Genomic DNA, 115,343 nt, shown 5'->3' on the forward strand with positions numbered 1-115,343 from the left:
CGCATACGATTTCAACGTAAAGTCGACCGGCCAAAACTGGACGAAGCCGGCCGTCACGGCCGAGCTCGAGCTGAACGACACGGCCAGCACGTGCACGAGCGGCATGATGCATACGATGGACAGGACGATCAGGAACGCGTGGTTGCACACTTGGAACAGCGTCCTGCCGACGGAAGCTTTCTGGATCATGCGCGTTCACTCCCCGTAGTAGTTCGGCCGGTTTCTAAAAAATCCGGTAGCCCGCGAACCGGTAGGCGAGCCCGTATGAAAGCGAGACGAAGACGAACGAGACGAGCGACTTGAACAGCCCGACCGCCGTCGCCACGCTGTATTGGGCGTCCACCACCCCCAGTCGATAGACGAACGTGTCGAGGATGTCTCCGCTCTCGTACACTTGCGGACTGTACAGCGTGAACACTTGCTCGAAGCCGGCGTTCAATATTTGCCCCATGCTCAGCGTGCTCATGAGAACGATGATCGGCAGCATCGACGGCAGCGTCACGTGAATCGTCTGCTTCCATCGTCCGGCACCGTCGATGAGCGCCGCCTCGTACAGCATCGGATTGATTCCGGCCAGCGCGGCCAAATAGACGATCGTGCCGAAGCCGAATTCCTTCCACTCGTTCGAGACGACCAGCGTGAACGGGAACCAATCGTTGTCGCCGAGGAAGAAGATCGGCTTGACGCCCAGTCCTTGCAATAGCTGACCCACGATCCCCGTGGAAGGGGACAGCATATCGATCAGGATGCCGCCGAGAATGATCCACGACAAGAAATGAGGCAAGTAGATCAGCGTCTGGATGCCCCGCTTCAGCAGGCCGGCCCGCACCTCGTTCAGCAGCAAGGCGACCGCGATCGGAACGACAAGGCCGGCGACGATTTTCATGAAGGCGATGTACACCGTATTGAGCAGCGCCTGGAGCGTGTCGGGCAGCAGGATCAAATACCGGAAGTTGTCGAAGCCGACCCACTCGGAACGGAAAAAGCCTTTGGCCGGAATAAAATGCTGAAACGCCATGACGTTGCCGAGCATCGGCACATAGTGGAACAGGAACAGCAGCACCACCGCCGGCAGCAGCATCGCGTGCAGCGGAAGCTCCCGCTTCCAGTTGGAACGCATCGTCCCCGCCCCTTTCGTCTTAGGATGCGGGAAGGGAGAAGGGCTCCGCCCCGCTTCCTCCCCGTACGGCAACCGTTACTTGCGCGCCGCGAACGCCTCGTTGATTTCTTTCGTAATGTCGTCGCCGCCGAGTTTTTTCCAATCGCTTACGAATTTGTCGAAATCGTCGACCGGCGCGCCGAGAATAATCTTCGTAATCATCTCGTCGCTCATCTTGTCGAGCGTGCTCTTCTTCTGCACCATCGTCGGCGTCGGCGCCAAATACATTTCGTCCTTCATCACCTGGTTGTTGTTCTTGTACTTGTTGATGATCGTATAGGAGCCGTTCTCGCCGAACACCATGTCTGTTCCCCAGCTTTTCGAATCGCCTCCCTTGTATTTCAAAATCGTCTCGTACGTCCCCTTCTCCTCCGAGTTCAGCTTGGAAGCATCCTTCGTCTTGAGCGCTTCCATCACCTTGAGATGCTGGGTCAAGTTTTTGTTGGCCGCGAACAGCGTGACGGGCGGGTATTTGTGGAAGGCGAACGTCGTCCCTTCTTCGTTGGAAAATTGCGGATCGGCTTTCGCTCCCCACATTTTCTCCACGAACAGGTTCAATATCTTGATCACGGCTTCGGGATGCTTGGCGTTTTTGTTGATGCCCGTAAAGGAGGCGTTGGCGCCGGGCGCGCTGTTCTGGACGAACACCGGCTTCGCGTCGGCGGAAAAGACCGGAAACGCTTTCCACTCGGCGTTCGGATCGTTGTTCTTGTTCGCCTGCAGCGTCGTGAGCGGCGCCCAGTTCGGCCCGAAGAACAGACCGTTTTTGCCGGAGGCGACCGTCTCCTCCACCTTCTTCGTATCCTTCACGCCGAACTCCTGGTCCATCGCCCCCGCCTTGTACAGCTTCTGCAGCTCGGCGAGCGCCGCCTTCATCTCCGGCTGGATGCCGCCGAAGACGAGCTTGCCGGAGCCGTCCTTGATCCAAATGTTCGGATACGCGTGATAGGCGTTGAAGAAGCCCATCAGCCGGGGATAGCCGGTCCACAGCTCCTTGGAGGCGAGCAGGCCGACCGTATCCTTCTTGCCGTTGCCGTCCGGGTCTTGGTTCGTGAAGGCGTCCGCGATCCGGAGGACGTCTTCCATGCTGCCCGGCTCCGACAGGCCGACTTTTTTCAGCCAATCCGTGCGGATGTACAAAATCGGCGAGCTGTCGAGAAGCGAGCTCATCGTCGGGATGCCCATCAGCTTGCCTTTGACCGTGGCCGTCTCCAGGGCGAGACCGCCGTCCGACTTCAAATATTCCTTGAGCAGCGGGGAGCCGTACTGCTCGACCAGCTTCGTGATGTCCATCAGTTCGCCGTTGTCGACCAGCTGGACGAATTGGGTCGGCGAGAGCGACATGAAATCGGGCAAGTCCCCCGACGCGATCGCCACGTTCATTTTTTGGTCGTACTGCGCGCCGTTGACCGTCCACTCGTTCTTCACCTTGATGCCGAGCTCCGCTTCGATCGTGCGGGTCCAGATGTTGTTGTCGAGCGTTTCCCCGCTGCGGAACTTCAGATTCGGGTCCAATGCACGCACGGTCGATATGTCGATCGGCGGGTCGTACTTGCCGAGCGGGTCGGTATTGACCGGCGCCGCCGGGGACGGCTGTCCGGTGCCCGCCGCGTCGTCCGCTTCTTTGCCGCCGCATGCCGCGGTCAGCGCCATCGCCGCCGCCAGCATGCCGGTTAACGCTTTCCTTCGGACGGTTCTCCTCATCGTGGGTGACCTCCCTTTTTTTCAAATACGGTAACTGACTTATCTCCTATTATAAGGAGGGCCCGGATTCGAACCTATATGAATATCTTTACTTACCCGTTACGCCTTTTACGAGTTCGGAGCTTGCGGGAAAGGGCGATCGTAACGGCAAAAAGCCGACATCCGAAAATCGGATATCGGCCTGAACCGACGAGAATGTCGGCCAAATTATCAGGGTGCGGAAAGCTTGGAACAAGAAGATCGAATGCGCCCCGACTCCGTCAATACGGCTACGCGTCAGCACCCCGCATCCAGCCGCGCTCGCGCAGCTGAGCGACGGATTCACGGACGCACCGTTCGCCGTCTTCGCCGAAATATTCGAACGAGACGAACCCGTCGTAGCCTTTGGCGATCAGCGCCTCGCACAGCGACACGTTGTCGACGTCGCCCGTCAATACGGGGGTCGGCTTGCGCGTTTCCGGAGCGTCCGGCTTCCAGTCGTAATTTTTCATATGAACGTGAACGGTATCGGCGTAAAACGCCTCGAACGCCTCCAGCTGGTCCGCCCGCTCCAAGTACAGGTTGAACCCGTCGAACAGGATGCGCAGCCGCGGATGATCCGCCTCCCGCATCATGCGGCGGATCGGCTCGACGCCGTCGGCGAACGTGTTGTTGTGAAGCTCCAGCCCGAGGTCGACGCCGTACCGGTCTGCGATGTCGAGTGCTTGGCGAAGCGCCTCGAGCGCGCTCGCCCACAGCTCCTCCGCAGCGTCCCGCGACGGCACGTGGCCGACGAAGATGCGGACGAGCGGGCTGTCGAACAGCGCCGCATAGCGGGCCGCCTTCTCCACCGCCGCCAAGCTTTCCGCCCGTTCCTCATCGCTTTTGGTGAAATGCGTGTACGGGCTGATCGCCGGCACCCGCCAGCCGGCTTCGCGGATCCGCTCCGCCAAGCTTTCCGCCGACCCATGCCGTTCCGCGTATTCGTCGATATGACCGGTCCACAGCTCGACGCCGTCGAGCCCGAGCCCGCGTACGCGCTCCAGCACGTATTCGACCGGCTTGTCGCGGTTGCCCGTCGAGCAAAGACTCCATTTCATCGGACGGCCTCCCCCGCGACGTTCTGCTCCGTCCCCGTCTCGTGCGATCGGTACATCGCCTCGACGACCGCCACTACGCTGCGCGAGTAGTCCATCGAGGAGCTCGGCTCGACGCCTTCCTCGATATACCGCACCAAGTCGCGGAACTGCAGGACGAACGGCAGCTCCTCCTGCTCCACCGGAATTTCGACGTAGGCGCCGCCCTCGCTCGCCCACAGTCCTTGGCCGGTCATCAGCTTCACCATGCCGCCGGTGAAAACAAGCTCCGTCTCGTTGCGCGATACGCCTCCCGGGTAGCCGGATTGCGAAATCGTCGCCGGCACGCCGTTCGCAAGGCGAAGCCAGGCGAGACCGCTTCCCTCGATGTCGCCCTTCGCGCCGTAATGGCTGACGGCCGCCTTCACCTGCTCGACGCGGCTTCCGGTCAGCCACTGGAGCTTGTCGACCGAATGCGAGCCCAAGTTCATGAAAATGCCGCCGCCCGCCTTCGCTTTCTCGAAAAACCAGCCCGGCCGCGTATCCGCGTAATAATTCACGTGCCTCACGTCGTTGATCATGACAAGCTTGCCGTACCGGCCCTCCTCGACGATCCGTTTGGCGGCGCGGTTATGCGCGATGTAATGCTGCGTATGCCCGACCATCAGCCGCACGCCGGCGCGGCGCACCGCCGCGATGATAGCGTCGCATTCCCGGGCGTCGAGCGCCATCGGCTTCTCCAGCAGCAGATGGCAGCCCGCCTCCGCCGCATGGATCGACGCTTCCTTGTGCAGGAAGTGCGGCAGCGTGACGACCGCGATATCCGGCTTCTCCCGCTCGATCATATCCCGGTAGTCCGTATAAGCGGCGATGCCGAACCGCCCGGCTACGCTTTCGGCGCGCTCCTTCGAAATATCCGCGACCGCGACCGCGTCCAGCTCTTCCATCCGTCGAAGCGCTTCCAAATGCGAAACCGCGATCCCTCCGCCGCCGACCAATGCCACCTTGTATCCCATACGCCCCACGCTCCCCGATCTCTGGATTGCCCCCGGCCGCGCCGAGGGACCGAACGAACATCCCGACTTTCATTGTATAGGAACGGCTTCGGATGCAGCAATAACGCGGAGGGTCTTTAACTCGTCCAAAATGGCGCGGGGTCGCCGCATTACGCGGAAACCCCTTCGCTCCGTACCGCCGGAAACCGGATCGTAAACGTCGCCCCGCGGTCCGGCTCGCTCTCGACGCCGATCGTGCCGCCGTGCAGCTCGACCAGCTCTTTGACGATGGCGAGGCCGAGTCCGGTCCCTTTTTGATTTTTCGCCCGTCCCCGGTCCGCCTTGAAAAACCGGTCCCAGATAAACTCCCGGTCCGCGGGGGCGATGCCGATCCCGGTATCGGCCACGACGAAGACGACGAAGGCGCCTTCCCGCCGGGCGCCGATCCGCACGCTTCCGCGCTCGGTAAACTTGATCGCGTTGCCGACGACGTTGCTTATGATCTGCTCCAGCCGATCGTAGTCCGCGTGAATCGGAGGAAGTCCGTCCGGGCAGTCGACGTGCAGCTCCAGCCGCTTGGACGACGCGATCGTCCCGAACTTGAGCTCGACGCTTTGCAAAAACGAACGAACGTCCACCGGGTGCGGCGCAAGCCGGATTTCGCCGTTTTTCAGCTTGTCGAGCATCGTAATGTCGTCGAGCAGCCGGTTCATGTGCAGCGTCTCCTGCATCATGATGTCGTAATAAGGCTGGCGCCGCTCCTCGTCGATCAAGCCGTCCTGCAGCGCTTCCAAAAAGCCCTGCATCGCGGTCAGCGGCGTCCGCAGCTCGTGCGACACGTTGGCCAAAAAATCGGTGCGGATTTGCTCCGCCTTGCTCCGCTCCCGCTCCGTCTGCTCGAGCTTGCCGGCCATCGAGTTGATCGTCTGCGCCAAATCGCCGATTTCGTCCGTCGAATCGATCTCGATCCGCTTCGCGTAGTTGCCCATGCCGATTTCGGAGGCGGCGCGGTCGATCGCCTGCAGCGGCCGGGATATCGACCACGACAAGTAAGATACCATCGCCGTAGTGAGCAGGACGCCGATGAGCGTTCCCCAAAGAATCGTCTCGCGTATTTGACTGACCGTCTCCTGAATGCCGTTGACCGGCGAATGCAGCACGATTCCCCCGTAGATCCGGTCGTCCTTGCCCCACGGAACGGCGACCGACAGCATCGGCTGCGACAGCCCCTCGACGGCCAGCTCGCTGACCGCGGACTCGCCTGCGGCGACCTTTCTCGCGATGGATACGGCGACCGACTTGCCGATGAACACTTCGTCCTTCGTCGACGTGGCGATAATGCTGCCGTTGCGGTCGAAAATCCAAATTCGCGCGTCGAACGTCTGGTCGAAAAAAAGCAGCAGCGATTCCATCGACGCATCGGCCGCGTTCCCGTCCTGAATCGCCAGGTTCACTTTTTTCGCCTTGCGCAGCAGCTCGTTCTGGGTGCTGTCGTAGATGTAGCCTTTGGCCAGAAACGAAATGACGATGCCGACGACCCCGAGTCCGAGCAGCACCGTCAACAAATAACCGAACAGGAGACGGCGGAAAATGCTCCTGTTAATCGCCCGAAGCAGCATCGTCCGTCACCGCCTCGAATTTGTAGCCGACGCCCCACACGGTATGAATATACGCGTCCTTCATGGGCGACAGCTTCTCCCGCAGCTTCTTGATATGCACGTCGACCGTACGGATATCGCCGTAGAAATCGTACCCCCATACCTGCTCGAGCAGCTGCTCCCGGGAAAATACCGTCCCCGGCGACTTGGCGAGATGCGCGAGCAGATCGAACTCCTTCGGGCGCAGAACGCACTTCTCGCCGCCCGCGAACACTTCCCGCCGGTCCGGCCGGATCGTCAGCTCCCCGTACTCGAGCGCCGTCCGGCTCTCCTCCTCCGCCGCGGGTCTGCGCTGCATCCGGCGGAAAATCGCCTTGATCCGGGACATGAGCTCCCGCGGACTGAACGGCTTCGTCACGTAGTCGTCGGCTCCCAGCTCGAGTCCGAGCACGCGGTCGAACTCCTCGTCCTTGGCGGTGAGCATAATGATCGGGATATCCCGTTTCTTCAATATCTCGCGGCAGGCGGCGAACCCGTCCATAACCGGCATCATCACGTCGAGGATGACGATATCCGGCGCTTCCCGCTCCACGAGCTCCACGGCTTCCGCCCCGTCCCGCGCTTCCAGCAAATCGTATTGGTGGCTATGGAAAAAAAGGCGCAAAATTTCCCTTACGTTAGGGTCATCGTCGGCTACGAGCACTTTCAAACGGTTCATCGCTTAAGATCACCTCCCTCCCATTGTATTAAAAAACGGGAGGAAATATAAGTTTGATAGAATAGACAGGTTCAACCAGCCGCCGCCATCCGCCAAAAAATGGCATACCGGACCGTGCCGTCCAAACAAAAAAGACGCCGATCGACGTCTTTTCGAGGAAAGGGCTGCTGCCTTTTGGAGCGGCAGCTTCACGCCCGCATGGTCAGAAACAAAAAGCGGCCTTCATCGCTAAAGGCTAGCGAATCCGACCGCTTTCTCATCCGTTGAATGGCGGAGAACCGTTACTTCGCCGTCGTACCGGCGCTTCCCGCCGAACCGCCGGAGGAAGAATCGGTTTTGCCCGTCGAATCCGGCGCCTGCTTGCCCGCCCCTGCCGATCCGGACGTCGGGTTGCCGCCGGAAGAGCCGGAGGAAGTTCCCGTCGTGCCGGAAGTCGATCCGGAAGCCGGGCTTTTCGAATCCGAGCCCGAAGAACCGGACGAGCCGCTTCCGGCGGAGCCCGTCGACGAGCCGGAGGAACCGGTCGACCCTTTGGTGTCGGCGGAGCCGCTCGAGCCGCTCGAGCCCGTCGAGCCGGACGTTCCGGATTTCGAAGAATCCGTCGAACCTCCCGTCGAGCTGCCGCCCGGGCTGCCGGACGCCGGAGAATCGACCTTGGTGCCGCCCGTATCGCTTTTCATCGCCGGATCGGTTCCCCCGGAACATCCCGTCAGCATCGCCGCGCCGAATACCCCGACCAATAAAGCCATGGACCACTTTTTCCTCATCGAACATTCTCCTCCTTGGCGCTTTGCCGCAAGGCAAAGCTCGTTTTCGAAAGCGTGCGCTTCCGGAAATGATGGACCGCCGGACGCCGGTTGCGTCCGACACGTCTCAGTATACCGGGGAGAAATGAACAAACGATGATCGTTCCGATGACCAATTATGATCGAATTGTTAAAAAAGGATGAACGTCCGGCACCGCGTCAACGGTCCGGCACGGAGCGACCCTGCTCCAGGTCGCATTGCTCGAGCGGGACGATCTTCGTCCGCTTCGCCCACTTGTAGCCGAGCCACAGCGCCACGAACAGCGGCAGCCCGATATACGAGACGAGAAGGCCCTCCCAGTCGACCGCCCCGGCCGTAAACGCCGATACGTTCTGCCCGAGAATGACGATCGAGCAGAGCGCGAACGCGAACAGCGGGCCGAACGGAAACCATCTCGCCTTGTACGGCAGCTCGTCGAGCGATTTGCCCTGCGCCTTGAACGCCCGGCGGAACCGGTAATGGCTGATCGCGATGCCGAGCCAAATGAGGAAGCCGGACAAGCCGGAGGCGTTCAGCAGCCACGTAAACACCGCTCCCTCCCCGTACCGCGACGCGAGAAACGCGAAGCAGCCGACGACGGTCGTCGCGAGCAGGGCGAGGAGCGGCACGCCGCGCTTGTCCAGCCGCGCGAGCGGCTTCGGCGCGTAGCCTTCGTTCGCGAGCCCCCAGAGCATCCGGGTCGCCGCGTACATGGACGAGTTGCCGGCCGACAAAATCGACGACAGGATGACCGCGTTCATGATCGAAGCGGACAGCGCCAAACCGGCCTTGTCGAATACGATCGTGAACGGGCTCGACGCGACGTCGGTCAAATCCCCGCCTCCGCCGAGCGCCGGGTCGTCATACGGCAGCAGAAGGCCGATGACGCCGATCGCCAGCACGTAGAACAGCAGGATGCGCCAGAACACTTGGCGGATCGCCTTCGGCACCGTACGCCGCGGATCGTCCGTCTCGCCGGCCGCCACGCCGACCAGCTCCGAGCCGAGAAACGAGAAGCCCGCCACCATCATCGCCCCGAATACGGCGAGCCAGCCTCCGTGGAAGGGCGCATCCCCATGCGTGAAATGGGAGAAGCCGACCGGCTCCCCGCCCATAATGCCGACGATCATGAGCAGACCGACGACGATGAAGATAATGATCGTCGCCACCTTGATCATCGAGAACCAATACTCCGTCTCCCCGTAGCCTTTGACCGACAAGGCGTTCAAGAGAAACAGCAGCGCGAGGAACAGCCCGCTCCACAGCCAGGACGGGCTGTCGGGCAGCCAGTAGCCGACCGCCACCGCTCCCGCCGATATTTCCACCGCGATCGTAATCGCCCAGCTGTACCAATAGTTCCAGCCGAACGCGAAGCCGAGCGCCGGGTCCACGAACCGGGCCGCGTATGTGCTGAACGAGCCGGATACCGGCATGTACGTCGCCATTTCCCCCAGGCTCGTCATGAGAAAATAAACCATCGCGCCGATCACCGCATACGCGGCCAGCGCTCCGCCGGGTCCCGCGTCGCGGATAATCGATCCGCTTGCGAGGAACACCCCGGTGCCGATCGCGCCGCCGAGCGAAATCATCGTCAGATGGCGCGCTTTCAGTTTGCGTCGCAGCGATTCGCCGCTTGTCGTCGTTGTTCGTTTCACGTAGCTTCCGCACCTTTTCCCGAAAATGGCTATATGACCGCTATCCTATTTAACATCGGCCGCCGTCATTTTTCATCAAGAAAATGATGGAAACGCCCGGCGGCGCACGAAAAAACCTCCTCCCGGAATTGTTTCACTCCGGAAAGAGGTTCATTCTCGGCTTTCGCGCCGATTTCGACCGATTTACAGCGCCCGGACGAGCAGCCGGGTAAAATCGTCGTCGCGGTACAGCACGCTCAAGCCGTCCACCCGAACGGAACGGTCGCCGTCGCAATATTTGAAGTCGGCGATATCCGTGCTCATGTAGCGGACGAGCATCTCGTACGGTCCCGGGATGACGTGCGGCTTGCACCGCTTCCGTCCCGCGACCGCCTCCTTGACGGCTTCGCGGATTTCCGCGCGAACTTGCTGCGGCGCTTTCATGAGCGCGGCATGGCGGGCGACCGCATATTTCGTCGCGTAGACGGAGACGCCCTCGAGCTCGGCTTCCGCTTCGCGGCACGTGGCGTCGTCGCCGGTGACGAGAAGGACCGGCACGCCCCGCGCGCCGAACAGATGGCCGTCGAGCGCGATTTCGCCGACGGGCTTGCCGTTCAGCTCGACATGCTGATAAGAGGCCGAGGAGAACGTATGGTCGCGGACCGCCCGCTTCGCTCCGGCCATGCCGTGATAGCCGATCAGCATGGCGCCGTCGAACGATTCGTCGAGCCCCGGGAACCGCTCCGCGAGCGGCGAAGCTCCCATGCAATACAGCGCGCCCGGATGCAGCAGCTCCGGCACGAAGTTGTACCCGGTCGCGTGAGCGTCCTTGACGATAATTTCGGTCGCGCCCGCCTCCAGCAGCCCTTCGACGATGGCGTTCACTTCGTGCGTCAGCAGATGGCGGCCTTCCTGATAAAAATAGTCCCCGCGCTTCAATTGCTCCGGAAGGGCGATCCCCGCGATGCCCTCCATATCGACGCTGACATAAATTTTCATCCCGCTTCTCCTCCTCCAAATGCGAGCCGGCCCGGCTTATCCGGCCGTATGCTCGACGATACATTGCAGGAATTCTTGGCCGTACTTGCGGTACTTGTGCTCCCCGACGCCTTTGACCGACAGCATCTCGTCCTCGGACTGCGGCAGCATGACGCACAGCTCCCGCAGCGTCGAGTCGTGAAAGATCGTGTACGGCGGCACCCGGTCCCGCTCGGCGAACGACTTGCGAAGCTGGCGCAGCTTCTCGAACAGCGACTCGTCTCCGGCGTCCGTCGTGGAGGCGGCCGCCCGCTTCACCGGCGTCACCCGCTGGAACACTTGCGCCTTCCCTTCGAGCACCGTTTTCGCTTCGGCCGTCAGCGTCAGCACCGGATATTGGCTGTCCGTCAGCTTCATGTACCCGTCGGCCACGAGCACGTTGATCAGGTTGACGATGTCCTTCTCCTTGCGCGAGCTCATCGCCCCGTACGTCGGCAGCCGGTCGAAGCCGAACTGCCTCACCTTCGCATCGTTCGCCCCGCGCAGCACCTTCGCCGTGAGCGTAATGCCGAACCGCTGCTTCATGCGGGCGACGCACGAAAAGATTTTTTGCGCGTCGAGCGTCACGTCCGCCACCTCGCGGTCGTCCGTGCAGCTGCTGCACCTGCCGCACGCCTGCCCTTCCGGGTCTCCGAAGTAACGGACGATGTACTTCTGCAAGCATTCCGTCGTATGGCTGTACTCGACCATGCCGTGCAGGTTCCCGTACTCGATCGTCTTCCGTTCCTCGTCGCTCTCGCCCTGCTCGATCAAAAACTTTTGCGTCATGACGTCCTGCGGCGCGTACAGCAGGATGCATTCCCCGGGCTGCCCGTCGCGGCCGGCGCGGCCGGCTTCCTGATAGTACGATTCGACATTTTTGGGAATATTATAGTGAATGACGTAACGGACGTTGGACTTGTCGATTCCCATGCCGAACGCGTTCGTGGCGACCATCACCTTCAGCTCGTCGTACAGGAACAGCTCCTGGCTGCGCGCCCGCTCCTCGTCGCTCAAGCCCGCATGGTAACGTCCGGCGCGGATGCCCAGCTTGACCAAGTAGCTGCAGCACTCCTCCACCTCCCGGCGGGTGGACGCATAGACGATGCCGGAATCGCCGGCGCGATTGCGGACGTACTCGGCCAAGTAAGCCTTTTTGTCGACGCCCTTCAAGACGAAGAAGCTCAGGTTGTCCCGCGCATACCCGGTCGTCACCCGGACCGGATCGTTCATGCGCAAATGGCGGACGATGTCCTCCTTGACTTTGTCGGTCGCGGTTGCGGTGAACGCCGCTACGACCGGCCGCGGGCGAATGACGTCGAGCAGCCGGCTGATCGACATGTAGCTCGGGCGGAAGTCGTGCCCCCATTGCGAGACGCAGTGCGCCTCGTCGACGGCGACGAACGGGATGTGCAGCTCGCCGAGCAGCCGGACGAACCGATCCGATTCGAGCCGCTCGGGCGCGACGTAGACGAGCTTGTACCGGCCCGCCGCGATGTCGCGAAACCGCGCGTTCACCTCCTGCGCCGACAGCGTGCTGTTGATGAACGTCGTCGGGATGCCCGCCTGGTTGAGCGTGTCAACCTGGTCCTTCATGAGCGAGATGAGCGGCGACACGACGAGTGTAACGCCGTCCATCGCGGCGGCCGGAACCTGGTAGCAGATCGACTTGCCCGCGCCGGTCGGCATGACGCCGAGCGCGTCGCGGCCGGCCATAATGCCCGCGATCAGCTCCTCCTGCCCTTTTTTGAACGTATCGTAGCCGAAGTGCGTTTTAAGTATCGATTTCGCCTGCGCTTGCGCCTGCACTTCATGTCCCCCGCTTTCCTCGCGATTGTTCCGACTTCCACTATACCACATCCGAGTCCCTTTTTTGGCATAAAAAGTGAAGCTTCGAATCGACCTTGACAGCCGCCGGACAAGTACGGTATAGTGAACGCGAATTCAAATATGCGCGTGAAAAACGTTTGCGACGGAAGCACCGGTTCGTAAAGGCTGACAGCCTTTAGGTCCGGTGCTTTTTTTGTCGTCCGCCGTTTTTGCGCGCGCCGAGGAGGGATTCGATTGGGGAAAGGACGAGTATGGGCGGCGGCAACCGCCGCGCTGCTGGCGATCGCGACGGCGTCTCCCGTCGCATCGGCCGCTTCGTACGAGCTGTCGGCCACGGCCAAAGCCGCGTTCGACAAAATGGCCGCGAATGCGGGCGGGACGCTGCAGCAGAAGCTGACCGCGCAGTACGGCGAGCTGCTCTCGCTGCAGAGGCAGGAACGAAGCCTGGAGGAAGCCGTCAAGACGCTGCAGAAGAGCAACGACGAGGCGCTGTCGGACGTTCGCGCGCGCATCAAGCAGATCGACGCGGCCAAGCTCGAGAAGCTGAAGCAGGAGGCGGATCGGACGAAGGAGCGGTACAAGCCGCTGCTGGAGCAGTACACCGCCTTGAACAAAAGGCTGGAGGCGGCCCGGGCGATGAAAAGCAAGGAGCTGAGCGCCTTGCTCCGGCTTCAGGCCGATGCGATGAAGCCGGCCGTCCAGCTCGCCAAGCTGGACATCCAGGCGAAGGACAACGCGCTGCAAACGGCGAAGCGGAGCGTGTCCGACAAGCAGAAAGCGATCCGGGGGACGCTTGCGGGCATCGAGCCGCTCGAAGCGAAAATCCGGGCCGAGCGGGACGCCGAGAGCGCGCAAAAGAAGCAGGCGGCCGCCGATTGGAAGTCGTTCCCGCCGCACGTCAAGCAGGCCGACGCCCGAGCGGCGGCGAATACGCTCGAAGCGCTCGTCGCCCGGTACCGCCAAATGGTCGACCGCAAGGAGGCGATCCGCGGCCTGGAAACGCAAATAAGCTCCGTCATCGCCAAGGCGAAGGAGCAAATTCCCGGCTAGCCGGAAGGGAGCGTCCGTCTCCCTTCCGGCTCCGCCGAATCGAGCTGTCGCTTAACCGACGATCTCCTTGATCTTCACGTCGTTCGTCTTGCTCAAGTCGAGAAATTCGCCGCCTAGCGAGACGAGCGGACTCGTCGGGTAGTTCGCGTTGATCAGGACGATTTGGCCCCGCCGGTCGTCGGTCAATACGATGTCGCTGCCGACTTGGGCGGCCATGAGACGATGAAGGAACGTCATGCCGACGGCGGAATCGAACCGGTTGCGGACGATGTCGCCGTGAAGCTCCTTGATGACCTGATAGAACGGCATCGCCGGTCTTTGGGGCCGGTCCGACGTCATCGCAAGGTAAACGTCCGCCAGCGCTACGATTTTGGCGAACGGGTGAATGTCCGGCCCTTTCAGCCGCGCCGGATAACCGCTTCCGTCCTCCCGCTCGTGATGCTGCAGCGCGACCAGCGCGACGCGCTCGTCCACGCCCGACTGCTTCAGCAGGTCGTACCCGATGACGGTATGCTGCTTCAGGATTTCGTATTCGTGCGGCTGCAGCTCCGTCGTCTTGTGGACGAGCGCGCTCGGCAGCTTCACGGAGCCGATGTCGCACAGGCTGGCGCCCATCGTCAGCCGGGCCGTCTCGTTCTCGTCCAGCCGCAGCCACCGGCCGAGCATCGAAGCGACGAAGGCGACGCCGATGCTGTGCTTGAACCGGAAATCGCCCTCCGCCTTCAGCTCGGCGAACAGCTTGTAGATGTTGCGCTTCTGCGTCGCTTCCCGTATGGCGGGCAGAACGCTCCGTTCGACCTCCTCGATCGGAATTTTGCCCGTATCGAGGACGAGCTTCTCGATTTCCCGCATTTTGGCGTCGGCCAGCTTGGCCAGCTCGCCGGCTTCCGGATGGGCCGAGGCGATCCGCGGAGGCGGGGCGGCCGGCTTGCCCGCCTCGACGGCGCGTCCTTCGGAAGGCCCGGACTCCGTTTCGGCCGCCTGCGTCCCGGCGGCGTCGGCGGTCCGTTCGTCAGGCGTCTCGGCCCCCGTCTCGTCCTCCTGCAGCCCGGCGGAGATGTCGGCAATGTCGATGCCGAAGTTTTCCAGCTTCTCGACGTGGCTTTCGGTCAAGATCGTATCCGCGGGCACGAGCACAACGCCTTTGTCGCTCACGATGCTGTCGAGCAGTTTTTTTCCGATCAAGTCTTCGTACCGTTCGTAGCGCATGCGGGAAATTCTCCTCCTGGTAACGTGTCGGGTCGATGAAATGAAAACGATTTCAATAAGCAAAAAGCCCCGGCTTCACAAGGAAGCCAGGACGATGTAACAACCGGTTGCGAATCTCCGCCTAAGCTTCGGCAGCTCAGCCACCATCGGTTTCGCGAACCTGCAGGTCTGCCGCTTTGCGACCTTATCTTTCGATAAGTGTGCCTTTTCCGCTTTCCACTATATTCCTACCCATCATATACGATCGTCCCGATAAAATCCACCCTAATTTTGGAGATTCCGGTCGAATTTTGTTCGGAACCGGGACTTCCGGTTTATGACCGGTCATGGTCGCGCGTCGGTAGCCGTCGCCGGAGGGTGCGCAAGCTTACGAAATCGCAAGCCGATCCGCAAGCGGGTCGTAAGCTTGCGCCGGTACAATCGGATCCGTACCCGCACATTGGAAAGGATGATCCCATCGCCATGAAACGAAGCACGTTCCCGATCCGCTGCAGGTGGCTGGTCATCGCCGCGGCCGCCCTGCTGGGCGCGGAAGCGGCCACGATTCGGATTTCGAACCGGGCGTATGCCGCCGCAGATCCGTACGCGGCCGTAACCGCACATCCGACAAGCCGGACGGTCGACTTGAAGCTGAACAGCCATCCCGCGCGCTTCGAGCGGCCCGCTATCGAAATCGACGGCGTCGTATTCGCTCCGTTTCGCGACCTGTTCGAGCTGTTCCAAGGAGCCGAAGTATCGTGGGACCCGGACAAGCAGGCGGCGTCCGTCCGCATCCCCGCCCTGCAGTCGGAAATCGTCGTCGCGATCGGCAGCCGGACGGCGAGGCTGAACGGCCGCGAGCTCGGGCTCGAAGCGGACGTCCGTCTGATCGAAGGCAAGACGATGATTCCGCTGCAGCGGCTTAGCGAAGCGATGGGGGCCCGTTTGGAACGGGATCCGACCGGGTCCGCCGTCCATTTGGTCCGCAAAGGGTTGGCCAATCTGTTGAAGACGGAAGCGAGAACGGGCCGTACCGGGGAATTCCCCTCACCGTCGTCGTGGCCTTCGGCGGCCGACTGGGATTTGCAGCGGAAAATCGACTGGGTGGACCGCTTTTTGGCGGACAACCGGTTCAACGGCTCGGTACTCGTCGCAAGTGGGGAAAAAGCGCTGTTGAACAAAGGGTACGGCTTGGCGGACGACGGAGCCCCGAACGGTCCGCAGACGAAATTCCGGCTGATGTCGGTTTCGAAATCGTTTACCGCGGCGGCGATTTTGAAGCTGGAGGAGCAGGGCCGATTGAGTCTGCAGGACCCGATCGGCGCATATGCGGAAGGATTGCCCTTCGGGGATCGGGTCACGCTCCATCATTTGCTCTCGCATACGTCGGGTCTCGCCCGGGAATACGACCGTTCCCCCGATTACACGCTCGAACGGCTCGTGGCCGATTTGAGGGACGACAGCTTGGCGTTCGAACCCGGAACCGGGTACCGGTACAGCAACGCCGGCTACGCCCTGCTTGCCTACGTCATCGAGCGGGTTTCGGGGGTCTCTTACGGCGACTTTTTGCGAACGAGCCTGTTCGAGCCGCTCGGCATGACCGGGTCGGGGCAGTATCTCGCGTCGAGTCCGCCGGAGCGAATGGCCAGGGGCTATTGGGACGACGGGGAGAAGCTGCGCCCGGACGCTCCGCATTTCTCGCTTCCGGGAGGAGGCGATCTGTATTCGACGACGGAGGATTTATGGAGGTGGGAGCGGGCATTGACGGCCGGGGAAGCGCTGAGTTCCGACTCCTACGCCAAAATGACGAAGCCGAATAGCAAGTCGTACGGCTACGGGCTCCATATCGGCCGAGACGGCTCGCTGTATCACGAAGGCTCCGGCTCCGGATTTTCCGCGTTTTATTACCGGCATCCCGAGCGGGACCGGACGATTGTACTGCTCAGCAACGTGTCGGATGTGAAGATCGACGATGTAGGCTTGTCGATCGCGAAGTGGCTGCCATAACGCGACAAGAAGGCGTTTCCGGCCCGGGCGAGGTTCCCGTGCGGGAAGCGCCTTCTGCCGTATGCGGCTCGCTCCCGGTCCCCCCGCATTCTTTTTTTCAAATTTCGCCGGAACGTGATTTTTGTCACAGGCAAGCGATAATCCGCGTGTTACAGTAAAGACGTGGAAAGGAAACTACAAGCGGGCAAGAGCAGGAAAGGAAGCGATGCAGGATGCGCTACGCGAGGCAGGCATCCGGACAAACCCGAAATCGTCCGGCGGTCGGGCAATCCCGAACGGAAACGTCGCGAGCCGAGGTCGATCTGTCCCTCGATTCAATGAAGCTGCTTTTTTTCAATCGCCTTTGTGAAATTATTCACTAGTAACGTTGAAGGAGTGGTTCTCATGTTGTTCAAACTTTGGAGAGAAAACAATGTCGCCGCGATCGCCCTGTTCTTCATCCGGCTCTACATCGGTTGGGAATGGATGCACCATGGTTGGGAAAAACTGACGGGCGGCTTCGACGCCGGCGGCTTCCTCAAAAACGCGATCGCGAAGCCGGTGCTCGACAAGGCGACGAATACGGCGGTGTATCCGACCTTCACCGCGTTCCTCGAACACTTCGCCCTGCCTAACGTGAAGCTGATTAACTTCCTCATCCCGCTCGGCGAGTTTCTGGTCGGTCTCGGCCTCATCCTCGGAGCGCTGACGACCGCAGCCGCGTTCTTCGGCCTGATGATGAACTTCATGTTCCTGTTCGCCGGCACCGTAAGCACGAACCCTTGGCTCGTCCTGATCGGACTGATCGTCCTGGTCGGCGGCGCCAACGCCGGCAAATACGGCGTCGACTACTACCTGCTGCCGCTGCTGCGCAAAACGGCACGCCGTTTCAACGGCAAAAATAAAAACAAGCCGGACGCCTACCACGGCAAGCATGCTCCGCTCAACGTCTAACCCGCCGGCGTACGCGCCGGACGACGAAACCTCCGCTCCCGTCAGGGCGGAGGTTTCGTCATGCATTCGCCGGAAACGGTGCGCCGGCCTTGCTTCTTCCGCCCGGCGCGTCTACACTGAAGGAAGGAAATAGCTGCCGGGAGGAATGAGGATGCGAACGGTCGAAACGGGAGCGAGTCCCGACGATGAATTATGGCGGCGAGACGTCTACTTACGCGGAATCGAGCGCCGGCTGGACAAGCTGCGGCTGCTCAGCCTGGACGTCTTCGATACGCTGCTGCTGCGGGCGTGCGCGAGTCCGGCGGACGTTTTCGAGCGGGCGGCCGCCCGGGCGGCGAAGCGCGGACTGTTCGCGCGGCCGACGACGCCGGGCGAATTTCGCGCGCTGCGGATCGAGGCGGAACGGCGAGCGCGGGACGACGACCGGTCGGGAGCGGCCGAGACGACGCTCGAGCGGATTTACGACAAGCTGCCGGCCGCTCTCGGCGACCGGCAGGCGCTGCTGACGCTGGAGCTCGAGGCGGAGCGGGAGCTTTGCTTCGTCAATCCGAACGTGGCGTCGCTCGTCCGGCATTGCCGCAGCCGGGGCGTCGCGGTCGCGCTCGTCAGCGACATGTACTTGTCGGCACGGCAAATCGTCTCGCTGCTGACGGCGAACGGATTCGATGCGGCGACGGTCGACGCCGCGCTCGTCTCGTCCGAGCGCGGCTGCGGCAAGCGGTCGGGGCGGCTGTTCGACGCGCTGCTGGAGTCGTTTCCGGACGTGCGCGCCGACGAAATCGTCCATATCGGCGACAACGAATCGGCGGACGTCGGAGGCGCGGCGAAGCGGGGCATCGCCGCCATTCCTTATGCGGCGGTACCGGAGACGATCGACAGCCCGTTTCATTGGGAACGCGTGCGCCACGGCGCCGTGCTGCCGGAGCTGATCGCGATCCGCAAGCTGGCGGCGGCGACGCTGCCGGACGGGAACGGCGGACAAGAAGGACAGCTGGGGACAAGAGCAGAGGTAAGCGACGCGGAGAACCGGAACGGAACCGTTGACCGACACAGTGACCGGAACGGTCCGGTCGACGGTGACGGGAACGGAGGCGGAAACGCGAACGGCGACCGGAACGGCGACGAGAATGGCGGCAAGAACGGAAACGGGAACGGTCCGGTAGACGGCGAAGCCCTCTCGTTCTTCCGCCGCTTTGGCGCCGGGATGCTCGGGCCGTTCGTGCAAGGCTTTTGCGATTGGGTGCTCGACGTGTGCGCCTCCGCCGGCCGCACGGAAATTCATCCGCTGATGCGGGAAGCGCATCTGCTCGCTCCGGCGCTCGAGCAGGCCGCCCGGATGCGCGGCTTGAACGTAGCCGTCAAACCGCTGTACGTGTCCCGGCAGGCGACGATGCTGGCGGCCATGGAACGGTTCGGGGAGCACGAACGGGACAAGGTGCTCGCACTCGGTCACATTACCGCGGGCGAGGTGCTGACGATGCTCGGCGTCGGTCCGAAGGAGATGCTATCGCTTCCGCCGGAGCTCGCCGGCCGGCTGAATGACGCCGTGGCGGACTGGGACGCGGAGGACGGCCGAAGCGGTTCGGCGGTCGGGGGCGCGAATCTGCTGGACGCGTTCAAATCGTTTCTGCTCCGGGAACCGGTCCGAGTGCGGGCGGAGCAAACGATCGCCGAGCAGCGCCGGCTGCTGCTCCGGCATATCCTGGAAACGTGCGAAGCGCCGGACAAGCTCGTCACGGTCGATCTCGGCTTCAACGGCACGATTCAAGCGGCCCTCGATGCAGCCTACGCGCTCGAAGGCGTTCCCGGGCAATCGATCCATCTGCTCGCCGCAGGAACGGAAGCCGCAGTCGAACGGCTGTTTCAAGGCACGGATATCCGGCGCTGGCTCGGAACGGGCGGTGAAGAGGGCGATTTGGCGAAACGGTTCGTCCGCAGCCCCGGCTTGATCGAGGAGCTGCTGATGGGCGAATTCGGCTCGACCGTGCGGTACGAGGCCGGACCGGACGGGCGGGTGTCTCCCGTCATGGCGGAGCTGTCGCTGCCGCCGGAGCAGTTCGCCTTCAAGCGGGCTTGCCGCGAAGGCGTGTTCGTCTTTCAGCGGGCGATGGCGCATTGGCGGACGAGGAAGCCCGCCCTCGCCTACGCCGCAGCCGGAGCGGGAGCGGCGGCATGGGCGAAGCCGATGCACCGCGTGCTCGACATGCCGACGCCCGAGGAAGCCCGCCGGCTGGGCGGCCTCGTCCATCAAGACAATTTCGGCGGCGTGCAGGTCGTCACGCTGGCCGACCCGCCCCTGATCCCTTGGCGGGAGAAAGGCGTCGACTATTTGATCGATTTGGGCAGCTTCGGGCCGAAGACGGCGAACTTGTTCTGGCCGCAAGGGATCGCGACGGCGAGCGAGCCGTACCGGCTGTACGAGTCGTTTTTGCGGCTCACGGATTCGTTCGGCAGCGCGGTGACCGCGTTCCGGACGATCGACCGGCTGAAGCGGGAGCCGTACGAACGCGCCTATTTGCTCGGCGAGGGCGGCGGGTTCGCGGACCGGCTCGCGGCCGAGGCGCTGCTGCACCGGGTCCGGCTGGATGCCCGCATCCGGATCGACCTTTCGCCAAACGCGAAAAAGCCGCCCGCGGAGCTTCAAGAGGCGGTTGCCTCCGACCGGGGCGGCCACGTCTACGTCATCGGGACGTTGACGGATATCGAGGAATATAAAACGTATTTAACGGAAGCGTACGCGCAGGCACGTCCCGGGCTCGCTCCGCGAATCGTCGAGCCGCTCGCTTAATCGCGGGCGGCTTTTTCGGCGTCCGCCGCATCCGCGGCGGCGCTCGCCGCGTACCGGGACCGGAACGGCTCGCCGTCCCACACGATCGTCGTTTCGGCCTTGCGGCCCCGGACGTCGGGCTCCTCGAGCAGCAGAAAAAAGTTTTTCGTCGGCAGCTCCCCAAGCCCGTGCTTTTCCGACAGCAGGTCCAAATACGGACGCATATCCTCCAGCTGTCCGGACAGGTTGGTTCCCCCCGATTGAGCGAAGGCGTACAGGACGCCCGCCGTCGGCACCCGGACGACGTCGAACCGCTCGGATACGCGCAGGAAAAAATCCCAGTCCCAATAATGATACACCCGCTCGTCGAACGCGCCGAGCGTATCGTGCACGCTTCTCCGGTACAGGCTGCCGGAAGGGACGAACGTCGAAAACCGGCGCATCGCCTCCAAGTCGTGCCGGTAAGCGAAGGGGAGCCGGCTCGCCGCCGTACGGGCGCCGTCCTTCCAGACGAATTCGACGATCTCGGCGTCGGAATACGCCAGATCGGCGCCGCTTCGCTCGAGCTCCGCGACCATCGTCTCCATGTGCGTCGGGACGAGCAGGTCGTCGTCGTCGCAAGGCATGACGTATTCGCCCTCCGCTTCGGCGAGCGCCCGGTTGCGGGCGGCGACGTGCTTTCCGTTGCGCTCCATGTCGACGACGCGGATGTCGAGCTCCGGGTACAGTCGGACGACCGGGTCGACCGACGCCCCGTTGTCGTTCACGATGACGATTTGCAGCCGCTTGTACGTTTGGCGGCTGAGCGACTCGAGCAGCTCGCCCAGCTCGGGCAATCGGTTATATGTAGGTGTCACGACGGTGACGAGAGGCGGCATGTTCATTCCCATCCTTTCCCGTTGCGAATGTTATCGAGGTTACTTGAGCACGATCGCCGTGCGGCTGAACCCTTCCTTCGTCTTGCGCACCTCCAGCACCGCCGGGAACGCGTCCTTCAGCTCCTGCACGTGGGAGATGACCCCGATCATCCGCCCCGCCTTCTGCAAATCGACGAGCGTCGCGATCGCCTTGGCGAGCGATTCCTCGTCGAGCGAGCCGAACCCTTCGTCGATGAACATCATCTCGATCGACACGCCGCCCTGGAACGATTGGATGACGTCGGTCATGCCCAGGGCAAGGCAGAGCGACGCATTGAACTTCTCGCCGCCGGACAGCGACTTGACGTCGCGGGTTTGCCCCGTATAGGCGTCGTACACGTCGAGACCGAGGCCGCTCTGCTTGCCCCGCGTCTCGAGCCGGTCGCTGCGCTGGAGCGTAAATTGGCCGTTGGACAGCCCGGAGAGGCGGACGTTGGCGGCGTGCAGGATGTGCTCCAAATATTCGATCAGGATGTAGCGCTCGAACGAAATTTTAAGCGGGTTGTCGCCCTTCAGCATCTGGTACAAATCGAGCACCTGCGCCAGCCGGTCTTCGAGCTCGCGTACCCGCTCCTGCGCCGTCCGGATCGCCGCCTGCAGCCGCGCGGCCTCCTGCCGGTACCGGTCGGCCGTCTGCAGGTCGGCCAGCGCCCGCTCGAGCTCGGCCTTGCGCTCGGCGATCGCCGCCGTCATCGCGTCCGCGTCGGCCGGCCGCTTGCCCTCGAGCTCGCGCGCCAGCTCCGCCGTCTGCCGCTCGAGGGCGGCGAACGCCTCGCGGAACGCGTCGATGCGCCCGCGCAGCTCGAGCCGCTCCGGCTCGGCCAGCCGCGCCGCCGCGTAGTCGGCCGGCGTCGCGAAGCCGCCCTGCGCCAGCTCCTGCGCGAGCCGTTCGCCGGCTTCGCGCAGGCTCGCCTCGGCCTCCGCGAGCTGCGCGGCCATCTGCGCCTCGCTCGCCCGCTCCTCCGCAAGCCGCGTCTGCGCTTGCTGCAGCCGGCGCTGCGCCTCCTTCCAGGCGGCGGCGAGCGCGTCGAGCGCGGCCGTCTGCGCCTGCAGCCGGCGCTCGAGCTGCTCCGGCGAGCGGAGCTCCTCCGGGATGCGCTCGAGCTCCTTGTCGAGCAGCGACCGCTTCGCGGCGCTTTCCACGGCGAGCTGCTGCTGGCGCGCGAGCAGCGCGTCCTTCGCCTGCGCGAGCGCCTCGAGCGTCCGGTCGAGCTTCGCGTCGTCCTCGCGCATCGGCTGCAGCGCCGCCGCCAGCTGCTTCAGCTTGTCCGTCTCCGCGCGGAGACGCTTCCCCTCCGCCTCGACGTCCGCGTACTGCTCCGCCAAGCCGGTCGGCGCGATGCTGTGCTCGGCCAGCTCGGAGGCGCCCGCCTCCCGGCTCGAGCGGGCGGCCGCCGCCTGCGCCCGGGCGGCGCTGAACTCCTGCTCGGCGTGCCGGAGCGCCTGCTTCGCCTGCGCGAGCGCCTCGCGCGACGGCACCTCCTCGCCGACGGCCGCCTTGCTCGGATGCGACTCGCTGCCGCACACCGGGCAAGGCTTGCCGTCGTGCAGATGCGCCGCCAGCAGGCCGGCCTGCCCTTCGATCCAGAGCGCCTCGAGCCGGTCGTGCTCGGCGCGGGCCCGCTCCAGCGCGCGCTGGCCGTCCGCTTCGGCGCGGCTCCAGTCGCCGAGCCGCTTCTCCAGCTCGAGCAGCTCCTTCAGCAGCCGCGCCTTGCCGCGCAGCCGGTCCAGCGCCTCGAGCTTCTCCGGCAGCGCCGCCGTCTCCGCCTCGGCCTCGCGCAGCCGCGCCGCGCCCGCCCGCTTCGCCTCGCGCGCCTCCGCGAGCTGCGCCTCGGCCGCCGCCAGCTTCTCGCGCCCGGCCTGCTCCTCGCGGAGCAGCCGCTCCGCCTCGAGCCGCCGCGCGGCCAGCTCGCGCACCGCCGGCGCCAAGTCGCCGAGCCGCTGCAGCTCGCGCTCGGCCGCCTTGCGCTCCGACTCGCGCGCCTCCTCGGCGCGGTGCGCGGCGTCCGCTTCGGCGAGCGCGCGCTCGGCTTCGGCGGCGTCGCGCCGCTTCGCGTCGAGCCGGGCGCGCTTCGCCGCGGCGTCCTGCGCCGCCCGGGCGGCTTGCTCCGCGTACGGCTCGATGCGCGCCGCCCGCTCGGCCAGCGCGAGCCGCCGCTCGAGCTCGGCGACGCCGGCGCGCTCGAGCTCGAGCTCCGCGAGCCGCACGCGCTGCCGCTCGAGGTCCGCGAAGCGGCCGTTCAAGAGCAGCGCGTCGCGCAGCTCGGCTTCGCGCCGGTCGAGGTCGGCCGCGAGCGCCGCCTTCCGCTCCTCGCCCGTCCGGGCGAGCTCGCCGTAATAGGCGATTTCCCGCTCCAGCCCGTCCGACACCTGCGCCGCACTGTAGACCGGCTGGGCGAACGTCGCGGCCAGCTCGCTTTCGTCGCGAAGCGGCAGCGTCTCCCTGACTTGAGCCAAGTACAGGTCGGCCCGGGCGGCCGCCTCCTTGTGGGCGTCCTTCAGCTCCCGGTGCTTCGACTGAAACCGCTCCTCCAGCTTCTCGTACAGCCCGGTCCGGAAAATGCGCCGGAGAATGTCCTCCTTGTTCTCCGTATCGGACGTCAGCAGCTTGCGGAATTCGCCCTGCGGCAGCATGACGATTTGGCTGAACTGCTCCTTCGTCAGCCCGATGATCGACTCCAGCTTCGCGTTGACGTCGGTGACGTGGAACCGGTCGACGCAGGGCGTCTCCTGTCCCGACGTCGTCTCGTACAGCTCCGCCTTGCCGCCGGTCTCGTTTTTGTTCGAGCCTTTCCGGTGGGGCATTTGCCGGAAGACGCGGTACGTCCGCCGGCCGACGGCGAAATGGAAGTCGACCGCCGTATGCGTCTCGTCCTCGGCGAAATGGCTGCGCAGCACGCGCGTCTCGGCGCGGTCCTCCCCGCTCGCCGAGCCGTACAGCGCAAAGCAGATCGCGTCGAAGATCGTCGTCTTCCCCGCTCCGGTATTGCCGGAGATGACGAACAGCCTCCGGTCCTCGAGCAGCCCGAAGTCGATCGTCTCCGAGTCGCGGTACGGGCCGAACGCGGTCATCGTCAGCTTGAGCGGCTTCATACGGCCCCTCCTTCCTCGCGCAGCAATTGTTCGTATGTATCGGCAAACAGCCGCCGCTTCGCTTCGTCCAGCGGCATGCCCTTCACTTCCTCGTAAAACGCCGCGAACAGCTCGACCGGATCGGCCTCCCGGCGCCCGCGGACCGCGTTCGCCCTGTCGGATGCGGCGGCCGTTTCGAGCGCCGAGGCTGGCCGGCGCTCGACATGGAGCGCGTTCGGGTAGACGGCGCGCACTTTTTCCATCGGGAACAGCACCGGATTGTCGTTCGTCAGCGTGACGAAGACGTAATCGTCGGACGGCGCGTGCTTCTCGATCTCTTCGATCGTGCCGCTGATCCGTCGCATGTCGCGCAGCGGCTTCAGCTCCCGGCGCTCGATCGTCGCCTGCCCCGACGCGTCCAGCTCCACGACGTAAAAGCATTTCCGGTGGGACTCCTCGGACGCGGAATATTTCAACGGCGAGCCGGCGTAGCGGATATGCTCGTGCTGCACGTAATGCGCCTGGTGCAGATGGCCGAGCGCCGTGTAGTGGAACGGGCGGAAATAGTCCGCGCGCACGTGCTCCGCCCCGCCGATCGACAGCGGGCGCTCGGAATCGCTCGTATTGTTCTTCGGCTCGCCGCCCGGCGTGACGAAGGCGTGGCCGACGAAGACGTGCCTCGCCTTCGGATCCATCGCGGCCTCGATGCGCGAGACAATCGCCCGCATCGCGTCGTCGTGGGTACGGATCGTCTCGTCCCCGAGTACCGCGCGCACCTGGGCGGGGTCGGCGTACGGCACGAGATGAACGTGCACGTCGCCGTGCGCGTCGCGCAGGACGACCGGGCGCGGGTCCGCCCGCAGCTGGCCGGCGAGGTGGAGCCCTCTTCCCTCCATAATGCGCGTGGCGAAGTCGAGCCGGTCCGGGCTGTCGTGATTGCCGGATATGGCCAGCACCGGCGTATTCAGATCGACGACGAGGCGCTCGAGCAGCTCGTCCAGCAGATCGACCGCCTCGGTCGGCGGCACGGCCCGATCGTACAAATCGCCGGCGATGAGCACCGCGTCGGGCCGCTCTCGTTCGACGGTCTCGACGAGCTCGTTCAAGACGTAGCGCTGGTCCTGCGTCATGTAGACGCCGTGCACGAGCTTGCCGAGGTGCCAGTCGGCGGTATGGATAAACTTCATGCTTCTATCTTCCTTTCCGGACATTCGTTTCGCGGTAAAAGACGGTAACACTGCCCTGTGCGCGGCTCGCACAAAACGAGCCGTCTATATCCATTCGTCCCGGAACCGCGTTATTCCTGTCCGCCCGACGCAATTTCGGCGCCAGCCAATTTTTCCCCGCTATCCGCGCATTACGGGATATATGGAAAAGGACGAAGGGCAATTGCCCTTCGTCCTTCATCACCCGGCCGCATCCCGGCGTCCGATTCCCGTCCGCCTTAATGCGCCACCGTATTGTACGTCATGATCCAGATCGAACCGATGACGATCGTCAGCAGAATGATCAACCCGAGAATGAGCGCCATCAAGTTGTAGCGCGGCTTCTCCTCCTCGCGCAAATGCATGAAGTAGACGAGCTGCACGACGAACTGGAGCACCGCCGTCCCGAGCAGGACGACCATCGCGGCCGTTCCTTCGAGCACGTCGTTCAGGATGACGACGAGCGGGATGATCGTCAGCACGATCGAGAGCAGGAAGCCCGTAACGTAAGATTTCAGCGAGCCGTGATGGTGCCCGCCGCCCGATGCGCCGTGCGAGCCGTCGTGTCCGTTCGAATGAGCCGAATGGTGCTGCGCCATCTTACATCACCCCCATCAAGTAAACGATCGTGAAGACGAAAATCCAGACGACGTCGAGAAAGTGCCAATACAAGCTGATGACGTTCACCTTGCGCCGCGTCACCGGCGTAATGCCCCGCTTCGCGAGCTGAATCATGAGCGCGACCATCCAGAACAGACCGATCGATACGTGAAGCCCGTGCGTGCCGACCAGCGTATAGAAGCCGGACAGGAACGCGCTCGTGCCGATCGTCGCGCCTTCGTGCACCATCGTGACGAATTCGCTGATTTCGAGCGTGATGAACGCGAGACCGAGGGCGGCCGTTACGGCCAGCCAGCCGATCAGCCCTTTTTTGTCGCCGCGGTTCATCGACAGCACCGCCAGCCCGCTCGTGAAGCTGCTCGTCAGCAGGATGAACGTCTCGGCGATGACGCCGGGCATTTCGAACAGCTCGTGCGGCGTCGGCCCGCCGTTCGTATTGCCGTGCAGGACGATGTACGTCGCGAACAGCGTCCCGAACAAAATACAGTCGGTAATGAGAAACAGCCAAAACCCGAACGTCCGTACCGCCTCGAGATCGTGGTGGCCGTCGTGGTGATCGTGATGGCCGCCCGCCGGATGCTTGGTATGGTGCGTGTTGCCGATTGCGTTGCCCATCAGACCGTCCCCCTCAGCTCGGCTTCCGTCTTGATGACCTCTTCAGCCGGAATATAGTATTCGTTATCGTACGTAAACGAATGGACGAGCATGCATGCCGCTACGCCGATGAAGCCGGGAATCGCCATCCAGAGCCAGTCGAACACGAGGCCGAAGCCCGCGACGAACCAGAAGAACGACATGATGAACGCGATGCCCGAATTGCCCGGCATATGGATCGGCTCGACCGGCGGCTTCGGCGGAACCGGCTTGCCCTGCTCGCGAAGCTGCTTCTCCTCCCACCAGGCGTCGCGCGAATGGACGACCGGAATCGTGGCGAAGTTGTAGGCCGGCGCCGGCGAAGGAAGCGACCATTCGAGCGTGCGGCCGCCCCACGGGTCGCCCGTCGTATCGCGCTCCATAAATTTCATGCTGTGCACGATTTGCCATACTTGGAAGATGAAGCCGATTCCCATCAGGAAGCCGCCGATCGTCGAGACGAAGTTGAGCTCCCACCATCCGCTGTCCCAGCCGTAGGCGTTGACGCGGCGCGTCATCCCCATCAGTCCGAGCACGTATTGCGGCATGAAGCAGACGTAGAAGCCGATGTTCCAGAGCCAGAACGCCCACTTGCCGATTTTCTCGTTCAGCTTGAAGCCGGTCACCTTCGGCCACCAGTAGTACAGCCCCGCGAAGTAGCCGAACGCGACGCCGCCGATGAGCACCTGATGGAAGTGTGCGATCAGGAAGTAGCTGTTATGGAACTGGAAGTCCGCCGGCGCGACGGAGAGCAGCACGCCGGTCATGCCGCCGACGACGAAGCACGGGATAAACCCGATCGTCCACAGCATCGGCGTCTTGATCGTCAGACGGCCGCGGAACATCGTGAACAGCCAGTTGAACACCTTGACCCCGGTCGGGATGGCGATGATCATCGTACTGACCGCGAAAAACGCGTTGACGTTCGCGCCCGAGCCCATCGTGAAGAAGTGATGCGCCCACGTGAAGAACGACACGACGCTGATGCTCATCAGGGCGAACACCATCGATTTGTAGCCGAACAGCCGTTTTTTCGAGAACGTGGCCGTAATTTCCGAGAAAATCCCGAACGCCGGCAGGATGACGATATACACCTCGGGGTGGCCCCACATCCAGATCAGGTTGATGTACATCATCGGGTTGCCGCCGCCGTCCAGCGTGAAGAAGTGCGCCCCGAGATACCGGTCGAGGAACAGCAGCGCCAGCGTCACGGTCAAGATCGGAAACGCCAGGATGATCGTCAAGCTGCTCGACAGCACCGACCACGTAAACATCGGCATTTGCATCAGCTTCATGCCGGGGGCGCGCATTTTCAAAATCGTCGCGATAAAGTTGATCCCCGTCATCAAGCTGCCGATCCCGGATATTTGGATGCCCCATATATAGAAGTCTTGCCCGACGCCCGGACTGTGCGACATTTCCGACAGCGGCGGGTAGGCGAGCCAGCCCGCGTCCGGCGAGCCGCCGATGACGAACGACAGGTTGAACAGCATCGCGCCCCAGAAAAAGAGCCAGAAGCTGAGCGAGTTCAGAAACGGGAACGCGACGTCGCGCGCACCGATCTGCAGCGGCACGACGAGGTTGAACAAGCCGAACATGAGCGGCATCGCCATGAACAGAATCATGATGACGCCGTGCGTCGTGAACACTTGGTTGTAGTGCTCCGGCGACAAAAACTCCATATCCGGGAAAGCGAGCTGCGTCCGCATGAGCAGCGCGTCCATCCCACCCCGGAACAGCATGAGCAGCGAGGCGATGACGTACATGATGCCGATCCGCTTATGGTCGACGGTCGTCAGCCATTCGCGCCACAGCCACGTCCATTTTTTGAAATACGTCAGGACGAACAGCACCGAAGCGAGCGTCAGGACGATCGCCACGTCGGCGCCGTAAATGAGCGGGTCGCCGGTGACGAAAAATTCGGAAGCGAACTGTTTAATGTTGTCCCACATGGCCGTTGCTCCCTTCGTTCTTTTTCGATCCGGCGGTGGAGCCGCCGTCTCCTTTGGTTGGGTTCGGGTTGGACTGTCCGTGTCCGGCGTGGCCGCCGTCGTTCGATTGCGCCGGCGTTCCGCCATGGCGGTGGGATGCGGCATATTTCGTTACCGTCTGCTCGAACAGCCCCTTCGGGAACGACGAGAAGCTGCGAACCTCGGACACGCCCGGCGTCGCGAGCTGCTTGTACCCTTCCTCGGTCAAAGCGGGCTCCTTGCTCTTGACGCCCGCCACCCATTCGTCGAATTGGGCTTGCGACGTCGCTCTCGCCGTGAAGCGCATCTTCGCGAAATCTTTGCCGCTGAAATTCGCGCCCGAGCCGAAATAGTCTCCCGGCTCGTCGGCCTGCAGGTTGAGCGTCATCGCCATGCCGGACATCGTATAAATTTGCCCGCCCAGCTGCGGAATCCAGAACGAGTTCATCGGCGCGTCCGACGTCAGGACGAACTTGATCGGCTTATCCTCCGGGAACTGGACGTAGTTGACGGTCGCGATCCCCTGCTCCGGATAATAGAACAGCCATTTCCAGTCGAGCGACGTCACCTGGATCGTCAGCGGCTTCTGCTGCGCTGCCGAAGCGAGCGGCCGGGACGGCTCCAAAATATGCGTATATTTCACGGTCACGAATCCGAGAATGGCGATAATGACGATCGGAATGCCCCACCAGATCGTTTCGAGCTTCGTGTTGTGCTCCCATTCCGGCTCGTAAGCCGCTTTATGGGAAGCTCTCTCCCGATACCGCCATACGATGATGGCCGTCAGGATCAGCACCGGCACGACCACGATCAGGCACAATGCCGTCGAAATGTAAATCAGGTCGCGCTGCTGCGCGCCGACCGGTCCTTTCGGATCGAGGACGATCAGCTTGTCGCTGCAGCCGGACGCGATGAGCGTCATCGCCATCAGCGAGAGCGCGGCGAACCATCGGCGGAACGTTCGTGCATGTTTCATCTGTCTCATCTCCTCACGCTCGTGCGGGAATGTCTCTTGTCTTTACCTTACCAGAAACGGCCGTGCGTTACTGCACAGTTAACAAAGGCGTCAACGAAACGTTGAATTTCCGTAAAACATTGTTCAACGTTTCGACAAGAACGTTTCCGAGAGCGTTTGCATCTGCCAAAGGTACCGTTTTCACGGCAGTAGGCGGCTGCGGCTTGGCGAAACATGACGCATACGATCCGCGTTTTTGTTCACACTATGGTCAAAAAGAAGCAAAAAAAGAAGGCAGCCCGTGCCGCCTTCCGCTTGTTATCGTATTTCGTTATCGACTCGTTATTGCTGCTTCGCCTTCCCCGTATGGAACAAACGGATCGCGGCGCCGATCATATAGATCTGTACGCTGCCGACGAGAAAGCCGATCCCGACCATCAGCCCCAAATTGCGGTCGGAGAAATCGCTTACCTCGAACAAACAAGTGACCAGTCCGATGCACAAAGCGATCCAAGCGACTACGGTCATTACGGATGCGAGACGGTTGCCGTCCTTCACGGCCTCTTGCTGGATGGCGATCGTTTTCGTCGTCATGTCGAACACTCCTTGCGATTGTCGTCGTTACGTATATTGTAACACACTTTTCGCAATTTGTTCATCATTTCTTCAAATTTCGTTCAACAAATGGACAAAAACGGGCAAAGGAGCGGCAGCCTGCCGCTCCTCGAGTCAAAACCCCATCAAAATGCCCAATCTCGCTTCCTCCAAAGCGGGAAGCTCGTCCGTGACGACTCCGCGAATTTTCAATCCGCGAAGGACGGGCTCCAGCGTCGCGAGGACCTCCTCGCCCAAAGCCCATACTTGACGAGGCGCCGCCTGCACCCGCTCCGCCAGCTCCAGCAGCTCGTACCCGATATCCGGACGCTCCCCCCACGGCTCGAACATGCCGGCATGAAGAATTTGCCCCGAATGTCCGTCGACGATCAACAGCATAAGCGGGTAATAGGGACGTTCGCCCTCGCCGACCGGAATCGGGGCGTGGAAGAGATCGACTTCCCAATGGGTCGGGAGCTTCTGCACCGCCTTGTGCAGCCGGCCGAGCCGAAGCTCATCCACGGCGGTCGATTCCGTCCGGACCGGGGACGCCTTCCGTGCCTTCTCCTGCGGTTTAAGCCGGCGGGTCGTCCACGTCGAGACGCCTCCGCTCGTTTCCGGCACCCGGACGACATATTCGCCGTCCGGCGTCGGAAGCAGCGCGTCGGGGTTCTTCGCGTGCTGCCCGGCAAGCAGGCTCGCCTGCTCCAAAGCCGCCGTCAGGAAGACGACCTGCTCCCGGCCGGTCAAAAACCACGGGACGAAGCCCGGATCGTAGGTACGGAACATCGGCCACGCCTTCGCTCCGCGAAACTTCAGCCCGAGCTGCTTGATGATCGACGTATCTTCCTTTTCCAGCTGGTCGCGGTCTTCGAAGGAGGCCATCAGGCAGCTTTGCGCGACCATCATCTCGTCGGGTCGCAGCTCGCCGGACGCCATCCGGAGCATCCCTTTCAGCCCTTCGGTCCCCCGGTATACGTTCAGCGCGAACACCTCGCCCAATCGGCCGAGCACGCAGCAGTAACCGATTTCGCCCGTGTCCGGATGCTGGACGCCGAATACGTGCTCCTCCGTGAGCCAGTTCCAGCATTGCAGCTTCTTGAATCGGACGGCCGCATCGTAGAGGGCGGCCCACTCTTGTATCGTAGGCGGTTTGATAAGAAATCGCTCCTTGCTTTTATTTCCGAAACGGTACGGTTCGGGAGTTTTGGCGTGTATCTATACCGCCAGTATAGCACAGTTGGATTGGAGTTCGTTTATTCCATTCAACGAAAAATCCGCCGTTTCCCACGCTAGTCGTTGCGAAGGGGTAGGCGGATTTTCATACCAGTTTTAAATATAAGTCGAACGTCCGCTCGAGCGTGTCGCACACCAATGACAGGATAGAGGAAGTATCACCGGTCGTATGGGCCTCCTCCAACGCTGCGTAATATTGTGCCCGTTGCTCTTTCTCGATCACGACCGGAGGGTACCCGTTCTTCATTAATTCGAAGTTCAGAAGCAATCGGGCCGTTCTGCCGTTGCCGTCAATGAACGGGTGAATTTTTACGAAATCGCTGTGAATGACTGCGGCTCTTGCAACTGGGTGCAGTTGACCGGCCTCTTTTTCCACCCAACCTGCAAATTGTTCCATCATGAGCGGAACTTGTACGGCGTCGGGCGGAATGTGCTTGGCTCCGCTGATTAAAACATTTTCTTTTCGATACGTTCCCGCGTACTCATCGTGAATCCCTTTCAGAATGAGACGATGGATGTTTTTGATTTGCCATTCCGTAAGGGGGTCCCGCCTCCGGACGATCTCTTCTACGTACAGAATCGCTTCCTTATGGTTGATCGCCTCCAAGTGCTCCCGAATCGTTTTGCCGCCGACCGTTATGCCTTCCAAGGCAACCTTCGTTTCGGAAAGTGTCAGCGTATTACCCAATTCACGATAAGATGCTCGCGCAAGCTTCGGAGAGTATGAACCGGCAAAGGTCTTTTTTGATCCAATAAATTCTTTTTCCTGTCCACTTGTTCGAACATACTTCTCCCCCTTTTAACTTTCTTCTCCCATTATATCATCGGAATAAAAGGTGCACACCTTCCCAATCTCGGCATGCATCTTTTTGGGCTAGCTATCGCTTCCTCCGGATGCCCTGCCGATGAGCCCAGCCCGCTTCGACCGAAATCGGCTGAAAGCGGGCCAACTCCTTCGTCATAAAGGGCCGCGCGTTCCGGCTTCCCTTTGTAAACGACGCGTCCTTGAAGGTCTATATCGGCGAATCCGCGACTCAAGGCTGATATCATCCCGTTCCGCGCCGCCTTGTCCAGCGCGCTCCCGGATCGTGTGCAGGTACAGAGAACCAAGGGAGGTGGCATCCATGCTATGGGAAGAAGTTCGCAAGATTTAGCCTGATCCAAAAATTTCAAGCTGGATGTAGGCGCTCTTCACGAGAAGCTTGAGGTAAATGGGCTTCTCGGATTAGATTTGCTTATGGCGGCAAACGTCATATTAAATCTTTCAGAGCTAACTATGTATTCAGCCGACGATAAGGAATAGGATTGCCGAAATGCAGCAGCCCACTAATAAGCCCCCAAAATTCCCCGCTTGTCCCGTTCACATATCCCCCTCCCTGCTGAATATATTGATAACAAGCTATCTTTTTCCCATTGCCCCGATACTCCTGAACGTCCATGCGCATGACGCGCGGGAGCGCAGCAACCGAAGCAGGGAGGTGCCGCATCATGACAAAACCGCTTTTCATCGTGTCCCGGGAAGACTGGTCGCTCCACCGCAAAGGGTACCAGGACCAAACCCGCCACCAGCAAAAAGTGCGCGAAGCGATCAAGCAAAACTTGCCCGACCTCGTCACCGAAGAAAATATCGTGACGTCCCACAACAAACAAATTATCAAGGTTCCGATCCGCAGCCTGGACGAATACCGGTTCCGCTTCAATTACAATAAAAGCAAGCATGTCGGCCAGGGCGACGGCGACAGCCAGGTCGGTGACGTGCTCGGCGTCGATCCGTCCGCGGCGAACCCGGGGAAAGGCGAAGGAGCCGGCGACCAGCCGGGCGACGATTATTTCGAAGCCGAAGTGAGCATGGAGGAGCTGCAGTCGATGCTGTTCGAGGAGCTGGAGCTGCCTTACATGGAGCAGAAGCAGAAAGACAATCTCCAGATCGAAGACATTCAGTTCAACGACATCCGCAAGAAGGGGATCATGTCCAACATCGACAAGAAGCGGACCATTCTCGAAAACTTGCGCCGCAACGCGAATGCGGGCAACCCGGGCATCCACGGCATATCGCCGGACGATCTTCGCTTCAAGACGTGGGACGAAGTCGTCGTGCCGCATTCGAACGCCCTCATTCTCGCCATGATGGATACGTCCGGGTCGATGGGCAGCTTCGAGAAATATATCGCCCGCAGCTTCTTTTTCTGGATGACGCGGTTTTTGCGGACGAAATACGAGAAAGTCGAAATCGTCTTCATCGCGCACCATACGGAAGCGCGGGAAGTGTCCGAGGAAGAATTTTTCACGAAAGGCGAAAGCGGCGGCACGATCTGCTCGTCCGCCTACCAGAAGGCGCTCGAAATCATCGACCGCCGGTACCCGTCCTCGCACTACAACATTTATCCGTTCCACTTCTCCGACGGCGACAATTTGACGTCCGACAACGAGCGGTGCGTCAAGCTGATCGAGAAGCTGCTCGAGCGGTGCAACATGTTCGGCTACGGCGAGGTGAACCAGTACAACCGGAGCAGCACGCTCATGTCGGCGTACCGCCACATCCAGTACCCTCGCTTCCAGCACTGCGTCATTCGCGAGAAAGGCGAAGTGTACAAAGCGCTCAAGACGTTTTTCTCGAAAGCGAAAGAGGGGTGACGAGCCTATGCATCCGGACGAAATCAAAGACTTGGAACGGGCGATCGACGAAATTACGGAAATCGCGGTCGGGTTCGGGCTCGACTTTTACCCGATGCGCTACGAGATTTGCCCCGCCGACATCATCTACACGTTCGGCGCCTACGGCATGCCGACCCGGTTCAGCCATTGGAGCTTCGGCAAGACGTTTCACCGCATGAAAATGCAGTACGATTTCGGGCTCAGCAAAATATACGAGCTCGTCATCAACTCGAATCCGTGCTACGCGTTTCTGCTCGACGGCAACTCGCTCATCCAGAACAAGCTGATCGTGGCGCACGTGCTCGCGCACTGCGACTTTTTCAAGAACAACGTCCGCTTCTCCCGGACGAACCGCAACATGGTGGAGAGCATGTCGGCCACCGCCGAGCGGGTCCGCGAATACGAGCTCATCCACGGGACGGAGGCGGTCGAGACGTTTCTCGACGCCGTGCTGGCGATTCAGGAGCACGTCGATCCGACGCTCGTCAAGCCGTACTACGGCGACAAGGAGCGGCGGGAAGCCGAAGCGAAAAGCCGGAGCAAGCCGCCGTCTGCCAAGCCCGGCAAAACCGGCTACGAAGATTTGTGGGAGCTGGGCGAGGACGCCGGCTCCCAATCGGAGCGCGACGAAGGCCCGAAGAAGTTTCCGCCCCAGCCGGAAAAAGATTTGCTCTTCTTCCTGGAGGAGCATTCCCCGGTGCTGGAGGATTGGCAGCGCGACATCATGACGATGCTGCGCGACGAGATGCTGTACTTCTGGCCGCAGCTGGAGACGAAGATCATGAACGAAGGCTGGGCTTCGTACTGGCACCAGCGCATCGTGCGGGAGCTCGATCTGACGAGCGAGGAGACGATCGAATACGCCAAGCTGAACAGCGGCGTCGTCCAGCCGTCGCGGCACAGCCTGAACCCGTACTACCTCGGGCTGAAAATATTCGAGGACATCGAGAAGCGGTGGGATAACCCGTCCGAGGAGGACCGCCGGAGGTTCGGACGCGAGCCCGGGCGCGGCCGCGAGAAAATGTTCGAGGTGCGCGAGTTCGACTCCGACACGTCGTTCATCCGCAACTACTTGACGAAGGAGCTCGTCGAGGACCTCGATTTGTACGTGTTCGAGAAGAAAGGGCCGGAATGGAAAATTACCGACAAGACGTGGGAGTCGGTCCGCGACCAGCTCGTCTATTCCCGCATCAACGGCGGCTTCCCGGTGCTGCACGTCACGGACGGCAACCATGCGAACGGCGGCGAGCTGTACTTGAAGCACGCGTTCGAGGGCATCGAGCTGGACGTGAAATATTTGGAGAAAACGCTGCCGTACGTGCAGCGGCTGTGGGGCCGGTCGGTCCATCTCGAAACGGTCATCGAAGACAAGGCGGTGTTGTTCACGTATGACGGCAAGAAGCAGCACCGGAAGTTTTTATGAGAGAGAGTTATTTATTGAATCCAATCCTTTATGAAAAAAATGACGATTGGACGACGGTATAAAGGAACTGTTTCGCCCATTGGTTATTCCGAGACCGCGATTTGGCGGTCCTTTTTGTTTCTATTGGACTTTGTCCAATCGCAGGACGTTGACGGGAGGCGAATCCGATCCGCGATTGGATTTCATCCAACGGATTTGCTCGAAAAGGACCGAATCCGCTAGGTCGCGGGCGATTCTATTGGATCGTTTCCAATAGAGCGCTTACTGGGGCGTATGCGCGGGGGCTTCTGTTGGATAGAATCCAATGGAAACGGTCCGAGGCGGGCGCTCCCTCCCCCTTCAACTTGTGCCGGATACCGTCCGCGGATGGTATGACCGGAAGCACGGAATCGAATAACTATGATTGGAAAATGATAGAAGCCGGCTTATAATAAAACCACTCCGCCCCATGGGCGAAACCATACCGAAAGGAGCCTTCCCGAATGAATATCGAGATCGACCGGCAGGGCGATTCCACGGTGGCGCTCGTGAACAGCCCCGAGCTCGTCATCGGCGACGTGGCGGCGGCGCTTGATTTGATGGCCGAGGTGGGGGTTGTGCACGGCTGCGACAAGATCGTTCTCCGGCAGTCGAATTTGTCCGAGGACTTCTTCGAACTGAAAACCGGGCTCGCCGGCGACATCCTGCAAAAGTATACGAACTACGGCGTCAAGCTGGCGGTCGTCGGCACGTTTGACGGGTACGGCAGCAAAAGCTTGAACGATTTCATCTACGAATGCAATCAGGGGAATCGGTTCTTCTTCGTATCCGACACGCAGCAGGCGATACAGGCGCTTCACGGGGTCCGCTGAGCCGGTCTTATATAACGACCGCTTCTCGTCGAAACGACCTCCCTCTTCCCCTTCACCCTCTACCCGACGCCAGCTTCAGCTCCCGCTTCGGAGCCGGGGCCGCCGCTTCCGCCGCCCCGGACTCGGCAGCCTGCTGCTTCGCGTACAGCTCCTTATAATAGCCGTCCAGCTCGAGCAGCTCGCGGTGGCTCCCGCTTTCGACGATCTCGCCGTCCTTCAGGACGAAGATCCGATCGGCCTCCGTCACGGTGGAGAGCCGGTGGGCGATCATGACGACCGTCTTGCCGCGGTCGAGACCGCGGATCGATTCCTGCACGAGCTTCTCGCTTTCGTTGTCGAGAGCGCTGGTCGCCTCGTCGAGCAGCAGGATCGCCGGGTTTTTCAGAAAGACGCGGGCGAGCGAGATCCGCTGCCTTTGGCCGCCCGACAGCTTGACGCCCCGCTCTCCGATCTCCGTATCGTAGCCGTTCGGCAGCGAACGGATGAACTCGTGGGCGAACGCCTTCTTCGCCGCGGCCTCGATCTCCTCGTCGGCCGCCTCCGGCTTCGCCATCCGGATATTGTCCTTTACGGACGAGCTGTACAGAAACCCGTCCTGCGTCACGATCCCCATATGCCGGCGTAATCCGGCCATCGAATAATCCTTGATGTTCGCGCCGTCGATCCGGATTTCGCCGCGGTCGGCATCGTACATCCGGGTGAGCAGCTGCAAAATCGTGCTTTTGCCGCCGCCGCTGCCTCCGACGAACGCATAGGTCTTGCCCTTCTCCAGCGTAAACGAGACGTCCTTGAGCACGTCGCGGCCGCCGTCGTAGCCGAAGAAAACATGCTCGAACCGGACCGCGTCGGCGAACTCGCGCCATTCCCGCGGCCGGTCGCTCTCGCGGACCGTAACGGGCGTGTCGAAGAAGTCGAACACGCGCTGCATCGCCACGCTCCCTTCGGCAATCGCCGGAAACGCCTGGACGAGAGCCGCGACGGGGCTTCGCATCCGGTCCGCATACGCGAAAAACGCGACCAGGCTGCCGAGCGTCAAGCTGCCGTCGATGACATACAAGCACCCGACCGCCACGACGAGAAACGGCGTCAAATCGCTCAGTACGTTGACGGCGGACAGCGACAGCGCATTGACGGCGGCGTGCTTGTCCGTCAGCTTCTCGTAGCGCTCCAGATGGCGCTCGAACGCTTCCCGGTCCCGCCGCTCGGACGCGAACAGCCGGGACAGCAGCGCGCCCTGGATATGCTCGGTCACGAATCCGCTCAGCGCGGACCGCTCCTGCATCATGAGCCGCGTCGTGCGCTTCAGCTTTTTCGAGAGGACGTGCGCGAGCGCGAATTGGAAGCCGACGAGCAGCACGGCGAGCAGCGTCAGCTTCGCGTTCATGGTCAGCATGGCGCCGACGACGAACAACAGGACGATCAGCTCGATCCAGACGTTGGAGAAGACGGCCGTCAGGAACCCTTTCATTTTCTCGATATCGTCGATGACCCGCGTCCCGATCTCCCCGCTCTTATGGCGCGCGAAGTAGCTTGCATCGAGGTCGTGCACTTTGCGGAAGGCGTCCTTGCGCATCGCCGCGACGATTTTGTTGTTGCCCTTGTGCATGAACAGCTGCCTCATATATTCCATGGGGCCGCGGACAGCGAAGAACACGACGATCATCAATAACGCGATGACGAGCAGCTGCTCCGTTTTGTCGGCGGGGGACATGGCGTCGTTCCGGAGCAGGCCGTCGAACAAATATTTGAACACGAGCGGTACGGACAGCGGGATGAGGAAGCGGAACAAGCTCCCGACGAACCCCCAGACGTACAGCTTCTTCACTTGATTCGCGTAGGGCCAAAACCGTTTGAACGCGTTCATCGAACTCCCTCTTTCTTTCGCTAACGATTGGTCTATACCCATCGTAGCGCGAGGGGAGGCGCCGCAACGCGCAAACGGAGGCCGTCCGGGCGCAAATGAACGCAGGCCCGAGCGCAAAAGATTGCGTTCCGCGCGCAAACGTCGCCACGTCGGGACGGCAGTCCGCGAAATCCCCCTCGGGCCGCAACGTCCTATTTATTGAAACGACGGGCAGTAGAGATCGACTATATCCAATAAATCCCTGAAAGCGGCCCCACTGCGTTATATGATTAAGAAAAGGAATCATTGGCGCGGGGCTTGGGAGCGTTACCTCGTACAGCAGCGGAAAAACATGCTTGTGGATGATCAATCGGGGAATTTCATGCGCCATATGGATCAAACCGGAGGATACAAAAAATGAACAACCATGAGGAAAGGTTAGTAAAACCCGAAATACTGGCGCTTGTTTTGCGTAACATGCTCGGCAAGACGATCATCCGCGCAGATTATCGGCTCAAGGAGCTGCAAGGCGGGACGGTAGGGGATGTTCGGCTTGTAACGGGCGTGGTTGAAACCTCCGATGGCGAAAACTTGCCGTATAAGGTGGTATGGAAAACACAGAAAAAATTCGAGCGGTACGGGGATCCGGATTCATGGCGAAGGGAATACGACCTCTATGCATCGGATTTCAAAAAGGTTTTCTTCGACTCGTTCCGTTGTCCGGAATGCTATCACGCCGAAATAAATGACGATGAGATTCAACTGTGGATGGAATATATCGACGGTGTGTCAGGCTTGCAGCTGACCTCGGAAATGCAAGAACGTATAGCCGAGGAATTGGGGCGGTTTCAAGGCAGGCTATACGCCGAACGACCCGACGTAGTGCACAATCTGTCCAATTTAAGCAAGGTGGAGTTTACGAAAAACGGCTATATGCGGTATCGGTCATGGAACGTTTTGCATGATTACATACGCTCCGATGACTGCGACATTCCGAAGCATCTGTGCAGCATGCTCATAGATATGGATCATCACGCGGACGAAATATTCGGTCGCATTGAAAAGCTGCCGATCGTGCTTTGCCACAGAGATTTTTGGGTGGCAAATCTTTTCTATACGGACCGTACGATCGTCCTGATCGATTGGGATACCGCCGGATGGGGGTACATGGGCGAGGATATCGCGAGTTTAATCGCGGATGAAGCGGACGTCCGCCATATGCTTGAAAACTACCAAACATGCATTCCGGCATATTACAGAGGCTTCTCGGAATATGCGGATGTGTTCCCGATCACCGATCATTGTATTTATGAACTCATCCTTGCTATGTTCGGTTACAGGCTTGTGGAGCGGTATCAATTCGCCGAATCGCCCGAAGATAAATCCATGCACCTGAATGCTTTGCAAAAAATCCATGAGATAGGTAATATGTAGCTCATCACGGAAGCATTCCTTATGGCGGTGGGGTGGGGTTACCTATGAATTCTATTCTAACAATTATAGAAAAGCTAAAGTTGAACGTCTGGAATGTGGAAGATGTTCCGGAGTCGTTTAGCTCCGATGTATATAAACTTACGCTTGCCGGTGGAGAAAACGTCTTTGTAAAAATTCCGTTTAACAAGGATAAATTATTCCGTGAATTTCAGATGCTTGAAACGTTAAAGGGGGTACTGCCTGTCCCTAAGGTATTGGACATTTGGTACGGGGATGAAAGCACTACCGGAGCATTGCTTCTTGCGGCCATTCAAGGCATGCCTTGTACAGGGGTCATGGACGAGAAGCTCTCTTATCAAATCGGCATGTATCTTGCTATGCTCCATGAGTTCAAGACTCCCGGGTACGGTTACCATGAAGCCGACGGTTTTAAGCTGCTTGACCAAAATGATTGGAGATTATATATCAAACGTAATTTTGAAAATTGGAAAGAGCCGTGCCAAGAGATTCTCGACCCAAACTTGTATGAAAGATGTATTCTTCACTTTGACGAAGCTTTCTCTGCTTTACCGGATCCTGACGGCCCCTGCATCGTTCACATGGATTTTAGACCCGGTAACATATTGGTGAATGGGAACGAGGTTGCCGGCATTATCGATTTCGAGAGTGCCCGCGGCGGATCGTCGGAAATCGATTTTACAAAAGTCAATCGATATATTTGGGAAGTCCATCCGGGAACAAAGCTGCCGTTCATTGAAGGGTATCGATCGATTCGACCTATGTTGGCTCTGGAAAGCGTGCTGCCGTTTTATGATATTTACGATGCTTTCAGCGCAATTGTATGGTGTAAAAACAGAGGTATCGAAAAAAATCAAACGTTCCTTCGGGAAAATATGATGACTTTAAGGAAGTCGGTGGGTTATTGAGTCTAGTCGCTTACAGCCAAAATTAGACGGTCTCAGTCCCATGGATTTCGGGTCTAAGGCCGCCTAAATACTGAATAAAAGTGGAGCAGTTGCGGCGGCGTATTGCATGCCCGGCATCCGACGGATTTTGCTGCCCGTTAACTCGCTTGGCCTTGTTCGGCTTCCTTCGTTTTTTGTTTGGATGACCAAACGGCATAACCCATGCCGATATAGGCGACTCCCCAAAGGAAAGCGACGATTTTCTCGAACATTGGAACTACTCCCACCGGCAGCATGGCGATAAGAACTATACACGCCCATTTCGGAAGGATACCGGCTTTGAGACTGGCGATCGGGAAAAGCAGCAGCCCCAGCATGCCGGTTGCGATCTCAAAACCTTTGACCACCCCCCATTCCCATGGCGACACATGAAGCATGGATGACCAGACGGTACAAGTTACCAAGATTAGACCGAGCTCCAACAGAGCGAACGAAATAAATCCAAATTTCCCCGATTCCTTCACTTGCGCCAAGTAAAGCCCGAATGTGCCGAATACCATGAGAATGTTCGCGATGAAAGCGCAAATCAACTCCTGGTTACTGTCCCCGCCCCAAATGTAGGATGAGGGCGTCATCCCTATTCTGCTAATCCCGCCAATCATGGCGACAAATGCAAACCACCTTACCGCTTTTTCAATCGTCATGTTTATCCCCCGCTTCCTCGCATCTTATTCGATTCCGCCTTCCTTCGATCGCAAAGGCGACAGGAACAATGTAACAACGAAGATATCCCGTCGTCATGATTGTTCCTCCCGACCCGGCCGGGAAGAAAAATCCCGACCGGCCGGGAATTGTTCCCTTTCTCATTCAAAGAATGGGGGCTATAGTAAAAAAAGATGGCATTTATTCTTGCGAAGGGAAAGGTAATGATTCTGTGAAGAATAGATGGCGAGTAAGCTCTTGGGTCATTTTGATTTGCCGGCATACGGTATGGCCGATGTTCGCTCTGCTCTCATTGGTTATTTTCGCAATCTCGGTATGGAACGGTTATTCTCTTCATCAGAACGCCTGCACGGACGCGGAGTGGTGCTCCAATATCTTTTATCTGACAGCCGCCCAGATCGCCCTGTTAAATCAAATCGGCTTGCCGGTTTCGTTCTATAGCGGAGTGATGGGCGGGTTCGCCTCCTTATCGTTCGCGAGTTTTTTCTCCGTCAGCTGGATTCTCTATCGTTATGGATCGAAAGATCCCGTCTGTTATACGACTTCCATCTTGCTTATGGCAACAGGCTCCGCATTCACGAGTGACGGATCCGTCTTGGAAGCTTGGCCTCTTGCGGTTCGCGCATTCGAATTTCAAGATATGTTGTTCGGCTTGTCCTATTTGCTGCTCTTCTTGTATCCTGATGGCGTCTTTGCTCCGCGCTGGACGAAGTACTTTGCCATATACGGATTATTTTTCGCGTTATCCACCTATATCGCTCCGTCAACGGTGCTCGATATGTCGACGTGGCCTCTCACGATTCGGGTCATTCAAAGCTCCCTCCTGTTCGCGCTGATCGTGTATTCGCAGATATACCGTTATAACCGGAGTTTTTCGGCGGAGCAGCGTCAACGAACGATATGGTTCGTCGGGAGCATCGCGTTGTACCTGTTGGGATCGACGCTTATGGTCGCAGTCGGGACCCATCCCGTCGCCAAAATATTCCTATGGGGAGTTATGAATATCGGCTTATTATCGATCCCCTTCTCCGTAGCGCTCACCATCATCGAGCAGAGAAACCGCACGATGGTACCCGCATTCAATAGATCCATCGTATATGCGGTACTTAGCTTCACGATTGTTTCCGTATATGCGCTCGCGACGGGAACGATCGGTGCCGTATTCCAGACGGCCGACAATTGGCTGATCTCCCTGCTGATGATCGGAGTTATCGTGATGGTGCTGCAACCGCTTCGGGATAAGGTGCAGGATGCCGTCAACCGGCTCATATACGGCTTGCGCGAGGAACCCTATCGGGTTGTCTCGAATTTGATTCAGCAGTTGGAGGCGGTAGTGTCCAATCAATCCGTCTTGCCTCTCGTATTGAAGACGTTAGCTCAAGCTCTAAGACTACCCTATGCGGCGATAAGGAATGAGCGCGATGGTCCGGACACGCTACTAGCATCCTACGGCATGCCGGATCCCGGATGCGTGGAGATTCCGTTGTCGATTCAAGGCGAGCCTGTCGGAACATTGATGCTTGGCACATCCGCTATTCATAACATTATCCCTCCGGGCAAACGGTACTTGCTCGATGATATAACCCGACAGATGGCGATTGCCACCCGGACGGCTCTATTGTCGAGCGAACTCCAGCGTTCGAGAGAACAGCTCGTCAGCGCGAGAGAAGAAGAGAGACGCCGCCTGAGGCGCGACCTGCATGACGGACTCGGCTCCAATCTGGCCAGCATCAGCATGAAGCTGGCCATAACGATCGATCAGTGCGATAACCAGTCGCCAAAAGTGGTATCGACGCTCTTGGACATACAGCATCAATTGGATGGGGCGATCGCGGACATCCGACAACTCGTATATGCGCTTCGTCCGCCTTCTCTGGACGAATTCGGGCTGCTCTTCTCCCTTCGAGAGCTGGCGGCGCAATTGCAACAAGCGAACTTTCGTATTGTATTCCAATCTCCCGAGTCGCTTCCTCCGCTAATAGCGGCGGTAGAAGTAGCCGTCTATCGGATCGTTCAGGAAGCGATTACGAACGCCCTGAAGCATTCCCAAGGCAGCGTTTGCCATATCCGGCTGAGCGTGGACGAGGTACTACGAATCGAAATTTCGGACGATGGAATCGGTGTATCCGAATCTTCCAGAAAGGGAGTCGGCATTCGCTCGATGCGCGAACGAGCGGAGGAATTGAACGGACGGTTCACGATGAATGATTCGGCGTATCCGGGAACACAGATCGAGATCGAATTTCCGTTATTTTCTCAAATGAAATCGGACTAAGGAGGCTTCTAGCGGTGGAGAAAATGAGACTATTAATAGCTGATGACCACCCCCTCTTCCGGGAAGGGATCATCGCCGTGCTTCAAGGATACGAGGGTTTGGAGGTCGTGGGGGAAGCCGAAACCGGGGATGAATCCATTCGTTTGGCCGAATCGTTGCAGCCGGATTTGATCTTGATGGACATCAGCATGCCCGGCGTCAACGGAATCGAAGCCACCCGTCAAATAATCGCAACTAGCCCGCATATCCGAATTCTGATTCTGACGATGTTCGATGACGATAATTCCGTCTTCTCGGCGATCCGGGCGGGCGCTCGCGGCTATTTGCTCAAGGGAGCCAAACCTAAGGAGATTCTCCGCGCTCTTGTCGCCGTCGCAGACGGGGAGGCTATATTCAGCCCTGGAATCGCCAGCAAGATGATGTATTATTTCGATACGCTTCAGCGTCCTCCGCAAAAAGAAATATTCCCGGGATTGACCGTCAGGGAGACTGAAATACTGGAGCAGTTGGCCAAGGGGAAAACGATGGCCGATCTTGCCCTTTCTTTTCAACTCAGCTTAAAGACGGTCCGCAATCACGTATCGAACATCTTGAACAAACTGCAAGTCGTCGACCGTGCCCAAGCCATTCTGCTGGCGCGAGAAGCCGGGCTCGGTAAAGTTACGGAAGGAGCTGAGTACAACTGAAAGAAAAAGACGAGCCGCATGGAAGACGAACAAAAAATCCTCCCCGCCCGAGCCGCCGGCAGACCGTTCGGGACGGTTGGCCGATGGCGCCTGGCGGAGAAGATCCGCGGGTGGAACCGGTGCGTTGTTACGATTAAGGAACGTTGACGACGAAGGACGCCGTGAACACTTCGCCGTGCCGCTGGAACTGCGCCCATATTTTGTAGATGCCGCTCTTCGGGAACGTCGTCTCGAACAGCGCCTCGGGCCCCGTCCCCTGCCCTTCCTCGGCATGGACGTGCACGTACCGCTCGCCGTCCTCGGTCAGCACGACCACGTGTCCGATGGCGCCCAAGTAAGGCTCCAGGTCGGTGACCGGCCGGCCGGTCCGTTCGTCCGCGATGGAGAACGCCAGCGTCGTCTCTTTGTTGGCTGCGAGCCCGTCGACGGTCAGCTTCACCCGATTGCCCGCGAACGTCTTGTCCAGTACCGCGTCCGGGAAGACGGGCACCGGCGCCGCGCTCGCCCCGTCGAGCTTCACCCACGCCATCTTCGTCATCGTATCGCCTCCGGTCGGCTTGAAGTCGGCGATGAGCCGGTAATCGCCGCCGGAAGGGAAGTCGTTCGCGATTTCGAACGCGCCGTTTCCTTTGTACTCGGGGTGGATATGGTTGAAGTACGACAAATCTTTGCTGATCACCATCAGGTGAAGCAGCTTCTCGTGATTCGTCTCGAACGACTCGATCGGCTTGCCGTCCTTCCCCTCGATCGCGACCCGGATCGTCCGCCGGCCGCCGGCGGAGTCCGACGGTCCGGCCTCGCCGACCGTCCATTCCGCTTTCACCTCGTCCGACAAAATCCGAGCGCTCGGCGCCGATATTTCCTCTTTGTCCCAAGAAGGCTCCGTGCCGCACCCGGACAACATCGGCAGCAGCAGCAAAGGTCCCATGACCGAAATCCACAGCTTCATTTTACTCATAGCGCAGCGCCTCGCTTAATCGGGTTTTGGCCGCTCTGGAAGCCGGTGCGAAGCTGGAGGCGAGGCTGACCGCGACGCCGAACAGCGCGATGATCGCCACAATCGTCCAGGATACGCCGAACCGGTACGTCAACGCGTTGACCTCCAGAAACGTCGATGTCATATAGATCAGCAGGATGCCGAACAGGCAGCCGACGATCGTCGCCGCGAGACCGATGCCGAGCCCTTCCGCGATTACCATGCCGACCACTTGCCGGCGCGTGACGCCGACGGCCCGCATCATCCCGAGCTCGCGAACCCGCTCCATAATGTTCATGAGCAGCGTGTTCGTAATGCCGATGCCCGAGATGACGATCGACAGGACGACGAGTCCGTTGATGATCGAGAACGAGCCGGTAAACGTGGCGCCGACGATGGACACCCAGTCCTCGGGTCCGAACATCTCCTCGATCCGCTCGCCGAATTGCTCGAACACGCGCTCCCGCAGCTGCACCGGCGTGATGGAATCGTCCTTGATGACGAGGGCGTTCCGCTCGTACTTCAGCCCGAAGCTGTCCCGGAACGTCTCCTCCTCGAGAAAGGCGCCGAATCCGCTGTTCTTCATCGTATCGACGACGGCGGCCACCTTGAAATCCCGCATCCCCTGCTTCGTTTCGAGCCGCACCGTCTCGCCGATGCGTCCTCCCCAAATGTTGAAGGCGATTTTGTCCAGCACGATTTCGTCCTTCGCCAGCCGGCCGATCAGCTCGCCGCGTGTCTGCCCCGTTGCGGCGAACAGAGGAAACCGGTCGATCCATTCCGCTCCCACGCCGTAGACCGGGAGCTTCCGCTTCTGGCCGTTCAGACTCCATATCGCGCCGTGCAGCGGGTACGTCTGCGCGTCCGCCACGCCGTCGATCGCTCGGATCCGCTCCAGGTCGGTTTTCTCGATATGATGGAGCTCGACGTCCAGATTGCCCCCGTAGGAAGCGTAGATGATGCGTTCGTACGTTTGCAGCAGCGCCGAGTTCAACGAGCTCATCAGCACGATCATCGCGATGCCCATGCACAAAATGACGGACGTCATCGCCGTGCGCGCCGGATTCCGCTTCAGGTTGCGGGCCGCCATGGCGCCGCCGAAGCCGAATGCCGACCGGTACACCGGTCCGAGCAGAGCGACGAATGCGCGGAACAGAAACGGGAACACGAGCGCGACGCCGGTCAGCAGCGGAACGAGCAAGAGCAGATGCTTGATGAAGAAGGCGGAACCGATCAGCACGACGCCGAGAGGCGCCTGCCATATCCGGAACGGCCTCGGCCCCGTACCGGCTCCGCTTTCTTTGAGCGCGCCGATGACGCTCGTCCTGCCCGCCTGCCGCATCGGGTACAGCGAAGCCGCGACCGGCACGAGCAAGCCGGCCAGCGTCGCGACGGCCAACCCTTTGGCCAGCGTCATGCCGCTGTCGTCGTGCACGCTGAAGATGAGGAAAATGACCGTTTTGAGCCCGATCGCGAGCCCGTAGCCGGCGATCAGCCCGACCGCCGTTCCGGCCGCCGCCAGCAGAAGTGCCTCGATCAGCACGAATGCCCGCAATTGCTCGGGCGTGTAGCCGATCGTTTTGAGCGCGGCGAATTCGTTCCTTCTCTCTTTGACGCCTACGTAAAACGAATTGAACATGATGAACGCGCTCAGGGCGATACCGAGAAAGCCGGCCAAGTACAAGGCGAGGAAAAACGTGTCCACTCCTTGGAAAAACTCGTCGAAGTCGAGCACGATCGGCTGCGCGAAGATGCCGTCATGCGATTTCGCAAACGCGTCGATCCGCTGCCCGAAGGCGTCCGCATCGGCGTTCGGGTCCAGCTTGATCTGCACCCCGTCGATTTGCCCCGGCATGCCGAACCATTCCTGCAGGACGGGAAGAGGGACGGCCACCGACCAAGGGTGGTACTTCGCCATCGTCCAGCTGGACGGTCCCATCAGCTCGACCGTATAGCGGACGATAGCCGATACGGGAATCGTACGGACGCCGTCGTCCGTGTTGAACGCGATCGTATCGCCGACATCGACGCGCCAGACGCGCGCCGTCCGGTCCGTGATGACGGCCCCTTCGCCCGTCAAGCTCCCCTTCACCGTCTTGAAGCCGGTCAGCGGCGTATCGAGCCGGCTGTAGCCGGTCAGATCGACCCGCTTCTGGATCGCAGAAATGTCCTCCCGCTCCAGATGCAGCTTCGTATTCTTCTCCGCGACCGCGATCGCGATCGTCCCGTCCAGCTTCGCGGCGGCTTCCCGGAAGATCTGCTCCGAAAAATACGCCTCGGTGCCGAGCAGCTGGTAATCCGCCTTGCCGAACGCGGCCTTCAAGTAGAGCGGAAACACCTTTTTCGCGGAATCGACGGATGCGATGACCGCGAACGTGGAGGCGACCCCGATAACGATCGACAGGAAGGTGAGCAGCGTCCGGAGCTTGCGGCGCTTCAAATTGCGCCAAGCGATCGACCATACGTTCACGTCCGTTCCCCCCCGTCCCGTTCATCCCGCACGACCTGACCGTCCCGGATCGTGATGATCCGGTCCGCCGCCGCCGCCGCGTGCGGGTCGTGCGTCACCATCACGACGGTGATGCGCTCCTCCTTGTTCAAGCGCGACAGCAGCTGCAAAATACTTTCGCCGTTGCTCCGGTCCAGGTTGCCGGTCGGCTCGTCCGCCAGCAGAAGGCCGGGCTTCATCGCGAGCGCCCGCGCGATCGCCACGCGCTGCTGCTGGCCGCCGCTCAGCTGCGACGGGAAATGGTGCTCCTTGTCCTCGAGCCGGACGTCCTGCAGCAGCTCGCGCACTCGCGCGCGGATATCGGCTTTGGACGCTTTGTTGGCCGCCATGGCGAGCCCGACGTTTTCCGCCACGGTCATCATCGGCAGCAGCTGGTAGTTTTGGAACACGAAGCCGACCTTCGTCCGCCGAAACAGCGTCCGCTCCTTCTCGTTCAGCTCGTTCAGCCGGACGCCGTCCACGGCCACCGTGCCGCCGCTCGGCAGATCGAGACCGCCGATCAGCTGCAGCAGCGTGCTTTTGCCGGAGCCGCTCGGCCCCATGATGGCGATGAACTCCCCTTTCCCGATATGAATGTCGGCCGGCTTCAGCGCCGTGAACGGACCGGCCTCCAAGGCGAACACTTTCGATACTTGCTCCAGTTGGATCATGCGATTGTCGTCCTCTCTTTCGGTTATGAACCCATCATAAGGCAGACCGGAAAAGGAGAACGCGCAAACGGAGACGACCGTCCCGCAAAAATTTGCGGACGGCGCGCAACCGCCGCCACACGAAAAAGAAACAAGCCCCTCGCACCGTGCGAGGGGCTTGCCTTCCAAACCGATAGCGGACGGCCCACGGGCATGCCTCCGCTTGCGAAAGAACGGCAAGCTTACTTGGACGTCCCCGCTCCGCCGTTCCCGACGCCGGCGCTTACGGTTTCGCCTTGTTGCGGGTTCACGCCGCCCTCCCACCGGACGCGAATCGCTTTGCCCGCGAACAGGTCGGAGCTGTCGGAAACTTGGACATGCAGATGAGGCTCGCTGGAGTTGCCGGAATTGCCGCATAAGCCGACCACTTGGCCCTTGGTTACGCTGTCGCCGACCTTGACCGTGGCGGAGCCGGTCTTCAGGTGGGCGAGGAAGCTGAATTCGCCGTTGCCGTGATCGATGACCACGACGTTGCCGGCCGGCTGCTCGGCGTTCATGGCGCCTACCGGCACGTTGTCGGCGATGTCGTTGACGACATGGACAACCGTTCCGTCCTGCGGCGATACGACTTTTTGGCCGTAAGCGTAGTAGCTTTCGTTCTTGCTCGGGTCTCCCTTATAGGAATAACCGTCCTTGACCTGCACGAAATCGTAGGCGTACCGCTGGCTCTCCACCGCATAATGGTAGTTGGCGAGCACGTTCTCCCCGCCCCAGAAGACGTACCAGTCTCCCTGAAACGGCAGCCGGTAGGCCAGCTTGGTTAACGTCGAGTCCGTCTTCGGGAAGCTCTGCAACGGGACGAATTGCATGGAGGCGATGGTGTCATTCGCATCCGTCGCGAGCTTCAGCCCCGTCTTCCCGTCCTGGCTCATTTGCGCGAGATACAGGCTGCCGTTCAGCGGCAGGCTCGACACCGTCTTCCAGGCGCTCACTCCTTTGGCGGCGGTCGTGACGGCTTCGCGGAATTGATCCCCTGTCACATGTTTTTGAAAATCCGCGCTCAATTGCCGGTACACCCGTTCGATCTCGCCGTCCAGCAGAGCTTGCCCGACGGCTTCCGGCTTCAGGCGATCCGCCTGCATGGGTTCCGAAGGCTTCTTATTCTCCGCTCCCGCGTTCCCGGCATGTTCCGCCCCGCCGTGGGGCGGTGTGCCGGCACTGCCGGTTTCCCCGGTTCCCCCGCTCCCGCAACCCGTCAGCATAACGGTAAGCGCGATCAGGGCCAATATCGTTTTTCTCATGGGATTGGACAGCCCCTTCCTCGAGTGTGTTAAGGGTTATTGTAAAGGATGAGCCTTATGCGCGGAAAAACGGAAGCTTACCGCAGACTTAATTTCAAGGAAACCAAAATTAAGGTTCCGGTAAGGTTGCGCTTCTTCGCAAGCCGGCGGAACATGATAGAATAAAGAAAAAAGCGGCGGAGGAGCGAGGAAAAGCGTGAACGAGGCGGCCATTTTGCTGGTGGATGACGAGCAGGCGATCCTTCAATTGCTGGAGACGGTGCTCCGCAAGGAAGGCTTCCGGTCCGTCGACAAGGCCGGGACGGCCGAGGCGGCCCTCGCGGCTTGCAGGAGCAAAGCGTACGATTTGATCGTCCTGGACGTCATGCTGCCGGATATGAGCGGGGTTGAAGCTTGTTCGATGATTAGGCGGCTATCGGAGGCGCCGATTTTGTTTCTGAGCGCGCGGGCGACCGATCTGGACAAACTGACAGGCTTTGCGGTCGGAGGGGACGACTATGTCACCAAGCCGTTCAATCCGCTCGAAGTCGTCGCCCGGATCCGATCGCTGCTGCGGCGCACGCTGAGGGTCGGTGCGGCCGCGGGAGCGACCGGCCTACCGGTGCACGATTTCGGACGGTTCCAAGTTTATGAGGCGTCCGCCGAGCTGTGGGTGGAGGGCGTGCAGGTCGCCTGCCCGTCGCTTGTTTTCCAATTGCTGCTGTTTTTGTGCAGGCATCCGAACCGAATATTCACGAAGAGCGAGCTGTACGAGCGGGTTTGGGGCGAGAGCAGCATTTGCGACGACAATACGGTCATGGTGCATATTCGCAAAATTCGCGAGAGAATCGAGGCCGATCCGGGTCAGCCGGAATATTTGCTCAACGTGCGCGGTCTGGGCTACAAACTGGCCGGCAGGAGGGCCGTCCCATGAACGTCAGATGGCGGCTTACGCTGCGGCTGATCGGATGGTTGGCCGCGCTGGGGCTTGTCTTGCTGCTGCTCGCCGCCGGCGCGTTCGGTTGGATCAGTCAAAGATTGCTGCAGATCGAAGCCGGCCGGAATTTCGCAAGCGCCGGCCTGCAACGGCTGCTGCAGACGATGGTGGTAAAGGACGGGAAGCTGCATTTCGACCCCGGGCTGTTGGAGCAGGTCCGGCAAAGCGGAGGGTGGCTGCAGCTTCTCGACGGCGAAGGCCGGGTGACGGAGGCCTTCTTCACTCCGCCGGACGTGCCGGACCGTTACGGACCGGGCGAATTGACGGCGTATTGGCTCGGGAAGGAGCCGTTCCCGTACTCGCTTTACTTGTGGATTCAAGAAAAGGACGGAGTTACCTATACGCTGCTGTACGGCATGAGCGATCCGGACGAACGGCTTCTGGAGTCGATGGCGGCACAAGGGGTGCTGCAGGGCGACAAGGTCGTGTTGCCCGAGAGGCTGAAGGCCGGGCTTGAGCGGAACGGCTCTTGGCTTCAAGTGCTCGATGCCGACGGTACGGAGCGGGCCGCCTTCAACAAACCGGAGGGGGCGCTCAGCCGCTATTCTCCTCAGGAGCTGGCGCTGCGATCGATCTATCCCGACCGTTACGGGACCAAGCTGGTGGTGCACTTTGACGCCGATTCCGGTAGAACATGGGCGCTAAGTGCGCCTTTGCCCGGCAACGAGCCGGGCCGACACCCCGTCTTTCCCCCGGAAATCCGGGCGCTCGCCGTAGGAATCGGCGCACTCGCTCTGTCCGTCCTGCTCGTTCTGCTGGTCGTCTCGTACTGGTTCGGCCACCGGATCGGTTCGCCGCTCCTCCATATGATGAAGTGGCTGCGCGCGCTGGACGAAAGCCGCTACGCGGAGCCCGCCGGACCGGACGGCAGGCCGAGGAGCCGCAACCGCCGCGGCAAGCGGAAGGCCAACTACCGCATGTACGACGAGGTCCTTCATTCGTTCGAATCGCTGTCGGAGACGCTCCGCCGCAACGAACGGCTGCGCGCGGAGACGGAACGGATGCGGGACGAATGGATCGCAGGCGTGTCGCACGATTTGAAGACGCCGCTCTCCTCGATCCGAGGCTATGCGCATATGCTGGAAACCGACGCTTACGACTGGTCGCCGCAAGAGGTGCGTTCGTTCGCGCGCATCGTACTGGACAAGGCGCAGCACATGGACGGGCTGATCAACGATCTGGCGTTGACGTATCGGCTTCGCAGCGGCGGGCAGGCCCCGGAGCTGGAGACGGTCGATCTCAACGAATTTATGGCGGAAGCGGTCCGGGAAGCGTCCAGCCACCCTCGGTTCGAGCAGAGCCGGATCCGGTTCTCGCCTGCAGACAGACCGGCTCCGCTCGTCGTTTACAAGCCGTGGCTTCAGCGGATCACCGACAATCTGGTCGCCAATGCGCTGCTGCACAACGGGGAGGGGACGACGCTTACCGTGTCCGTCCGGAGCGACGAGCAAGGGGCCGTCACCGTCGCATTCGAAGACGACGGCGAGGGCATGGACGAAGCGACGAAGGCGAGGCTGTTCGATCGCTATTACCGCGGGACGGATTCCGAGAGCCGGGGGGAGGGGACGGGACTGGGCATGGCGATCAGCAAGGCGCTGACCGAGGCGCTGGGCGGCACGATCGAAGTGGAGTCCGACCCGGGCCGCGGCACGGCTATTCGGGTTCTGTTTCCATCCGCGCGCTCGCGCGGCTTGTAGGCGTTCGACCGTCCAGGCCCTTCAAATAGAAAAAAAGAACCGGCTCGCGCCGGTCCTATCCGTTCAATACAGCTCCTCCGCCGGCAAAATGCCCAGCGCCTTCGCCTTCTTGATCACCTCGACCCGCGAGGAGACGTGCAGCTTCTGGAACAGCTCGGTCAAGCTGTACTCCAAGGAGCGCTGGCTGATCATGAGCGTCTTGGAAATATCCTTGTTGCTCTTCCCCTTCGCAAGCTCCCGCAGCAGCTTGTCCTCGTCGGCCGTAATCGTCGTCTTCTCCCGTTCCGACTCCCCGTGCACGACGATCTCCTGGCGCCGCAGCTGCTTGAGCAGCTGCATCGGGACGATCGCCTCCTTCCGCGCCGCGCAGCGGACGGCCTGGACGAGCTGCTCGCGCGTGGACGTCTTGGCGATGAAGCCGGATACGCCCGATTCCATCAACAAATTGAAATGAGGCGCGATCTCGAACCCGGAATAGATGAGAATGACGGCATCGGGCACATATTCGAGCACTTTGCGCGTCAAATCGGCGCCGTTCATGTTCGGCATGTACAGATCGAACAGGATGACGTCGAACTTTTTAAGCCGCACCAGATCCGGCACCAAGTAAACGTCCGTTTCGATCGTCACGTTCATGTCCGGCTCGGACTCGATCAGCATTTTCGTCCCTTCGACGACCGACCGGTGATCGTCAACCAGCAAAATGTCCATAACGCTCCCCTTTCGACTGCGATACGATCGGCAACGATATTTCGACGCGGAACCCGTGCCCCGGAGCCGAGTCCAGCCTCATCTCCCCTTCCAGGCTGAGCACCCGCTTCTCGATGCCCGCGAGGCCCATATGGGCGAACGAGCCTTCGTACGCGGCCACGTCCATCCCGACCCCGTCGTCCGCATACGCGAACAGGAGACGGCCGTCCCGGCTCGAAAGCGACATCGTCACCTTGCTCGCGCCGGAATGCTTGCCCGCGTTGTTCAACAGCTCCTGCACGATCCGGTACACGCCGAGAATGTGCTCCTCCTGGAGCGGAAGCGGAATGTCGGCCGGCTCCGCCGCGAATTCGATCTCGTAGTTGGCGAACATGCGGGCGTAAGCGAACAAGCTTTTCAACGATTCCACGAGCCCCATTTTCAGCAGAAACGGCGGCCGCAGCTCGTTGCAGGTGATGCGGATTTGGTGTATCGCGTCCAACAGCCCTTCCTCGATCCGCACCAGCTCGCGCTTCGTCTCCTCGTCGAAGGCGCGGGCCGAGCGCAGCGATTCCAGCTTGCGGTACCAGATGATGAGGTCCTGCAGCACCGTGTCGTGCAGGTCGCCCGACAGCGCGGCCCGCTCCTTCTCGGACAAGCGGAACAGCAGCCGCAGCATCCATTTCGGCGTCTCGTCGTTCGTCACCATCTCTTCCAGCCGCTTCATCAAATCCTCGATCAATTGCAGATTGTCGTAAAGAATCGTCACGTAATGGACGGCCGTCTCCAGCCACTCCTCCTCGATCCGCAGCATCGGCCGGTCCATCGCGAGGCGCAAATGGACGGGGTGACGCTTCTTCTCCCCGATCTTGATCCGAATGTCTCCCGGCTGCTCCGAGGGGAGCTCCGGCCCGCCCGGCGCCTCCTCGATCGCGGCTCGGGACGCCGGCAGCACGGCCCGAACCTCGTCGAGCAGCCGGTTTTCCAGCTCGGACACCTTCATGACGTTGGCCAAGTCGTTCGAGAACCGGTTCAAGCTTTGCTGGAGCGTCTTGTAGCGCTCCTCGCTCTCGATCAGCTCCCGCTCCTCCCGCTTCCGCTCCGTGATGTCCTTGACGATGCCGTGGATGCCGTTCAGCTCCCCGAACAGAAATATCGGGACGAACGTAATGCTGACGATCTTCTCTCCGCGGCCGGCCGCGAGCCGGCATTCGATGTCCGCCGGCTCGCGGCGCTGCATGACGCCGAACAGCGCCTCATAGACGGTCGAATGATCTTCGTCCTTAATGAGACCCAGGAAGCACCGGTCGGTCAGCTTGTCCAGCTCGATGCCGGTGATCTGCTCGAAGGACCGGTTGGCGTTGACGAAATAAAACCCGTCCAGCTCGATCGAGAAGACGCCGTCCAGGTTGTTCTCGAACAGCGATTTGTACCGCTGCTCGCTCTCCTCCAGCGCGTCCTCGGACCGCTTTTTCTCCGTCACGTCCATCAGGATGCCGTCGATCCGTTCGACCTGTCCCGAACGGTCCAGATACGGATGAATAATGAGCCGCCCCCACCGCGTCTCGCCTTCGACATGAATCATCCGGATCGTCCGGGTGACCGGCATTCCCCGGTCGAGCTTGGCTTTCACTTCGCCCATCAGGACGGCGTTGTCGTCGGGATGGATATGGTCGTGCAGCCGAATCGGCTGAACCATAATTTCCTCCTTCGGCATGCCGATGATGTTCACCATACTGTCCGAGCAGAACCGGTACTTGGCAAAATCTTTGTCGGTCGACCAAACCGCCGCGTTCACGTTGTCCAAAATATTTTCGAGCAGCTGCTCCGCCTGCTTCCGCTCGGTCACGTCCCTCGCGACCGCCACGACGCAGCGGACGTTCCCGTTGTCGTCCAGCACCGGCTTGACCCGGGCTTCGACGTAGACGAGGTGCCCCGACGCGTGAAACAGCCGGTATTCCAAATCGACCGGCCGATTCGAACGGACGACCTCGGCATGGGCCGCACGCACGCGGTCCCGGTCTTCGGGATGAAGAGGGGCGAACGCGTCCGTCCCTTCGTATTGTTCGATATCGTAGCCGGACAGCGCCCGGATCGACGGAGAGACGAAGCGGACGACCGCGTCGTTGTCGACCAGGACGATGGTGTCCGACGTATGCTCGGCCACAATGCGGTATTTGTCTTCGATTCGCAATTCCATGGAAAGCTCTCCTTGCCGCAAGTAATGAGTAATGGCGAGTCGCCGTTCCCAATGCAACTCCATTATACCGGATGCGGCGACAAGGAGGCGCGCAAAAAAATGGCGGGCTCCCGCAAAATCGGGGCGCCTCGCCGCGGACGCGCGGCCGGCCGGACGCGCGAACGGAAACAGGCCCTCTTCGTCGAAGAGGACCGTTTGCGCTGTCGTCGTCCGTTTGCCGTCGGGGTGCGCTTACCGGTTCATCGGCTTACCGACGCGCCGGAATCGTTGCGGGCCGGGGAAACGTTCAATTTGCCCGCCCAAATGCAGTAGCCCATTCCTACGTATGCGAGTCCCCAGAAGAAGGCGAAATATTTGTTGTCCTCGACCGGCAGGAAAGCGCCCAAGATCATCAGGACGAGCAAGCCCGCCACCCAGCGGGGAAACACGTTCGCGCGGAACGTGAGCACGGCGAACACGAGCGTGCCGCCCATAAGGCCGACCATGTTCAACAGCCGGGACACGGACACGAACGCGCCTTCCGGGATGACGCTCGGGTCGCCCGTGGCGAACGCGGACCAGACCATCGCCGTCGTGACGATATTGCCGATGATGATCGCGAGCGTCGTCGCGAAGCCGATCCATCCCGTTTCCCTCGCTTGCACCATGTACGTGGCGATCGTCCCCACCGACATGAGCACGCAGGCGATGAAGCCGAACGTCAGCTCCTGTGGGCTGTCCGTTCCCCATACGATCGAGGTCGGCGTCATGCCGATCCGCGCCACGCCGGCCAGCAAGCAGATCATGCCCAGCGCTTTGACCAATTGCGTTCCGTTCATTTCGTTCATCCTCCCTATTGTATCGAGCCGATGCGCTTATCGTAACCGGAGGGACACTCCCGCCGCCAGAGAACGGAATCCCGTTGGGCCGAGAATATTCGGCGTCCCGATCCGGGAAAGGCGGGAACGGGATCGGGAAGCGCGCCGGGAATATCGTCCCTTCCTATGTTCAACGCGCCGGGGAGGAAGCTATAATAAGAAGAATCGGCTAATGATGCGGAAGGATGGAACCATGGAACGATTGCAACCGAACGAACGATTGTCCCCCCCGCCGGAAAAAGGAAGGAGGCCGGACCTGCCGGTCTTATCCTCATCAAGAGGATCGGCTTGGGGGCGGATCGCCCTGCAGGTGCTGGTCGTCGTCTTCGCCCTGATTACGGCTTCGCTGTATGTCGGCAGCATCCCGTCCTATTACGCGGAGCTCGTCTCCACTTGCCTTTCGCACGGCTGCGGCAATTTGGTTCCGGCGATGCCTTTGCCGGAGGGCGGATGGCCGCTCGAGACGTACGCTCTCTTATTCGTCCTCATCGACGTCGGGTTTACGTTCGCCTTTTACGTTTGCTCCGCGATTTTGCTGTGGAAAGGGTTCCGGGAGCCGGTCGCGCTGCTCGCCGCGCTCGCCATGGTCGCTTTCGGAACGTCGTTTCCTTCGCTCGCCTTCGTCGCTTCCGGCGGCTCCGGCTTCGACCATCTTTGGTTTTCGGTCGTCTCGATGCTGGGGTGGATTACGATTTCGCTCTTGTTCTTCGTGTTTCCCGACGGCCGCTTCGTGCCGCGATGGTCCCGCCTCATCTTCGCGGTGATCGCGACGGTATCCGCCGCGAATTTGGCCTATGGCGGCTCCATGTGGGAGGCGTTGGACATCCCCGCGTACCTTCAATTGGGGTGGTACGTTTCGTCTACCCTGGTGCTCATCTATTCGCAGGTGTACCGGTTCCGCCGCCTGTCCTCCCCGGCGGAGCGGCAGCAGACGAAATGGGTCGTATTCGGCGTTTCGATCGGCTTCATCGGCTTCATCGGCATGAGCATGCTGTTCGATCCGCAGTTCCACGACGGTTCCGCGCCGACGTACGTCTATCTGAACGCCGTGCTCAATGCGGCGCTGACGGCGATTCCCGTTACGCTTACGCTCGCCGTCACGCGAAGAAGGCTGTGGGACATCGATCCGCTGGTCAACCGTACGCTCGTCTACGCGGCGCTGACCGTCGCGGTCGTGCTGCTGTATACGCTTGCGGTGCTGTACTTGGGACAGCTGTTCCAAACCAAAAACCGGTTCGTCGAGTCGCTGCTCGCCTCCGCCGTCGTCGCCGTCGCGTTCGCTCCGCTCAAGGAGTGGCTGCAGCGCCACGTCAACCGGCTCATGAAGGGCCGGCATGACGACCCTTACGGCGTCCTGCTCGATCTCGGCAATCAGCTGATCCGTCCGCTGCCGCCGGACGCCATGCTGGGAGCCGTCGTCCGGACGGTGAAGACGGCGCTTCGGCTGCCCTATACGGGAATCGCTCTCGGCGTAGGCGGTCACGAGACGATGGTCGCCTCCGAGGGAGAGCCGGTCGACGATCCGCATACGTTTCCGATCATACATCGGGGCGAAGAAGTCGGAACGCTCTATCTCGCCAGCCGCTCGCCGGGAGAAGCGTTCTCGTCCGAGGACGGCAAGCTGCTCGACGTCCTGCTGCGACAGGCGGGGCCGATCGTCGAAAACGTCAACATGACGCTCGGCATGCAGCTGCTCGTCCGCGACTTGCAGGAATCGCGGGAGAAGCTCGTCTTGGCCCGCGAGGAGGAGCGCCGGCAAATCCGCAACAATTTGCACGACGATCTCGCCCCGAGGCTGGCCGCGCTGGCGCTGAACGCGGCGACGGCCCAAAAGTACGTCGCGAAGGAGCCCGCGGCGGCGATCGAAATGCTGTCCGACCTGAGGCAGATGATCCGCTCCACCGTCGAAGAAATTCGCACGCTCGTTCACGAGCTTCGTCCCCCCGCGCTGGATGAACTGGGGCTTGTCGGCGCTCTCCAAATCCGGATCGACGAGCTGAACAAAGCTTCGCTGTCCCCGTCCGGCGAACGGCGGCCCGATGCTCTGCACATCCGGCTGCTCACCCCGACTCCGCTTCCGTCCTTGCCGGCGGCGGTGGAAGTGGCCGTGTACCGCATCGTGACCGAATCGTTGGCGAACGTCGTCAAGCACGCCAAAGCGACGTCCTGCACCGTACGTCTGGACGTCTCGGCGGGCAAGGAGCTTGCGGTTGAAATCGCCGATAACGGCACCGGCATTCCCGCCCGCTCGCAGCCGGCGGGCGGAGCCGGAGGCATCGGACTCGGCTCGATCCGGGAGCGGGCGGCCGAGCTGGGCGGCCAATGCTCGATCGAGCGCATGGAGCAAGGCGGAACGCGCGTTTCCGCCAGTTTTCCCTTATAGAAAGGAGCGTACCCCGTTGAACATCATTATTGCGGACGACCATCCTCTGTTTCGGAAAGGGGTTCGAAACTTGCTCGGCACGACCGACGATCTGAACGTCGTCGGCGAAGCTTCGTCGGGCGACGAAGCGCTGGAGCTGACCGAAGCGCTTCAGCCGGATTTGGTGCTGATGGACATCCGGATGCCCGGCGCGAACGGAATCGAGGTAACCCGGCAAATCCGCCAAGCTTACCCGCACATCGAAGTGCTCATCCTGACCATGTTTCGAGACGATCAATCCGTCTTCACCGCGATGCAGGCCGGGGCGAAAGGCTACGTGCTCAAGGACGCGGACGAGGACGAGCTGCTTCAGTCCATCCGGATGGTCGGCAGCGGCCGAGCCGTGTTCAGCTCCGACATCGCGGAGCGGATGATCCGCTTCTTCTCCGCGCCGGCGCCCGCCGATCCGGCCAAGTACCCGGAGCTGTCGGAGCTGACGAAGCGCGAGCTGGAAATATTGGAGCGCATCGCCGCGGGGGACAGCAACGCGCAGATTAGCGCGCGGCTGCACATCAGCGTCAAAACGGTCGCGAACAACGTCTCCAATCTGCTGAACAAGCTTCAGGTCGCCGACCGCAACGAGGCCGCCAAGCTGCTGCAGCGCATCCGGGACGAGTAGCCGCGGCGGCGGGCCGCCGCTCCGCTTCAATCCGACAACAAGCTGCCTCGAATATACGTTCGGGCCAGGAAAACGATGGGGCGCCCTTGGGCCCATTGCGGGAGCGGCGCAAATTTAGTATGGTTAACGTGGTGTAAAGGAGATTGCCAGACCGGAAAGGGGCACGGAACGCTTGTCCGCACGAAAAGTGTATATGGCCGTATTGGTCGCGGCGACCGCGGCTATTATTTTTGCGATTACGCGGGTGGAAAATTGGGGCGTGCTGTGCATGCTCGTGCTGGCGCTCGCCTTGATCGGCACCCGCAAGGACGCCAAGGCGATCAGCTGGGGGCGGTTCATGCCGCTCGGCCTCGTCGTGCTGTTTCTTTTTTTCCTCATCTATAACTATGCGAACCCGATGTGGCACCGCGTCGTCGCGTACCAGACGTCCAGCCTCCACCATATCTTCAATTGGAACGAAACGTTCAATGCGATCCCGTTCAACGACGCTTCGTTGTTCCGGATATGGCAGCCGGAATGGCTGACCCGGTATTTCCAATGGGTGTATAATTACGGCTTCGCGCTGTCGTATTGGATATGCGTCATCCGCGCGTTTTTCACGAAGGACGTGCAAAAGTTCGGACGGTACTCGCTTGCCGGCTACTTGCTGCAGGTTCCGCTCATTTTGCCGTTCTACAACATTATTCTGCTGCAGGAAGTCTGGTTCGTGCAGGGCACGCCGGACTTGCTCGAACGGGCGCTGACGCCGGAGCAGCAGTTCTCCACCGCGATGAACTGCTTCCCGAGCATGCACACGTCGATCGCCTTCGCCGGCCTGCTGCTCTCCCTGCGCGAGAAGAGCGCCTGGTACCGCTGGTGGATCGGGACGTACTGCGTCTCCATCATCGTATCGACGATGTATCTGAAGATCCATTGGGTCATCGACGTGTTCGCCGGCATGGCGTTCGCTTACGGCTGCGTCAAGCTGGCCGATTGGATCGTCGGCTCGCGCGCGTACGGCGCCTTCGCCGCACGGTTCGAGTCGTGGGGCGGCCGCCTGCAGGACCGGTTCGTCGCGAAGCGCGCGGCGAAGGCGCAGCCGATCGACATCCGCCTCGACGATTGAGGCTCTGCCGAAGCCGAAACAGCCAGCCGAAAGCCGCTCCGTCGGGCGGCTTTTTTCGCTTGCCGAAGCGGCTCCAGCAAGGCCGGACACCGGTTTCCCGGCTCCGGTCCCATTTGATTTCCAGCCTCCGAAACGTTATGATAGGGGCCATAGAGAGAGCCATCTAGCAAAACTTGGATAGTTGGAGGAGAACTCATGTTGGCAACGACAGTACAACCGCCCGTGCTCGGCATCGTCGTTCCTTGCTACAACGAGGAAGAGGTGCTGCCCGAAACGGTGCGGCGGCTGACGGACGTGCTCGACCGCCTCGTCCGCGAGAAGCTCGTAGCCGCGGGCAGCTTCATGCTGTTCGTCGACGACGGCAGCCGCGACAGGACGTGGGAGCTGATCGAGTCGTACCGCCGCACGAATCCGCGCGTAGCCGGGCTGAAGCTCGCCCGCAACGCCGGACACCAAAGCGCGCTGCTTGCCGGGCTGCACCGCGCCCGTCTGACGGCCGACTGCGCCGTGTCGATCGACGCCGACCTGCAGGACGACCCGGAGGCGATTCGCGAATTCGTCGTCAAGTACCGCGAAGGCTTCGACATCGTCTACGGCATCCGGCAAAGCCGCGCCACCGACACCGCCTTCAAGCGCGGAACGGCGCAAATGTTCTACAAGCTGCTGAGCCGGCTCGGCGCCAAAATCGAATACAATCACGCCGACTACCGGCTCATGAGCCGGCGCGCGCTCGACCAGCTCGAACGGTTCAAGGAAGTGAACTTGTTCCTTCGCGGCATCGTGCCGATGATCGGCTTCAAGTCGGCGCGCGTCTACTTCGACCGCCACGAGCGGTTCGCCGGCGAATCGAAATATCCGCTCAAAAAAATGCTGTCGTTCGCCTGGGACGGCATCACGTCGCTCAGCGTAACCCCGATCCGGCTCGTAACGGCGGCAGGCTTCGCCCTGTTCCTGCTCAGCGTCATCGCCGGGCTGTACGCCGTCGTGCAGAAGCTGGCGGGCAATACCGTCACCGGCTGGGCGTCGCTTATGGTGTCCGTCTGGTTCGTCGGGGGCATCCAGCTGATCAGTCTCGGCCTTATCGGGGAATACATAGGCAAAATATACAAGGAAGTGAAGCGCCGTCCGCTCTACATTATCGAGAAGGACGCCCGAGCCGAAGCGGAATCGGGGAACGGCGCGGCGGCGGACGGGGACGGCTTCCGCGACGAATCGGCGGAAGGAGCCGGACGCGTCCTCGGCCGGGAGTACGGACGATGAACCCGCTCGCCTGGATCGACCGGTCGTTTCTTCGATTTTTGCTGGTCGGGGTGTTCAATACGCTCGTCGGCCTTTCCGTCATCGCCCTTCTGCTTCACGTGGCCGGAGCGGGTTACTGGGCGTCCACGTTTATCGGCAACGGCGTCGGAGCGCTCGTCAGCTACGCCTTGAACAAACGGTTCACGTTCCGCTCGGACGCGAGCGTCGGCCGCAGCCTGTGGAGGTATCTTACCGTTACCGTCGTCTGCTACGGACTTTCTTACGGCGTCGGGCTCCTCGGCGGAAAGCTGCTCTCCGCGCTGCTTCCGGCCTTCCCGGAGTCCCGCATCCACGATGCCGCGGCGCTGCTCGGAACCGGGCTGTACACGATAGCGAATTATGCGGGGCACAAATATTTTACTTTCCGGACGGTACGAACCGTCTCGGGACAGGCAGGTGAATCGTCATCATGAAATTCAGACCGGGCACCGGCTTTTGGACGATGGTGGCCGCCGTCGCCGTTTTCGTCTACGTGCTGATGGTGCGCCCGATCGCAGGCATCGCGGACAACGGCGACTTTCTGCGCATCATGACGTCCGCCGGGCTCGATTACTTGGACCCGAATCTTTCTTACGAGGACAAATATTTCGGTTACTTCATCCGCGAGTTCAAGCTGACGTCGATCGGCATCGGTGGCTACGTCTCGACCCAAGTGCCGCTCGTCATTGTGGCGACTTGGCTGAACCGGCTCGTCTTCGACACGACCGTCTTCGATATGCGCTCGATGGCGCTCGTCTACAGTCCGCTGCTGTTGGCCGCCTTCTACGCGGTCATGCGGTTTCACCGGCATTTGCCGCTCGTCTCGCGCATCGCGCTCGGACTCGCGCTCGTCTTCGTCTTCGCCGACATCGGCTATATCGGCTACTTCAACTCGCTGTTCGGCGAGCCGGTCTCCTTCGTCTTCCTGCTGCTGACCGTCGCTCTGGCGCTCGGTCTCGCCCAGTCGGACAAGCCGTCGCGGAAGCTGCTGGTCGCTTTTTTCGTCTGCGCGATCTTCCTGACCGGCTCCAAAGTCCAGAATGCGCCCGTCGGCATTCTGCTCGCCCTGCTCGGCATCCGCTTCCTTCGGCATCGCGGCGATTCGGCTTGGCGCAAAACGGTAATCGGCTTCTCCGCCTTCCTCGCCGTCGGCTCGCTCGCCATGTACGTGCTCGCGCCGAAGCAGCTGAAGGAGATCAACATGTACCAGACGGTGTTTTACGGCGTGGTCAAAGATTCGCCGACGCCGGAGCGCGATCTGGAGGAGCTCGGCGTCCCGAAGGAGCTGGCCGTCTTGGCCGGGACGAACTTCTTCACGCCGAATACGCCGATCCCGCAGCGGGATCCGCGGCTGTACGAGTCGTTTTACAACCATATGAGCCATGCGAAAATCGCGCTGTTTTACTTGAAGCATCCGGTCCGTCTCGTCCAGAAGCTCGAGATCGCCGCCGAGAACGGCATGACGATCCGCCCGTATTACTTGGGCACGTACGAGAAAAGCGAAGGGATGCCGCGCGGCGCCGTGTCCGACAAGTTCGGCTGGTGGAGCGAGACGAAGCGGACCGTCCTGCCGAATACGCTCTGGTTTCTCGTCCCGTTCTGCCTCCTCTTCTATGCGGTACTCTGGGTATCGCATCGAAGGGCGGACGGACTCGGGGGCAAGTTATACGCCGAGACGTTCGCCGTCGTCGGACTCATCGGCATCGTCGCGTTCCTCATCCCGGTCATCGGCGACGGAGAGGCCGATCTGAGCAAGCATCTGTTCCTGTTCAACGTCTGCTTCGACGTGATGTTCGCCGCCAGCGTGCTGTGGATCGTCCATCGCGCCGTATCGGCGTTCGGGGCCAAGCGCGGCATCGGAAGCGGGCGGCTCTGAATAACGGCAAAAAAACGTCCTTCCGCCTTGTGGGCGGAAGGACGTTTTTCGGTTGGCGCGCATCGTGCCGCGCTCGCTTACGACGCCGCGGCCGCATGCCGGTCTTTCGGCAGCAGCACGGCCAGCACGCCGAGCAGCGGCAAGTAGGCGCACAGCTTCATGATGTACGCGATGCTCGTCGCGTCGGCGATCCAGCCGAGCACGACGGAGCCGAGACCGCCGAGACCGAACGCGAGGCCGAAGAACAGTCCCGAGATGAGGCCGACGTTGCCGGGCAGCAGCTCCTGCGCATAGACGACGATGATCGAGAAAGCCGACGAAAGCACGAAACCGGCGAAAACGCACAGCACTCCCGACCAGAACAGGTCGGCGTACGGCAGCGCAATCGAGAACGGCGCCGTACCGAAGATAGAGAGCCAAATGATGTTGCGGCGCCCGAACCGGTCCGCGAGCGGGCCGCCGAAAAACGTCCCTGCCGCCGACGCGACGAGGAACGCGAACAGAAACCATTGCGCGTGCTCGACCGTCACGCCGTAATCGTGGATCAAGTAAAACGAATAAAAGCTCGTAATGCTCGACATGTATACGTGCTTCGAAAAGACGAGGAACACGAGAATGACGATCGCGAAGACGATTCGGGCTCGGGAGAGCGACATCACCCGCTCCCCGGCCGACGCCGTCCCGCGCTTCGCCGGCGCCCGTCTGGCCGCCTGCTCCCGCTTGTACCAGCCGGCCACGTAATATTGAATCGCGATTCCCGCCAGCGCCACGAACGTAAACCAGATGACGCCGAACTGGCCGAGCGGCACGAACAGCACCGCCGTCATGATCGGTCCGAGTGAGCTGCCGATATTGCCGCCGACCTGGAATATCGACTGGGCGAGCCCGCGCTTGCTGCCCGCGGCCATATACGCGACGCGCGACGATTCGGGATGAAACACCGCGGAGCCGATCCCCATCGCGATGACGGCGAGCAGGATCGTGGCGAAGTTCGGTGCAAGCGCCAGCATGACGACGCCGACCAGCGTGAAGCAGACGCCGGCGGGCAAAATATACGGCCGAGGCCGGATATCGGCGTACGTCCCGACGACCGGCTGCAAAATCGAGGCGGTCATGTTCATCGCGAACGCGATCAGGCCGATCTGCTTATAAGACAGCTGCAGCGAATCTTTCAGGATCGGGAACAGCGCCGATACGGTCGACTGCATCGAATCGTTCAGCAAATGAACGATGCTGATGGCGAACAAAATCGGAAAAACGGTATTCGCGACGGGGGCCGTCGCTTGGATAGCGGGTCTTGCCACGTTGTCATCTCCTCCGGGTCGATTGAAATGGATAAAAGCCGCCTTCCCCTTGACGGGAAAAACGGCTTTGCCTTCCGTCGGCGATTCGCCCCGCGCGCGTCAGACGCGAATGTCGAGACGCCCGCCCAAATGCGGCTGAACGCTTTGCTGCAGCATCTGCACGAGCTGGGCGCCTTGCGCTTCGGCGTTTTCCTTCGCTTTGTCGAGAAGCCGGATGCCGACCTGCAGCGGAAGATCGCTCTGCTTGAATTGGGTGAAGGCGGCGCTTAACGAGCCTACGTCCATGGAAAGCTCCTCCTCGCGGATCAATCGGATGTCTAACCGATCATACCACGTTTTGCTCCGGACGAACAGCCCCGTATCGCCATCCCGGAGTTGGGCGACACTGTTACCAGCCCGAACCGAAAGGAGAGTTGAATCATGACCCGTGAAGGCGTCACCGATACGGAACGCGCGGTGCTATGGTCACGCGGCGAAGCGAAAGCGCCGGCGAAAGCCGACGCGCCCCCCTTCTACCCGCCCCGCTCCCGTCGCACCCGCAAAAAGACCGGTTTCTGGGCGAAATGGCTGAAATGAAGCTGCGGCGAGCGAGCCGGCCGCCTCGCCCCCGTCAATCGCCTTTTCGCTTCGTCTGATTTACCGTACCGATTCGGCGGATCGTCACCTTCGCCTCCACGCTGATCTTGGCACGCATGAACAGACGGTCCCCCGTTTCCCAGTCGGATTTGATCGTTTTCCAGACGCCGTAATGGTTGCGTCTCAAGTAAGCGTTCAAGCCGGCGACATCCGCCTTATATTCGTTTTGCAGCTTTTTGATCGCATTCGTGACGAGCCGCTCGATCTCTTGGGCGACGCTTTCCTCCATGTCGCCCAGCGTCCCGTTCTTCAACAGATCGAGCGACTCGAGCGATTCGCCGATCAAGCCTTCCGTCTCGATGGATATCCGAAACCGGGGCTGGCGAATATCGGACAGATCGGCGGAAATGCTCCGCTTGCTGTTCTGGATGTCGTACACGATGGCGTCGGACTTCGCCTTCGCCTTGATGACGCCCCCCCGCACCTGGTTGGTAACGAAATTGAGCCCGATCGCCTCCTCTTCGTCCAGAAATCCGACCAGCACGTTCGTCCCGCCCTGGATGACCGCCGCTCCGGCGACGGCCGCCTCGACCGAATTGGACTGAACGCTTTGCAGCGCATAGCTTTCGCGCCGCAGAAAATGCTCGTGGATGTCGCCGATCTTCGTCTCCGGAATCATCCGGGACGTTTTGCGCACGTTTTCCGTTACCGAATTCAAGTACATGACCGGCAGCTTTTCGTTCGGCGGACGTACGTCCAGCACCGAGGCCGCCTCGCTTCTCGATATCATGATTTTGACGCCCCGGCGCATTTCATGGTCCCGCAAAAAAAAGTCGAGCACGTCGGTTAACATCGCTTTGCTTCTCGCCACTTTTTCGGAGATGATGATCATTTTCAAATGCTCGAAGTAAGGACTGCGGCTGACCCGGGAGGCGAACTCGCGCGAGATGACGTCCATCGAATCCCCGACCGACGACACGTTGTAAAACGCGGCCGAGCTTCCTCCGCCCCCTCCGCCGCCGCTTCCGCCCTTGCCTCCGTACTGGAGCGAGCCCGGCGAGACGAATTGATACGTCGCCTTGAACCGGCGGTCTCCGTGCACTTTGCTGAGCGCGGTCTGCTCCTTCTCCGCCTCGCTCCCCTTCTCGTCCGGCAGGTCGATGGCGACCCCGATGACGAATCCCCGCTCGTTGATTTCGACGCGATCCCAACAGCCGGTGCAGAAGACGACAAGCCCGACGGCGGCGACAAGCCGCATAACCGTTCGCTTACCCATGGTTCTTCACCCCGCGCACGATCGCGATCGCGTATAGGATGACCGGAATGAGGCCGACCGCGACCACCCCGACGTAGCTGACCGAATCGCTGAGCGTCGCCACCTCCTTGGCGTCCTCCGGGATCATCGAGATGATGTAGCAGACCGTCGCCACCGAAATCGCCCACATCTGCTTCGTCCCTTTCGGCACGAGGGCGTGCAGCGCCATGGACGCGATGTCGAGCGTCATGAAGGACGAATTGAAAATCGTCATCATCCAGATCGTAAAAAACAGCGATTCGAACCGCTCGAAAAATTCGCCCGGCACCTCGATGCCTTTAGCCAGCTCGACGGTGGGGTAGATGACCGAAGCCGTCACCTCGTTCGAGAACGAGGCGATGACGATCAAGTAGATCGCCAAGTAAAGCAAGAGCGGGAGGAAAACCCCGATGGCGGCCGATTTGGGCGCTTTGTCCGGCTTCATGAGCATCGGCGCGTAGAACAGCACGACCTCGAACCCGAACAGGGAGAAAACGCATTCCTTGCTCCCCGATAAAATTCCGGGCAGCGGCGTGACGAATAACGGCTTCAGGTGCTCCCAATGCATCGTAGGCAGGCTCATGAACATGACGACGCCGACGATGGCCGTGACGAACGGAAAAAAAAGCAAATTCAACCGGATGAGACCGATCCGCGAGCCGCACACCGCATAGACGACGATGAGTACGAAGGCGAGCGCAAGCACCTCGACCGGCGTCCGGTCGAACATGTACTCCCGCAAGATGCTCGAAATCGCCCGCACTTCGTAAGACAAGAAGAGAAGGAAGTAGATGCAGACGAGCACATGGATGACGGCGGCCACCGGCTTCGTGGCGATTTTGGCGCTGTATTCGAAGAACGAAATGCCGGGAAACCGGGCGGCCAGCTTGCCGAGCGTCCACGCCAAAGCGATCGCCGACACGCCCGCGATCAGGATCGAGATCCAGCCGTCGGACGAGCTCGTCGACTGGGCGATCAGCCGGGGCAACGACAAAATGCCGACTCCCATAATCATGGAGCTGACGGTAATGAACAGCTCGGTATCGCTGATCCGCTCGTCCCCATAACGAAAAGAATCCAATCGTTCTGCCATAATGCCCCTCCTTTACCGGTAGTATCCCCGGGGGAGGGCGATCTAACTCATACAGGGCGCTCGGAATCGGACGGCGAACAGAAAGAGACCCGCAACAACGGGTCGCGGGTCTAAACGTTATATATGAAAAAAGGGGGTCGAGATTTATTATAGACAGGCAACGTTAAAGGAAGATGAAAACTATATTTCATTTTTGTTACAAAAAGCGATCGGGAGCCGTTCTTCCGTCCCCGAAGCATCCCGGGGAGGCGTCATTCGGCGTCCCGACAAGCGAGATCGAGCCGCATTTTGACGGTCGTCAGCGCATGACCGTAGAACAGCTCCTGCGTCTCGCCTACGATCCGGAACTTCCTCGCGTCGTAGAACGCCCGGCCGTTCCGGTTCGAACGCTCCACGTTCACGAACAGCCGCTTCGTCCCCGCCAGCCGGCCGATTCCTTCGGCCAGCAGCATGGAGCCGACTCCGGTCCTCTGCGCGTCGGGCATGATATAGATCGCGCCGAGCTCCGCTTCCTCCGGGTCGCGCCGCGATTCGAAGAAGTTGGCGAACCCGACGATCCCCCTCTCCGACTCGGCCACAAGCAGCAGCGAGCCCCCCATTCGGCGCTTCAGCGCCTCGTCCGAGTAGAACGCGTCGAGAAAGCGCGTCCGCACCGGCTCCGGGATCACGCCCGCGTAAGTCGCGTGCCACGTCGTACGGGCGACCCGCCGGACGTCCGCGATATCGGCCTCCTGCATCGTACGGATCGATACGGCCATTCGTTCCACCCCGTTTCCTCTATGGCAACAGTGTACCAGACGGCGGAACGTTTGATAAGACCGGCTCAGCCTTTCCCCGCGCCCGGAACCGGAATTCGCAGCAGCCGTCGGATCGTCGCGAGCAGCGCGATATTAATGGCGTATACCGCGATGTAGACGATGAACGACCATTCCAGACGCCACCGGTTGTATTGGAATGTCCCGGCCTTGTCGGCCATCCATTCGAGCCCGGTCGTCAAGGCGGCCCAGCCCAGCACGAACAGGACGAGCGTCCATCCCCGAGGCTTGTGGCGGTCGTAATAATGGAGGGCGATGTAGGCGACGGGCGGATACGAGATGAAGTAAATCGCCAAGTCCATATATTCGAACCGCGGCGAATCGTTGACGTCGTACAGGTCGAGAGGCTTAACGCCGATCGTGAAATCGACCGACACGCCCAAAAAAATGTTGAACAGCAGAATAAAACCGGTCACGAACAACGGAAACCGATTCGGGAGCCATAACGCGTACAAGATGACGAACAAGGCGCTGATCAACACAAACCATTCGTTCGCGTCAAAGGCGACGGCCGGAAACAAAATCATGGCGGACACACGCTTTCCTGATCAAATGGCGGCAAACCGCATACATCGCAAAGACGGCCCCGGCAATCGTCATCCATTCCAGAATCGAGTATGCGAAGGGCCAACGGACGAAGCGGATCAAGCCCAGCTTGGCGAGCAGCGCCTCTACGCCGGTCCAGACGCCGAAGCCGAGCGCCCCCGCCGTCACCCTCGCGGCGAGCGAGAGCCGGGCGTCCGCTCCTATTCGGACGAGCCATACGAAGAGGGCGGGCATCAGCACGTCCCGGTTGACCGCCAACATCCAGAAGCCGACGCCTTCGTCCGTCGCTTCCTTCCATCGCAAGCAGAAGGCGACGATGACGAACGATTGCTGCACGATAACCGAGGCGGCCATGAACAGCGCGGCCGCTTCGAGCGGATGAAGCACGCTTTTCGTCCGAACGAGCGACAGCAGAGCCGCAATTCCCGCAATCGCCATTACGACGAGATAAACGGACATATCGTTCCCTCCCCGGGACGGTCTGTCTCCATTGTTTCCCAAACGGCGTTCGCGAATACAACGCCCGTTCGACAGCATTCGCACGGAAGAAAATGAAACGATTGGCGAAGTCCGACCGTATTACGGAAAAACGGCAGCGGCAGAGGACGGAACGGAGGGGCGAGGACGATGCGGAACCGGATCGGGAAACGGTTGGAAGGAATACAGGCGGCGGCGGGTATCGCCCTGCAGCGATTGCGGGAAGCGGCGTTGGACCGGCCGCTGCGCCCCGGCGCCGCAATCGGCGGACGCTATCGCGTCGAGCGCGTGCTCGGCATCGGGAGCTACGGCATCAGCTACTTGTGCGCCGACCTTCACGACGAGGGTGCGCCGTGTGTCGTCAAGCAGGTAAAGCCGAGCAAGCGCGGCGGACGCAAAGGGAAGCCGATCTTCGAGCGGGAAGCGGCGACGCTCGCGGCACTCGACCATCCGGGCGTGCCGAAGCTGCTGGGGCGTTTTCGGGAGCGGCGGGATTTATTCCTCGTCATGGAATACAAGCGGGGACGGAATTTGGAGGACGTCCTGTTCGCGGACGAGCGAACCTTCGCGCTGCCGGAAGCTCTGCGGCTCTTGCGACGGCTGTCGGACATCGTCGCCTACGTGCACCGTGCCGGCTTCGTGCACCGGGATATCCGGATTCCGAACGTCATGCTGAGGGAGGACGGCACGCTGGCGCTGATCGATTTCGGGCTCGCATGTCCGGTATCGGACGAACCCGTCGACGGAGAAGAGACGGAACGATACGCCGAGGAGAAGCGGATTCGGCGGGAGCCTGTCGCGGCCAGCGATTTTTACGCGCTCGGTCATTTCCTGCTGTTTTTGTTGTATGCGGAGTTCGAGCCGAAAGAGAATGAGCCGGAACGCGGCTGGGAGGAGGAGCTGGACCTCCCGTCCGGCGTACGCCGCTTCATTCGCCGGCTGCTGCAACTCGACGAGCCGTTCGGCGATATCGGAGAGGTCGTCCGGGAGCTGGACCGGCTGATCGAACAAACGCCCGCGAAGCCGGAATAACCGGTCGCGGGCGTTTTCGATCGTCAAGGCGGCCGCCCGCCCGGGCGAAGCCGCCGCGAACGGGGCGCCGATCCGGCTCTAACCTACAAGCCCGCCCGTTCGCGAAGCGACGCAATGTGCGCCGTATGGTGTTTGCCGTGCCAGGCGTACAATCCCAACGTATAGTCGAGCCGCAGCGTCCTCCCCGTCTCGGGGTGGACGAACGTGCGGGCGAAATCGGCGTCGTCCATCGCTCTCAGCAGGATCGCCCATCGTTCGTGAAGCGCCCCGATCAGTGTGAGCGATACGCCGACCGGCGCCCGAAAGCCGTCCTCGAGCAGCGCCCATCTTCCTTCGGCGTAGGGCTTGATCGTCGGATTATCCTCGGTCAGCGCGAGCTTGAATCGCGCATAGCTTTGCATATGACTGTCCGCCACATGGTGCACGACTTGGCGGACGGTCCACCCGCCCTCGCGGTAAGGGGTGTCGAGTCCGTCTTCGTCCAGCCCGCCGACCGCGGCCGCGAGCCGGTCCGGCAGGACGGCGATGTCATCGATCCAAGCCGCCCTCCGGGAGGGGGGCGCGTCTCCCTCCCATACGAATTTGCCGATCGGATAGCGCCGTTCGTCCATCGTTACTCGCTCCCTTCCTCCTTGCGTCTGATCGGGCAGTAGACGAGAACTTCGTTGTCCTCGTCGTCCGGGTCGAGCAGCTTCGTCCGCTCCCCGTATCGTTCGAAGTAATACGTGACGTCGTCATAGACGTATCCGTTCTCCCGCATCCACCGGCTCGTCGCATCGTACGCTTCGACCTTGCGCTTCTCCGGTCCCCGGTAGACGGCCTCCGCATACAAATGCGGCACGAGATGGAGATGCACCATCCCGTGAGGAACGTTCGCGATAGGGTCGACTTCCAAGCATACGTAAAAGTCGAGCGGACCGGGGTTCCCCTTATAATTCGGAGGCGAAACGCCATAGACGGTGCCGGGATCGTTCACATTGCGGATGTCCTCCCGCCGTCTCAGCAGATCGACATAAGCTTGGCGTACCGGGGCGCCCAGCCCGCTCATCGTTCCGGAAGCCCGGATGCCGACGACGGTAAAGGCGGGCATCTGTACGGCACGAATGTTCATCGTAAGTCCCACTCGCTCCTTGTTTTCCTTCCCCAAGAAAGTAACGGACGAGCGAGCCGGTTCCTTACACCATGAAAATCAAACGTCCGCCGCGCAGCGGAAGCCGATGTTGCCCGACGAGCTGTCGGGCGTATTGGCGCTGCGTGCCGCCACTCGGTACCGGTTGCAATACGACTTGTGGCACAGGTACGAGCCTCCGCGCATGCTGCGCCGGTCGCCGGAGACGGGACCCATCGGGTCGACCGGCGGGCCTTCCGCGTAATACGTGGCGCCGAACCAGTCGGCCGTCCACTCCCAAACGTTGCCCGATACGTTGTACAGGCCGTAGCCGTTCGGCTCGAATGAACGGGCCGGAGCGGTGCCCGCGTAGCCGTCGCGCTTCGTATTGTGCTCGGGGAACGTCCCCTGCCAAATGTTGCACATATGCTTGCCTTCCGGTGTCAGCTCGTTGCCCCAAGGGTAAACGTTGCGGTCCAGCCCTCCGCGCGCGGCATATTCCCATTCCGCTTCGGTCGGCAGCCGCTTTCCGGCCCAGCGGCAGTAGGCCGCCGCATCGTTCCACGTCACGTGCACGACCGGGTGGTCCATCCGGTCCTCGATCGTCGAGCCCGGCCCTTCCGGCTGGTGCCAGAAGGCGCCCTTCACTCCGAGCCACCAGGGCGTCCCTTGGACGCGTCCCATCAGGAACGGGGCTTGCCTCGGCGTCAAAAACGATTCGAACACGTACGACCAGCCGAACTTCTCCGCTTCGGTTTTGTAGCCGGTCTGCTTGACGAACTCGGCGAACCGTTCGTTCGTAACGGTACAGACGTCGATGTAGAACGGGCTCAGCGTCACTTCCCGGACCGGCCCTTCGCCGTCCGCCGGAAAGCCGTCCTTGCCGCTGTTGCCCATCCAGAACGTGCCCCCGGGGACGAGGACCATGCCGTCCCGTCGAGCGGCGATACCGGACCCGGACGAACAGTCGGCCGCCGTCGGCTCCTCCGATGCGATTGGCTCGATCCGGCCGTGCCGGACGTCGCCGATCGTCGATCGACTCGCGGAGCCGCAGCAATGGTTCGAATGTTCCGTCAACGCTATCCCCTCTTTTGCCGTGAAATGTCCGCTTTCGTCCATTTTATATAAAACGGCGGGGGCGTACAACGAAAATCGGTTCGACTCCGTTATTGGGCGAGCCGGACGATCGCGCTCTGGACATGCTCGGCATAGCGGACCGCTTCCTTGCCCAAATCGGCCTCCGACGGGCTGTAGGAGACGAACGAAGGGAGGAACGTGCCGTTGCATCGGGTCAGCGTAGCTTGGATCGGCCTCATACGAGCCATTCAGGTCCGGATGCGCCACGATCGCCATTATTCTCAAAGCCGGTCACCTCACCGTTTCCGCAGGATGTTATCGCTACTGCACACCCTCATTATTGGGGAGGTTTCCGGCCTTGAAAATTACGCATTTTTTTCGTACCTGGCCCTGCGAACCGTACCATTGGACGGTTTCCGGCTTTCCGCGGCATGGGAAATCGTGCCGAATAGGCGTCGGTCGGTCCGCCTTGCTAGCTTTTGAACGATAGTCCGTTTTCCTGCAAAGCCTTCCTAAGGATCGGCAGCGATTTGGGCCCCATGCCGTGAAATTGCAAAATGTCTTTTTCACTATAGGTGGAAAGCCGCTGCAAAGTAGTGATGCCGTTGTGCTCGAGCGCCCGTCTGGCCGGTGCCGCAAGCAGGGAAAGAAATTCGCTCTCGGGCTTGCTTGCTTGCATGTCCTGATCTCCCTCTCTCTATTCTTCCTTCGAGCCCCCGTCGGTGCCCGTTCTTTTAAGTATAATACGCGCATTCGCGACAAATTTCTTACGGATTGCCGATTCCGCCGGTTGGGCTGCCGGTCGGCGCCGCTCCTTTTCTTTTCAAGCCCGGTGGGAACATGTAAAATAAGGGTACTGCGTTTCGACATTCCGCAGCGTTATGCTGCCGGCGATAGGAGCAACCCACGATGTACCCAACATTGGAAGCATGCGTCAACGACCTGGAACGGCACGGCCATCTCGTTCGAATCCGGGAAGAGGTGGATCCCGATTTGGAAATGGCCGCGGTTCATCTGCGGGTTTTCGAGGCGGGCGGTCCGGCCCTTTTGTTCGAGAACGTGAAGGGATCGCGGTACCGGGCCGTTTCGAACCTGTTCGGGACGCTCGAGCGGAGCAAGTATATATTCCGGCAAACGTGGCAATCGACGCAAAATGTCATCGCCCTGCGCAACGACCCGATGAAAGCGTTGAAGCAGCCGTTTCGGCATGTCCGCGCGGCGCTGGCGGCGACGAAGGCGCTGCCGCTCCGCCAGGGGGGCGGCGCTTCCGGCTTCGAGGAAATCGCGATAACCGATCTGCCGCTGATCAAGCATTGGCCGATGGATGGGGGCGCGTTCGTCACGCTGCCGCAAGTATACACCGAAGACCCGGACAAGCCGGGCGTCATGAACGCCAATTTGGGCATGTACCGGGTGCAGCTGACGGGAAACGACTATGCGACGAACGAGGAAATCGGCCTGCACTACCAAATCCACCGGGGTATCGGCATCCACCAGCATAAGGCGAACCGCAAGGGCGAGCCGCTCCGCGCGAGCATCTTTGTCGGCGGACCGCCTTCCCATACGCTTTCGGCCGTCATGCCGCTGCCGGAAGGGTTAAGCGAGCTGACGTTCGCCGGCTTGCTGGCGGGCCGCCGGTTCCGGTACAGCTATGCGGACGGCTTCTGCATCAGCCTCGACGCCGACTTCGTCATTACGGGCGAGATTCACCCCGGCGAGACGAAGCCGGAAGGGCCGTTCGGCGACCATCTCGGCTACTACAGCCTCGTCCATCCGTTTCCGGTGCTTCGCGTCCGGAAGGTGTACGCGAAGCGCAACGCGATCTGGCCGTTTACCGTCGTCGGCCGGCCGCCGCAGGAGGATACGGCGTTCGGGGCGCTGATCCACGAATTGACCGGCGACGCCGTCAAGCAGGAGGTGCCCGGCGTGAAGGAGGTTCACGCCGTCGACGCCGCGGGCGTCCACCCGCTGCTGTTCGCGATCGGCAGCGAGCGGTACACCCCTTATACCGAGGTGAAGCAGCCGGCCGAGCTGCTGACGATCGCGAACCGGATTCTCGGGACGGGCCAATTGAGCCTTGCCAAATATTTGTTCATCGCCGCTGAGGAGAACGAGCCGCTCAGCACGCATCGCGAAGCGGAGTTTCTCCGGTACGTGCTGGAGCGGATCGACCTGAGGCGCGATGTTCATTTCCAGACGAACACGACGATCGACACGCTGGATTATTCCGGGACCGGCATCAACCAAGGCAGCAAGGTCGTTTTCGCCGCCTGCGGCGGCAAGAAGCGCGAGCTTTGCACCGACGTGCCGGCGCAGCTGGCCGGTCTGCGGGATTACGGCAACCCCGTCCTCGTCCTGCCGGGAATCGTCGCGCTGGAGGGACCGGCCTTCGTCGGCTACGCCGAAGCCGAGCGGCAGCTGCGCGAGCTGACGGACGCGATCGGCGCTCGCGGGGCGATGCCGGAATGCCCGTTGATCGTGCTCTGCGACGACAGCTCGTTCGTCGGCGCGTCGCTGGCCAACTTCCTGTGGGCGACCTTTACGCGGAGCAATCCGTCGCACGATATTTACGGGGTGAACGGCGGGTACGCGTTCAAGCATTGGGGCTGCGACAACGTCGTCATCGACGCCCGGACGAAGCCGCATCACGCCCCTCCGCTCGTTCCCGACCCCGCGGTCGAGAAGCGCATCGATCGGCTGTTCGCCTCCGGCGGAAGCTTGAGCGGCGTGCGCTGACGGCGTCGCACCGAGGTCAATCGTGCCTCGAGCGCGGGTGCTGCCCCAGACGTTGCAAAACGGCTTGACCGGGCGTTAGGCCGAGCTGCTTCAACGCCATCAGAACGGCGCCCGCTACGGGAGAGAAGACCGGCGGCACAAGCCGGTAGCGCTTGTTGTTGCCGGTCTTCAAGGCGGAAGTGAGCTGTCGTTGGAAATAGTCGCTGTTGACGACGCTGCCGATTAAAGCGACGGCGACCTCGGAGCCGGAGAACCGGGACGCTACAATTTCCACGCCCACCACAATCTGATGGACGGCGCGGTCGCATACGGTGCGGGCCAACCGGCTGCCGCCCATCGCCGCTTCGGTAATCGCCGGAGCCAGCTGCGCAAACTTGCGATTGCGTTCCCGCCGATCGGCGACGAAGCCTTGCAGCGCAAGCTGCGTCAGCTCCTCGACGGAGGGAGCCTCCCAGAAGCGAAGCATCTCGTCCACCAAGTCCTGGTCGCTGTCGTCGACGTTGCCCGCCAGCAGCTCGAAGGTCGCGTCATAGCTCAAGAACCGCGCCGCACTGGCGGCGTAATGATGCGCGTCGTAATTGCGAATCGCTCTTCCATTCTCGTTCATGGCAAAAATAATCGAGCCGGTGCCGGAAATGACGATAATGCCCGGCTCCGACAGAAGGGCTCCGCTGTGCGCCACGACGGCGTCGTTCACGTGCTGCTTCGGGCAATCCAGTCCGTCCAGCGCGGTCATCGGCAGCACCCACTCCAGATCGGATTCGGAATCGAGCCCGGCCATCCCCGCCGTCAGCGCCATGACTTCGCTTATGTCCCGACCCGCCTGCAGCAGGGCTTCCTCGAGCGCTTCGCGCACGTTTTGCATCGCCTGCAAATCTTTGCGAATAGAGGAAGCGCCTTTCTCGACGTAAGCCAGCACATTCCCCTCGCAATCCGCCACCATCACCCGGGTATGCGTGCCGCCGCCGTCCATTCCGATTACAACCCCGCTTGTATTCCGTTCCGCCATCCCATTCACTCCCCAGCATTCGTTATAAAGCCGATTCAAAAGGATTCCAAAGCCAGACGACAACTTTTACGGCAGCCCAATCGTCTACCATATAGCCATCATACCATTGGGGGGTTTCCTGAGCGAAGAGAAACGGTCACGCTGCTAGGTTGTTATTCGGCATGTCCGTCTTCGGCAAAGCCGGCCGCCCCACGAGCGACCAACCTGCCGAAACGTCTTGAATCGCGCCATGTCGTACCTAAATAGGGAACGGCAAACGAAGAATAAAAGAGGGAGGGAACGGCCGTGAGCAATCCCCGGCACGACTCAAAAGGTTCTTCCGCATGGGTCGATCACATACCCGCCATCTGGTTTGAGCCGCATCGAGTCGACGATGCGCGTCGGCGGCTCATCATCGTTCTTCATCATCTGGGCGGCACCAAAGAAACCACCGTCCCCTATTTGCAGGACTTGGCCGCGGACGGTTTTGTTGCCCTGAGCCTCGATGCTTTCCAGCACGGACAGCGGGGAACGGAATCGTCAAAGGATGTAGCTGCGCGGGTATTCGGAAACTTCAGGCGCCACATGTGGCCGATTCTCGGCCAGACGGCGCTGGATACGCTTCGAGTGATCGACTGGGCTCTGGCGTCCCTTAACGTCGAACCCGACATGGATTTGGCCGGCATTTCGATGGGCGGCATGGAGCATCTGGATGTCCGGGACCGCGAGCGCTGGTGGCCCGATTGCAAGCGGTGGTTGGTACGACCGTAAACACCGCGATGAATCGGCCCCTCCGGTCGGTCCCGTCCGATGTGGTTACCCGCTCTTTAAAACGCGTAGATGCGCGCCTCATGCGGACGAAGCGTGGCCGATACGATCGACTCGCTCCCTTCCACATCCGCGTAATTCGCGAGTACGAGCGTTTTGTTCGAATCGGAGTAGCCTTCCGGCAGCGCGAACGGCGTTTCGTGATCGGCATGGTTCAGGAGGACGAGCCAGCGCGTGTCATCCAGCGAGCGCGAATAAACGTAAAGATGCGGATCTCCCGCGGACAAATCCCGGTAGTCCCCGTACACCATGACGGGATGCCGCTTGCGCAGGGCGATCAGCCTTTGGTAATACCGGTAGATGGAATCCGGACGGGCGATATCCCGCGCCGCATTGATTTCCTTGTAATTCGGATTGACTTTGATCCAAGGCGTACCGGTCGTAAACCCGGCGTTCGGCGAGTCGTCCCACTGCATCGGCGTGCGGGAGTTGTCGCGGCTTAGCGGGAGCAGGCTTTCGAACGCTTCCCGCGGATCCCGGCCTTTGCCCACTTCCTCGGCATACCGGTTTTTCATCGCGATGTCGTCGTAATCGTCGATCGAGGGGAAGCGGACGCCGGTCATCCCGATCTCCTCGCCTTGATAGACGTAAGGCGTGCCCGGAAGCGTGTGCACCATCGTAGCCAGCAGCTTGGCCGATTCGACGCGGTACCGGCCGTCGTTGCCGTACCGGGTCACTTGGCGGGTATGGTCGTGGTTGTTCAAAAACTGCGAGTTCCACCCTTTTCCTTTCAAGCCTTCGTACCAGCGGGTCTGGATGTCCTTGAACCGGAGCATGTCCCAGGTCCGCATCTCGTCGGCCACTTCGAAATGAAACAGCGTATGCAGCTCGTGCCGGTCCTCGCCGACATACTTCAAGCCTTCCTCGGGCGTGACGAACGCCGCCTCGCCGACGGTCACAATGTCGTAATGCCGCAGCACCTTCTCGTTCATTTCCTTCAAGTAGGCGTGCAGGCCCGGATTGTTGGTCAAATAGCGGATATCGTGCGGGTCGGCGGCGTCCGGGTACCCTTCCGGCTTCGCGAGCAGCGCGATGGCGTCCAAGCGGAAGCCGTCGATTCCTTTATCGAGCCAAAACCGCATCATGTCGTACACGGCTTCCCGCACCTCGGGATTGGCCCAGTTCAAATCGGGCTGCTCCGCCGCGAACGAATGAAAATAATATTGCCCGGTGCGCTCGTCCCGCTCCCAAGCCGACGGGGAGAAGTAAGACCGCCAGTTGTTCGGCTCCTTACCGTCCTTCGCGTCCTTCCATATGTACCAGTCCCGCTTCGCGCTGTCTCTCGACGAACGGGATTCCGCGAACCAGGGATGCTCGCTCGACGTATGGTTGACGACAAGGTCCATGATCAGCTTCATGCCCCGGCTGTGCACGTTCCGAAGCAGCGTCTCCCATGTGCCGATCGTCCCCGCTTTCGCCATGATCGCGTTGTAATCGGAAATGTCGTAGCCGTTATCTTGATCCGGCGATTCATAGACCGGATTCAGCCATATGATGTCGACGCCGAGCTCTTGAATATGGTCGAGCTTGTCGATCAGTCCTTGCAAATCCCCGTAGCCGTCGCCGTCCGAATCCATGAAGCTGCGCCAATATACTTGATACACGACCGCTTCCTTCCACCAGGTACGTTTCATGTCGACACTCCGTTCCGGATTTTTTGAAAAGCTTTTCAAAAACAGAATACCGCCATCTTACCGGAAAACGGCGAATTTGAAAAGCGGATTTTTCGACTTCGGTTTGATTTTCACCCGCAATCGCTTATAATTTTCAAAGAATCCATTCGGAGATGAGGCGAACAACGGGTGAACCCCACGATTCATGATGTCGCGCGACAGGCGAACGTATCGATCTCGACCGTCTCGCGGGTCGTCAATCAACCGCTCGCGGTGCGCAAGGAGAAGCGGGACCGGGTGCTGCAGGCGATCGAGCAGCTCGGCTACGAGCCGAATCCGTTCGCGTCCGGCTTGCGGGACAGGGCGACGAAGACGATTGCCGCGATGATCCCCGATATTACGAATCCGTTTTATGCGGAGCTGTTTCGCGGCATCGAGGATATCGCCCGCGAGCAGAAAAACAACGTGATCATTTGCAACACCGACCAGGATGAAGCGCGATTTTTGGAATATATGAGCTACTTCAAAAAAAAGAAAATCGACGGGCTCATCTTCGTGAGCGCGGCGGTAACGGATGCCCACCATGCGACGTTCGCGGAGCTGCAGGTTCCGGTCGTGCTGGCGGCGACGGACGGCGAACGGTTCGGCTTGCCGTACGTGAAGGTGAACGATTATGCGGCCGCTTCCGACGCCGCCTCGTTTCTGATCAAGAACGGCCATCGGTCGATCGGCGTCATCAGCGGACCGGCGGACGACCCGATCGCCGGCATCCCGCGCCTGGCGGGGTTTCGCGATGCGTTAGCGGCGTACGGCCTGCCGCATGGCGCGAATGCGGTCGCGTACGGGACGTACGACTTCGACAGCGGCTACGAGGCGATGCGCAAGCTGTACGGCACGATGCCGGAGCTGACCGCCGTCTTCGCGGCGAGCGACGCGATGGCGCTCGGCGCGATGGCGTTTTTGCAGCGGCGGGGCATGGAGGTGCCGAGGCAAATTTCGATCATCGGCTTCGACAATATCAGCCTGTCCCGGATGGTCACACCGGCGCTTACGACCGTCGCCCAGCCCGTGTACGAGATCGGGAAGCAAGCGGCCGCCATGCTGTTTCGCCGGATCGGAAACCCGCAGGACGAAGCGCAAAGCCTCGTGCTCGGGCACGAAATCGTCGTACGCGACACGGTGTGGAACCGGAACTGAACGGCCGTCTTCCACACCTTTCAAGTTGACCGCTCGCGGCAGCTTGCCTATAATGTTCACATGGAAATGAAAAGCTTTTCAGAATATCCGAGATTGCGAGGCGTCCCGCTGAGCAGTCTTTTTTTCACCCTATTTGCGCCGACGAGGAGAAGCCCCCATGTGGATCAAAAAAAGCTTGTTCGCCAAACTGCTGCTCGGCATGCTGATCGCCGCCGTCATCCCGTTCTCGCTGTCCAACATCGTCTCGTACAGCACGACGTCCGAAGGCATCGAGCAAAACGTGATCGAGCTGAACCAAAAAACGATGAGCCTCGGCACCGATCATATCAAACGGTATTTGCAGGAGCTGACGCTCGATTCGGTCGCCTATTACCAAGATAACGCGCTGATGAACAACCTGCGCAGAACGGCGGCGTCCCCCCTGCTGCTCGTGCAAATCCGGGAGCAGCTGAACCAGCTGTACGGAGGCCGTTCCGAGATGCGCGCCGTCCGCTACATCAACGCCAAAATCAACCAAACGTTCACGCTCCAGGACAACGTCGGACTCGGCGCGAACATCTCCTTCACCGACATCGTCCTACCGGAGCGGTACGGCGACTGGGACGAAAGCAGCGAATTCGAAGTGACCCGGATCGGCGAAGAACAAGTATTGGCGCTGCACCGCCCGCTCGTCGATTACCCGTCGTCCGACGTACTGGGATTGACCTCGCTCTACGTCGGCACGGATAAGATCGCGTCGCTCATGAGCCCGCTTTCGGATTCGTCCAAAGGGGAGGTCACCTTCTTGTACATCCGGAACGCGAGCTTGCTGTACAGCTCCGCGGACGACGGAGCGCCGCCGGCGGCCGCGGATATCGATCTGGCGGCGTTTGCGGGGGACGACGGTGCGGTGGACGGCCGTTACGACGGCCGGCGAGGGATTTATATTTACCAAAAGGACCGTTACAAAGATTTGCCGCTTACGATGGTCAAATTCGTACCGAAGGAAACGATCAACGAATCGGCCAACGAAATGCTCAACCGGGTGCTGCTCATTCAGCTGGTCGCCATCGCCTTCGTCATCCTGCTCGCCGCCGCGCTGTCCTTCATGACGATCGCCCCGATCAAACGGCTGCTGCGGATGATCGGGCAAGTCGAATCGGGCAACTACAAGATGGAGCCGACGAGCGGCAACGCGGACGAATTGGGCGTGCTCGAGCAGCGGTTTCGGACGATGATCCGAAATTTGGACGAGCTCGTCATCCGCGAATATCGCGGCAAGCTGGAAATTTCGACGGCTCGGCTCAAAATGCTGCAGGCTCAAATCAACCCCCACTTCCTCTACAATACGCTCCAGTCGATCGGGACGCTCGCCTTGCGCCACGGCGTGAACGAGATCAGCGATAAAATAACGGAGCTCGGCTCCATTATGCGCTACAGCATGGATTTGAAGACGGAGACCGTTCCATTGTCCGGCGAAATCCGGCACGTCGAAAACTATTTGTCGCTGCAAAAAGGCCGATTCAAGCACAAGCTGTCGTACGCGTTGTCCTGTCCACCGGAGGCGCTGGGCGTGCTTGTGCCCAAAATGATATTGCAGCCGCTCGTCGAAAACAGCATCGTCCACGGCATCGAGCAGGGCAGCGGCTCCGGCACGCTGCATATCGGGATCGAGCGGACCGACGATTCGCTCCATATCCGCGTCATCGATAACGGCAAGGGAATGGACCCCGACGCCGTTCGGCGAATCAAGGACGAATACGCGGCCGCCCAGCCTTATCGCGAGGATCGGGGCATCGGGCTGATGAACGTGCTGTACCGGCTGCAGCTATATTACGGCGAACGCTTCCGCTGGGACATCGAGAGCGAGCCGTACGAATCGACGACGATATCGCTTCACATTGCCGCAGACCGTCTGCAAGGGGGAGAATCGGATGAACGTATTGATCGTGGATGACGAAGATCATGTACGGGAAGGGATTACGCTGGCCGTCGATTGGGCCAAGTTCGGAGTCGACCGGCTGCTGTACGCCGAGAACGGCGAACAGGCGTTGGCACTTGCCGTCGAGCATCGCCCGGCCGTCATCTTCTGCGACATGAGCATGCCGGGCATGGACGGCGCGGAGCTGCTGCAGCGGCTGCGACGGCACGATCCCTCCGCGCAGCTGATCGTCGTCAGCGGCTACGATCATTTCAGCTATACGCATGCCGCGCTGCTTGCCAAAGGGATCGATTACTTGCTCAAGCCGTTTCGAACATCCGACCTCGAGCAGGCGCTCGGGCGGGCCGTCGCCGAATGGAAGCGGCACATGAGCCAGTTCGAAAAACAGATCGAGGACGGCGATAAGCTTCGCCGGGCGGACGCGTTGATGGACGAGCAGAAGCTGGCCGGCTATTTCAAAGGCGAAATCGTCTTCAACGAAGACATTCGCCGTCTGTTCGCGAGACGGGGACTGCCGCTCGAACGCCTGGAGGCCGCGCTTTATTTGCCGATCAACCGGTCGGAGCTGCTTCACGATCGTTTTCGCGGCGATACGGAGCTGCTCGCCTTCTCGCTGAACAATATCGCGCACGACATCTTGAACCGTTACGGCGCCCATTATTTATGCAGGCTCGACGAGCACCAGTGGCTGCTGCTTACCGTACCCGAGGATCCGAACGGTGCGGGCCGGCACCGCTATCATGCGGAGAAAGTGGCGGCGGCGTGGCGGGAGACGCTCGGTCTTCATGCGCTTCTCGGGCGGCACGAAGGACACGTCGCGGCCGACCGTCTGGACGACGCGATCGCCGGCGCGCGGTCCGATTTGCTGCGGCATGACGTGCTTCACGGCGATACCCGGCCGGCGGGCTCCCCCTCGACGGACAAGCTGCCCCGTCTGACCGACCAGCAGCTGGTGCTCGAGACGGCGCTGAAGCGCAAAGACAAAGCGCTGGCCGGCCGGGCGATCCGTTCGTTTACCGGACAGCTCCGCGCGCTGGGCTCCTTGCGGCTGAAGGAGCTGCAGGGCTTCACTCACGAGGCGAACCTGCTGCTGGAGAAAATGAGCCGCACGCCGCAGGCGGAAACGAAGCTGGCCAACCGGACGATGCCGTTGTGGATCGGCCATTTCGACGAATGGGAGCGGGTGTTGATCGGGTTATGGGAAACGTTGATCGACGAGAGCGGCGAAGAAACGCCGGACCGCAGCGTGGAAGCGATTCGCGATTACATCGCCGACCATTACCAGGACGACCTTTCGCTGACGACGCTCGCCGCCGTCTTCAACTTCAACCCGTGGTACATCTCGCGAAGGTTCAAGGAGCTGTACGGAACGACCGTCATCACCTACTTGACGGAGCTGCGCATCGATAAGGCGAAGTCGCTGCTTACGCAGACGAACATGAGCGTGTCGGAGATGGCCGGCAAGCTCGGATATGCGGACGAAAACTACTTCGGCAAAGTGTTCAAGAAGCAAACCGGCTTGTCGCCGCTCCAGTTTCGCAAAGAGCGCCGGGACGGATGACAGGTCCCGATTTTCCCTTTTCGGGTCAATATATTCTCTTCCGAACGCCGGAGCCGGTCGGTAGACTTATAGAGGAATCAGACAATCGACTTGGGGGAATGACGATGACCAGCTCAGGCAAAAAGACGTTCGCGAAAATAGCCGCGCCTTTGATCTCCGCCGCCTTGCTCGCGTCGATCGCGGCCGGCTGCGCCGGTGGAACCGAAAGCGGCGCGAGCAAAGACGCGGGCGGCAAAGCGCCGGCTGAAAAAGTGACCATCAAGCTGCTGCAAAACAAAATCGAAATCACCGACAAGGTGAAAGCGATGGTCGCCGATTACACCGCGCAGCATCCGAACGTCAACATCGAGGTTCAAATCGTTAAAGATTACAACACGCTGCTCAAAACGCGCTTCGCCGCGGGGGACGCTCCCGACATTTTCACGACGGCGGGCTACAGCGCCATGGCCTCCTGGTCGGAGACGCTGCTCGACCTGTCGAACGAGCCCTGGATGCAAAAGGTTTCCCCGATGACGGTGGAAGGCATGACGTTCGACGGCAAGAAGCTCGGCTTCCCGATGGCGTTCGAAGGCTTCGGCATCGTCTACAACAAAGATTTGTTCGCGAAGGCCGGCATCGACAAAACGCCGACGACGCTCTCCGAGCTGAAACTGACGGCGGAGAAGCTGAAGGCGGCCGGCATTCAGCCGTATAAGGAAGCGTACCAGGAGACGTTCCCGCTCTACCACCTGTTGAACCTGGGCTTCGCGTACGAGAAAGACCCGGCCGCCTCGCTCGCCAAGCTGCAAAAGGGCGAAATGAAGCTGAAGGACCTTGCGAATCTGAACGCGGTGTTCGACGTTCTCGATATCGGCATGACCTACGGCAAAGGGCAAGAATCGCTCGGGGTCAGCTACGACAGCCAGGTTTCCGATTTCGCCAACGGCAAAATCGCCATGATCAGCAACGGCGTATGGACGATCGATCCGATTCAGAAGGTCAATCCGAACGTCAACATGGGCATGTTCGCGCTACCGCTGACCGACAATGCCGGCGAAACGAAAATGCCCGTATCGGTTCCCGGCTATTACGTCATCAACAACAAGTCCAAGCATATCGAGGAGTGCAAAGCGTTCTTGAGCTGGCTGCACGACAACGGACAAAAATATTTGGTCGATTCGTTCAAGTTCATTCCGGCGTTTACCGATTTGACCACGACGAAGGAGCTCGGGCCTCTGGCCGTGGACATGGCCCCGTACGTGACGAACGGCAAGGCGATCCCGTGGACGCAAAACGCTTGGCCGGTCGGCTACAAGGAGGATTCCCCGAAACGTCTGCAGGCGTACATCGGCGGGCAGACGAACCGGGAGCAGACGATCGCCGAGCTGCAAAAGGATTGGGATAACCGCATCAAGAAATAACGGCTCACGTAAACGGGTTCCCGCGAAATCGGAGGCGGGAGCCCGTTCTCATTCTTCGTTACATTATTCGAACGGAAAGGGGATGTGGACGTGAGTACGAAAAGCAGGCAATTCCTCACCTATACGGCCTTTGTCGCCCCCGCGGTCCTTTTTTTTGCGCTGATCATCTTGATTCCGTTAATCCGGGCGCTCGTGTTCTCCTTTCAGGATTGGAACGGCATCAGCAGCCACATTCGGTGGGCCGGCTTGGACAACTATAAACGGCTGCTGCATGACGCCGATTTCGGCAAGTCGCTGCTGTTTACGTTCCGGTATGTGGCGGTTACGACCATCCTGTTTAATGCGAGCGGGTTTTTGCTCGCACTCGCCCTGAACGTCGCTTTGAAATCGCGCCATGCGCTGCGCGCGGGCTTCTTCATCCCGCATGTGATCGGCTCGGTCATTATCGGCTTCATCTGGCAGTTCATTATCGTTCAGCTGTTCGGCGAAATCGGGAAGGCGACCGGCTGGGCGCTGTTCGGCAAAAATTGGCTCAGCCTGCCGGACTACGCCTTCTGGTCGATCGTCATCGTCGCCGTCTGGCACTCGGCGGGCTATTTCATGGTCATTTACTTGGCGGCGCTGCAGGGTGTGCCGCAGGACATGCTGAAAGCCGCGGAAATCGACGGAGCGGGGCCGTTCCGCCGGCTGTGGAGCGTCACGCTGCCGCTCATCCGCCCGGCCATGACGATCTGCCTGTTCCTCGCCATCTCCAGCAGCTTCAAGGCGTTCGACCTGAACTTCTCGCTCACCAAGGGCGGTCCGTTCGGCACGACGGAGTCGCTCGCTTTGCAAATTTATTCGGACGCCTTCGTGAAAAACTTGTTCACCTACGGGGCGACCAAGGCCGTCGTTTTCTTTATCGTGCTCGCCGGCATTACGCTGGTACAGGTCGGGGTCATGAAACGCAAGGAGGTGGAGCTGTGAGAAACGAATCGCGGTACGGCTTGGGCAAGCTCGGCTTGGAAGCGGTCATGATCGTGCTGGCCGCCCTGTTTTTGTTCCCGCTGTATATCACGATCGTCAGCGGGTTCAAAAGCTTCAATGAAATCGTCGAATCGGCGTGGGCGCTGCCGGACAAGCTGGACTGGCACAATTACGCGACCGTCTGGAAGCAAATCCAGTTTCCCGGCGTGTTCATGAATTCGTTGATCGTCACGGTCGCATCGGTCGTCCTCATCCTGCTGATGAGCGCCGCAGCCGCTTACCAATTGGTCCGGCGTCCGGGCATCGTCAGCACCGTCATCTTCTTCGCCGTGCTTTCCTCGATGATCATTCCGTTTCAGACGCTGATGATTCCGCTCGTGAAGATGGCGAAAGATTTGCGGCTCATCGACTCGCTGTACGGACTGATTTTGGTTTACTGCGGCTTCGGCATTCCGCTTGCGCTGTTTTTGTACCACGGGTTTATCAAAGGCGTTCCCCGCGAATTGGAGGAAGCGGCCCAGATCGACGGCTGCGGCCCGTTCGGCGTCTTCTTCCGCATTTTGCTGCCGCTGATGAAGCCGATTACGTCGACGATCGCCATTTTGCATACGCTGTGGATTTGGAACGATTTTTTGCTGCCGCTCATCATGCTTACCTCGGCGAAAAACAAGACGATCCCGCTTGCGTCCTCGATCTATTTCGGCGAGTATAACAATGAGTGGGGGCTCGCGATGGCGGCGCTGACGTTTGCGATCGTGCCGGTCGTCGTTTTTTTCCTGGTCATGCAAAAGTATATTATTCAAGGGATTACGGCCGGAGCGGTGAAAGGATAAGCGCCCGCCGCATCCGCGATCTGACGAAAGAGGAGGGTTGGGGATGAGAATCGTCATTCTCGGTGATTTTCATTTGAGGCCGGAAGATTACGAGCAGACCCGGGCGGCGATGGAGGATGTCGCAGCCTGCAAGCCGGACTTGATCGTCCCGCTGGGCGACTTCGGCAGCCAAGGGAAGATCGGCAGCATCGCCGGTCTCGAGGAGTCGGAGCCGTTTTTGCGGCTGCCGGGCGTTCCGCTGCGGCCGATACTGGGCAATCACGATTTGGAGCTCGAGTCCGGCAACGGGAAGCAGCCGAAAGGCACGATGCGGGAACGGTTTCTTCGCATGTTCCAGCTCGATCGGCCGTACGGCGTACTCGAGTACGACGACATTCGGCTGTTCTTCGCCTCGACGGAGCCGCAGCGTCCGGATTCGTGCTACGACGTCCAGGAGGTGTTCGCCACCGACGAGCAGTTCGCCTGGCTGTCGGCTAAGCTGAAGGAACGGCCGGGGGTGCCCGTCATCTTTTTCACGCACGCTCCTCCGGTCGGGTCCGGGCTGCGCACGGTGCCCCGCGTCCATGTCCGGTCGACGAACGCGTACTTGGACGAGAATCACGATCCTTACCGATGGTACCGGTTGTTCCGGCATAGCCCGGAAATCGTCCTATGGTTTTCCGCCCACTATCACTTGAGCCACATCCATCCGGACTCCAGCACGTACCGGTTCGGCACCCGCTTCTTTATTACCGGCGTGCACGGGGCCGGGTTCACCCGCGACGGGATGCGGCAGTCGCGAATCGTGGACATCGGGGAGCAGTCGGTTGCGGTCCGTACGCTCGACCATATCAAGCGGGCGGTAACCGACGAAGGCGGCTGGCGTCACGAGGGACCGCTTCGCTCGTTGATCGCGAAGCCGGGCGTATCGCTGTCACGCGTCGGCTCGTTCCCGGTCGGCGAAGCGCCGGCCATCCGCGGCGGCATCGTGCCCTTGTCGCCGGATCGATGCCTCGTTTCGACGGAGGACGGGTTCACCTGGGAGGCCGAGCCGGAGGTCGAAGCCGTGTTCGGCACGTGCCATATCGGCCCGGCGTTGACGGCGGTCGGCGCCTCGGAGGAGCGGATCTGGTTCGCTTGGGGCCGCTCGGTCGGCTGCAGCGACCGCCGCAGCCCTTGGCGGTTCGTGCGCGCCGCGAACGGGGATTGGCCGTTCGTGAAGCGGCAGCTCGAGGAGGAAGCAGACGCCATGGCCGTACGGCCGGAAGGCGGTGCGTGGGTGGCCGCCGGTCCGGATTTGTGGAAGGTCGTCCCGGAGCACGGCGCCTTATCGGCGGCGCGGATGGTGCGGCTCCCGGAGCGAAGCGTCGGCTTGACGGCGGACGGCTCCTTCGTCTGGTCGGTCGCCGACTCCGGCACCGTTTACCGCTATGAAGAAGGACAGCCGGCTTTTCAACCGGTAATGGAGGGCGTGCGGGCCTGGGATTCGTGGAGAGGGTTTTGCGCGGCGATTACGATCGGGAACGGCGGGACGACGCTGCTGTCGGCGGACGGGCTAACCCGTTATGCGGTAAGTTTGCCCGCCCCGCTCCGCGAAGACGACGGCGGGAGCCTGCAGGTCGTCTGCCTCGGTAACCACCACTTGTTGGCGCTCGTCGGCGGCCAAGTCTATTTCGCCATCGCTAACCGTCAAATCGTAAGCAAGCTCGACACGACCGACGGCTATGCCGCCGCAGTATCGCGAGCGTATGCGGTGGAACGGGACGGCACGTGTCGTACGTTCTACCTTTCGGTACGCCACGACGATCCGGTCGTGCGGCCGACGCTGCAGCTGTGGGAGGCAAGCCTCCATGACTAGACGGGGCGAATGACTATGGACACCATCGATCATCACATTTGGACGATTACGCATGGCGAGCTTATCGCAAGATTGATGTTGTCCGCCGTATTGGGCGGCCTCATCGGTATCGAGAGAGAGTGGAGCAACCATGCGGCCGGCTTTCGCACGCACATTCTCGTCTGCCTCGGCTCGACGACGATCATGCTGCTGTCCGTTTACGGCTTTTCCGAATTCGTCGACGAGCCGAACGTGAGGGTGGATCCGGCCCGTCTGGCGGCTCAGGTCATCAGCGGGATCGGATTTCTCGGCGCGGGGGCGATTATGCGGAACGGAAACGTCATCAAAGGATTGACGACGGCCGCTTCGGTCTGGGTCGTGGCCGCTATCGGCTTGTGCGTGGGCGCGGGCTTTTTTACCGGGGCTCTGATCAGCACCTTGCTGGTGCTCGTCAGCTTGTTTTTGCTGAACAAGCTGGAGAAGCGCCATATCAAGGACCGCCGCAATCGCGAGCTGGAGCTGGAAATGGTCGATCAGGCCGGCACGCTCGGGCAAATCGCTTCGTTGCTGGGGGATCACGACGTCCGCATCGTGCATATCAAGATCGTCCCCGGTTCGTCCGCCGACCATCCGCCGAGCGTTGTCGTGCAGCTGACCGTGCAAGTGAAGCGGCAGCAGAAATTCATGGAGGCGATCGGGCGGATTTCGGCTTGCCCGAACATCCTTTCGCTTACCTCCGGGAGCTTGCCGGCCGCAAGCTCGGCGGGCTGAACGAGAGGAGCCGGGGTGACCGTCTCGCTTGGGCCCCATATAGAACGGCTGCGGCTCCTTCCTGGAGACGCAGCCGTTCTTTCGCTGCCGGCCGTCAGGCCGGAAACGGGATAAAAACAAGCCTCATAAAGCCGTCCTCGTCCACCTCTTGCTCGACAAAACCGGCTTTTCGAAAACAGCGGATGCTGGCGATATTGTCCGGCTCTATGCCGGCTTCCCATCGCCGCACGGCCGTAAGCTCGGGGCGCTGCAGCAAGGCGGCGAGCATCCGGCTGCCGTACCCTCTGCCGCGCAGCCCGGGATTGACGAGAAGACTGACGTACGCCGTACCGTCCGCCTCCGTCTCCGCATCGATCTGACCTACGGGCTGTCCGGACTCGTATACGATCCATGCATAGTAATCGGGGTTTTGCAGCACGAATGGAAGCCACCGCTCCAGAGGCAGCATCCCGCTCAACCGCCGCAACGCCTCGGGATCCTGAAACCACTGCTTCAAAAGGGCTAGACCTTCCTGCTCAAGCCGAACGAATTCCAAAACGTTTCCTCCTCCTTGCGCGGAACTTCCTCTCTTTCGCTTCCCCCGGGTCTTACCGCTATTCGTAATGCGAAGCTTCGTAAATATCCGCCGTAACGGCGATCGCCACGAGAAACACGGTCATCAGGATGAGCGCATAACCGACCCATCGCATGCCCGGAGCGGATTTCGCTCGGGCGGCCAAAAGCGCCCCCGCTCCGATCAGCAGCGCGATTACGATCCCGAAATGGATCATAGGCTTCCTCCTCCCGTTCGTTCCCGTTTCTAAGCTAGACGTTTCCGAAGCCCGCAAGGTTTCACGGTATCGTCCCCATTTCGCAACCCGAGCGGTTCCAGCTTCCGGATCATCAGGAAACTGGTAGCAGAACCTCCTGCATCATGGTATACTGAAATCAATAACGTCGAATCGATTGGAGGTCTGGCTCCATGAACAGGAGAACCGATACGCACGAGACGCCCACCTTTAATTCGGTGACCGAGCATTACAGAACCGTTATGGGCGTCCCGTCCGCCAAAGTCGACATGAAGTCGATGCCGCGCCCGCTACAGCTGTTCGGTTACGGCGTCGCCGCCGTCATGGCGGTTTGCACCGCCGCCTTCCTCGCGATGTACGTCTCGCAATTTTTTTGAGCGCGCTCAGTTCAGCCGGTGAACGATTTCGTACGCGTTCCCGCAAGGGTCTCCGAATTAAACCGATCGTATGTCGGGCTGATCGGGAACGGCTGCGGGCCGTTATGCGTCCGCCGTTCCCGCCATCTCCCGAAGCGACGCAATCGCGCCCTCCCACTTCGCCAGCATTCGCTCCCGCTCGAACAAGTCCGACAAGTTTTCTTGGTGGAAGCTGACCGTCGTTCGATCCGGCGACGAGGACATCAGCCGGATTTGCAGCGTGGACGGCTTGTCCCATTCCGGCAGCTTCCACGTCAGCCGGAGCTGCTCGTACGGCTTGTACACCCGCATCGTGCCGGTCGTCCCTTCGGCCGACTCGAACGGTACGCCCGCCGCCCACTCCGGGGGGGCGAGCTCGCCGATCCACAGCTTCAAGCCTTCCCGGGACATCAGCAGCTCCCACACCCGTTCCCTCGCGATCGGCAGCGTGCGCCGGACCCCCATCTGGAACCCGGTCGACGCGGTTCGTCCGACCGGCTTGCGCCCCCAACGTTCGCCCAGCGCGGCGGCGAGCAATCTCGCCCACGCATCCTCCGTCCCGTGCTCGTCCCGGATATGTCCGGCGAGCCGTTCGTCGGACCAGGACGGGTCCGCCTCCTTCGCCAGCATCGTCAACCATTCGTCCAAGCTTTTGCCCGTCGCCTCCGCGAGCGCTTCCTTCGATATGCCGTTCGTCATCGTCTGCCCCTCCACCATTCGTTCGTAATGGCTTTATTATACAAAAACTCCACTGACAGCTGCGGCCAGTGAAGTTCAGATCGTGCGATAATAGTCCGCCAACGCCTCCGCGACGCCTCTCATCGCCTCCTTCAGCTCCGGCGGCTCCACGCCCGTAATCGAGCCTCCGTACGTCAGCAGCGCGTAAGGAACGCGGGAATAAACGGTGTGCGCCGGCAGCCGGAAGGTGGCACCGTCCCGCCGGCGTTCGACGAGACCGCCGCCGAACAGCCAATTCGCGCACAGGTCGGCGATCGCCTGCGGCTTTCCTTCGAGGCGTACCGTCACGTATTCGTCGCTCCGCTCCGGATCGGGCCGCAGCCCCGCCATGAAAAAATCGCGGGCCGAGAACCCCGCCGGACGCTCGAACGTTCCGCCGGCTTCCGCGCACGCGCGAATCCGGTCCGCGCGGAAGCTGCGGATGTCGCCGCGCAGGCGGCAGTAGCCGACAACGTACCAGCCGCTCTTCCAATGGACGAGACCGTAAGGGTCGATATCGCGGCTCGTCACGTCGTCGTCGTAGCCGGCTTGATACGCGATCGACAGCGTCCGTCCTTCGGCCGTTGCCCGCTCCAGCTGCCGCAGCAGTGCGCCCATCGAGTCGTCGACGGGCGGATGAATGACGTCGAGTCCGGCTTCGTGCCGCTCGATCGCCTCCTGCTGCTCCTCGTTCGCATACCGCTTCAGCTTGACGATCGCCCGCTCCAGCGCCTCGCCATGCGGGTAGCCGGCTTCCTGGGCGAAAACGGACGCGTGCACGAGCGCCTTCTGCTCGTCCGCATCGAAGAACAGCGGCGCCCCGTCGAGCGGCTGCAGCAAGCTGTACCCTCCGTTGTGGCCGGCGTCGGCGACGATCGGCACGCCGCTCGCGCACAAGGCGTCGATGCACCGGTATACGGTGCGGACGTGAATTTCCAGCTCCTCGGCGATCTGCTTCGCCGTAATCCGCTTCCCCGAACGGAGCAGCCACAAGATCGCAATCATGTTGTCCGCCTTCGACAAAGGTCGTCCCGCTCCTTTCCGCAACCGTCGGTCTCTTGCGTCTATTGTATACCGACGAAGCCGCGGCGGCAAAATCCGGACACGGAACAAGCGGGGAAGATGACCTCTCCCCCGCCCTCCCCCCTCCGCTTCCTACGCCTCGGGCCGCTCCTCCTTGCCGCTCGCGCAGGAACGGATGATCGCCTCCGCCACCGCGATGCCGTGCACCGCGTCCGCGAACGATACGTACGACGGAGCCGTCCCGCCGGCCGCGCAATCGCACAGGTAGGTCAGCTGCTCGCGCAAGGCGCCGGTCGAGGTCCCGTTTCGCGTATGATGGATGGAATAGTCCGGGGTCGCGCGCCCGCGCGCGTCGAGCAGCTGCATGTCGGAGCCGCCGTTCGCGAATTGCGCGGTGCCGTTCGCGCCGATCACCTCGATCGAGTCGTTCATGACGATTCCCGCTTCGTCCGGCGTCATCCAGTTGCTGTGGAGAAAGGCGAGCGTCCCGTTCTCGAACTCCAGGCACGACCATAAAATATCCGGAACGACTTCGTCATGCACCGCTTTCCCGTACGCCTTGACCGTCCGGACCCGGCTGCCCGCATACCAAATCGCCAGATCGAGATCGTGCACGGTGAGCTCGAACACCGTATGCGTCCGCTTGTACGTCCGGAACATGCTCTTCGTCCGGGCCCGCTTCAAATACATGCTGTGAGGCGCACCGATCCGTCCCGAGACGATCGCTTCGCGAATGTCCGCGTACCGCGGCTCGAACCGCAGCAGATGGCCCGGCACGATAAACTTCCCCCGCTCCTCCGCCGTTCGCTGCATCTCGATCGCTTCCGCCAGCTTCGTCGTAACCGGCTTCTCCACCAGCACATGCTTGCCCGACCGGAGCGCCTCTATGGCGGGAGCAAAATGCTCGCTCTCGAACGTCGCGATGCTCACCAGCTCGATATCGTCGCGGGCGAGCAGCTCCTCGCTGTTCGTGTACGCGTGGGCGATCGAGTACCGGTCCGCCAGCTCCCGGACCCTCTCTTCGTTCCGGTCGCAGATGGCGACGACTTCGGCCTGCGGCATCGAGCGAAACGCTTCCAAATGACAGCCGCCCCAACTGCCGAGCCCGATAATGCCGACTTTCGTTTTGCGCATGTTCGTTTTCGCTCCTTCTCGTTCGGATGGACGGGCAATTCAATTCCGTTTCTATATTATATATAATCTATGCAATAGAATTATATCGCCGGTCGTGCCCCGATTCAACCCTTTTTCGATGGAACCTTTGTTCCGTGGAAATGGGCCTAAAGGTTTTCACTTTGTCCGGAAGGGGCGGTTGTGTTTGGCTACGATCTGCGGTAGGAAGCTGGAACCGGGGGGTCCTCCGCTCCGCCGGGTACCCGCGGTTGCACAGCGTTGCGCAGCAAAAAGACCCAATGGAACGGGCGGTCTCCCTGTTCGCTTGGGTCTTTAACACTTACTCAATCGTTGCATGATCGCTTTGACGGGCAGAAGAGGAAGAAGTCCTTAAACTGTCCAAGCAATCCTTGGACAACCTTCGCAAGCTCGTTCCACCCGTCCGCCGCCGCTTACCCGTCCGCCTCCAGCACGGCGGCCATCCGCTCAAGCGCTTCAACGCCCTGCATCTCCGCCGCTCTCGCCCGCTCCAGCATACGAGCCGAAGCCTCCGCCACTTCCGGATCGTTCGGACTTCCGCCCTGCGGAAACGGGAACTGCTCCGCAAAAGGCCGCAGCGCCGCCTCCACTTCCTCATAGTGACCGGCCGCCTGCGCGCTCAACCGCCGGATCTCTTGCTCCAGCGCACCGTCTCCGGCCCAAGTCCGGTCCAGCTCCCGCAAAAACCGGGCCGCATAAACACGGGCGTCCCAATAACACTTGGCGCAATAGGCGTTGCCGAACGGATCGGCCGTCCGGTCCTTGAATGTCTGGATCCAGGCGTCGTAAGCATCGAGCCCGTTTTTGTAGACGCCCGGCTGCGGAATCGAGTTGATCTCTTCCATGCGGGCGTGCTCGATCGCCAGTTTAAGCGCTCCTCGCAGCAGAGAATGGCGGTCCGGACGTTCGAGGGACGGTTCAATCGTCAGAACGAACAGCTCGCTCACCTGCCCCCGGCCAAGCTTGGCGTAAGGCAGCGTCCCGTCCTTCGCCGGGTCCCGCGCGGACAACAGCTGCTGATCGTCATCATATCCGTAAATGATACCGAACTCGGCGACGAACAAGTCCCATGCGATCGCCGGTATTCCACGGTCGATGGAGCGCTGTACCGCTTCCAGCGCCTCGGTCAGCTCCTCCGCGCTCGGGGGGGTGAGCGTCGGACCTCCATATGTCTTGGTCCCATACCCCAGCACGTTCATCATGCGCGGCAGGAGCACCGGCCAGTCGTAACCGCAAGGTCCGCCGACGTCGGCGGCGGGGATGCCGATCTTGAGGCGGAACGCATGGCTCGTATAACCCATGATTTCGGTCAAGCTGTAACGCTTCTCGTCCGGGTATTGGAGAGCCGCATGGATCGCTTGGGCCGGCGTGCACCATGTCATTTCAAATCGAGTGGACGTTTGTGACATCGGAAAAGTCACTCCTTCGGTAGTCAGTATCCGGTCGGCTTCGGCAAAATCTTTTTGGAGGGCAGCTTCAGCTCGCGGCGTTTCTGGACGTGCGCATTTAAATAAACGCGCAGCCGTTCCATCTGCACTTTGTGCCTCGTGCGATAGATGAAATTGTACACGTTGCCGGTCGTCGTGCCGAACAGATCGGCGATTTCCGGCGGCGACAGCTCCCGGAAAAAGTAAGCCTCGAAAATGTTCCGTTCCCTTGGGCTGAGACAGCGCAGCAGCTCTCCGATTCCGACGATCATCTCCTTCTTCACGACCAGATGCGCCGGGTCGGACAACTGCTGCGAACGGCTCTCCGTACGCGAAGCCAAATGCCGGATTATGCTGTCGACGCTGTCGCATTCGACCTGCGGCTCCTGCCCGTCCCGGATCATGCGATAAGAGGCGAACGGTTTCTCCTTCGCATACGGGCCGCCCCGCCTCAGCTTCATGTACGCCTGATTGCGCACAATCTTCTGGAGCCACGGCAAAAAGCGCGACGTATCCATCAAGCTGCCGAGATGCAAAAAAGCGCGGATCAACGCATCTTGCACGACGTCCTCGGCCATATGGTCGTCGTTCGTCAGCTTCCGGGCAAGGCCGTACGCCCTGGTCCGGTACCGGCGGACCAGCTCGCTGAACGCTTCGGCGTCGCCATCCCGGGCGCGCCTGACCGTCTCGTCCTCGCCGCAATCTGCGGCGGTTTCCCGCACGTCGCGAACTTCCATCTTCCCTCCCCCTTCGGCTTGTAACCGGTCTATCCTTAGGGATGCCAACCGATCTCCGAATCTCACACATTGGATAAAAAAAGATTCTAAACGAAGTCTTGGACACGATGCCTGACCCTTGCGTAAGCGGAACCTTTTTCTTTCGAGAAGAACGCACTCAGCTTCGCTGAAAACTTATACTATCTTTATTCTTAAGGCTATGTTAATCTTTGTTGTCGATTTATCATTAAGCTAACGGCAGAATAGTTAAAAAGCTTTCGCGAATACCCTACATATGGATTTACGAGTATACAAAACAAGTACCAATCTAGGTACACGGAGGGAAAATATGCTATACGGACAACGAGTAACATTAAGGCGTGTTGTTGAAGAAGATTGGGAAAAGCGATATGAATGGCTGTCCGATCCCGTAGTTAACCGAACGTTACCGTCAGGAAGTGGTATGCCCCTAACACCGGAAGTGGTCAGAGAACGTACACGGAAGTACGCACAAACAGATCTATCCTCTGTCTATTTTACCATAATAAAAGAAGACGGCATCCCGATTGGCAATACCCAATTGTTTAATATCCATCCTTGGTCCAAGCATGCTGAATTTGGTATTTGGATTGGGGACAAAACGGTATGGGGGCAAGGTTATGCTACAGAAGCGACAGGTGTTGTCCTGGATTTTGCATTCGAGCGTTTAAACCTTCATAAAGTGTATTTGACGGTAGATGCTGATAATCCTGGTGCTATTCGGAGTTATGAAAAGGCTGGTTTCAATAAGGATGGCATACTAAGAGACGAAGTCTATAAAAATGGTCAATATGTCGATCGTATAATGATGAGTATTTTGAAGCATGAATACTTAAAAACTATCTAGTTGTTCCAAATAACAAAGCATATAGGAAGACCATTCAGGAAGAAACTACGAAAGATAGTGTGCTTTCTCGAAAAATTGCATGTTAAGCTAACGGGTACGACAGTTCAATCACCACCTTTGAGGTGGTTGTTTTCTTTCGCTCAAAAATGAACATTCAACGACAACTAACCATTCTTAAAAAAAAGCCCGCCGGTCGTATGCCGGCAGGCTCGCTTCCGATGGTCAGCTCGAGTGGCTTTTCCATTTCTTGCGGTAATACGTATGACCGTGCTGGTTATGATGGTAGTTCGGGTGCTGGCCGTGATTCGGATATTGCGGGGGATGCCCGTACTGCTGCTTATGGTAGTCGCTGCTGCTGTAGTGTACGTGTTGGCGCTTATGATAATCGCTGCTGCTGTAGTGACCGTGACGGCGCTTGGACCCGAGAGCGGAATGCAACGCATCCTTCAATAGCTTCTTGAACATGAATCGCGTCCTCCTTCGCGTTTGTTGTTAAGTAATACGTAACCGCGAAAAGGAGGTTTCAAACCGGCCGCAATTTAGCGAGCCCGTTTCTCCGAATGGGCGGCCGCGACGCTCCAGTCCTCCGGCGTCAGCTGGTTCAGCTGCCACAGCGCCACGCCGCGCAGGCCGAACGATTGCGCGAGCCGGATCTTCTTCCCGATGCTCTCCGCGTCCTCGTACCAGAGCAGGTGCGAGCCCCTGTCGTCCGTAAACGTGATCCGTTCCAGGAAGTAGGGCAGCGCCTGCTCCGTGCGGGTATTCGGATCGGCCAGCCGCTTCTCGACCGCATCGATTGCCGGCGACGGGAAAAAGTCCACGGTGCCGTCCGGCTTCGTCGTCCATTGGTTCGCCTGCTTGGAAATGCCGAGGAGCAGCTTGCCCGGCGGAATGTCGAGCAGCGCTTCCTTGACCGTCATGCCGACGAGCGGCAGCGGCGCGGAAGGCAGCCCGCTCGCCGCATGCGTGAAATCGTACGCCATCAGGACGACCCGGTCGGCCAGCTCGCCGATCGCCTTGTAGTCGTAGCCGGCGTAATAGTCGGACGGCGGCACCGCAACCGTCAGAGACGCGTTCCCGATCGCCGCCTTCAGCTCGCGCAGCAGCTCCGTGTACGGCTCCCGCTGCGTCGGCTCGGTCAGCCCTTCGAAGTCGATGCATACGCCGGCGAACCCGTACGCGGGGTCGGCCAGCGTCTCCCTCACGGAGGCGACGAACGCCGCGCGCGCCGGCTTGTCCTGCAAAAAGTCGGCCAGCTTCTGCTGCTTCGTATTGGCGAACACCATGAGCCGCTTCGCCGTCTTGGACCGGTCGGCCGCCTGCAGCACGTCCTTCCAATCGGCCGGCAGCGTCAACGCCGCCTTGGCGGTACCGGAACCGCCCCCGGCGTATTCCAGCTTCGCCCAGTCGAAGATCGCCTCCCCGGCGGCCGAGAAGCGGGCCGTATCCTTGTACGGGCCGCCCGCCGAATAAAAGGCGGCGATCTCGAGCGGCGTTTCCGCGGTCCGTACGCCGATCATCCGCTCGACGATGGCCGCCGCCTCGCGCCGGGTCAGCGCGTCCTTCGGCCGGAATAACCCCAGGTCGTCCCCGAGCATGACGCCCGAGGCGACCGTCCGGTACGCGTACGGCGCGAGGCGCGGCTCGATATCCGCGGCGTCGCCGAACGGTACTTTGTCGCGCGTCGTTGTCCATTCCGTCTGGAGCCAGCGCGTCCGCTCCTCCGGCTTCGCGTCCGCCAGCAGCGCCGCGCCCGCCAATGCGGCCACCTCCTCGCGCGTCATCCCCTTATCCGGTCCGAACGCGCCGTCCCGTACGAGCGTATCGAGCCATCCGGCCTCATGGGCTCGCCGAATCGGCTCGTACGACCACCGGTCGGCCCCGACGTCGGCCAACGGCGCCGCGCCGGCGGCTCCCCCGGCTTGCGGCCGCGGCGGCACCGCCTCGACGAGCAGCTTGACGAACGCCTCCCGGGAGAGCGCCGCGTCCGGGCGAAACGTCCCGTCCTCGTAGCCGTCCACGATTTTCATGGACGACAGCGTATATACCGACGGTGCGGCCCAATCGCCGACCGCCATATCCGAATACGTCTTCAATCGGGCGTCGTAGGCGAACGACTGCCCCGCTCCGCCGATCGTCAGCAGCAGCGCCGTTCCGAGGGCTGCCGCTACCCGTTTCCCATACCGTTTCAAGTCTCATCCTCTCCTTTTCCGTTCCGATAAGGGTTATCCGGATTCTAGCAACACTGCTATGAATCTAGTATATCACACCGAAAAAAAGAAGCCCTCCCCCGCCTTGCGGCGAAGGAAGACTTCGGACTCAAATCGCGACCGGCTGCAGACGGCCGATCGGCCCTTGCGGGTCGGCGATGTCGACGATGTCGCCGTACGGGATCGGGAACGCATACGGCGTATATTCGTAGAGCCGGTAATAGACGACCAGCTCGTTCGGCGTCAAGTAATAGTCTTGTTCCGGGCCCACGCCCCTGAAATCGGCGATGTCGGAGACGGGCACTTCCCTCTCCTCGATTTCGCGTTTCAAGATTGCGTCGATCGTGTCTTTGTATTCGCTCCCTTCGGGGAACAAATCGCCGAACCGGTACGCGTTCCCGTTCCACAAGTCCATCGTCAACGACCGCTGCACCGTCAGTCCGTGCGCGGCGCCCTTCGAATAGGCGTCATTGCGGAATACGATGCTGATCAAGCCGTTTCCGTTCAGCCTCGTCTCGTAGCCGCCGGTCATCTCCTTGGTCGGGTCCTGCACGTAACCCTGGTCCCGGATCAGCCCGTACGTCAAGTCGAGAATCCGGTCGTTCATCGCCGTCTGCGCTTTCCGGTTCGGCAAGCCGGACAGCTGCGGGTAGCGGATTTGCAGCCTCGGCTTGATCATCACCTTCTTCGATACGATTGCGGATAAATCGCGGAATTCCATCGTTCTCCCCTCCTTCCCGCGGATACTCGCCTACTTATACCCATATTCGGCGGCGGGAAAAAGGTGCGGGGACCGATGACGTTTTTTCGGGAAGCTTCACAAAAAATAGACTTCCCCCAACGAAAAGTCTACGTCCGTTTATATTCCTGGCAGGCGAGACACGTGCCGACGTCCACGCAGGTCGGATGAGTGGCTCCGGTAAATTTGGTGCAGTAGATCGGCGTTTTGAACTCCACGTTCGAGGAGATCAGGGAGCAATACTTGCAGTTGCCGATCAGCTCGACGGTCAGCCGGTGCAAATCGGTTTTCAGCTGCATCACTTCGTTCATCAATCGTCACCTCCAGTCGCGTCCCGAACGCAAAGAAGACGCCGCCCAGAAGCGACGTCCGTCCAGCCGACGATAACGGTGCCGTTATGGGCAACCCGGCTGTCTTGGCCGAGAGCGGCTGTAGACCCGTGGCTTTGCGTCCCCGTCTTTCGATCGGGTTTGCCTTTTTTCCTAATCTTGCACACGTTTGTAAGACTATAGTACCCCATTTTCCGCATTCCATTAATAGGTATATGGTCCTATTTCATGACTAAAGGCATATACGCCGTCACCCGCAGCCGCCAATAATCGAGCACCCACTCTCCGTCGCGGAACAGATACGGCTTCGCCGCCTCGGCCGTCTTCCCGTAAGCCTCCCGCTTCCGCGCCTCGTCGAGCCCTTCGAAGAACGCCGTTCCGAACATGTCGAGCCAATGCGCGAGTCCCCGCTCGCCGTCCCCCATCGCGACCTGACGCGGAAAATGGAGCGCGTACCCGACTCGGAACCCTTCCGCCTCGAGCAGCGCGGCGTATTCGCCCACGCTTGGAAAATACCACGGGTTGCGCGCCGCCGCGTCGACCACGCCGAACGCGGGCAGCGCCTCGTTCAGCGCCCGGACGATGCCGGCCACGTTGCCCTTGCCCCCGAACTCCGCCACGAACCGTCCGCCCGGCTTCAGCGCTTCGCGGACGCTGCGGATGACGTCCGCCGGCTTCTTCATCCAATGCAGCGCCGCGTTGGAGAATACCGCGTCGAACGTCCGGTCCGTCCGGTACGACTGCGCGTCCGCCACCTCGAACGTCAAGTCCGGGTATTTCGTCTTCGCCTTTGCGACCATGTCCGGCGAAAAATCGATTCCGTGCGGAATCGCCCCCCGGTCCGCCAGCTCCCGGCACAAGTCGCCGGTGCCGCAGCCGATGTCCAGCACCGACTCGCCCGGTTGCGCGTCGAGCAGGTCGACGACCGACTTGCCGTACTCCGAGACGAAGCCGATTTTCGTATCGTACAATTCCGCGTTCCACGAATGATTCATGCGCTCACAACCTTTCCTCTTCTTGATTCCGATTGTGAGGCATGACCGGCTCATTCGTCCAATATATAGATTCGATATTCGTGATAGTTAACGCCTATAACTTCGATCCGTTCAGCAGCGCCTCCAGCTTGCCGCGAAGCGCCTCCCCCGTCCGCGTCATCGGAAGCCGCACCGCGTCGGAGCGGATCAGGCCGCCCAGCTGAAGCGCCGTCTTCACCGGCGCCGGGTTCGGCTCCGCGAACAGCAGCCGGATGAGCGGGACGAGCTCGTCGAACGCCGCCTTCGCCTCCGTCCAGCGGCCTTTGGCGAACGATTCGTACGTTTTGACGAACCGGTGCGTCCGGACGTGAGCCGATGCGAGCATGCCGCCGGCCGCCCCGCAGCACAGCGCCGCGAAGAAATACAGATCGTCGCCGCACAGCAGCGCCTTCTCCGTCCGTCCGCCAAGCTCGATGAAGTGGCGGATGCCGCCGGAGCTTTCCTTGATGCCGGCCACCGCTTCGAGCTCGAGAACGGCGGCGATGTCGTCCGGAGTCAGCTCCAGCCCGGTCCGGTACGGAATATGGTAGGCGACGATCGGAAGCCCGGCGTCTCCGACCCGCTTGTAATGCTCGAGGACGCCGGCCGCCGAAGGCCGGTTGTAGTACGGCGTGACGACGAGCGCCCCGTCCGCGCCGAGCTGTCTCGCCCGCTTCGTCAGCATGACCGCGGTTCGCGTATCGTTCGAGCCCGTGCCGACGATAACCGGCACGGACCGCTCGCCTCGAACCTCCAGCGCGATTTCCGTCATCCGGCGCACCTCCTCCCACCGGACGGCCGGACTTTCGCCCGTCGTGCCGTTGACGACGATCCCGTGCACCCGCTGCTCCAGCACCGCGTGGACGACGTTGCGGAAGCTTTCCGCATCCAGCTTTCGATCGGGCGTAAACGGAGCGACGACGGGGACGAAGACGCCTTTCAATCGTTCAGCCAACATGATGAACCCCTCCCTGGCATGAATGCCGGCATCGCCTGCCGTTGCAACGGCTATTGCAGCGGCGGCCGCGACCGGCTGTGCATCCAATGTACCATAGCGAATCCGATCGGAGTTAGCTATAATATTCGATAACATCAATCGGAAAAACCGATCGAATCCGCGCGCAAGGAGGTAACGCCGATGGACATCGCGCTTATGAGAACGTTCCGCGAAACGGCGCGGCAGCTGAATATGACCCGCGCGGCCGACGCGCTCGGCTACGCGCAATCGAGCGTAACGGCGCAAATCCGGAAGCTGGAGCAGGAGTACGGCGTCCCGTTGTTCGAGCGCGACGGACGCGGCATCCGGCTGACCGCGGGCGGACGCCAGCTGCTCGCGTACGCCGACCGGTTCCTCGACCTGGCCGAGGAATCGAAGCAAGCCGTATCGGCGGAGACGGCCGGCGCGCTCGCGATCGGCACGACCGAATCGATGGCGGCGTTTTATTTGCCGCCGTACGTTCGGCGGATGAAGCTGGCGTTTCCGCAAACCGAGCTGCTGCTGCAAACCGGGAACGAGACGGAGGTGCTCCAAGGGGTGAAGCGGGGCGAATACGACGTGGGCGTCCTGCTCGAGCGCAAATGCCCGGATCCCGAGCTCGTCTGCGTCACGCTGCGCGAGGAGCCGCTTGTCCTCGTCGCCCGCCCGGACCACCCGCTCGCCGGGGCGGCCGAAGTCGTGCCGGGCGACTTCGCCGTTCACGCCTGGGTCGCCCCCGAGCGAAGCTGCGCCTACCGCAACGCGCTCGTCGGGCTGCTCGCCGATTGCGGCGTACGGCCGCAGCTATCGTGCGAGCTCGGCAGCGTCGAGGCGATCAAGCGCTGCGTCCTCCACGGGCTCGGCCTGTCGCTGCTGCCCGCCGGCGCCGTGGAGGCGGAGCTCGCCGACGGCCGGCTCGTCCCGCTGCCGTTCTCGCACCCGGAGCTGCGCTTCTTCGTCCAGCTCGTCTATCCCGCCGGGCGATGGGTGTCGCGCACGCTGACGGCGTTCGTCGACCTGCTGCGGGACGTCAGCCCTCCAGCAGCTTCTTCAGCCGGCCCGGATAGTCCGTAATGATGCCGGAGACGCCGAACTCGATCATCTGCCGCATCGTCTCCTCCGCATTCACCGTCCAAGGGTAGACGGCGAGACCGCGCTCCTTCGCCTCTCGAACCGCCTCGCCGGTCAGCTTGCTCCATTGCGGATGAAGCGAATAGAGCGGCTGGTCGATGAGGTCGGCCATCCGGTAATGCTTCGCGATGCCGATGCTGTACAGCTGGCCGATGCGAATATTCGGCTCCAGCGATTTCAGCAGCTCCAGGCTGACGAAATCGAACGAAGAGACGAACACGCTGTCTAGCCGGTTTTTGCGGTGCAGCAGCTTCAGCAGCGCCGGCTCGGTCTCCCCGCCGTACGAGCCTTTGATCTCGACGTTGATCTGCACCTCCGGCGAAACGAGGTCGAGCACTTCCTCCAGCAGCGGGACGCGCTCCCCCGCATACTTCTCGTGAAACCAACGGCCCGCGTCCGCCTTCTTCAGCTCGTCGACGGTCATGTCGCGGATGACGCCCTTGCTGTCCGTCGTCCGGTCCAGCGTCCCGTCGTGGCAGACGATCACTTCGCCGTCCTTGGACAGGTGGACGTCCAGCTCGATGCCCGTGCAGCCTTGCTCCAGGCCGAGCTTGAAGGCGGCGAGCGTATTTTCCGGCGCTTCCCCGGCCGCTCCCCGGTGCGCGATAATCATAAGGCTGTCGTTCGTTTTCATCGTTTCATCGTCCTTTCGGCAAGTTGTAGGGTCTCGGGATCGTGTCATCTATGTACGAAAAAAGACCGTAGAAACCCGCTCGCCCCCGGAGCGCAAGCTTCCCGCACACGGCGAAAAACAAGCGTCCGTCGGCCTCTCGGGTATTCTCTCGGTCTCCGAACCCAATCGGTCGTTACGCTTTCGGTCTCGATGTCCGCCTTCATCGCGGCTTTGTCGCGGCTCAGTCCGCCCACAGCTCCGGCGCTCCGACGGATACGGCCAGCGCGCCCGCCTTCAGTCCGTCGTCGATTTCCTGCCGGTTGCCGACCAGTCCGCCGGCGATAATCGGCAGCGGCGTCATATTCGTCATCTCGCGGATAATGCGCGGCATAATGCCCGGCATCACCTCGATCGCGTCGGGGTTGCTCTGCTCCACCGCCTTGATGCCTCGCAGCACGGCGTTGCGGTCGATCAGGAAGATGCGCTGGATGGCGAGCAGGCCGCTGTCCTTCGCCGCCTTTACGATGCTGCTCTTCGTGGAAATGATGCCGGTCGGCCGCACATGCTTCGCGACGTAGGCGACGCCCCCCCGGTCCGCGGCGATCCCCTCGATAAACTCCATATGCAAAAACACGTGCTTGCCCGCCTGCTTCACCTTCTCGGTCAGCTCGTGCACGTTCATGAGCGAGCCGGTCAGCAAAAACACGACGTTCACTTGCCCGCGCAGAGCGGCGTCCAAGTCCGCTTCCTTCTGTACGGCGGCAATCGTCTGATGCTCGACGATATCGACTATCGGGTACATGTGGCGCTCCTCCATAACGAACAGGCTTCTCCCATTATAGCACGGAACGCGGGCCGGAAGGGCTACAGGTCGGCAATTTTCGCGATGCTGGGCAAAATCGTGCGCGGCCGGTCCGGTCCCCGCTCGGCCATCTCCCGCGTCCCGACGCCGGTAAGCACGAGCACCGAATGCATGCCCGCTTCGTTGGCCATCCGGATATCGGTTTCGAGACGGTCTCCGATCACGTAGCAGTCGCCGTAATCGAGACCCATATGCTCGACCGCCGCTTCGGCGGCGATACGCGACGGCTTGCCGACGACGACGACCGCCGGCTTCCCGAGCGCCGTTTCCAGAGCCGCGATGAACGTGCCCGTATCCGGCAGCTGGCCGTCCTCGAGCGGGCAAGTCGCGTCCGGGTTGGAGGCGATGATGGGCACTCCCTTGAGCGCCGCCTGGAACAGCGCGTTCAGCTTGTCGTAGGTGAACTGGCGGTCCCACGACAAGACGACGACCGACGCGTCCTCCGACTTGTCGGTACAGACGATGCCGTGGGCCGCAAGCTCTTCGCGGATCGGCTCCTCGCCGATGACGTAGACCGTTTCGCCGGGCTTCATCGTCTTGCGCAGGTGCCGGGCTACGATCAGCGACGAATTGAGCACGTCGTCCACCCCGGTCGGGATGCCCATCTTCGTCAGCTTGTTCGCATAAGACAAACGGGTGGCGATCGGCTTGTTCGACAAAAATACGACTTTATCGCCGCGGCTCCGCAGCTTGGCGATCGACTCCGCCGCTCCCTCGATCATCCGTTCCCCCAAATAAACCGTGCCGTCCAAATCGAAAATGTATCCGCGCAACTGTCGGCTCCTCCTTCTCCATCCCCATCGATACGGCCGCGGATGGACAAAAGAAAAACCCTTATCCATGGTAAACACGCCTTCGCGTGGGCGAAGGCCGTGCATACGGATAAGGGTTACTCCTGTTCTCAAACCTGACCGTTCTATGCAGTTGCTATGAATTATAGAGGCGGGGCGCTTCTTTGTCAACGGCCGATATCGTCCGGACAGCCGCCGCCATCCGCTTCCTCGTATCGGTCCGCGATCGCCGCGACATACCGCCGCAGCGCCTCGATCAATTCGGGCGGGTCCAGCAGCGTCGCGGCCGGTCCGAAGCCGACGATATGGCGCAACGCCGCCTCGACCGTATAGTAGCGTACCGACACCTGCAGCGTTCCGTCCGGAGCGGCCGTTACCCGCTCCTCCCCGAATTCGTCCAGCACGCTCGCCTTGAGCTCGGGCCGAAAGCGCAGCTGCGCCGTGATGCCGGGCGGAACGGAAGCTTGCCGTCGGTCCTTGTCCACGTCATGAATCGTCAGCTCTCGCCGTACGAACGTGTCCGGCCGGATCGCGAGGCCGCTCATTCGCGACAGACGGAACACCCGCAGCGCCTCCCGCATCCGGCAGTAGCCCCACAAGTTCCACCCGTTTCCTCGGAGGTACAGCCCCATCGGTTCGACCGTCCGCACCGTTTCCGCGCCCCGATGGTCCGTGTAAGCGAATTCCGCAACCTTGCCGTCGCGGATGGCCAAGTACAGCCGGCGCAGCTTGTCCTTGTCGGCCGGACGCGCGGCCTGGTTGAAATCAAGAGCCGAGGAGGACGGCGCCCGCTCGGGCATCAACGAGCCGATCCGGTCGAGGAGACGCGTCAGCCCGGCCGGGTCGGTCACCGCTTGAACGCCGTTCAGCGCGTGATAGATGGCGACGAAATCGTCGATCGACAACACCTGCTTGTCCAGCCGGTAGCCGGGCATAATCTCGTAGCCGCCCTCCGGGCCCAAGCAGGCATAGACGGGAATACCCGCCTGGTTGATCGCCTCGATGTCCCGGTAGATCGTGCGCAGCGACACCTCGAACCGCTCGGCCAATTCGGCGGCGCCCACTCTCTTGCTGCTCAGCAAAGCCATCGTGATGGCCAGCAGCCGATCCAGCCTCATGCGAACTCCTCCCTCCCTCCGCGAATGAGGATATATTCCCGATTCATACCAAGCCTCCGTCCACCCGGATGTTTTGCCCCGTCACCCAGCCTGCGCGCGGATCGACGAGCAGCAGGACGACGTCGGCTATATCCGCGGGCGTGCCCAGCCGTCCGAGCGCCGTGAGATGCCGGAGACCGGCCAAGTCCTCCTCCCGGACGCCGCTTCGCAGCATGTCCGTATCGGTCGGGCCGGGCGAAATCGTATTGACCGTAATGCCGCGCCGGCCGAATTCGCGCGAGGCGACCCGGCCGAATTGCTCGACGGCCGCTTTGCTCGCGGCGTACACCGCCTCGCCCGGCGAAGGCCACGCGGTGCCCACGCTGGAGATGTTCACGATGCGGCCGCCGTCGCGCATGCGCACTTCTCCCCGCTGCATCATGAAGAAGGTGCCTTTCGCGTTGACGTTCATGACCCGGTCGTACGCTTCCGGCGTCGTATGACGAATATCCGCGTGATCGATCACCCCGGCGTTGTTGACCAGCACGTCGAGAAACGGCTCCGGCCCGGAGCCGAAATGCCGCGACGCCCGCTCCAGCATGTCGTCCGGCTCGCCGATGTCGGTCAGCCGGCACCGTTCCGCGAATACGTCCCGGCCGCTTGCCCGAAGCTCGCGTTCCAGACCGCGCGCCGCGTCCTCCTCCTTCTCGTAAGTAAACACGACCCGATAGCCGTTAGCGGCCAAGCGTCGCACGATTTCCCGGCCGATTCCCCGGGATCCCCCCGTCACGATCGCATTCCGGGCCGGGGTCTCCGCCCGGCTGCCGGCATCCGTCTCTTTTTCGTTCCCGTACGCGTCGGTCGTCATACCGATCGAACCTCCTTCACTATGAACAAAGTCGGTTCCAGTATAAACAAGAGAGCCTGACAACGGATTGTCAGGCTCTCGAACGCGTATGGAAAAAATTCGTTCACTCGCCCTTCCCGGCGGACGCGGAAGCGTACTGGTTCATCAGCTTTTCGATGTCGACCCCGTTGATGGTCAAGCCCTTGATGTCGCAGTTCTCCAGCTTCACGTTCGTAAACGAGCAGTCGGCAAACCGTCCTTCTTCGAAATTGCAATGGACGAATTGGACGCCCTGCTTGTTGAAGTCGACTTCCGGTTGGCTCGGATTGCCGTACCCGACATATTGGATCCGGGCCCCGCCCCATTGAGCGCCGTCGATATGCAGCTCGCTCAAATTGGCGTCCGAGATCGCCAGTCCCGTCATGTTGACGTCCTGCAGTCGAACGCCGCTGACGTCGCAGCAGGTGATTTCCGTTCCGCTCAGCTTGCAGCAGTTGAAGTTCGATTCGCTTACATCGGCATTTTTTACGGTTAAGCGGACTTTCTCGTTTTCCACCTTCAATCGAATCACCCCGGCATAAGGATACGTCCCGTTTCCAGTTTAATCCACCGGCAGGTTATCCGCAAGCGGCGTCCGGGAACCCCCATCCCTCCTATCCTGACTTGCTTGGGGAAGATGGAGTGGCTCTTCATACGGTTTATCGAATGCTCCTTTCGTTTACTCGCAATTCAGCTGCAACCAGTCGCGCATCCCGCAGCAAATAGTCTGCTGCCGCTTCCGATATATGCTTTCCGCGCTGCGCTTCCACCTGCTGGATGAACGCCTGAATCTGCCCATGCTCCAGCTTCTTCATTAAGCTGTTGGAAATGCCGTGATTGTTGATCGAATCGTCCGCCGTAAATACCGTCACCATCTGCTTGAGTGTTTCAATATCGGCATAGGTCGTAAAGGTCAACGTGGCCGTAGCGGTATTCCCCGCCAAATCGGTCGACATCACTACGAACGTATGGGTACCCGGCGCGATCGTATAAAGCGGGATCGTTGTTCCCGGCACATAGACGGTCCCATCCAGGGTCACCGTCGTCTTGCTCTCATCGACTCCGGACATATTGTCGCTCAGGGCAACCTGTACCGACAGCTCTCCGGAATTGCCGAGCGTGCTTCCGTCCGCAAGACCGGTTATGGAGATCGTCGGTGCAGCGGTGTCGATAGACTTCACCAGCCCGACCCAGTCCAAATTACTCGCGCCAATGACGTTCCACATTTTGAGCTGCACAGGTCCTGCCGGTAAATAAGTCGCGGTGCGGACCGTCGCCGCTCTCCATTCTTGCGGGGCGGCTCCAAAGCTCGGCGTGCTTGGCGCTTCAACGGAATACAGTTCGGAGCCGAACTGAATCGACCGCTTGATGTTGCCGCCGTTTAACTCCCAGCCCCCTACATATTTCAAGGCAACATCGTAGTACCCGGCTTCGGGAACATGCAGGTCCCACGTAATGGTCTGGCCGGGATTAACCCATCCGTTTACGCCTTTACCTCCTGATAGAAACGGTCTCGTGTTATAAACAACTATACCCGGGTCCGCATGGCTGAAGCTTTCCGCTTCCGCAAATACGTCCAGCTTCGCTTTCACCGCCTCGAAATCTGACGTGACGTCTATTGGATGAAGCTCTGCGGGATAAAGGACCGTCTCTTGAACGGCATGCTTCGGCGTTATGCCGCCAGCTGATTGATAGCCCTTGCTGACGATTCGGACATAACGGGCCAGTCCCCTGTCGAAGACAACATCTTCCACTTGATCGGTTTTGCCGCCGCTTACGCCGCTATAAACCGTTTTCCATGCGGTTCCGTCTAGCGATAATTGCAGTTCAAACACAACATGCCGTTCATACCCTTTGTACCAGGCAATACCGACCTTGTCGACCACTTTCACTGTTCCTAGATCATATTGAATCCAGGCCTGCTCGCCTGTTGCACTCCAGTACGTATCGGGTTTCCCATCGATTGTCGTTTCGCCGGAGTATGGAACCCCCGTGCTGTCGGTGACCGCCGTAAGTCCGTAATTGGTAGTCGGCTTGAGGGTAGTCAGTGCAGCATTTCTGAAAAACTCGTCCCATTGGGTCGTTCCCCACTGTGCGATTTCGATCAAGTCCAAGGGAACATAGAGAATATTCTGGAGAAGCGCAACCGGCGCTTTCAACTCTTTGGTCCCGGCATCCGTGACCACTTGGCTGCTGCCGGCCGTGATGCTCACCGCTTTGCCGAGCTTGATCGCGGAAACGGTCCCCGTCTGCACGTCGCCTTCCAACCGGACACCAAGCGGCGCCAGCACCTCTTGAGCCGGAACCATCAGCGTATTGCCGACGAATTTGGGCTGATTCGTCAACCCAACCGTTTTTCCGTCAACCGTAACCGATATTGGAATATTGATTTCCGGCATCGGAATGTTTGGCACAACAGGCGCCTCCGGCATCGTGCGGACCGCAGATCGAGTTAACGTATACGTTCCCGCATCTCCTTGGAAATACAAGATGCCTTTGTCGGCAAGGACTTCGTATTGTACTGCGGACGGCTGGGAGCCCTGCCGCTGCACGGTCCAGTAGCCTGCCGCCAGATCCGTAACGAGTACATACAAGCCGCTGTCCGAACCAGGAATTTCAAATATTAATTCATCGTTGACCGGTTGACCGTCCTTCGCAAATAACACCACCCGATCGGATATTTGAGCCCCGACCACTTTGTCTCCATTGATTTGTTCGACAGCTAAAGGAGCCGGTCCCCCCTCGGAATCCGATACCTGCATCACGTTCAGGAACGTATCCGTCGCAGCCGGTTGGCTGGGCGAAATCTCGATCCGCCAGGAGCCCGGCTCGGCCGCCACCCCTGCACTTTTCGGAGCGTTCGGGTAATTGGTCCCGTTTACGATGAATTCTCGGCCCGGGCCGCCCTCTTTTCGAATATCCGCCGCATTGCCGGAGGGCAGCAGTGTCGTATTGACCAGCTTTCCATTATAGCCGCCCTTCTCATTCTTCATCACTTGGGTGTTACCCGTGAGCTCAGGCTCCTCGATACTATGCAGCAGCCACGTTTTCTTGAAATCGGGCTGCGCAGCGGAAACCCTGTCAAACACAAGCAGGGCGGCGGGATGAACATTATTTTTCAGATTAAGAAACACCATGGAGCGTTTGTAGTCCGTTACTTTGCTCGTGTACGCTTTGGTCAGATCTCCTTTAATGTACGAAAAATCCGGCGTCGCGGCATCCGAGCCGACGGCTTGATTCAGCACCCTGGCGACCTCGTAGCCTTTGGCCGGATTCAGCAGCTCGGCAAGCGTGGCCGCCTCCCCCAAATTATTGGGAAACCGCTGACCGCCGTCATTCTCGAAGCTCCTGGCGCCGGAACGGAATTGCTCGTTAGGGTCGTTCACCAGCATCGCGTTATGGGCAATGGTCCGCTTATGGTAATTAAAGTCGTGATCGCTGGCATACCCCCCCTTGGTTCCTTCGTAAACCCCGCTCGGGATGGCTAATGCGCCTTTATAATAGAGTTGAAAGCTGCCTGCGTCCTCATGGGCATGATTCACAAAATTGTATGTTCCGATATTCATCTCGGCCACGACACTATTGGAATTTACGCTGCCTTCCCAGTTCGTGCGGGCGATCATCGAGCCGTGCGGATAACCGAAGAACCTTGTAAGCGGTAAATCCCTTTCGCTCTTGGCAAGGACATCGAGGTCGGGATCGTTAAACAAGACCATATAAATGGGGTCTATTGCAGCGCCGTAATTGACTTGCCGTACAAACTCATTGCGCAAATAGGGATCTTTGTAGTACGCAGACGATAAGAATATCGTTAAAGGGCTGTCCTTGAAGTATTGCCCGGGTGCGGTAAACAAGCTCGTGAAATCGTCGCCTCTTCTTAATAATTGACCGTCCGGTCGTCTGGCGTATAACCAGCTGTACGGCACATATTGCTGCTTGGGCGAAAATACGTTGCCGTATCCGAGACGGTCGAACAGCCATAACGCGTTAAGATCCCACTGAAAGCGAAAGAGGCCGTAGGAATTCCCTTGCGATGTCATGCCGGACTCATATTCAAAATTGCGTACAGGTACGAATTCATCGAAAAATCTTCCGGCCGCAATTTCATACAAATTCGGATTTTCATCATAGGAAGCGATTCCGAAAGAAAGCAGATCGCGAAGCAGCTGCGCTTCCGATCCGTGACCGGTGACGGCTCCTTGGCCGAGCGGCGGATAGCCGATTTCCATTTGTTTTCCGATTTGGGCCACCATTAGACGGATAGTCAGTCGCTGATCGTCGTTCATTAGCGGATAACACCAGTCATAGACGAGCGCTGCTGTAAAAATGATTTCGCCGATCTCCCGCGAATCGGAAGGAAAAATACCGGCGGCAAAATAATGAAGCAGCTGATTGACAGCCTTATGGCCTGCGGTAATGTTGCCATCGATGAGATATAGCAGCGCATTCGATTTAACAACTGTTGGGTTCAGCGTTCCGACAACTACGTCTGTTCCAGCGTTAGCGACGACCCTTTGCCACACCGCGGGCATCGTACCTTTCGTCAAATTTTCCTTTATTTTGGGGATATGCTCACTCCGTACGAATACCCGGGGATGGACATGAGCGGGAGGCGTAATCGCCGGCTTGTTATATGGATTCGGATAGATGGTTTCAGCCGGCGCAGCGTCCGCTGCCGCAGACTGGTCCACAACAGAAAATCCACCTGTCGCACTTATCATCAAAGTAAAAAGTAAGGTCCACACAAGAAAAAGGTTCGACTTACGATTTCGAATCATAATCACACCTCATTGTAGCAGATTGTATTCAAAGCTTGCTGAATGAACGACTTCATCTGGGCGTGCTCCAGCTTTTTCATTAAACGATTGGAAATGCCGTGACTGCCATTCCAACGAACCGGCGGGCGGCATCGAGGTTGGCGTTGCCGTCGGTGTGGCCGTTAGCGTTACAGAAGGCGAAGCGGACGGCGTAACCGTCGGCGTCGGCACCGGATCTGCAGCCGTCAAGGACGCTTGGTCGATGATCACATCGGCCGTACCCGCCCTTGGGGTCGACAGCTCCAGTTGAACAGCGATCGTGCCGCTCCCCAGCTCGAATCCGCGGTTAACGACCAGCCCCGATCCCATCATGGGATCCGTACCGGCGGCACCAACGAGCGGAACGGAGAACACACTCATAGTTCCGCTGAGTATATCGCGGCTGCGGTTGTACGGGTAATGCTCCACTTCCATTTACGATTGGTTAATCATTTTTCGCCTCCTGGTTTTGTGGTATAACGCTTCTATTCACCCCCCCTTTCAGTAGCTCACTCGGCTGATCGTCAGCACAATGGTCTGAACGATGGCCGAAAATACCGCCTCGTTTTCAGTCGTCTCATCGCATTCGTGATTACGCTTTCACAATAGTGATTCGATGATATTTCCACTGTGCCCATTCCTTCACGTTCATCATAGAAAGGATTCGATCCCGTCGTAAATAACCGAATTTTAAGCTCTTTTACTTTTTTATATCTACCTGGGAAAAAGACCATAATCCGCATTTTCGCATGCTCGGCTATGGCGATTGGGTCGCCGTTCAATGCCTTCCAATTTCAGCGTATCGGGTGGATTGGGCACGCCGACCTTCGGCGAGAATGTCGCCCGGCGTCAGCTTCGTCCCCGGTCCGTCGATTCCCATATTCGACTCGAACGTCATGCTCAATGCGAGCGCTTTGACCTACGGGGGGCAACCAGGCCAGCGATATCCGTTTCTCGCGAAATCAGGTAAGCGCTTATGGAAAGGAAGCACCGCGTACTTCGCGTACGCGGTGCTTCGCGGCCCTGCTTCCTTCACTCTCGTTATCTCACCGTAACCGTCACCTTGTCGCTCGCCGCCACCCCGGCCGCATTGATCGGTTCGGCCTTGTATCGATAGGCGCCTGGAGCTCTTCCCGTTATCGCCGTACTGGCCGTCTGCGCGCCGGGCGTCCTGGCGGCAAGCTGCTGCGTATCGACCGGCACGCCGTTCTCGTACAGTTTGTACATCGTACCGTTCGTCTTCGGCGTCCCGTCCGCCAGCCGCTTCGTATCGATCGCCGTGCCGTTCTCATACAGCGTATAGCTCGTGCCGTTCTGTCCCCACCACAGGTTCATCGTCACCTCGTAGTTCCCGTCCTGCAGACCGTATGCATGCCCGCTATTGCCGGACAGCACCGCTTGCCCCGGCGCTGCGGCCGCCAGCGGCACAAGACTGGCATGAGCCGCTTGCAGATTGGCCGCAGCAGCGTCTCTTGCTCCTGCGTCTTGGACGCCGCCTCGATGACGGCAATCGCCTGCGCGAGGGGAACGAATCGCAGCTCACGAACCTGATTCGCAAAGTGTTTGCCAAGCGGGAAGGGAAAACGCTGTCGGCCGCCGCATGGCTGGAGTTCGGCAGAAACGTGATCGGCAAGATCAAGGGTGAAGCGTCTCCGCTTGTGATCGCGCCCGGGCGGCTGCAGGACATGTTCCACCAGGCGGAGAAGAAAACGCAGCAATGCGTCACGGCCGAAGACCTTGAGCGGAAGAAAAAACCGGGATGAAATCGTGGACTGTATCAATGAAACCCGGATTATGAAAGCGACGACGCGCTCGCCGACCACAAGCTGAAAATCACCGGAAAAGAGCATGGTGAACACGATCAACAACATGATCGGCTCGGGATCTGGAACACTTTCTTCAGTTTTCCGCAATCATATCTTTCGGGATCAGGTAACGGTTCAGTGCTTTCCCCCACATATGGGACCGTTTTAACGCGATTGGGCGGACACGTGCAGCGCTAACGGACATCACGGAGGCTGTCGTGAAAAATCACCTGCAATCGCACGATTTGCGCCAAATCACGGCCATTGGAGGAGAGATCGGATGGTTGGGTGTGGCTTGGCAATAGAACGAAACGTTGTGCGGCGGTGCGGTGTAGTGGCGCTGGTGCGAGGCGATTCGGCGGTGAGCGGGGTGGTGCGACGAGGTGCGGCGGCGCGGTGCGGCGGCGCGGTGCGGTGGCGCTGGTACGATGCGAGTCGGCGATGTGCGATGCGGTGCTGCCCAAAAGGGGGCGGCTTTAGCCCGCATAGGCGGGCCCCCCTTAACCGCCCGCCCCCTTGTCCCCCATTCCCTTCGCTTCGGCGGGGGGGATGCCCCAATGTTTGCGGAACACGCGGGTGAAATAGCTGAAGTCGCGATACCCGAGCATCGCGGCCGTCTCGGATACTTTCATCCCTTCGTTCAGCCACTGCATCGCCAGCTTCATCTTGCGCTCGACGATGTAGGCGGTGAACGACTGCCCCATATGCTGCTTGAACAGGCGGGATAAGTACGACGGGTTGATGAACAGCTTGTCGGCCGCCTCATGCAGCCCGATATCCTCGTGAATGCCCGAGTCGACGAATTCAATCATCGCCGTCACCAGCGCGTGCCGGCTTGTCGTCTTGCGCTCGTTCACGTACCGGGTGATGCTGTCGACCGTTCCGTGCAGCCACTCCACGATTCTCTCCTTCGACAGCCGCTCGGGCAACCGGCGGAAATACGCATATTGTTCCCCCAGCACCTCCGCCAGCGGCCATCCGTGAGTCTGGATGCTGCGCAGGATCAAGGCGCTCAGAAACATGACGTTCTCGTACACCTCGTCGGGCGTCTGCGCCCGATCGATGGCCCGAACGACCCAGCGGTCGACGACTTCGATCGCTTTATCCCGCTGCCCCGATTCCAGCGCGTATGACAGCAGCTTCTCCATCTCCGCATCGATCGGCACGGCTGTTTGCGGATGCGGTGCGTCACGAAACGGAATGACGATGTCGCGCCCGTGCACGACTCTCTCCTTCAGCGCCAAACCGGCCTGGCGATAGGAGGCGCCTGCCGCTTCCTTCTCATATACGGGGCGGCCGATGCCGGCGCTCGCGGTCACCTTCATATACTCTTTAAACACCGTCAGCAGCTTGGCCGTATGCTGCTGGACATCGGCCATAAAGCCATTCTCCGCCCGTTCGTTCCATTCGGCTTCCAACGGGGCGGTAAACACGAGGACCGCCGTACCGTCATAGTCGGGAAATA

Annotated in this window: 102 protein-coding genes, 1 pseudogene and 2 riboswitches (2 of these 105 only partly in view); of the genes and pseudogenes, 35 read left to right on the top strand and 68 right to left on the bottom strand. The window is 60.5% G+C overall.

What is annotated here, in order from left to right; all coding sequences use genetic code 11:
• The 11 genes from DLM86_RS01900 to recQ form a co-directional block, all read right to left on the bottom strand.
• Nucleotides 1-189 carry the start of a carbohydrate ABC transporter permease gene (locus DLM86_RS01900; RefSeq protein WP_110838259.1) on the bottom strand. Its footprint begins 696 nt before the window's first position, so 189 of the gene's 885 nt are visible here — the first part of the coding sequence; the start codon lies at nucleotides 187-189; the stop codon falls past the left edge of the window.
• A 34-nt stretch (nucleotides 190-223) separates the two neighbouring features.
• Nucleotides 224-1,120: an ABC transporter permease gene (locus DLM86_RS01905; protein WP_110838260.1), complete on the bottom strand. Its 897-nt coding sequence runs from the start codon at nucleotides 1,118-1,120 to the stop codon at nucleotides 224-226.
• 75 nt (nucleotides 1,121-1,195) lie between these two features.
• The gene (locus tag DLM86_RS01910) at nucleotides 1,196-2,863 is read right to left on the bottom strand and encodes an extracellular solute-binding protein (RefSeq protein WP_110838261.1); all 1,668 of its coding nucleotides are present in this window, start codon (nucleotides 2,861-2,863) and stop codon (nucleotides 1,196-1,198) included.
• A 269-nt stretch (nucleotides 2,864-3,132) separates the two neighbouring features.
• Nucleotides 3,133-3,942 (bottom strand): sugar phosphate isomerase/epimerase family protein, encoded by an 810-nt coding sequence (locus DLM86_RS01915; RefSeq protein WP_110838262.1) that lies wholly within the window; start codon nucleotides 3,940-3,942, stop codon nucleotides 3,133-3,135.
• A complete protein-coding gene (locus DLM86_RS01920; protein WP_110838263.1) occupies nucleotides 3,939-4,934 on the bottom strand; it encodes a Gfo/Idh/MocA family protein in 996 nt (331 codons plus the stop codon). Before DLM86_RS01920 ends, DLM86_RS01915 begins: the two co-directional genes overlap by 4 nt.
• Nucleotides 4,935-5,083: 149 nt before the next feature.
• Nucleotides 5,084-6,532, bottom strand: a complete 1,449-nt coding sequence (locus tag DLM86_RS01925) for a sensor histidine kinase (RefSeq protein ID WP_110838264.1) — start codon at nucleotides 6,530-6,532, stop codon at nucleotides 5,084-5,086.
• Entirely contained in the window at nucleotides 6,513-7,229 is a 717-nt protein-coding gene (locus DLM86_RS01930) for a response regulator transcription factor (protein WP_110838265.1), read from the bottom strand. Before DLM86_RS01930 ends, DLM86_RS01925 begins: the two co-directional genes overlap by 20 nt.
• 281 nt (nucleotides 7,230-7,510) lie before the next feature.
• The gene (locus DLM86_RS31695; RefSeq protein WP_146250133.1) at nucleotides 7,511-7,996 is read right to left on the bottom strand and encodes a hypothetical protein; all 486 of its coding nucleotides are present in this window, start codon (nucleotides 7,994-7,996) and stop codon (nucleotides 7,511-7,513) included.
• A gap of 198 nt (nucleotides 7,997-8,194) precedes the next feature.
• Nucleotides 8,195-9,604, bottom strand: coding sequence for an amino acid permease (locus DLM86_RS01940; protein WP_110838615.1), 1,410 nt, complete (start codon nucleotides 9,602-9,604; stop codon nucleotides 8,195-8,197).
• Nucleotides 9,605-9,853: 249 nt separating this feature from the next.
• Nucleotides 9,854-10,648, bottom strand: a complete 795-nt coding sequence (locus DLM86_RS01945) for a M55 family metallopeptidase (RefSeq protein ID WP_110838267.1) — start codon at nucleotides 10,646-10,648, stop codon at nucleotides 9,854-9,856.
• 36 nt (nucleotides 10,649-10,684) lie between these two features.
• Nucleotides 10,685-12,475 carry a DNA helicase RecQ gene (recQ, locus tag DLM86_RS01950; RefSeq protein ID WP_245954299.1) on the bottom strand — a complete coding sequence of 597 codons (1,791 nt, stop codon included), beginning with the start codon at nucleotides 12,473-12,475 and terminating at the stop codon, nucleotides 10,685-10,687.
• A gap of 255 nt (nucleotides 12,476-12,730) precedes the next feature.
• Between recQ and DLM86_RS01955 the strand changes: the two genes are divergently transcribed.
• A complete protein-coding gene (locus DLM86_RS01955) occupies nucleotides 12,731-13,546 on the top strand; it encodes a coiled-coil domain-containing protein (RefSeq protein ID WP_110838269.1) in 816 nt (271 codons plus the stop codon).
• Between the two features lie 51 nt (nucleotides 13,547-13,597).
• On the opposite strand, the gene DLM86_RS01960 is transcribed toward DLM86_RS01955, so the two are convergent.
• Nucleotides 13,598-14,755 (bottom strand): HD-GYP domain-containing protein, encoded by a 1,158-nt coding sequence (locus DLM86_RS01960; RefSeq protein ID WP_110838270.1) that lies wholly within the window; start codon nucleotides 14,753-14,755, stop codon nucleotides 13,598-13,600.
• A 127-nt stretch (nucleotides 14,756-14,882) separates the two neighbouring features.
• Nucleotides 14,883-14,970, bottom strand: a riboswitch (cyclic di-GMP riboswitch).
• A 247-nt stretch (nucleotides 14,971-15,217) separates the two neighbouring features.
• Between DLM86_RS01960 and DLM86_RS01965 the strand changes: the two genes are divergently transcribed.
• From DLM86_RS01965 to DLM86_RS31935, 3 genes are all read left to right on the top strand, one after another.
• Nucleotides 15,218-16,741, top strand: coding sequence for a serine hydrolase domain-containing protein (locus tag DLM86_RS01965; protein WP_110838271.1), 1,524 nt, complete (start codon nucleotides 15,218-15,220; stop codon nucleotides 16,739-16,741).
• Between the two features lie 384 nt (nucleotides 16,742-17,125).
• Entirely contained in the window at nucleotides 17,126-17,674 is a 549-nt protein-coding gene (locus tag DLM86_RS01970; RefSeq protein WP_110838272.1) for a DoxX family protein, read from the top strand.
• Between the two features lie 151 nt (nucleotides 17,675-17,825).
• Nucleotides 17,826-20,462, top strand: coding sequence for an HAD family hydrolase (locus DLM86_RS31935; protein WP_158289275.1), 2,637 nt, complete (start codon nucleotides 17,826-17,828; stop codon nucleotides 20,460-20,462).
• Here the strand turns inward: DLM86_RS31935 and DLM86_RS01990 are convergent.
• From DLM86_RS01990 to DLM86_RS02035, 10 genes are all read right to left on the bottom strand, one after another.
• The gene (locus tag DLM86_RS01990; RefSeq protein WP_110838276.1) at nucleotides 20,459-21,325 is read right to left on the bottom strand and encodes a glycosyltransferase family 2 protein; all 867 of its coding nucleotides are present in this window, start codon (nucleotides 21,323-21,325) and stop codon (nucleotides 20,459-20,461) included. The genes DLM86_RS31935 and DLM86_RS01990 overlap by 4 nt on opposite strands.
• 33 nt (nucleotides 21,326-21,358) lie before the next feature.
• Nucleotides 21,359-24,451: an AAA family ATPase gene (locus DLM86_RS01995; protein ID WP_110838277.1), complete on the bottom strand. Its 3,093-nt coding sequence runs from the start codon at nucleotides 24,449-24,451 to the stop codon at nucleotides 21,359-21,361.
• Nucleotides 24,448-25,617, bottom strand: coding sequence for an exonuclease SbcCD subunit D (locus tag DLM86_RS02000; RefSeq protein WP_110838278.1), 1,170 nt, complete (start codon nucleotides 25,615-25,617; stop codon nucleotides 24,448-24,450). Before DLM86_RS02000 ends, DLM86_RS01995 begins: the two co-directional genes overlap by 4 nt.
• Nucleotides 25,618-25,874: 257 nt before the next feature.
• Nucleotides 25,875-26,234: a cytochrome o ubiquinol oxidase subunit IV gene (cyoD, locus tag DLM86_RS02005; RefSeq protein WP_110838279.1), complete on the bottom strand. Its 360-nt coding sequence runs from the start codon at nucleotides 26,232-26,234 to the stop codon at nucleotides 25,875-25,877.
• A 1-nt stretch (nucleotide 26,235) separates the two neighbouring features.
• Nucleotides 26,236-26,871, bottom strand: coding sequence for a cytochrome o ubiquinol oxidase subunit III (gene cyoC, locus DLM86_RS02010; RefSeq protein ID WP_110838280.1), 636 nt, complete (start codon nucleotides 26,869-26,871; stop codon nucleotides 26,236-26,238).
• Nucleotides 26,871-28,841: a cbb3-type cytochrome c oxidase subunit I gene (locus DLM86_RS02015; RefSeq protein ID WP_110838281.1), complete on the bottom strand. Its 1,971-nt coding sequence runs from the start codon at nucleotides 28,839-28,841 to the stop codon at nucleotides 26,871-26,873. Before DLM86_RS02015 ends, cyoC begins: the two co-directional genes overlap by 1 nt.
• Nucleotides 28,825-29,835 (bottom strand): ubiquinol oxidase subunit II, encoded by a 1,011-nt coding sequence (gene cyoA / locus DLM86_RS02020; RefSeq protein ID WP_110838282.1) that lies wholly within the window; start codon nucleotides 29,833-29,835, stop codon nucleotides 28,825-28,827. The genes DLM86_RS02015 and cyoA overlap by 17 nt, the downstream gene beginning before the upstream one ends.
• A 321-nt stretch (nucleotides 29,836-30,156) precedes the next feature.
• Nucleotides 30,157-30,408 (bottom strand): hypothetical protein, encoded by a 252-nt coding sequence (locus tag DLM86_RS02025; protein ID WP_110838283.1) that lies wholly within the window; start codon nucleotides 30,406-30,408, stop codon nucleotides 30,157-30,159.
• 135 nt (nucleotides 30,409-30,543) lie between these two features.
• Entirely contained in the window at nucleotides 30,544-31,626 is a 1,083-nt protein-coding gene (locus DLM86_RS02030) for a DUF7309 domain-containing protein (protein ID WP_425453935.1), read from the bottom strand.
• A gap of 103 nt (nucleotides 31,627-31,729) precedes the next feature.
• Complete coding sequence (locus tag DLM86_RS02035; protein ID WP_245954300.1) at nucleotides 31,730-32,293, bottom strand: Fic family protein; 564 nt, start codon at nucleotides 32,291-32,293, stop codon at nucleotides 31,730-31,732.
• 839 nt (nucleotides 32,294-33,132) lie between these two features.
• Between DLM86_RS02035 and yhbH the strand changes: the two genes are divergently transcribed.
• The 3 genes from yhbH to DLM86_RS02050 all read left to right on the top strand — a co-directional run bounded on the left by yhbH (nucleotide 33,133) and on the right by DLM86_RS02050 (nucleotide 36,573).
• Nucleotides 33,133-34,278 carry a sporulation protein YhbH gene (gene yhbH, locus DLM86_RS02040; protein WP_110838285.1) on the top strand — a complete coding sequence of 382 codons (1,146 nt, stop codon included), beginning with the start codon at nucleotides 33,133-33,135 and terminating at the stop codon, nucleotides 34,276-34,278.
• A gap of 7 nt (nucleotides 34,279-34,285) precedes the next feature.
• The gene (locus tag DLM86_RS02045) at nucleotides 34,286-35,722 is read left to right on the top strand and encodes a SpoVR family protein (RefSeq protein WP_110838286.1); all 1,437 of its coding nucleotides are present in this window, start codon (nucleotides 34,286-34,288) and stop codon (nucleotides 35,720-35,722) included.
• Between the two features lie 482 nt (nucleotides 35,723-36,204).
• Nucleotides 36,205-36,573 (top strand): DUF4180 domain-containing protein, encoded by a 369-nt coding sequence (locus DLM86_RS02050; RefSeq protein ID WP_110838287.1) that lies wholly within the window; start codon nucleotides 36,205-36,207, stop codon nucleotides 36,571-36,573.
• 52 nt (nucleotides 36,574-36,625) lie between these two features.
• On the opposite strand, the gene DLM86_RS02055 is transcribed toward DLM86_RS02050, so the two are convergent.
• The gene (locus DLM86_RS02055) at nucleotides 36,626-38,437 is read right to left on the bottom strand and encodes an ABC transporter ATP-binding protein (RefSeq protein ID WP_110838288.1); all 1,812 of its coding nucleotides are present in this window, start codon (nucleotides 38,435-38,437) and stop codon (nucleotides 36,626-36,628) included.
• Nucleotides 38,438-38,833: 396 nt separating this feature from the next.
• On the opposite strand from DLM86_RS02055, the gene DLM86_RS02060 reads away from it, so the two are divergent.
• Together DLM86_RS02060 and DLM86_RS02065 are read left to right on the top strand one after the other, a co-directional pair.
• Nucleotides 38,834-39,850, top strand: coding sequence for an aminoglycoside phosphotransferase family protein (locus DLM86_RS02060; RefSeq protein ID WP_110838289.1), 1,017 nt, complete (start codon nucleotides 38,834-38,836; stop codon nucleotides 39,848-39,850).
• A gap of 44 nt (nucleotides 39,851-39,894) precedes the next feature.
• The gene (locus DLM86_RS02065) at nucleotides 39,895-40,776 is read left to right on the top strand and encodes a phosphotransferase family protein (protein WP_110838290.1); all 882 of its coding nucleotides are present in this window, start codon (nucleotides 39,895-39,897) and stop codon (nucleotides 40,774-40,776) included.
• 137 nt (nucleotides 40,777-40,913) lie between these two features.
• On the opposite strand, the gene DLM86_RS02070 is transcribed toward DLM86_RS02065, so the two are convergent.
• Nucleotides 40,914-41,459, bottom strand: coding sequence for a hypothetical protein (locus tag DLM86_RS02070; protein WP_110838291.1), 546 nt, complete (start codon nucleotides 41,457-41,459; stop codon nucleotides 40,914-40,916).
• 95 nt (nucleotides 41,460-41,554) lie between these two features.
• On the opposite strand from DLM86_RS02070, the gene DLM86_RS02075 reads away from it, so the two are divergent.
• A complete protein-coding gene (locus DLM86_RS02075) occupies nucleotides 41,555-43,753 on the top strand; it encodes a sensor histidine kinase (protein ID WP_110838292.1) in 2,199 nt (732 codons plus the stop codon).
• 23 nt (nucleotides 43,754-43,776) lie between these two features.
• Nucleotides 43,777-44,439 carry a response regulator transcription factor gene (locus tag DLM86_RS02080; protein WP_110838616.1) on the top strand — a complete coding sequence of 221 codons (663 nt, stop codon included), beginning with the start codon at nucleotides 43,777-43,779 and terminating at the stop codon, nucleotides 44,437-44,439.
• A 133-nt stretch (nucleotides 44,440-44,572) separates the two neighbouring features.
• Here DLM86_RS02080 and DLM86_RS02085 read toward each other — a convergent pair whose 3' ends face one another.
• From DLM86_RS02085 to DLM86_RS02100, 4 genes are all read right to left on the bottom strand, one after another.
• Complete coding sequence (locus tag DLM86_RS02085; RefSeq protein ID WP_110838293.1) at nucleotides 44,573-45,397, bottom strand: hypothetical protein; 825 nt, start codon at nucleotides 45,395-45,397, stop codon at nucleotides 44,573-44,575.
• Complete coding sequence (locus DLM86_RS02090) at nucleotides 45,390-47,885, bottom strand: FtsX-like permease family protein (RefSeq protein ID WP_110838294.1); 2,496 nt, start codon at nucleotides 47,883-47,885, stop codon at nucleotides 45,390-45,392. Before DLM86_RS02090 ends, DLM86_RS02085 begins: the two co-directional genes overlap by 8 nt.
• Nucleotides 47,882-48,574, bottom strand: a complete 693-nt coding sequence (locus tag DLM86_RS02095; protein ID WP_110838295.1) for an ABC transporter ATP-binding protein — start codon at nucleotides 48,572-48,574, stop codon at nucleotides 47,882-47,884. The genes DLM86_RS02090 and DLM86_RS02095 overlap by 4 nt, the downstream gene beginning before the upstream one ends.
• Before the next feature lie 221 nt (nucleotides 48,575-48,795).
• Nucleotides 48,796-49,854 (bottom strand): M23 family metallopeptidase, encoded by a 1,059-nt coding sequence (locus DLM86_RS02100; RefSeq protein WP_110838296.1) that lies wholly within the window; start codon nucleotides 49,852-49,854, stop codon nucleotides 48,796-48,798.
• Between the two features lie 196 nt (nucleotides 49,855-50,050).
• Here DLM86_RS02100 and DLM86_RS02105 point away from each other — a divergent pair, with 196 nt between their 5' ends.
• Both DLM86_RS02105 and DLM86_RS02110 read left to right on the top strand, forming a co-directional pair.
• Nucleotides 50,051-50,767, top strand: coding sequence for a response regulator transcription factor (locus tag DLM86_RS02105; protein ID WP_110838297.1), 717 nt, complete (start codon nucleotides 50,051-50,053; stop codon nucleotides 50,765-50,767).
• The gene (locus DLM86_RS02110) at nucleotides 50,764-52,527 is read left to right on the top strand and encodes a sensor histidine kinase (protein WP_110838298.1); all 1,764 of its coding nucleotides are present in this window, start codon (nucleotides 50,764-50,766) and stop codon (nucleotides 52,525-52,527) included. The genes DLM86_RS02105 and DLM86_RS02110 overlap by 4 nt, the downstream gene beginning before the upstream one ends.
• Before the next feature lie 63 nt (nucleotides 52,528-52,590).
• On the opposite strand, the gene DLM86_RS02115 is transcribed toward DLM86_RS02110, so the two are convergent.
• From DLM86_RS02115 to DLM86_RS31940, 3 genes are all read right to left on the bottom strand, one after another.
• Nucleotides 52,591-53,238 (bottom strand): response regulator transcription factor, encoded by a 648-nt coding sequence (locus DLM86_RS02115; protein ID WP_110838299.1) that lies wholly within the window; start codon nucleotides 53,236-53,238, stop codon nucleotides 52,591-52,593.
• Nucleotides 53,219-55,417, bottom strand: coding sequence for a sensor histidine kinase (locus tag DLM86_RS02120; protein ID WP_110838300.1), 2,199 nt, complete (start codon nucleotides 55,415-55,417; stop codon nucleotides 53,219-53,221). The genes DLM86_RS02115 and DLM86_RS02120 overlap by 20 nt, the downstream gene beginning before the upstream one ends.
• A 239-nt stretch (nucleotides 55,418-55,656) precedes the next feature.
• Entirely contained in the window at nucleotides 55,657-56,235 is a 579-nt protein-coding gene (locus DLM86_RS31940) for a hypothetical protein (RefSeq protein WP_158289276.1), read from the bottom strand.
• Between the two features lie 232 nt (nucleotides 56,236-56,467).
• On the opposite strand from DLM86_RS31940, the gene DLM86_RS02130 reads away from it, so the two are divergent.
• From DLM86_RS02130 to wsfD, 6 genes are all read left to right on the top strand, one after another.
• A complete protein-coding gene (locus tag DLM86_RS02130; RefSeq protein WP_158289277.1) occupies nucleotides 56,468-58,657 on the top strand; it encodes a GAF domain-containing sensor histidine kinase in 2,190 nt (729 codons plus the stop codon).
• A gap of 16 nt (nucleotides 58,658-58,673) precedes the next feature.
• On the top strand, nucleotides 58,674-59,315 hold the full coding sequence (locus DLM86_RS02135; RefSeq protein WP_110838303.1) for a response regulator: 642 nt from the start codon (nucleotides 58,674-58,676) through the stop codon (nucleotides 59,313-59,315).
• Nucleotides 59,316-59,487: 172 nt separating this feature from the next.
• Nucleotides 59,488-60,420, top strand: a complete 933-nt coding sequence (locus DLM86_RS02140; RefSeq protein WP_146250137.1) for a phosphatase PAP2 family protein — start codon at nucleotides 59,488-59,490, stop codon at nucleotides 60,418-60,420.
• A 195-nt stretch (nucleotides 60,421-60,615) separates the two neighbouring features.
• Nucleotides 60,616-61,680, top strand: coding sequence for a glycosyltransferase family 2 protein (locus DLM86_RS02145; protein ID WP_110838305.1), 1,065 nt, complete (start codon nucleotides 60,616-60,618; stop codon nucleotides 61,678-61,680).
• Complete coding sequence (locus DLM86_RS02150; RefSeq protein WP_245954301.1) at nucleotides 61,677-62,132, top strand: GtrA family protein; 456 nt, start codon at nucleotides 61,677-61,679, stop codon at nucleotides 62,130-62,132. The genes DLM86_RS02145 and DLM86_RS02150 overlap by 4 nt, the downstream gene beginning before the upstream one ends.
• A complete protein-coding gene (gene wsfD, locus DLM86_RS02155; protein ID WP_110838306.1) occupies nucleotides 62,129-63,574 on the top strand; it encodes a glycan biosynthesis hexose transferase WsfD in 1,446 nt (481 codons plus the stop codon). Before DLM86_RS02150 ends, wsfD begins: the two co-directional genes overlap by 4 nt.
• A 77-nt stretch (nucleotides 63,575-63,651) precedes the next feature.
• Here wsfD and DLM86_RS02160 read toward each other — a convergent pair whose 3' ends face one another.
• Both DLM86_RS02160 and DLM86_RS02165 read right to left on the bottom strand, forming a co-directional pair.
• Nucleotides 63,652-64,878 (bottom strand): MFS transporter, encoded by a 1,227-nt coding sequence (locus DLM86_RS02160; protein WP_110838307.1) that lies wholly within the window; start codon nucleotides 64,876-64,878, stop codon nucleotides 63,652-63,654.
• A gap of 99 nt (nucleotides 64,879-64,977) precedes the next feature.
• The gene (locus DLM86_RS02165; protein WP_110838308.1) at nucleotides 64,978-65,163 is read right to left on the bottom strand and encodes a YjfB family protein; all 186 of its coding nucleotides are present in this window, start codon (nucleotides 65,161-65,163) and stop codon (nucleotides 64,978-64,980) included.
• Nucleotides 65,164-65,298: 135 nt separating this feature from the next.
• Here DLM86_RS02165 and DLM86_RS31945 point away from each other — a divergent pair, with 135 nt between their 5' ends.
• Nucleotides 65,299-65,454 (top strand): hypothetical protein, encoded by a 156-nt coding sequence (locus DLM86_RS31945; RefSeq protein WP_158289278.1) that lies wholly within the window; start codon nucleotides 65,299-65,301, stop codon nucleotides 65,452-65,454.
• Between the two features lie 34 nt (nucleotides 65,455-65,488).
• On the opposite strand, the gene DLM86_RS02170 is transcribed toward DLM86_RS31945, so the two are convergent.
• The 5 genes from DLM86_RS02170 to DLM86_RS31950 all read right to left on the bottom strand — a co-directional run bounded on the left by DLM86_RS02170 (nucleotide 65,489) and on the right by DLM86_RS31950 (nucleotide 69,661).
• Nucleotides 65,489-66,730 (bottom strand): Ger(x)C family spore germination protein, encoded by a 1,242-nt coding sequence (locus tag DLM86_RS02170; RefSeq protein WP_110838309.1) that lies wholly within the window; start codon nucleotides 66,728-66,730, stop codon nucleotides 65,489-65,491.
• Nucleotides 66,723-67,841 carry a GerAB/ArcD/ProY family transporter gene (locus DLM86_RS02175; RefSeq protein WP_110838310.1) on the bottom strand — a complete coding sequence of 373 codons (1,119 nt, stop codon included), beginning with the start codon at nucleotides 67,839-67,841 and terminating at the stop codon, nucleotides 66,723-66,725. The genes DLM86_RS02170 and DLM86_RS02175 overlap by 8 nt, the downstream gene beginning before the upstream one ends.
• Before the next feature lie 251 nt (nucleotides 67,842-68,092).
• Nucleotides 68,093-68,599 carry a GNAT family N-acetyltransferase gene (locus DLM86_RS02180; protein WP_110838311.1) on the bottom strand — a complete coding sequence of 169 codons (507 nt, stop codon included), beginning with the start codon at nucleotides 68,597-68,599 and terminating at the stop codon, nucleotides 68,093-68,095.
• A gap of 65 nt (nucleotides 68,600-68,664) precedes the next feature.
• Entirely contained in the window at nucleotides 68,665-69,183 is a 519-nt protein-coding gene (locus DLM86_RS02185; protein WP_110838312.1) for a CBO0543 family protein, read from the bottom strand.
• Nucleotides 69,155-69,661, bottom strand: coding sequence for a hypothetical protein (locus tag DLM86_RS31950; protein ID WP_158289279.1), 507 nt, complete (start codon nucleotides 69,659-69,661; stop codon nucleotides 69,155-69,157). The genes DLM86_RS02185 and DLM86_RS31950 overlap by 29 nt, the downstream gene beginning before the upstream one ends.
• 168 nt (nucleotides 69,662-69,829) lie before the next feature.
• Between DLM86_RS31950 and DLM86_RS02195 the strand changes: the two genes are divergently transcribed.
• A complete protein-coding gene (locus tag DLM86_RS02195) occupies nucleotides 69,830-70,711 on the top strand; it encodes a serine/threonine protein kinase (RefSeq protein WP_110838314.1) in 882 nt (293 codons plus the stop codon).
• Nucleotides 70,712-70,794: 83 nt separating this feature from the next.
• Here DLM86_RS02195 and DLM86_RS02200 read toward each other — a convergent pair whose 3' ends face one another.
• The 5 genes and pseudogenes from DLM86_RS02200 to DLM86_RS02215 all read right to left on the bottom strand — a co-directional run.
• On the bottom strand, nucleotides 70,795-71,322 hold the full coding sequence (locus DLM86_RS02200) for a YfiT family bacillithiol transferase (protein WP_110838315.1): 528 nt from the start codon (nucleotides 71,320-71,322) through the stop codon (nucleotides 70,795-70,797).
• Between the two features lie 2 nt (nucleotides 71,323-71,324).
• Nucleotides 71,325-71,822 carry a GyrI-like domain-containing protein gene (locus DLM86_RS02205; protein ID WP_110838316.1) on the bottom strand — a complete coding sequence of 166 codons (498 nt, stop codon included), beginning with the start codon at nucleotides 71,820-71,822 and terminating at the stop codon, nucleotides 71,325-71,327.
• A gap of 78 nt (nucleotides 71,823-71,900) precedes the next feature.
• Nucleotides 71,901-72,896, bottom strand: coding sequence for a formylglycine-generating enzyme family protein (locus DLM86_RS02210; RefSeq protein ID WP_245954302.1), 996 nt, complete (start codon nucleotides 72,894-72,896; stop codon nucleotides 71,901-71,903).
• 89 nt (nucleotides 72,897-72,985) lie between these two features.
• Entirely contained in the window at nucleotides 72,986-73,135 is a 150-nt protein-coding gene (locus tag DLM86_RS31955; protein WP_158289280.1) for a hypothetical protein, read from the bottom strand.
• A 233-nt stretch (nucleotides 73,136-73,368) separates the two neighbouring features.
• A pseudogene (locus DLM86_RS02215) lies at nucleotides 73,369-73,560 on the bottom strand (DNA-directed RNA polymerase subunit alpha C-terminal domain-containing protein); the annotation flags it as partial.
• A 245-nt stretch (nucleotides 73,561-73,805) separates the two neighbouring features.
• On the opposite strand from DLM86_RS02215, the gene DLM86_RS02220 reads away from it, so the two are divergent.
• Nucleotides 73,806-75,632, top strand: coding sequence for a UbiD family decarboxylase (locus DLM86_RS02220; protein ID WP_110838318.1), 1,827 nt, complete (start codon nucleotides 73,806-73,808; stop codon nucleotides 75,630-75,632).
• A gap of 16 nt (nucleotides 75,633-75,648) precedes the next feature.
• On the opposite strand, the gene DLM86_RS02225 is transcribed toward DLM86_RS02220, so the two are convergent.
• Entirely contained in the window at nucleotides 75,649-76,641 is a 993-nt protein-coding gene (locus DLM86_RS02225; RefSeq protein ID WP_110838319.1) for a BadF/BadG/BcrA/BcrD ATPase family protein, read from the bottom strand.
• 285 nt (nucleotides 76,642-76,926) lie between these two features.
• Between DLM86_RS02225 and DLM86_RS02230 the strand changes: the two genes are divergently transcribed.
• Complete coding sequence (locus DLM86_RS02230) at nucleotides 76,927-77,391, top strand: alpha/beta hydrolase family protein (protein WP_110838320.1); 465 nt, start codon at nucleotides 76,927-76,929, stop codon at nucleotides 77,389-77,391.
• Between the two features lie 56 nt (nucleotides 77,392-77,447).
• Here the strand turns inward: DLM86_RS02230 and DLM86_RS02235 are convergent, their stop codons facing one another.
• On the bottom strand, nucleotides 77,448-79,082 hold the full coding sequence (locus DLM86_RS02235; protein WP_110838321.1) for a glycoside hydrolase family 13 protein: 1,635 nt from the start codon (nucleotides 79,080-79,082) through the stop codon (nucleotides 77,448-77,450).
• A gap of 168 nt (nucleotides 79,083-79,250) precedes the next feature.
• Between DLM86_RS02235 and DLM86_RS02240 the strand changes: the two genes are divergently transcribed.
• From DLM86_RS02240 to DLM86_RS02275, 8 genes are all read left to right on the top strand, one after another.
• Nucleotides 79,251-80,258 (top strand): LacI family DNA-binding transcriptional regulator, encoded by a 1,008-nt coding sequence (locus tag DLM86_RS02240; protein ID WP_110838322.1) that lies wholly within the window; start codon nucleotides 79,251-79,253, stop codon nucleotides 80,256-80,258.
• A gap of 157 nt (nucleotides 80,259-80,415) precedes the next feature.
• Complete coding sequence (locus tag DLM86_RS02245; protein ID WP_110838323.1) at nucleotides 80,416-82,194, top strand: sensor histidine kinase; 1,779 nt, start codon at nucleotides 80,416-80,418, stop codon at nucleotides 82,192-82,194.
• Nucleotides 82,172-83,740 (top strand): response regulator transcription factor, encoded by a 1,569-nt coding sequence (locus DLM86_RS02250; RefSeq protein WP_110838324.1) that lies wholly within the window; start codon nucleotides 82,172-82,174, stop codon nucleotides 83,738-83,740. Before DLM86_RS02245 ends, DLM86_RS02250 begins: the two co-directional genes overlap by 23 nt.
• Before the next feature lie 104 nt (nucleotides 83,741-83,844).
• Nucleotides 83,845-85,140 carry an ABC transporter substrate-binding protein gene (locus DLM86_RS02255; RefSeq protein WP_158289281.1) on the top strand — a complete coding sequence of 432 codons (1,296 nt, stop codon included), beginning with the start codon at nucleotides 83,845-83,847 and terminating at the stop codon, nucleotides 85,138-85,140.
• A 90-nt stretch (nucleotides 85,141-85,230) separates the two neighbouring features.
• Nucleotides 85,231-86,106 carry a carbohydrate ABC transporter permease gene (locus DLM86_RS02260; protein WP_110838619.1) on the top strand — a complete coding sequence of 292 codons (876 nt, stop codon included), beginning with the start codon at nucleotides 85,231-85,233 and terminating at the stop codon, nucleotides 86,104-86,106.
• Nucleotides 86,103-86,939: a carbohydrate ABC transporter permease gene (locus DLM86_RS02265; protein WP_245954303.1), complete on the top strand. Its 837-nt coding sequence runs from the start codon at nucleotides 86,103-86,105 to the stop codon at nucleotides 86,937-86,939. Before DLM86_RS02260 ends, DLM86_RS02265 begins: the two co-directional genes overlap by 4 nt.
• Before the next feature lie 43 nt (nucleotides 86,940-86,982).
• Complete coding sequence (locus tag DLM86_RS02270; RefSeq protein WP_110838326.1) at nucleotides 86,983-88,776, top strand: metallophosphoesterase family protein; 1,794 nt, start codon at nucleotides 86,983-86,985, stop codon at nucleotides 88,774-88,776.
• A 15-nt stretch (nucleotides 88,777-88,791) separates the two neighbouring features.
• A complete protein-coding gene (locus DLM86_RS02275) occupies nucleotides 88,792-89,526 on the top strand; it encodes an MgtC/SapB family protein (protein ID WP_110838327.1) in 735 nt (244 codons plus the stop codon).
• A gap of 94 nt (nucleotides 89,527-89,620) precedes the next feature.
• Here DLM86_RS02275 and DLM86_RS02280 read toward each other — a convergent pair whose 3' ends face one another.
• Nucleotides 89,621-90,061, bottom strand: coding sequence for a GNAT family N-acetyltransferase (locus DLM86_RS02280; protein WP_158289282.1), 441 nt, complete (start codon nucleotides 90,059-90,061; stop codon nucleotides 89,621-89,623).
• Between the two features lie 58 nt (nucleotides 90,062-90,119).
• Nucleotides 90,120-90,296 carry a hypothetical protein gene (locus tag DLM86_RS31960; protein ID WP_158289283.1) on the bottom strand — a complete coding sequence of 59 codons (177 nt, stop codon included), beginning with the start codon at nucleotides 90,294-90,296 and terminating at the stop codon, nucleotides 90,120-90,122.
• Between the two features lie 191 nt (nucleotides 90,297-90,487).
• Between DLM86_RS31960 and DLM86_RS02285 the strand changes: the two genes are divergently transcribed.
• On the top strand, nucleotides 90,488-90,691 hold the full coding sequence (locus DLM86_RS02285) for a hypothetical protein (protein ID WP_110838329.1): 204 nt from the start codon (nucleotides 90,488-90,490) through the stop codon (nucleotides 90,689-90,691).
• A 102-nt stretch (nucleotides 90,692-90,793) separates the two neighbouring features.
• Here the strand turns inward: DLM86_RS02285 and DLM86_RS02290 are convergent, their stop codons facing one another.
• From DLM86_RS02290 to DLM86_RS02310, 5 genes are all read right to left on the bottom strand, one after another.
• A complete protein-coding gene (locus DLM86_RS02290) occupies nucleotides 90,794-91,408 on the bottom strand; it encodes an SRPBCC domain-containing protein (protein WP_245954304.1) in 615 nt (204 codons plus the stop codon).
• 75 nt (nucleotides 91,409-91,483) lie between these two features.
• Nucleotides 91,484-92,449, bottom strand: a complete 966-nt coding sequence (locus DLM86_RS02295; RefSeq protein WP_110838330.1) for a helix-turn-helix transcriptional regulator — start codon at nucleotides 92,447-92,449, stop codon at nucleotides 91,484-91,486.
• A gap of 132 nt (nucleotides 92,450-92,581) precedes the next feature.
• On the bottom strand, nucleotides 92,582-93,583 hold the full coding sequence (locus DLM86_RS02300) for a Gfo/Idh/MocA family protein (RefSeq protein ID WP_110838331.1): 1,002 nt from the start codon (nucleotides 93,581-93,583) through the stop codon (nucleotides 92,582-92,584).
• 431 nt (nucleotides 93,584-94,014) lie between these two features.
• Nucleotides 94,015-95,010 carry a cysteine peptidase family C39 domain-containing protein gene (locus DLM86_RS02305; RefSeq protein WP_110838332.1) on the bottom strand — a complete coding sequence of 332 codons (996 nt, stop codon included), beginning with the start codon at nucleotides 95,008-95,010 and terminating at the stop codon, nucleotides 94,015-94,017.
• A 23-nt stretch (nucleotides 95,011-95,033) separates the two neighbouring features.
• Nucleotides 95,034-95,765, bottom strand: a complete 732-nt coding sequence (locus tag DLM86_RS02310; RefSeq protein WP_110838333.1) for an RNA polymerase sigma factor — start codon at nucleotides 95,763-95,765, stop codon at nucleotides 95,034-95,036.
• A 328-nt stretch (nucleotides 95,766-96,093) separates the two neighbouring features.
• Here DLM86_RS02310 and DLM86_RS02315 point away from each other — a divergent pair, with 328 nt between their 5' ends.
• Nucleotides 96,094-96,630, top strand: coding sequence for a GNAT family N-acetyltransferase (locus DLM86_RS02315; protein ID WP_110838334.1), 537 nt, complete (start codon nucleotides 96,094-96,096; stop codon nucleotides 96,628-96,630).
• A gap of 222 nt (nucleotides 96,631-96,852) precedes the next feature.
• Here the strand turns inward: DLM86_RS02315 and DLM86_RS02320 are convergent, their stop codons facing one another.
• From DLM86_RS02320 to dapA, 6 genes are all read right to left on the bottom strand, one after another.
• A complete protein-coding gene (locus DLM86_RS02320; RefSeq protein WP_110838335.1) occupies nucleotides 96,853-97,095 on the bottom strand; it encodes a hypothetical protein in 243 nt (80 codons plus the stop codon).
• Nucleotides 97,096-97,169: 74 nt separating this feature from the next.
• Nucleotides 97,170-98,822, bottom strand: coding sequence for a glycosyl hydrolase family 18 protein (locus DLM86_RS02325; protein ID WP_110838336.1), 1,653 nt, complete (start codon nucleotides 98,820-98,822; stop codon nucleotides 97,170-97,172).
• A gap of 127 nt (nucleotides 98,823-98,949) precedes the next feature.
• Nucleotides 98,950-99,561, bottom strand: coding sequence for an RsiV family protein (locus DLM86_RS02330; RefSeq protein ID WP_110838337.1), 612 nt, complete (start codon nucleotides 99,559-99,561; stop codon nucleotides 98,950-98,952).
• Nucleotides 99,562-99,689: 128 nt separating this feature from the next.
• Nucleotides 99,690-99,890, bottom strand: coding sequence for a hypothetical protein (locus tag DLM86_RS02335; protein ID WP_110838338.1), 201 nt, complete (start codon nucleotides 99,888-99,890; stop codon nucleotides 99,690-99,692).
• 86 nt (nucleotides 99,891-99,976) lie between these two features.
• Nucleotides 99,977-100,064: riboswitch (cyclic di-GMP riboswitch) on the bottom strand.
• 65 nt (nucleotides 100,065-100,129) lie between these two features.
• Nucleotides 100,130-100,903: a class I SAM-dependent methyltransferase gene (locus DLM86_RS02340; RefSeq protein ID WP_110838339.1), complete on the bottom strand. Its 774-nt coding sequence runs from the start codon at nucleotides 100,901-100,903 to the stop codon at nucleotides 100,130-100,132.
• A 94-nt stretch (nucleotides 100,904-100,997) separates the two neighbouring features.
• The gene (dapA, locus tag DLM86_RS02345) at nucleotides 100,998-101,879 is read right to left on the bottom strand and encodes a 4-hydroxy-tetrahydrodipicolinate synthase (RefSeq protein ID WP_110838340.1); all 882 of its coding nucleotides are present in this window, start codon (nucleotides 101,877-101,879) and stop codon (nucleotides 100,998-101,000) included.
• Nucleotides 101,880-102,059: 180 nt separating this feature from the next.
• On the opposite strand from dapA, the gene DLM86_RS02350 reads away from it, so the two are divergent.
• Nucleotides 102,060-102,971, top strand: a complete 912-nt coding sequence (locus tag DLM86_RS02350) for a LysR family transcriptional regulator (RefSeq protein ID WP_110838341.1) — start codon at nucleotides 102,060-102,062, stop codon at nucleotides 102,969-102,971.
• Here DLM86_RS02350 and DLM86_RS02355 read toward each other — a convergent pair.
• From DLM86_RS02355 to DLM86_RS02395, 9 genes are all read right to left on the bottom strand, one after another.
• Nucleotides 102,928-103,662: a glycerophosphodiester phosphodiesterase gene (locus DLM86_RS02355; RefSeq protein ID WP_110838342.1), complete on the bottom strand. Its 735-nt coding sequence runs from the start codon at nucleotides 103,660-103,662 to the stop codon at nucleotides 102,928-102,930. The two genes, DLM86_RS02350 and DLM86_RS02355, sit on opposite strands and share 44 nt — an antisense overlap.
• A gap of 220 nt (nucleotides 103,663-103,882) precedes the next feature.
• Nucleotides 103,883-104,443: a glycerol-3-phosphate responsive antiterminator gene (locus tag DLM86_RS02360; RefSeq protein ID WP_110838343.1), complete on the bottom strand. Its 561-nt coding sequence runs from the start codon at nucleotides 104,441-104,443 to the stop codon at nucleotides 103,883-103,885.
• Nucleotides 104,444-104,505: 62 nt separating this feature from the next.
• A complete protein-coding gene (locus tag DLM86_RS02365) occupies nucleotides 104,506-105,276 on the bottom strand; it encodes an HAD-IIA family hydrolase (protein ID WP_110838344.1) in 771 nt (256 codons plus the stop codon).
• 185 nt (nucleotides 105,277-105,461) lie between these two features.
• Complete coding sequence (locus tag DLM86_RS02370) at nucleotides 105,462-106,412, bottom strand: helix-turn-helix transcriptional regulator (RefSeq protein WP_110838345.1); 951 nt, start codon at nucleotides 106,410-106,412, stop codon at nucleotides 105,462-105,464.
• Nucleotides 106,413-106,455: 43 nt separating this feature from the next.
• On the bottom strand, nucleotides 106,456-107,259 hold the full coding sequence (locus tag DLM86_RS02375) for an SDR family NAD(P)-dependent oxidoreductase (RefSeq protein ID WP_110838346.1): 804 nt from the start codon (nucleotides 107,257-107,259) through the stop codon (nucleotides 106,456-106,458).
• 103 nt (nucleotides 107,260-107,362) lie between these two features.
• Nucleotides 107,363-107,794, bottom strand: coding sequence for a pentapeptide repeat-containing protein (locus tag DLM86_RS02380; RefSeq protein ID WP_158289284.1), 432 nt, complete (start codon nucleotides 107,792-107,794; stop codon nucleotides 107,363-107,365).
• A 142-nt stretch (nucleotides 107,795-107,936) separates the two neighbouring features.
• The gene (gene hepB / locus DLM86_RS02385; protein WP_110838348.1) at nucleotides 107,937-112,055 is read right to left on the bottom strand and encodes a heparin/heparin-sulfate lyase HepB; all 4,119 of its coding nucleotides are present in this window, start codon (nucleotides 112,053-112,055) and stop codon (nucleotides 107,937-107,939) included.
• Between the two features lie 9 nt (nucleotides 112,056-112,064).
• On the bottom strand, nucleotides 112,065-112,508 hold the full coding sequence (locus DLM86_RS02390; protein ID WP_110838349.1) for a hypothetical protein: 444 nt from the start codon (nucleotides 112,506-112,508) through the stop codon (nucleotides 112,065-112,067).
• Nucleotides 112,509-113,114: 606 nt separating this feature from the next.
• Complete coding sequence (locus DLM86_RS02395) at nucleotides 113,115-113,501, bottom strand: hypothetical protein (RefSeq protein ID WP_146250138.1); 387 nt, start codon at nucleotides 113,499-113,501, stop codon at nucleotides 113,115-113,117.
• Between the two features lie 44 nt (nucleotides 113,502-113,545).
• On the opposite strand from DLM86_RS02395, the gene DLM86_RS02400 reads away from it, so the two are divergent.
• A complete protein-coding gene (locus tag DLM86_RS02400; protein ID WP_110838351.1) occupies nucleotides 113,546-113,836 on the top strand; it encodes a hypothetical protein in 291 nt (96 codons plus the stop codon).
• Between the two features lie 542 nt (nucleotides 113,837-114,378).
• Here DLM86_RS02400 and DLM86_RS02405 read toward each other — a convergent pair.
• Nucleotides 114,379-115,343: the 3' portion of a response regulator gene (locus DLM86_RS02405; RefSeq protein WP_110838352.1), read on the bottom strand. The gene runs 673 nt beyond the window's last position; 965 of the gene's 1,638 nt are visible here — the last part of the coding sequence; the start codon falls outside the window, past its right edge; the stop codon is at nucleotides 114,379-114,381.

The sequence above is a fragment of the Paenibacillus flagellatus genome, from assembly GCF_003217775.1.
Taxonomy (GTDB): Bacteria; Bacillota; Bacilli; order Paenibacillales; family NBRC-103111; genus Paenibacillus_AB; species Paenibacillus_AB flagellatus.

Excerpts from the sequence above, each read along its gene's own strand:
- DLM86_RS01970 (WP_110838272.1), top strand. The coding sequence starts at position 17,126 with ATGTTGTTCAAACTTTGGAGAGAAAACAATGTCGCCGCGATCGCCCTG.
- DLM86_RS02245 (WP_110838323.1), top strand. The coding sequence starts at position 80,416 with ATGTGGATCAAAAAAAGCTTGTTCGCCAAACTGCTGCTCGGCATGCTG.
- DLM86_RS01905 (WP_110838260.1), bottom strand. The coding sequence starts at position 1,120 with ATGCGTTCCAACTGGAAGCGGGAGCTTCCGCTGCACGCGATGCTGCTG.
- DLM86_RS01925 (WP_110838264.1), bottom strand. The coding sequence starts at position 6,532 with ATGCTGCTTCGGGCGATTAACAGGAGCATTTTCCGCCGTCTCCTGTTC.
- DLM86_RS02360 (WP_110838343.1), bottom strand. The coding sequence starts at position 104,443 with ATGTACCCGATAGTCGATATCGTCGAGCATCAGACGATTGCCGCCGTA.
- DLM86_RS02070 (WP_110838291.1), bottom strand. The coding sequence starts at position 41,459 with ATGACGATTGAAAAAGCGGTAAGGTGGTTTGCATTTGTCGCCATGATT.
- DLM86_RS02340 (WP_110838339.1), bottom strand. The coding sequence starts at position 100,903 with ATGAATCATTCGTGGAACGCGGAATTGTACGATACGAAAATCGGCTTC.
- DLM86_RS02195 (WP_110838314.1), top strand. The coding sequence starts at position 69,830 with ATGCGGAACCGGATCGGGAAACGGTTGGAAGGAATACAGGCGGCGGCG.
- DLM86_RS02110 (WP_110838298.1), top strand. The coding sequence starts at position 50,764 with ATGAACGTCAGATGGCGGCTTACGCTGCGGCTGATCGGATGGTTGGCC.
- DLM86_RS02025 (WP_110838283.1), bottom strand. The coding sequence starts at position 30,408 with ATGACGACGAAAACGATCGCCATCCAGCAAGAGGCCGTGAAGGACGGC.
- DLM86_RS02170 (WP_110838309.1), bottom strand. The coding sequence starts at position 66,730 with ATGGGTAAGCGAACGGTTATGCGGCTTGTCGCCGCCGTCGGGCTTGTC.
- DLM86_RS01930 (WP_110838265.1), bottom strand. The coding sequence starts at position 7,229 with ATGAACCGTTTGAAAGTGCTCGTAGCCGACGATGACCCTAACGTAAGG.
- DLM86_RS02085 (WP_110838293.1), bottom strand. The coding sequence starts at position 45,397 with ATGAGTAAAATGAAGCTGTGGATTTCGGTCATGGGACCTTTGCTGCTG.
- cyoC (WP_110838280.1), bottom strand. The coding sequence starts at position 26,871 with ATGGGCAACGCAATCGGCAACACGCACCATACCAAGCATCCGGCGGGC.
- DLM86_RS01960 (WP_110838270.1), bottom strand. The coding sequence starts at position 14,755 with ATGCGCTACGAACGGTACGAAGACTTGATCGGAAAAAAACTGCTCGAC.
- DLM86_RS02310 (WP_110838333.1), bottom strand. The coding sequence starts at position 95,765 with ATGGAAGTTCGCGACGTGCGGGAAACCGCCGCAGATTGCGGCGAGGAC.
- DLM86_RS31935 (WP_158289275.1), top strand. The coding sequence starts at position 17,826 with ATGCGAACGGTCGAAACGGGAGCGAGTCCCGACGATGAATTATGGCGG.
- DLM86_RS02375 (WP_110838346.1), bottom strand. The coding sequence starts at position 107,259 with ATGACGACCGACGCGTACGGGAACGAAAAAGAGACGGATGCCGGCAGC.
- DLM86_RS01940 (WP_110838615.1), bottom strand. The coding sequence starts at position 9,604 with ATGATTTCGCTCGGCGGCGCGATCGGCACCGGGGTGTTCCTCGCAAGC.
- DLM86_RS02285 (WP_110838329.1), top strand. The coding sequence starts at position 90,488 with ATGAACAGGAGAACCGATACGCACGAGACGCCCACCTTTAATTCGGTG.
- DLM86_RS02080 (WP_110838616.1), top strand. The coding sequence starts at position 43,777 with ATGAGACTATTAATAGCTGATGACCACCCCCTCTTCCGGGAAGGGATC.
- DLM86_RS02390 (WP_110838349.1), bottom strand. The coding sequence starts at position 112,508 with ATGGAAGTGGAGCATTACCCGTACAACCGCAGCCGCGATATACTCAGC.
- DLM86_RS02335 (WP_110838338.1), bottom strand. The coding sequence starts at position 99,890 with ATGAACGAAGTGATGCAGCTGAAAACCGATTTGCACCGGCTGACCGTC.
- DLM86_RS02120 (WP_110838300.1), bottom strand. The coding sequence starts at position 55,417 with ATGGAATTGCGAATCGAAGACAAATACCGCATTGTGGCCGAGCATACG.
- DLM86_RS01945 (WP_110838267.1), bottom strand. The coding sequence starts at position 10,648 with ATGAAAATTTATGTCAGCGTCGATATGGAGGGCATCGCGGGGATCGCC.
- DLM86_RS02145 (WP_110838305.1), top strand. The coding sequence starts at position 60,616 with ATGTTGGCAACGACAGTACAACCGCCCGTGCTCGGCATCGTCGTTCCT.
- DLM86_RS31940 (WP_158289276.1), bottom strand. The coding sequence starts at position 56,235 with ATGAACGGAACGCAATTGGTCAAAGCGCTGGGCATGATCTGCTTGCTG.
- DLM86_RS02320 (WP_110838335.1), bottom strand. The coding sequence starts at position 97,095 with ATGTTCAAGAAGCTATTGAAGGATGCGTTGCATTCCGCTCTCGGGTCC.
- DLM86_RS02355 (WP_110838342.1), bottom strand. The coding sequence starts at position 103,662 with ATGAAAACGAACGACAGCCTTATGATTATCGCGCACCGGGGAGCGGCC.
- wsfD (WP_110838306.1), top strand. The coding sequence starts at position 62,129 with ATGAAATTCAGACCGGGCACCGGCTTTTGGACGATGGTGGCCGCCGTC.
- cyoA (WP_110838282.1), bottom strand. The coding sequence starts at position 29,835 with ATGAAACATGCACGAACGTTCCGCCGATGGTTCGCCGCGCTCTCGCTG.
- DLM86_RS02225 (WP_110838319.1), bottom strand. The coding sequence starts at position 76,641 with ATGGCGGAACGGAATACAAGCGGGGTTGTAATCGGAATGGACGGCGGC.
- DLM86_RS02270 (WP_110838326.1), top strand. The coding sequence starts at position 86,983 with ATGAGAATCGTCATTCTCGGTGATTTTCATTTGAGGCCGGAAGATTAC.
- DLM86_RS02315 (WP_110838334.1), top strand. The coding sequence starts at position 96,094 with ATGCTATACGGACAACGAGTAACATTAAGGCGTGTTGTTGAAGAAGAT.
- DLM86_RS02115 (WP_110838299.1), bottom strand. The coding sequence starts at position 53,238 with ATGGACATTTTGCTGGTTGACGATCACCGGTCGGTCGTCGAAGGGACG.
- DLM86_RS02045 (WP_110838286.1), top strand. The coding sequence starts at position 34,286 with ATGCATCCGGACGAAATCAAAGACTTGGAACGGGCGATCGACGAAATT.
- DLM86_RS02290 (WP_245954304.1), bottom strand. The coding sequence starts at position 91,408 with ATGACGAACGGCATATCGAAGGAAGCGCTCGCGGAGGCGACGGGCAAA.
- DLM86_RS02235 (WP_110838321.1), bottom strand. The coding sequence starts at position 79,082 with ATGAAACGTACCTGGTGGAAGGAAGCGGTCGTGTATCAAGTATATTGG.
- DLM86_RS02165 (WP_110838308.1), bottom strand. The coding sequence starts at position 65,163 with ATGGACGTAGGCTCGTTAAGCGCCGCCTTCACCCAATTCAAGCAGAGC.
- DLM86_RS01910 (WP_110838261.1), bottom strand. The coding sequence starts at position 2,863 with ATGAGGAGAACCGTCCGAAGGAAAGCGTTAACCGGCATGCTGGCGGCG.
- DLM86_RS01965 (WP_110838271.1), top strand. The coding sequence starts at position 15,218 with ATGAAACGAAGCACGTTCCCGATCCGCTGCAGGTGGCTGGTCATCGCC.
- DLM86_RS31955 (WP_158289280.1), bottom strand. The coding sequence starts at position 73,135 with ATGAGGCCGATCCAAGCTACGCTGACCCGATGCAACGGCACGTTCCTC.
- dapA (WP_110838340.1), bottom strand. The coding sequence starts at position 101,879 with ATGTTGGCTGAACGATTGAAAGGCGTCTTCGTCCCCGTCGTCGCTCCG.
- DLM86_RS02330 (WP_110838337.1), bottom strand. The coding sequence starts at position 99,561 with ATGGAATTCCGCGATTTATCCGCAATCGTATCGAAGAAGGTGATGATC.
- DLM86_RS01995 (WP_110838277.1), bottom strand. The coding sequence starts at position 24,451 with ATGAAGCCGCTCAAGCTGACGATGACCGCGTTCGGCCCGTACCGCGAC.
- DLM86_RS02300 (WP_110838331.1), bottom strand. The coding sequence starts at position 93,583 with ATGCGCAAAACGAAAGTCGGCATTATCGGGCTCGGCAGTTGGGGCGGC.
- DLM86_RS02150 (WP_245954301.1), top strand. The coding sequence starts at position 61,677 with ATGAACCCGCTCGCCTGGATCGACCGGTCGTTTCTTCGATTTTTGCTG.
- DLM86_RS31960 (WP_158289283.1), bottom strand. The coding sequence starts at position 90,296 with ATGATCCATTTCGGGATCGTAATCGCGCTGCTGATCGGAGCGGGGGCG.
- DLM86_RS31695 (WP_146250133.1), bottom strand. The coding sequence starts at position 7,996 with ATGAGGAAAAAGTGGTCCATGGCTTTATTGGTCGGGGTATTCGGCGCG.
- DLM86_RS02075 (WP_110838292.1), top strand. The coding sequence starts at position 41,555 with ATGATTGTTCCTCCCGACCCGGCCGGGAAGAAAAATCCCGACCGGCCG.
- yhbH (WP_110838285.1), top strand. The coding sequence starts at position 33,133 with ATGACAAAACCGCTTTTCATCGTGTCCCGGGAAGACTGGTCGCTCCAC.
- DLM86_RS01915 (WP_110838262.1), bottom strand. The coding sequence starts at position 3,942 with ATGAAATGGAGTCTTTGCTCGACGGGCAACCGCGACAAGCCGGTCGAA.
- hepB (WP_110838348.1), bottom strand. The coding sequence starts at position 112,055 with ATGATTCGAAATCGTAAGTCGAACCTTTTTCTTGTGTGGACCTTACTT.
- DLM86_RS02275 (WP_110838327.1), top strand. The coding sequence starts at position 88,792 with ATGGACACCATCGATCATCACATTTGGACGATTACGCATGGCGAGCTT.
- DLM86_RS02130 (WP_158289277.1), top strand. The coding sequence starts at position 56,468 with ATGGAACGATTGCAACCGAACGAACGATTGTCCCCCCCGCCGGAAAAA.
- DLM86_RS02065 (WP_110838290.1), top strand. The coding sequence starts at position 39,895 with ATGAATTCTATTCTAACAATTATAGAAAAGCTAAAGTTGAACGTCTGG.
- DLM86_RS02370 (WP_110838345.1), bottom strand. The coding sequence starts at position 106,412 with ATGAGGCTGGATCGGCTGCTGGCCATCACGATGGCTTTGCTGAGCAGC.
- DLM86_RS02200 (WP_110838315.1), bottom strand. The coding sequence starts at position 71,322 with ATGGACGAACGGCGCTATCCGATCGGCAAATTCGTATGGGAGGGAGAC.
- DLM86_RS02180 (WP_110838311.1), bottom strand. The coding sequence starts at position 68,599 with ATGGCCGTATCGATCCGTACGATGCAGGAGGCCGATATCGCGGACGTC.
- DLM86_RS02220 (WP_110838318.1), top strand. The coding sequence starts at position 73,806 with ATGTACCCAACATTGGAAGCATGCGTCAACGACCTGGAACGGCACGGC.
- DLM86_RS01990 (WP_110838276.1), bottom strand. The coding sequence starts at position 21,325 with ATGAACATGCCGCCTCTCGTCACCGTCGTGACACCTACATATAACCGA.
- DLM86_RS02095 (WP_110838295.1), bottom strand. The coding sequence starts at position 48,574 with ATGATCCAACTGGAGCAAGTATCGAAAGTGTTCGCCTTGGAGGCCGGT.
- DLM86_RS02205 (WP_110838316.1), bottom strand. The coding sequence starts at position 71,822 with ATGAACATTCGTGCCGTACAGATGCCCGCCTTTACCGTCGTCGGCATC.
- DLM86_RS02000 (WP_110838278.1), bottom strand. The coding sequence starts at position 25,617 with ATGAAGTTTATCCATACCGCCGACTGGCACCTCGGCAAGCTCGTGCAC.
- DLM86_RS01920 (WP_110838263.1), bottom strand. The coding sequence starts at position 4,934 with ATGGGATACAAGGTGGCATTGGTCGGCGGCGGAGGGATCGCGGTTTCG.
- DLM86_RS02185 (WP_110838312.1), bottom strand. The coding sequence starts at position 69,183 with ATGATTTTGTTTCCGGCCGTCGCCTTTGACGCGAACGAATGGTTTGTG.
- DLM86_RS02305 (WP_110838332.1), bottom strand. The coding sequence starts at position 95,010 with ATGTCACAAACGTCCACTCGATTTGAAATGACATGGTGCACGCCGGCC.
- DLM86_RS02175 (WP_110838310.1), bottom strand. The coding sequence starts at position 67,841 with ATGGCAGAACGATTGGATTCTTTTCGTTATGGGGACGAGCGGATCAGC.
- DLM86_RS02100 (WP_110838296.1), bottom strand. The coding sequence starts at position 49,854 with ATGAGAAAAACGATATTGGCCCTGATCGCGCTTACCGTTATGCTGACG.
- DLM86_RS02250 (WP_110838324.1), top strand. The coding sequence starts at position 82,172 with ATGAACGTATTGATCGTGGATGACGAAGATCATGTACGGGAAGGGATT.
- DLM86_RS02350 (WP_110838341.1), top strand. The coding sequence starts at position 102,060 with ATGGACATCGCGCTTATGAGAACGTTCCGCGAAACGGCGCGGCAGCTG.
- DLM86_RS02060 (WP_110838289.1), top strand. The coding sequence starts at position 38,834 with ATGAACAACCATGAGGAAAGGTTAGTAAAACCCGAAATACTGGCGCTT.
- DLM86_RS02255 (WP_158289281.1), top strand. The coding sequence starts at position 83,845 with ATGACCAGCTCAGGCAAAAAGACGTTCGCGAAAATAGCCGCGCCTTTG.
- cyoD (WP_110838279.1), bottom strand. The coding sequence starts at position 26,234 with ATGGCGCAGCACCATTCGGCTCATTCGAACGGACACGACGGCTCGCAC.
- DLM86_RS02050 (WP_110838287.1), top strand. The coding sequence starts at position 36,205 with ATGAATATCGAGATCGACCGGCAGGGCGATTCCACGGTGGCGCTCGTG.
- DLM86_RS31950 (WP_158289279.1), bottom strand. The coding sequence starts at position 69,661 with ATGTCCGTTTATCTCGTCGTAATGGCGATTGCGGGAATTGCGGCTCTG.
- DLM86_RS02015 (WP_110838281.1), bottom strand. The coding sequence starts at position 28,841 with ATGTGGGACAACATTAAACAGTTCGCTTCCGAATTTTTCGTCACCGGC.
- DLM86_RS31945 (WP_158289278.1), top strand. The coding sequence starts at position 65,299 with ATGACCCGTGAAGGCGTCACCGATACGGAACGCGCGGTGCTATGGTCA.
- DLM86_RS02055 (WP_110838288.1), bottom strand. The coding sequence starts at position 38,437 with ATGAACGCGTTCAAACGGTTTTGGCCCTACGCGAATCAAGTGAAGAAG.